The organism is Enterococcus sp. HMSC078F03 (genome assembly GCF_001811595.1).
GTDB classification, from domain to species: domain Bacteria; phylum Bacillota; class Bacilli; order Lactobacillales; family Enterococcaceae; genus Enterococcus; species Enterococcus faecalis.
This window is the reverse complement of sequence record NZ_KV805602.1, coordinates 215,650-330,992: the sequence shown is the minus strand read 5'-3', so window position 1 is coordinate 330,992 and position 115,343 is coordinate 215,650. Positions and strand designations below refer to the sequence as shown.

Genomic DNA, 115,343 nt, shown 5'->3' with positions numbered 1-115,343 from the left:
GGAATTTTTGGCGTATACAAATCGTCTTTTACTGGAATAACTTCTTCACATAAATCAGCGACTTTGTTGGGATTTTCTACTACAATTCGCTTAGCGACGTCTTGTCCTAAAAATTGAAATTCCGTTAACATTTCATCGGTGGTTCTGAAATGAACCTTTGGTAAACTATGGCGATTTAACGGATTAGCGCCACCCATAGACCCGACTAAAATTTTCCGATAGATGGCATCTTCTTCATTTAAATAATGAACATTTCCAGTGGCGACAACCAGCTTGCCAAGTTCGTCACCGATTTTCACTAGATTACTAATAATTTCTTCCAAATCTGCTTCATTTTTCACCAATTCTTGTTCAATTAATGGCGCGTAAACTGGTTTGGGCATAACTTCAATATAATCGTAGAATTTGGCACGATTTTTTGCTTCTTCGACACCTTTTTGCATCATTGCTTCAAAAATTTCGCCGTTTGAACATGCGGAACCGATTAAAAGTCCTTCTCTTAACTTCGATAATTGCGAACGAGGAATCCGTGGTACTCGGAAAAAATAATCTACATTGGACATGGAAATTAATTTAAAAAGATTTTTTAATCCTGCTTGAGTTGTTGCTAAAATCGTTGCATGGAAAGGTCGAGCTCGTTTGTATGAGTCTCCTTCGCCAATATGACGATTCAAATCATCATGGAAATGCATATCATGATTCTCTTTCGCTTCTTTTAAGAAAATCCAGCACAAATGACCTGTTGATTCCGAGTCATAGATGGCGCGGTGATGTTGTTCTAAGTTGACGCCAAATTTTTTCGATAAGGTATTTAGACGATGGCTTTTGAAATGTGGATACAAGAATCTGGATAATTCTAATGTATCGATGACGGGATTAGCCGCTTCAGGTATTCCATGTTTGCCATAACTTGTATTTAAGAACCCCATATCAAAAGAAGCGTTGTGGGCCACTAAAATAGTTCCTTCTGAAAACTCTTTAAACATGCGTAAAACTTCTTCTTCGGATTTTGAACCGCGCACCATTTCATCTGTAATCCCAGTTAAATTGATTGTCGTTTGAGATAATGGATGGCCAGGATCAATAAACTGCTCAAAAGTCTCAATGACATTTCCTTTGTGCATTTTGACTGCGGCCAATTCAATAATTGTATCATAAACAGCGGAAAGCCCCGTTGTTTCCACGTCAAAGACCACATAGGTAGCATCTGTTAATTCAATATGTTCTTCGTTGTAAGCAATGGGTACACCATCATCAACAATATTGGCTTCCACGCCGTATAAAATTTTAACGCCTGCTTTTTTACCTGCAGCATGGGCATCAGGAAACGCTTGGGCGCCGCCATGATCCGTAATTGCGATGGCCTTGTGACCCCATTTCCCCGCTTGCGCCACCAAGTCACCGACTTTATTGGTCGCATCCATTGTACTCATGTTACTATGCATGTGTAATTCTACACGTTTTTCACCTTCTGGCGCGTAGTCTTTTCTTGGCGCATGGGCGACTTCCATCAAATCTTGAGCATTCATGACTAAATCACGCATGAAGGTATCTTCTTGTACACTACCACGAACACGAATCCAACTTTGCGGTTGAATCGCATCAAAAACTTGTTCATCTTTTTCCCCATTCGAAAATTTCTTCACCACGAAAGAGGAAGTATAATCAGTTATTTTCAAAATTAAAATTTTTCGTTTAGAACGCAATTCACGCACTTCTTTATCAAAAATAAAGCCTTCAATCGTTATCCGACGTTCTTCTTCCAGTATATTTCCCATTGGCATAACGGGTTCATCATTGGGAATATTCCGACCTAAACGAATTGGACCATCAAACGCAGGCGCTTGTTGTTGTTTTTCTTTTTTCATTTGTTCATGTTTAACAAGCGATTCAGCAGCTTGTTGTTGAAAGGCTGCGGCTTGTTCTAATTTTTGCTCTTCAAACTTTTTCAGCACTTCTGCAGCTTGCTGTTGATCCATTTTTGGTTCAATATGAAATTTAGGAAACCCGTAAGAGAAATAAAGTTCCTCAATAATTGGTAAATATTGTTGCTTCAAATAAGGAATAACTGCTTCATTATCAACAGGTAAAATAATTTTCCGATCTTCAAATTGTGGTGTCTGTGTTTTTAAGACTTTCTGAACTAACGGCGTATTGCATTGACTATTTAACAAGGCCAACTGCCAATAATCCGTTAATTGTTCCTCTGTAAATGTTGTCTGATTTGTGGTTATTTGAACGGAAACCTGCGCAATTTGTTGAAAAGCTAGTTCCAATTGTTGCATAAATGTTTGATATAGCATCACTGGCATCAATTCATCAAAACTTAAATGAAATTCCCATAAGCGACTTTGTTGGTGAACAATGACCTTGTCAATCCGGCCATTTTGAATTAAGGGATGTTCTTTCGCTGTGTCATCTAACTGAATTTGCGTCATCAGTTTATCAAATAAATCGCGTGCTTTTTCTGTCACAAAATGAACCTCCTTCTATCATTGAAAAAAGGCCCTCAGACAAATCTGTCAAGTGCCTTTTTTCGGTTTCTCTGCATTCGCTTCTCTATTAAGTATACTCGTTTTTTGTAAAAAAACAATCTTGTTCCGTCACTGGCTTGCTAAAAATTAGAGAACAAGAATAATGTACTCCTGAAGAATTCCATTATTTGTTTGAACATATTGAACAAAAAGACATCCTGTCAATCCGTATTTACCAATCCCTTACAAATCTATTCTTGCCATTTCTTCCAATTTCTCAATCTCTTTTCGATAATTTTTCCGCATGGCTTGTTCTGTTTCTTCTAGGATTGAAACAAACCGATTTTCTGTTCGTTTCACTTCATCTAAACTGGTGGCTATTTGATGATGAAACATTCGTTTGTCCCAAGTATCATTTCTAGTAAAATAAGCCACCTTGTCTACTAGTTGGTTCGTTTGTTGTCTAAATCGCTGGATTTCAGTGAAAACATGTTGCTGTTGTTGATTGATTCTGCGCTTTTCTTGATAATAGTTGTCTTCAATCATCTGGTAACTGCGGCGTTTTTCTTCCGGTGTCATCTCTTAACCTCCTTTTGCTGGTGTTTTTAAATTTGCGTCAGGAATCGCTTTCAAATAATGGCTCGCTGCGTCCGCCACTTGCCCTTGGAAGGCACCTTTTAAGGAAGAAGGCAAGGTAGTTTTTGATTGTTTGCTCATCAATTCTGAAAGTTTCTTGATTGTATGTGTGGAGGTTTGTTTGATGGTTGCGATTCTGGTTTGTTTTGCTGTAATCACAGCTTGAATGGCTTGGCGTTCTTGTATCTTTTGTACACGTTCTAATTCCAATTGAAGTTCTCTTTCCAGTTCATCCATGTGCAACATCCTTTCATCTCTGTGCAAATAACTGATTACCTGCTTGGCGATCATATTCTTGAATATTTTTAGCCGCAGTTGTTAACTTTTCACTAAATGTCATCAGTTTTTGATTATATTGTTGAACTCGTTTCCGATTGTGACTGGCCTGTGCCTCGTTCCACAAACGACTTTTTTCATAGGGTGCAATCATTGCTTGGACCTCAGAATAAGACAAATATTGTCTTATTTCATTGGCACTTGTTAAAATTTCCTTGGAAATTTCTGCTAACGCTTGTTCTGTGTCTTGCTGGCTTTGTTTCAACAATTTCTCCGCTTCTTCACCGATTGTCCTAGCCTGATTAGCTACCTGTAATGCCAAGTCTGCTCGTAACTTGATTTTTTGACCGCCAGAAGCACTGGCAATTTTTGTATGTAAAGAACGAATAGCTTTATCAGTACCAGATTTTAATTTTTCCAAATTCGCATTCGTTTGCGCAAATTCGCCATAGAGTTCTAAGTACTCCTGCACTCGTTTTTTCGCTTCGGCTTCATTATTTGTGGTGGGATCCCAGTCGCCATTTTTCTTTGCCCAGACTTTCGCTGCTAACTTGACTTGCTCCAAAGTCATATTCGGTGCGAAAATGCCATCTTTGGCTAAACGATCCAAATCCAAGTCGTCTCCATCAAAATAGTTAGCTAAAGTATTATGTTCACCAACCCCTGAAATCGAAGAAATCGTGCCATATTTACTATCACGTCCTGACAGTGCTGCCCACGAATCATTTTGGTAGCGAATCAAAAATTCTGGATTTTCTTGTAGCCACTGTTTTTCACTCGTCGTTAAACGTTCAAATTGATTGCGGCCCCAATCATCAAAACTGGTGGTACGAAAGCCCATTTCTTGCCCGTATTTCCCTGCCATTTTCATCATGTAGCCACCTGATTGACTAAAGCCTGCAACATCGGTAATTGTGCCGTTTTGCGAGGCGATTTTTTGCTGCGTTTGTTTTAAAAATTTTTCAGCTTCCTGATATTCTTCAGAAAGTCCACCTACGAAAGCTGTCCCAGCTGTTTCAAAGCCTTTTTTACCTTCATCCCCAAAGGAATTGGTACCAGCGTACACGACAGCGACGCTGTTATAGTCAGGTTTACCTTGGTCATCTAAAGGCGCGATGGCCATGGCATTTAGTTGGCTGGATTGGGTGCTGGCGGCTTTGTGGATGATTCTAAAATCTTTTGTTTTTTCTTGAATTTCTAAAACTACTGTATCACTATTTAATTGAACTGTCTCTTTTGTAGAATCAATTGCTTTTGCTAAGGTCTCTGTTGTAATTTCATTACTCAAATTCCTTTCCCTCCTAATATGTTAATTCATGAATTTCTAAGTTATAAATTACTTTTGCATTTGGACTTCCTTTATCAGACTTTCTAAATCTCTCAAAAACTTTTTTTTCAGCTTGGTTCAAATCGTATGTCGCATTCCTTAATCCTACTCTAACTGCAACATCTGTATTTTTATCGTTTAATGAGTCTAGCACAACATATTTTTTCAATTCATCATCATATTCGGTTTTATCGGTTAGACGAAAATACATCATGAAATAATCATCTTTAGATACATATACTCTAATTTCACTATTAACATAATTCCCCAACAACGATGTCCCATACCCTTTTGCATTCCGCCACTCTACACCAACGCCTTGCCACTCAATCTTCTCAATGCCTTCATAGTTTTCTACCAAATAGTTTGACACATATTTTTGAATTAAATCGATTCCTTGTTGGTAATCCTTTTCTATTGCTTTTTTATCCATGTATTGTTTTCCTCCTATTCCTAAAATAATTAACACGACAGTAGCTAAACCAATTAGCCACCATTTTCTTTTTTTCACTGGCTTTCCTCCTTTCTTTTTTATGTACACTAATTTTTTAAAACTTCTATGTTAAGATATTCTGGCTTCCTGATATTCTTCAGAAAGTCCACCTACAAAAGCTGTTCCAGCTGTTTCAAAGCCTTTTTTACCTTCATCCCCAAAGGAATTGGTACCAGCGTACACGACAGCGACGCTGTTATAGTCAGGTTTACCTTGGTCATCTAAAGGCGCGATGGCCATGGCATTTAGTTGGCTGGATTGGGTGCTGGCGGCTTTGTTTATAAGTTGAAAGCTTTCCTTTCGTTGATTAATTTCTAACTTGAATTCTTCTCCGATTCTAATCTCTTTTACTCTATCTTTGGTGTCGTCAATTGCTTTAGCTAACACTTCTGTTGTAATTTCATTGCTCATTACACTAACCTCCTAATACTTCAATTCATAAATATCTAAATTATAAATAATTTTAGGTATCGATAGCTTTACTGTTTTTTTCCTAACTTGCTGAAGTTTTATTTTTTCTTTGTCATTAAATCGTCTATTAGCATTCCGGATTTCCATTTCTAACATAGAATCTATGTTTTCAGAATTAAGAACATCACTTTGAACATATTTTTTTAATTCTTCGTTGTATTCTGTTTCATCAGTCAAGAGAAAATGTAGTTTAATGTAACTATTTTGAGAAATAAATAACTTAACATCGCTTTTCACATAATTCCCCAACAACGATGTCCCATACCCTTTTGCATTCCGCCATTCCACGCCAACACCTTGCCACTCAATCTTCTCAATGCCTTCATAGTTTTCTACCAAATAGTTTGACACATATTTTTGAATTAAATCGATTCCTTGTTGGTAATCTTTTTCTATTGCTTTTTTATCCATATATTGTTTCCCTCCAATTCCTATTATGATTAGTAATGCAGTAACTAAACCAATTAGCCACCATCTTCCTTTTTTCACTAGCTTCCCTCCTTTCTTTTTATGTACAATCGTGTTTTAACATTCTATTGGATTCGTCCCATAAATCCCTTTCACTAGTACAGCGCCAATGCTACTGGGTTCCCTTTACTAACCTAACTTCATTCAATCGTTTCTGTTCTGAAAGAGTATTTTCTTTAATTTTCTAACCTATTTTTTATTGGTTATAACCTCCTCTATTCAATCTAATTAATTAGCCACCATTTTATAATATCATTAACATATAATTACTGTAAATATAATTTTAAATTCTATCTATATATGAAAAATTTGTTTAAAAACAAAAAAATATCATTTAATCAGCTTAAACCACTTATTTATTTCTCTTATTATTAAAAACAATAAAGGAAATAATTTTATATAGATTAATCTTTAAAATCGAATATTGTTTATAGCTTGAGACATTTAAGTTTTTTATTACATTAAAAAAGCTTAAAACAAAATCAGAGAAACTTTGATTTCGTTTTAAGCTTTATACTGTTATTAAGTTTGTTTATTTATTCTACTTCTGATGTTGTGTTCATCAAAATAGAAAGTGTACTTTCTAATTCTTCTTTGCGTACTTCCAACATTTCACCAGTACGTTTGATTTTGACTTCTACCACACCATCGACTGCTTTTTTACCGACTGTGATACGGATTGGACAACCAATTAAATCAGCATCAGCAAATTTTACGCCTGCACGCTCGTTGCGGTCATCAACTAATACTTCGTAGCCCGCTTCGGTCATCATTGCTTCAACTTCTTGTGATAGTTTTGTTTGATACTCATCTTTCACATTCATTTGGACCACGTGTAAATCAAATGGCGCAATCCCTGTTGGCCAATTAATACCGCGCTCGTCTGCATTTTGTTCAACGATTGCTGAAAGTAAACGACTAACGCCGATGCCATAGCAACCCATGATCACTGATTTTTCACGACCGTTTTCATCTAAAACTGTTGCGCCCATAGCATCACTATAACGCGTTCCTAATTTAAAGATATGACCAATTTCGATTCCTTTAGTAAAGGCTAAGACACCATTGCCATCAGGAGAAGGATCGCCTTCTTGAACAAAGCGTAAATCTTCGTAACTAATTGGTTGGAAGTCACGATCTGGATTTACATTTGTCAAATGATAGCCATCTTCATTAGCCCCAACAATGGCGTTGGCTAAATCTTGAACAGCTAAATCTGCATAAATTTTAACATCTTCGGCAACATTGACTGGACCAATTGAACCAAAGCCCGCTCCTAAGACACGGCGAGCATCTTCTTCTGTTGCTTCATCTAGGAAATCAGCGCCTAAGAAGTTTTTCAATTTGACATCATTGACATCATGATCGCCACGAACCAAGACCATTACTGGCTCTTCATCGGCAATAAATAGTACTGATTTAATAATACGTTGTGGCTCAACTTCAAAGAAGTTTGCCACTTCGGCAATTGTACCCACTTCTGGTGTTGCAATTTTTTCTAAATCTAATTGTGTTTCATGTGATTTTTTCGGCGTATAAAGACTTGTTGCCATTTCTAAATTGGCAGCATAATCACTTTCTGTTGAATAGCAAATAGTATCTTCCCCAATTTCAGAAATCGCCATAAATTCTTTAGAATCTTTACCACCCATGGCACCACCGTCCCCAATAATGGCACGGAATTCTAGTCCACAGCGTTCAAAAATGCGTGAGTAAGCTTTTTCGTAATCACGGTATGATTGATCTAAACTAGCTTCATCGGCATGGAAAGAATAGCCATCTTTCATGATAAATTCACGGCCTCTTAATAAGCCAGAACGTGGGCGTTTTTCATCACGATATTTTGTTTGAATTTGGTATAAATTCAAAGGTAATCGTTTGTAAGAATTGATTTCATCACGAATTAATTCTGTGAAGGTTTCTTCATGCGTTGGGCCTAAGATATAGTCACGGTCATTGCGATCTTTTAAGCGATACAAGTTAGGTCCATAAGTTTCATAACGTCCTGATTCTTTCCAAAGTTCTGCTGGTAATAACGCAGGCATTAACATTTCAACTGCATCAATTTTCTCAAATTCTTCTCGCATAATCGTTTTTAATTTTTCTAAAACACGATTGGCTAAAGGTAAATAAGAATAGATCCCTGCAGCGACTTGACGAATATAGCCTGCGCGCAACAGAATTTGATGACTTAAGACTTCTGCATCATTTGGTACTTCTCTTAACGTTGGAATTAACATTTTTGACTGTTTCATTAAAACTCTCCTCTATTTTAAAATCAACTATTTTTGATTTCTTTACACACTTTTTTACTTAAGCTTTCTCCTTAAAAGAAAAAGCGTTGAATATCGTTCCAAGTAACTAACACCATTAACACCATGACAAACCCAAAGCCAATTAACGTAATGATGCCTTCTTTTTCAGGACTAATTGGTTTTCCACGTACACCTTCAATAATGTTTAAGACAATTTTCCCGCCATCTAAAGCTGGGATCGGCAACAAATTAATAATCCCTAAGTTCATTGACAACATGGCCATTAAGAATACAACTGTACTTACTCCAGCATTGGATGCTTCTTCCGATAACTTAAACATCATGACTGGCCCACCTAGTTTGTTTAAACTAAAGCCTGTGAATAGTGAGCCGAGTGCTTTAAAAATCTGTGTCGTACTATTTAAAGTATCCTGAATACCGCCCATCAATTTTGACGGTAAATCGGTTTTCATATAAGGATAAACGCCGACTTTACCAATCGTTTGTTTTTCCACTTTTTGTTTTTCTGGTGTCACTGTTAGTTGCTCTTCTTTGCCGTTACGCTCAACTACGAACGTTAACGGCTTTTCGGGGTTCTTCTGCACAATGGTTGTAAAATCTTCGTATTTTTTGATTTTTTGATTATTAATCGATAAGACTTTATCGTTTTCTTTCAACCCAGCTTCTGCGGCTGGGCCATTAGGAATCACTTGTCCAATTTGGTTCGTGTTTAAATCAGTGACGCCTCCTTGTAGAAAAACCGCTAACGTAAACAGAATAAACCCTAAGATAAAGTTATTCATGGGTCCCGCAAAGTTCGTCAAAATGCGTTGCGATAATTTCGCTGATTGAAATTGAACGTCAAGTGGCGCAATCCGCACCTCGGTTCCATCACTTTCAATAATCGTTGCATCATGGTCAACTTTATAAACAGTTTCTTCTTCCTCGTTTCCATTGACATAGCCCTTGATGAATAATTCTTTTTCAAGATCAAAATCAACGACTTCCATCGGAATACTATGAGGTAATTGTACTTTTTTACTTGTATTAATTTTAACCACATTACCCACGGCATTTAACTCAACAGATAGAGGCATACCTGGTGTGATTTCTGTCATGTCTTCGCCCATCCCAGCCATTCGCACATAGCCACCAATCGGCAATAAGCGAATCGTATAAGTGGTGCCATCTTTTCCACGATGCGCAAAAATCTTTGGTCCCATTCCGATTGCAAACTCACGAACTAAAATACCCGCTCGTTTTGCAAAATAAAAGTGGCCAAATTCATGTACGAGGACAAGAATACCGAAGACAATAATGAATGTGATAATTGTTTTCATAGATGTCCTTCTTCCTTCATTCACTGACGTTCAGTGCTTTTTATTATTACATGGGAAAGTCTCGTAAAACTTGCTCTGTTCCCTTCCCGATAAACCAGTGCAACTGTTTACTGAGAACAGTCGCCACTGTTAGTGAACAAATCTTTCCTTATGTAAGACAAGTTTTATTTTAGCATATTCACTCATAAATAACCATTGGACTTGACCACTTCGTCTGGATATTTTGTGTTTTTTTAGAAAACTCTATAAATGAGAGGAATTGATTACTACGACCAGTATTTTTTTAAAGACCTTCAACAATAGTAGCTAACTTTAGACCATAAACTTTTCCGACAGTTTGTCGTATTTTATCAACACGCTGATTGACATGTGCTACCATGAAAGTATTAATAGTAATTTTAGGGGGAATGAATCAATGTATGGAGAATTACATGGTAAAGTGGCCGTTGTCACTGGTGCAGCTACGGGTTTAGGATTATTTATTACTCTGCGTTATATCTTAGAGGGCATGAATGTTGTTGCTGACTATGTCGGTGAGCTGCCTAAAGAATTTGAAGATGTTCAAGCCAAGCACGCAGACCGCGTAAAATTCGTGAAGGCTGATGTCTCTAATGAAGAAGATATTAAAGCGTTAGCTGAAACCGCTTTAAAAGAGTTTGGTCATGTTGACATTTGGGTAAATAACGCCGGTGTGGAGGCTTCTTTTCCGACAATTGATATGCCATTAAAAGAATGGCAACGTGTCATTGATGTCAATTTAAACGGTGTCTTTTTGGGTTCTAGAGAGGCACTCCGAATATTTAGAGATCAAAAAATCAAAGGGTCAATCATTAATATGTCCTCCGTTCACCAAAGAATTCCTTGGCCAACGTTCGCCCACTATGCGGCAAGTAAAGGCGCAACCGAAATGTTCACGAAAACAATCGCTTTGGAATATGCGGAATATGGTATTCGTGCCAACTGTATTGCACCTGGAGCGATTAACACACCTATTAATGCTGAAAAATTTTCCGATCCCGAACAGTTAAAACAAACAACAAGCATGGTTCCTATGGGCATTATTGGTAAACCCAATCAAGTAGCTGCTGCGGCCGCTTGGTTAGCTTCTGATGAATCCTCATACGTAACTGGAACAACACTCTTTGTAGATGGCGGGATGTCTCTATACCCTTCGTTCCAACACGGAGCTGGTTAAAAAGTAGTCTGCAACAAAATTCTCTATGAATTTTTGTTGCAGACTTTGTACTATCACACACAAAATCTATTCAGGAGGCTTATCATGAAACTAGTCAAAAATGTTCTTTTAATTTTAATTGGTTTAGTTATTATCGGGATTGGCGCATCCACTTTAAGAGTGGCAGGTTTAGGAGTTGATCCTTTCACTGCTATGAATATCGGACTTTCTTCGATGTTTGGTATGCAATTAGGCATTTTTCAAATTATTGTCAATGCGTTTATTCTATTCTATGTCTATTTAAAAAACAAAAAAGCCATTGGTCTAGGAACTATTTTAAATATGCTTTTAGTAGGAATTTTGATTCAACAGATTTCTACTTGGCTTCAACCTTACGCCAATAGTTTAGGAGGCTCAACAATTGGCAAACTACTTTCTTTATTCTTCGGAGTCCTGATTTTTACATTTGGCTGTGCCTTATACATGGCTACAGATCAAGGCGAATCCCCCTATGATGCGATTGCGCCAACCATCTGTCAACAAATCAACAAACCTTACGCTTCTGTTCGAAAAGCACAAGATTTGTTGGTCCTATTAATTGGCTTTATTGCTGGTGGTCCAATTGGGATTGGTACAATTATTTGTGCATTTGGTGCTGGCCCACTTATTAGTTTTTGGAACAAGTTACTTCAACCTTTAGTAAAATAATTTTTTAACTAAAATATAAGAAAAAGCGATGACTTCATAGAGATTTTCTTCTCGAGTCATCGCTTTTTTATTTGTGCTTCTTTGAAGAAGCATGATTAGTATGTTTCTTGTTTGGCTTTCCGTTGTTATTTTGGTTGATTATTTTGTTGGTAGAGTGAAAAACTATCCTACTGACCCTTCCAATAGAGATTTCATTAGAAAGAGTTGGAAAAAGTCAGTAAATATACGAATCACTAATGAGTAAATCCTTACTCTTAATCACTAATAATTAGACAAAGAAAATTCAATCATAGTTAACAACGGAGTTAAATAAAATAGCATGGGCATGCATAATACTATCATTAATTCTTATTATAAAACATTGAAACGTTAGTCTATAAATCCTTTAACTATTCTGTGTATTTTTTATGACTCTTTTGAATCTTTCACCTGTAAAAAAATTAAATTTGTGTTCAATAAATTCATCCGCAACTGCCATCTTAAAAAAACTATTCTCTTGGATCGAATTATTTATAATGCTAACCCATTTATCATATACTTGACATTGTTTTTCATTCCAATTAGTCGCTTCATAAATATTCTGCAAAAACTTTTCATCACTACTATTTATATAATTCAAAAACATTCCCATTATTCCAACAACTATATCTGATAGTTGAACAAGCTTATGAGTTTCTTCGCCAAGAAATTCTGATTTCTCTTTTGCTTTCAAAATGCTGGATTCTACAAATATAAAATTTTTATTTCCCACATCTAAACTACCTAATTTTTCTTCAACATCTATTTCATGGTCGAATATTAATTCCGAATTATTAAATAGAACCAATCTTTGAAGATACATCTGATAATACTCTTCAATCAATTTTCCAGGTTTATTATTAATAAGTAATGGCAACCCCAGCTTTTTCGCTTGTGTTATTTCTTTCTTAATAATTTCTAAAGTTATATCTTCTTTTTCAAAATAATATGCTTCATATTCATCAGACTTCATATAGTTATTTATAAGCTCCTCAATAGAACATAAAAACAATATGGGATTCTTCACATTAGGATATGTATTATTTCTAAACACATCTAAACTTTTTTTTTATCGAATTTAATAGCCTGATATAACGCTGTTTTAAAATGTCTAGAATTCTCAATACTCCCTATACTAGATGCAAAAGGTAAACTATCAATAATGTCTACAGTGCTATAGTAAAAATTATCCATATATTCAAAATGAATCCAGTAATTATTTTCATATAACCAGTTAATCACTTTTTGGAAATAGGGTTTCTTCAATAAATTAGGAAAATCTTTTGCTCCTTGCCTAACAGTATTAAATTTTAGTTCATCTTGTTTCTTAGATTCTGGAATACTTTCCCATAGAATCGCTATAGTTTGTAATGGTATTTCTTTTTCAGTCACAATCCCTCCAAGAACAAAAAATTTACTTTCATCACTATTAAATCCTGTAGTAGTAAGATTAAACTTTCTAATATTACTTGTTTCATCAAAGAAGAATTTATAATTCTTCTTATTGTCTCTTATACCACTTAAAGAAATAATATCCTCTCTAAATTTTTCCAGCATTGTTAATCCCTCCGCGTTTCTTTAATTTAAATATTTTTGTTTCGGCCTATTGATTATTAAACGATAGAAACCATTTTATTTTTAAATTAGATATGATCTATCAACTTGAAGGTTGTACTTTCACTATCTATCCCCCTTTCTATTAATTTTCTGCCAATTTGTTCACTATATTTCCCAAATTCTCCCTCCATCATCACAAATTTTTCTTCAGCCCTAGTTACACAAACATAGTGATTATTTTTTTTACTTTCATCATTGAAGCTATAGTAATTAGCAAAACTAATCACTTGATTAAATTCCAGGCCTTTTGAACCGAAAACAGTCATAACCTTATGCAAATCATTAGATTTTATAAACGCTGGATAGAAATACTTGTTTGTAACACTATCTAACAATAATACTTTTTCATCATTTGTTATATTCATCCCTAAGTAGTTATTAAATTTAGTAATAGATTCAAAAAAGGAGATACTAATATCGTCTTTAGTTTGATTAGATGACAATGGCACTAGTTTCTTTAGAGGCTTTAATAAACTATCAATTTTATTCAGTAACGTTCTATTTTGCTCTACTCTCAATACTTCAGCGATGTCAAAGACAGAATAGTTATCATCCAATAAGTAACAGGCAATTACTTTTAATACATTAGCATTTTCAGACCCGTCATCTAATGGTGTTTTAGGAATAAAAACAAAATTAAATCCTTGTGCATTTAAATTATCAGAAATATCTTTTGCATCATTGTTTATATTTGCAATAATTGTTATATTTTTATTTTTATCCACTATATTGGACTCACAAAGCTCATTAATAGAGCTAACATAGTCATTGGTCCTGCAATGAACAACATGAGTTACTTCTTTAGAATAATCGTCTCTGAACTGAGAAGCATTATGCATAAGATTAGCATAATTAACAATTTCAAAATGACTTCTAAAATTAGTTACTAATTCAAATCTTTGCATCCCTTCATTTTCTAGTTGATTAAAAATATTTCTCTGTGCACCTCTCCATAGATATATGGCTTGTTTACCATCTCCTACAATAAAAAGATCAATCAATAACACGTTTTTTATATACATAAATAGATTATGCATATCTGTATCAGAGTCTTGATATTCATCCAAAAAGATCATTGTGTATTTTGATTTAAAATATTCTTGAGCCGCTGTACTTTGTTCTAATACTTTTTTTGCTAATTCAAACTTAAAATTTCTTTTAATGTTATGATAAGTTCCTAGTTTATTACTCTTTTCTAATATATTTAGACCTTCATCAAAAGAACCAGATTTTACAGAATCCTCATAACTAATCACAAAATCATTATTATACATTTCGCCGAAAGCATCTATCAAAAATGGTCTTATGATTTCATATTCAACAAAAGAGTCGTTAGTCATTACAACAAATTTATTGTTCCCTCCAATTTGTTTTGACTTTCTTTTTATTTCCTCTGTAGCCTTAACCGTAAAAGTTATTGCAGCAACTGTTTTATGATCTGAAATTTCACTCATTTTTTTTAGGATTTTATTAACCATTATTGTGGTTTTACCCGACCCAGCACTAGCAGAAACTATAATATTACCGCTAGCAGCTAAGATATCTTTTCTTACTTGCTCATCGACGATTTCCATTAACTCTCCACCAATCTTTTTAAAGCTTTAAATCTATCATGATTAAAAATTTTATAGCACTCTTCATCATTCAAATTATCAATAAGTTTTAACATATTTAATAACTTCTTATCTTGGAGAGTATCTACAGGATTATCACCAAAAACATTTGTCAGCTTTTCTGGAATAACCTCGAATAAATCGTTCTCTAAATCAACTTTTGAAATGAATATATTATTCTTTTCAAATTCTCTGATACAAGCTCCGTTAAACTCATATAACTCTCTTTTTTTATCAAAAACCATCCTCTCCTTATCGCTTATTAACCAAATTAATTTTCCATTCTCATCCTTCGATGAGTAATCAATTGTAATAGCTTCTAAATTTTTTTTACCAATAATATTTAAGCAACGATTGAACCCGATAGTATCGAATGACTTTATATCTCCTCTTTTAGCTTTCAAATCATTGTCAGTTTTGATAATAGGTAGTATTTCCAACTCTTTTAATATATCAAAGTATGGTTTGAATTTAATACCATCTACTAATAACAGATATCCGCCCTCTAATTCATAAATTGGACTAACAATTGACAATATTTTTTCAAATAACGCCTTCTCTGAAGGGCCCTCTATGAGCAACACACGATCTGAAAACAGCGCTGTTGTTAATGATTCATTCAGTTCTTTCTTTATTGATTTAAATTGTTCGGGCACATTATACATATAGGATTTACAGTCAGTTTTGTTTTGTGAGTATATTCTAACAAGAGAAGCCTCATCCATTTCATATAATAATTCTGACGAATGAGTGGATAAGATAAAATAGCCATACACAGAATAATCAAACAATTGCTTTGATAGAGCTACTTGCATAGAACGATGTAAACTATTTTCTGGCTCTTCTATCAAATAAATGGTTATTCTATCAGAATCATATTCTTTCGTTAAATAATTCAAAAGAGAATAAGCTAATATTTTTTTTCTACCATCCCCTGATGTAGGATAAAGTGCATTATCTCCTTCTCTTTTTATATACGGGTGTATATCACTAAAGAAACCTTTTATTGCCATCTCCGATTGTAATTCAATTGTTATATCCTCTTTTTTCAGTTGATGATACTCATCTGTTAGTTCCTTTTGAAAATTCCGCATAACTTCCATAGAACTAATTTTCCTATTCATTTCAAACGTCAAATCTGAAATCTCTTGCGAAATAACTATATCCTCATTTGTTAATTTTTTTTGATCAAATAATTTTTTTCTGTTTTTAGAAAAAACATAATCTAAATCAATAGTTGGATCAACATAGATAATATTAAATAATCTATCGATATCCGAAAAGCTACCATTTTGAGGAATTTTATGCATACTATCCAAGTTATTACCCCAAAATAATTCTGGAACACCTAGGGCCTCACTATGATCAAAGGTTCCTATAACTTGAAAATAGAATCTGTTTAGCTCTGAACTGTCCCTTGAACCACCAACTTTTGAGATTATATGCTGTGAATCTCTATCAGTCTGACGATCTGTTAGATCAACTTCAAGACTGATTTTTATGACATTAGACGTATCTCTATGATAATAATCACTTTCAGAGAAACCGTCAGATCTTATTTTACGATCTAACAAACATCTTAACGAACAAAGTAAATTAGTTTTTCCAACGTCATTCATACCAAATACAACATTTTTATTAGATAAATTAATAGCTACATCTTCAAAATTTCTAAAGTTCTCAATCATAAGCCTACTTAATTTCATAGAAAAGCCTCCTTATTAAAACAGAAAATCTCAAATATATTCTTTACTTGATATAACTAATGATATCACAATTGCATCAATAATAACTTCCCTTTTAGTTCAAAAATAGTTTTTCCATACAAAAAAGACTAGTCATAAATACAATAACTAGCCTTTCTTTAAAGATACAATCTTAGCATTGTTTTGCTGATACTTTGAAAAGAATCCCTCATCCAAGCAAAGCAGTTCTTCAATTTCTTGATATGTTAAATATTTACCGGAAATATTCGAATATTCATCAACAAATGATTTGGGAGTATATATTTTTTCTTCAAACAATAACTCTAACGCCTCTTCAAAAGCCTCTGGCATGGCTATCGGCATAATTTCATCCAAAGGTTCTACTTTTCTCCATCCTCTTTTACTCAAATTCTTATAAAGTCTCACAAACTCATCTTGTGTTATTATTTCTAGCTGCTTTGCCCTATAAATCATTGATGCAATAGATACTTTCCATTTCACCTTCAATTCTCTATAATGGTTTAAGTTTAAAGGATCCTTAGAGACGTCAATACTAAACGCTTTTTTAGGAAGTAGAAAGTACCCTGCTAACGAGTCCGCTTCTCTTTCTATTTTCTTATATACATCATTGTTTTCATCTTCAATATTATCAATGTCTTCATGTTGAATGAAATGCGCCAATTCGTGTATGACATCAAATTGCCTTCTGTAAAAAGACTTTTTATTACTACCTAAAACAATAACATAATAATTCTTTACTCCATTTTGAAATTCCACTGTGACTCTTTGGCTAAAAGCATCTATCTTTTCACTCGAAAACGTTAAATCTGAAATTACAAATCCTTTACTTTCTAAAAGTTCTACGGCATTTTCAATAGGAGCTTCTCCTAAATTCCATAGATTTCTCAACAAGCCAGCTTTTTCTTCCAAACCCTCTATATCACTCAAATCAGGTAACTCAAATTCTGGAAATTCTACTGTTTCCTCTAAAAAGCTCCTAAGACTAACAATATTTTCAACTCTCGACAATTGATATTGTTTATCCTTTTTTGAAGTACTTAAAAGTGATCGGAAATACGAGTTTCCATATGCAAAGTTCTGTTTATTCGAAGAATAAAAAAATTCTTTTGGGAATCTCAATGCTTGCAGCAAAGAAAATAATATTTCAGGAGTTGGTGCAGAAATGTTCTGTTCATATTTTGAAATCATCTGTTTAGATACACCAATTTTCTCTTTAAGTTCCTCTAGAGTCATCCCTCTATACATTCTTGCTTCTTTCAATCTTTGACCATTAAATTGGTGTTGTATTGACACTGTCATTACCTCTATTCGGCTTTTCTTTTTCTACCTTTAAGTTTAACATGCTTGTTTTTTCTATTTTTTAATTCAGCTCTTCCGTTACCTTCTATTTCTGAATCACTAGCAGCAATAATGTAATCTGATGGAATAAATTTACTCCAATCTTCACTATATAATATTTCACAGCCATCAGATAATTCATACATAGTAATCTTGGGAGTATCTCCAATAGAGTTATCTCTTGTAATTATACAAACTTTCTCTATATATTCACCAAATTGCTCTAATATTTTATTTGCTTTTTCTGAAGCTTCCCCATAAAGATCTGAACTAAATCGATCGATAGTGTATTCAGTCGGATCAAAGAGTTGTCCATATTTATCATGCTCTTCTTCTGGTGATGGATTCTTTAACAATATTACACTTGTGAGATATGTCAATCCTCTTTCCTTATGAAACTTTCTCATTAGCTGATTTTTGTTATCTTCAGACATAAATGCATACATAACCTTTTCCATCTTATCAATGAAAATAACTGAGCGTTTATCAATGAATTGAAATCTTTCAGCCAATTGAGTATCAATAATTTTTTTCAAATTATCCGCTCTCTTTAACTTACCGAAATTTAAGTTTCGGCTCTTATAGTCTATATTATATTTATTAACAATCTCCTTTAACTCGTTTTCATAGCCATGATAAATTTGTTCAACAATAGCAACCTTCAAATTCTCTTCCAATCAATAACACTCCTTCAATATAAGATATACCTACTTTAACACACAAGGAGATTTTTTTCAAATATCGATCGAAAAAGGAGATTACCATCGATTTTGTCAACCTTCCGATTTTATCTATTAAGTAAAGTTCAGCAAAAAATCTATTTTTCTTCTTCTAAATCGAACTCAATACTTCTCTTCACCCTCTGTATCGTGCTCACACTCAATCTGCTCCTTTTAGAAACCTCTTTATAACTTAATCCTGATTTCAGTAATTCATAAGCATGTCTTTTATCATCTGTTATTTTGCTTTAGGGCGTCCTTCTCGGCAGTTCGGATTTATTTCTCTTAGCAAATGCTTTACCCTCCTGTGTGCACTCTACGATCAGGTCACGCTACATTTCAGCTACTGACAAAATTGTACGCATTAACATCCGACCAATAGATGTATTTTCAATGGTACCGAGATTAAGATTCTTAATTGTAATATTTCGTTCTAGCAGCGGTTCAATCACTTCTAATGCTTCTTTAGTATTCATTGTAAAACGCTCCAGCTTCGTGACTACAACTGTATCGTTATCCTTCAGAATTGATAATAACTTGGTAAATTCGGGACAATTTATTTTCATTCCTATAAATTTTTCTTTATACATATTTTCTTCAAACACGCCAACTTGTTTAAATTGTTCCAGTTGCTGCCCTAATGACTGAGCTGTCGTACTTACTCTCACATATCCATAAATCATAAAATATTACTTCTTATCTTAATTATTTTTTGACCTAAGTTAATGAACATCTATCAAGATTGACAAATCAACAAACAAATAGTTGGTAAAAAACTATTATGTTTCTGATCAACTAAAGAATCTATAAATCATTTTCTAATGAAATCCCCCTTCATTTCTCTCCCTAAAAGTTTAGGTAAATTTTTTGATTAATTCCTAAAACATAGGGTGTTTGTATCAACCCATAAGACATATCGTATGTTAAAACTTCTTGTTCTGGGATTACATTAAGTGAATTATAGAAAAAACTCCTTGTGGCTCTTTTTATGTATCTGGTCTGGTAGTAATAAGCAATCGCAGGTGAAAATTTTCTAAGAACATTACTATCATTGTAATCACTAAACTTAATTGTCAACTTATCTGCAATAATTCCAACGGCTCCTTTTAAAACACTTTATGTACAAATAATTATCACACAACCAAAAGATTTCCCTATATTTAACCAATTTGCTAAGTATACAAATTTTCAAATCGTATCTATCAACATAGTTAGATAGATTTTCAGGCAAAATAAAAAACTCCGAATGCTGTTATATCAACATTCAGAGATTCTATTATAGGTTTAACCCACACTGCCTTCCATCTCATAACTAATCAACCGATTCAACTCAACCGCATATTCCATCGGTAATTCTTTCGTAAATGGTTCAACAAAGCCCATAACAATCATTTCTGTCGCTTCGGCTTCAGATAAGCCGCGACTCATTAGATAATATAATTGTTCTTCAGAAATTTTTGAAACTTTGGCTTCGTGTTCTAAGGACACTTGGCTGTTATGGATTTCATTAAACGGAATCGTATCTGATTTTGATTTTTCGTCCATGATAATCGTATCGCATTCGATGTGGGAAATCGAGCCTGCGCTGTCTTTTCCAAAAGTCACTTGGCCACGGTAGTTAACTTCGCCGCCGTCTTTAGCAATTGATTTTGAAACAATTGAGCTAGAGGTATTCGGCGCATTGTGAATCATTTTGGCCCCAGTATCTTGGATTTGGTTAGCGCCAGCAAAGGCAATCGATAACATCGTGCCACGGGCACCTTTGCCATCTAAGTAAACGCTTGGGTATTTCATGGTTGTTTTAGCTCCTAAGTTCCCATCAATCCATTCGACAGTGGCACCTTCGTAAGCTTTAGCACGTTTGGTTACTAAGTTGTAGACGTTATCTGACCAGTTTTGAATAGTGGTATAACGACAATAAGCATCTTTTCTAGTGAAAATTTCTACGATGGCCGCATGCAAGCTGTTACTTGAATACGTGGGTGCCGTACAACCTTCAACATAGTGAACGCTGGCCCCTTCATCGACAATAATCAAGGTCCGTTCAAATTGGCCGGTATTTTCAGCGTTGATTCGGAAATATGTTTGTAATGGTACATCAACTCGAACGCCTTTTGGTACATAAATAAAGGTTCCACCTGACCAAACAGCTGAGTTTAAAGCGGCCAGTTTATTATCTGTTGGCGGCACAAGTTTTGAAAAATACTCTTTGAATAAGTCAGGATATTCTTTTAAAGCAGAGTCAGTATCTGTAAAAATGATGCCTAATTTTTCAAATTCTTCTTTCATGTTGTGGTAAACAACTTCTGATTCATATTGAGCAGAAGCCCCAGCTAGATAAGCACGCTCAGCTTCGGGAATCCCAATTTTTTCAAAGGTTTCTTTGATTTTATCAGGTACATCATCCCAATCGCGTGCAGGTTTGTCACTCGGTTTTTGGTAATATTTAATTTTACTAAAGTCAATATCTGACAGGTCTGGACCCCATTCTTGCATGGGCATTTTATTGAATTGTTCTAACGATTTTAAACGGAAGTCAAGCATCCATTCTGGTTCGCCTTTCACGCGAGAAATTTCGCGAACGACGTCTTCTGTTAGGCCGTCTCCGGTACTAAAGACTGGTTCCACATCGTCGTGAAAGCCAAATTTATATTCTTCTAATTCAGGTACTGTACTCAATTCGTCGTCACCCTTTCTTTATTTTTCACAATGTAAATGACCAGCTTCGCCTTGGCCGTTATTAGCAACAGCCTGCTCTAAGGCTTTCCAAGCCAGGGTTGCACATTTGATCCGAGCTGGAAATTTAGCTACGCCGCTTAACATTGCTGCATCGCCTAATTTTTCATCTTCGGCCACTTCATTTCCTTGAACAAGTTGAGAGAAATCCTCTGCTAAGGCCGTTGCTTCGGCGATTGTTTTTCCTAAGACCGCATCAGTCATCATACTAGCACTTGCGGTACTGATGGAACAGCCACTTCCTTGAAAGGCGATATCTTTAATCACACCGTCTTCAATGGCCACATCCAGTTCAATCACATCTCCACAAGTAGGATTATTCAGTTCAATTGTTTGGCTAGACGCATCTAGCGTTCCGTGGTGATGTGGGTGGCTAGAATGGTCCAAAATGACTTGGCGATATAAGTTATCTAATTTAGAAAGTGCCATGCTGGAAAAACTCCTTTGTCGCTTTAATCGCTTCAACTAAGCGATCTGCGTCTTCTTTGGTATTGTATAAATAAAAACTTGCCCGTGCGGTTGCTGGCACGCTCAAATAGTTTAATAACGGTTGCGCGCAATGGTGACCCGCTCTGACAGCGACCCCTTCCATATCTAACGCCGTAGCCACATCATGTGGATGTAAACCTTCAATATTAAAAGCAATCACACCTGTGTGGTCTTTTGGATTCTGTGGACCATAAATCGTCAAGCCCTCGATAGCTTGCAACTTCGGCAAAACATAGTGAACAAGGGCTGCTTCATGTTGATGAATGGCCTCCAAACCAATTTCTGTTAAATAATCAATGGCGGCACCTAAGGCAATTGCCCCAGCAATATTAGGTGTGCCAGCTTCAAATTTCCATGGAAGCTCTTTCCAAGTACTTTCTTGAAGATGAACAAAGTCAATCATTTCGCCACCAAATTCCACAGGTTCCATTTGTTCCAATAAATGACGTTTGCCATAAAGGACACCAATTCCAGTTGGTCCACACATTTTGTGACCACTAAATGCATAAAAATCAGCATCGATGGCTTGAACGTCCACAGGCATATGAGGAACTGCTTGCGCGCCGTCTACCACCATCACAGCGCCATTTTGATGAGCTAATTGTGTTAATTCTTCGATTGGATTAATGACCCCTAACACATTTGAAACATGAGCAATCGAAACAATTTTCGTTTTTTCTGTAATTTGTTGACGTGCACTTGCCATGTCTAAAAAGCCGTCTTCAGTGACGTCTATATACTTCAAAATGGCTCCTGTACGTTGGGCTAATTGTTGCCAGGGAATAATGTTTGAATGATGTTCCATGTAAGATATGACGATTTCATCCCCGGCTGTAACTGCCAAGTCACCATAACTTTTGGCAATCCAATTCAAACTGGTTGTTGTTCCTCGTGTAAATAAAACTTCCGCTGTTTCTTTGGCATGGATAAATTGGCGAACCTTTTCGCGGGAGGCTTCATAGTCCTTCGTTGCTCGTTCGGCTAACGTGTGCACCCCACGATGAACATTGGCATTATCGGTTTCATAATAATGTCGTAAAACATCTAACACCGCCGTTGGTTTTTGGGTTGTCGCAGCATTGTCTAAATAAACTAGCGGTTCATCATTAACTTCTTGAAATAAAATAGGGAACGATTGACGAATGGTTGCTGCATCCATCATGCGTTTAACTTCCCTTCAATTACTTCTACAAATTCATTTTGTACTTCTTTAACTGGAATTGCTGTAATGACAGAACCTAGGAAGCCACGAATCACCAAACGTTCCGCTTCTTCTTTACGCAAGCCGCGGCTCATTAAATAATACATTTCTTCTGGATCTACTCGACCAACGCTGGCTGCGTGTCCGGCAGTCACTTCATTTTCATCAATTAAAAGAATTGGATTGGCATCACCACGAGCTTTATCAGACAGCATTAAAACACGACTTTCTTGCTGTGCGTCGGCTCCTTTTGCGCCTTTTAAAATGTGGCCAATTCCGTTAAACGTTAAAGTACCACGTTCACGAATGACTCCATGTTGTAAAATATGACCAATCGAATGTGGCGCTTTGTTTGTCACTCGTGTGTCGATGCCTTGTGTTTGTTTACCTGCACTAATTGCAACGACTTTAACTTCTGAATGAGCGCCTTCGCCAACTAAATCAGAATCAAAATCAGCCACAACATCGCCATCATTCATGACGCCTAGAGCCCAATCAACAGAGGCATCCCGCATAATATAGCCACGACGATTCATATAAGTCGTTACAGTTTGCCCTAATTGATCCACGGCTGAGTATTTAACTTTTGCGCCATCTTTCGCAATCACTTCCACAACAATATTTCCAGAAGCTTTCTCTGCGTGATGACCAGTGGATTGAAAACGTTCTAAATAACTGAATTCACTATGATTATCTGCAACGATTAAAACATGTTTAAAGAAAGGTTGGTTGCTATCTGAATCCTGAATAAACAAAGATTCAATGGGCTCTTCAATCACTACGTTTTTAGGAACGTATAAGAAAACGCCACTATTCATGAAAGCTGCATGAGCTGCTGTCAGCTTATCTTCTTCTGGTAATACGGCTTTAGTCATATAGTATTCTTTAACTAATTCTGGGTGCTCTTGTAAAGCAGTAAAAATGTCTGTAAAAATTACCCCTTGTTCCGCTAATGAGGCTGGCAATTGCTCAAAAGCATGAAAAGATCCTTGTTGAACAATTAAAGGATTGTCTTTCATTTGATCAAAACTTGCGACATTTCCTTCAGAAGGCACATAACTTTCCATGTGAACATTTAATAAAGGCCAACGATGAAATTTCACACGATCAATATGTGGTAACTCACTTTCGTCAGCGTTTTTTAAAGCCGTTGTTCGCAATTCAGTCATCCAAGCTGGTTCTTCATGTTCTAGTGAAAAAGCGGTGACTTCGTCAAGATAATCCATTAGATTTACTTTTTTCATTTATCTTGTCCTCCTTACGCTTCTTCTTTGTAATCAATACCTAATTCTTGGCTGATACCAGCATAGCCTTCTGTTTCTAAACGTTTTGCCAAGTCAGCCCCACCGGTTTTCACAACGCGGCCTTCCATCATGATATGAACAACATCTGGCGTGATATAGTTCAATAAGCGTTGATAATGGGTAATAATTAACGCACCAAAGTTCTCGCCGCGCATTTCATTAACCCCTTTAGAAACTACTTTTAACGCATCGATATCTAAGCCTGAATCAATTTCATCTAAAATGGCAAACGTTGGCTCTAACATCAATAATTGTAAAATTTCATTTCGTTTTTTCTCGCCGCCAGAAAACCCTTCGTTTAAGTAACGCTCAGCCATTTCTTCAGGCATATTTAATAATTCCATTTTGCTATCTAATTTTTTTAAGAACTGCATGACTGACATTTTGTTGTCTTCGTCACGTTTTGCATTGATTGCTGCACGCATGAATTCAGCATTGGTAATCCCTGGAATTTCACTTGGGTATTGCATTGCTAAGAATAAGCCTAGGCGAGCGCGTTCGTCTACTTCTAAATCTAAAACGTTGACGCCGTCAAATAGAATTTCTCCTTCTGTGACTTCATAGTTAGGATTTCCCATAATTGCTGCTGATAAAGTAGATTTACCAGTCCCATTAGGTCCCATAATTGCATGGATTTCTCCAGTATTAATTGTTAAATCGACCCCTTTTAGAATCTTTTTATCTTCAATTGATACGTGTAAATTTTTGATTTCTAACACAGACATGTACAATTCCCTCCAACTTGTTTTAATCGTTTTTCCGTTCTCACTCATTTTAGCCTAATTGAGAATGAATCGCAAATTACAATTGCTAAAAATAACAACTCTTATCATCAAATTTTAGGATTCAATTTGTGAAGAAAAATTTTAAAAGGCTGATATTTCAAAGTTTCTCTATATTTTTAAGTGATCGTCCCTACACAAAGAAAAAAATTCTGGTAGAATAAAAAAATTTATTAAAGAAAGCGTTTTCTTGGATAATTACTTTAGAATAACTTTCACAAAGAGAGCGTTGAGATACGCCTTTCTCATCTATACAAAAAAAATCCAGAGCATTTGCTTCTCTGGATTCAATAATTTTTATTAGTGATTGGTTTTATACTTCTAAAAGTTCTTGTTCTTTTTCAGCAGTAATCGCATCGATATTTTTGATGCTATCGTCTGTTAATTTTTGAACATCTTTTTCAAATGAACGTAATTCATCTTCAGTGATGTCGCTATTTTTTTGAGCTTTTTTCAACTCATCCATTGCATCACGACGAACGTTACGGACAGCAACTTTTGAGTTTTCCGCTTCTTTTTTCACGTCTTTGGCTAATTCTTTCCGACGTTCTTCCGTTAATTGTGGAATCACTAAACGGATGACATTTCCATCATTGGTTGGACTAATGCCGATATCACTCATTTGAATAGCTTTTTCAATGTCAGCGATAGAATTTTTGTCAAACGGTGTAATCATTAATACACGTGCTTCTGGGATATTGATACTTGCTAATTGGTTAACTGGTGTTGGTGCACCATAATATTCTACTTGAATACGGTCTAATAGACTTGCGTTCGCACGACCAGCACGAATTTGACCTAATTCACGGCGTAAGCTTTCTTCCGCTTTTGTCATTTTTTCTTTGGCTGTTGCTAAAACTTCTTTAGACATTCTTTATTTCCCCCTTACAGTTGTTCCGATATTTTCACCAAGGATGGCACGACGGATATTTCCTGCTTCATTTAGGTTAAAGACAACTAAAGGAATATCGTTATCCATACTTAATGAGCTTGCTGTTGAATCCATTACTTGCAGCCCTTTAGAAATAACATCTAAATGTGTTAGTTCTTCAAATTTTGTCGCTGTTTCATCCACACGTGGATCCGCAGAATAAACACCATCAACATTGTTCTTCGCCATTAAGATGACGTCCGCATCTACTTCTGCAGCTCGTAACGCAGCCGTTGTATCTGTCGAGAAGTAAGGATTTCCTGTTCCTCCGGCAAAAATAACAACGCGGCCTTTTTCTAAATGACGTTCTGCACGACGACGAATGTATGGTTCTGCAATTTGACGCATTTCAATTGATGTTTGAACACGTGTAGGCACACCAAGATTTTCTAATGTATCTTGCAATGCTAAGGCATTCATCACAGTAGCTAACATGCCCATATAATCTGCTTGTGCACGTTCCATGCCCATTTGAGCACCAATTTGTCCACGCCAGATGTTCCCGCCGCCAACCACGATGGCCATTTCGATACCTAATTCATGGACCTCTTTAATTTCTTGGACGATTTCTTTAATGACTGGTGGTTTAATGCCAAAACCGTCTTCTCCGGCTAGCGCTTCTCCACTTAACTTTAATACGACACGTTGATACTTAGGTTTAACCATCATAATTCCCTCCAAGATTCTCTAAAAATCATTCAATTCCTCATTTAGATGACTTTTCACCAAAATGATTTTTTAGACCAAGCAGTGCGATCCACTGGTTTTGCCTAAAAAAAGGGAGCGCATATCAAAGTTATGCGTTCCCAAATGGCTGAAAGACTGCCTTGAATCAAGCAGTAATCAATTTATGCAGCTTCCTTTGGGGATCGCTGTCTGTTTAGATACTTATGATTCACGGCTTTTCAACCGAGCGTTTGATGCTCTTAGTTTTTCATTTGGCTCATTACTTCATCCGCAAAGTTATCTTCACGTTTTTCGATACCTTCGCCAACTTCAAAACGTACGAATGATTTCACTTCGCCGCCTTTAGAAGCAACAAATTTTTCGACAGTCATATCTGGATCTTTAACAAATGGTTGGTCAACCAAAGCGATTTCTGCTTTGAATTTTTGTAGACGACCAACAACCATTTTTTCAACGATATTTGCTGGTTTACCTTCGTTTAATGCTTGTTCAGTTAACACAGCTTTTTCGTGTTCTAATTCTTCTTGAGGAATTTGAGATTCATTGACATAGCGAGGGTTGATTGCCGCGATGTGCATAGCAACATCTTTCGCTACTTCTTCGTCAGTTGTGCCATCGATAACTGTTAATACAGCAATACGGCCACCCATGTGTAAGTAAGCGCCAAATGCAGCATTGTCAGCTTTTTCGACAACTTCAAAACGACGGAAGCTGATTTTTTCACCGATAACAGTTGTTGCTTCGATTAAATCAGATTCGATTGTGCCTTTTTCAGTTTTAATAGCCATTGCTTCTTCCATCGTAGCTGGTTTGTTTTCAGCAACTTTAGTCGCAATATCTTTAACTAAATCTTGGAACATTTCGTTTTTAGAAACGAAGTCAGTTTCTGAGTTTACTTCAACGATTGCTGCAACGTTACCTACAGTTGCTACGTTTGCTAAACCTTCAGCCGCAATGCGGTCATTTTTCTTCGCTGCTTTAGCCATACCATTTTCACGTAAAAAGTCTACGGCTTTTTCCATGTCGCCTTCTACTTTTACTAATGCTTTTTTAGCGTCCATCATTCCAACGCCAGTCATATCGCGTAATTCTTTTACCATTTTAGCTGTAACGTCTGCCATTATTTGTGTCCTCCTCGGATATTATCAATTCTTTTTAAAAAAGCTATCTCAAAGGAGAATCAGGCTTTTTGTCGCCTAGCCTTTGAGACAGCTCCGTAATCATTATTATTCAGCTGATTCGTTGTTTCCTTCAACAACATCAACGATTTCTTCGATTGAAGTTGCTTCTGGTGTTTCTTCAACGAATAACTCTTCAGTTGCTTGGTCTTCCCCTTGGTTACCTTCGATGAAAGCATCAGCCATTTTAGCAGTGATTAATTTCACGGCGCGGATTGCATCATCATTTGAAGGGATTACAACATCGATCTCATCAGGATCACAGTTTGTATCAACCATTGCAACGATTGGAATGTTTAATTTGTGTGCTTCTTGAACAGCAATGCGTTCTTTACGTGGGTCAACGATGTACATTACATCTGGAATTCTTGGCATATCAGCGATACCACCTAAGAATTTTTCTAAACGTTCACGTTCTTTGTTTAAGCCAGCAACTTCTTTCTTAGGTAAAACTTCGAAAGTGCCGTCTTCTTCCATTGCATTGATTTTTTTCAAGCGAGCAATACGTTTTTGGATTGTATCCCAGTTAGTTAACGTACCACCTAACCAACGATGGTTTACATAGTATTGACCAGCGCGGATTGCTTCATCTTTGATTGCTTCTTGTGCTTGTTTTTTAGTTCCTACGAATAAAGCAACGCCGCCTTCTTCTGCAACGTTTTTCATGTAATCGTAAGCTGCATCTACTAATTTCACTGTTTTTTGTAAGTCAATAATGTAGATACCGTTTCTTTCTGTGAAGATATATTTCTTCATTTTTGGGTTCCAGCGACGAGTTTGGTGACCAAAGTGTACGCCGGCTTCTAGTAATTGTTTCATAGAAATTACTGCCATGTTGTGTTTCCTCCAGTTTGGTTTTTATTTTCCTCTTCTTTTCGTCAACTCCTTGAAGAACTACCGTAGTAGCACCACTTCGCAGATGGAAAAGAATGTGGATTTCGTGTGTGAAAATCACACCTTTAACAGTATAAGATATTTTCAGAAAAATAGCAAGCCTTAAAACTAGAAATGTCGCTCCTACTGCGCTTGCCAAACAAGATGACATTCTTCGTTTCCTGTTTCATCGATGGTTCGCTTTTGTTGGACAAAGCCTTGTTTTTGATAAAAGGCGTACGCTGCTTGATTTTCCCTGTAAACAGCCAAAGATAAGATGTCCTGTTCTTCTTTTGCTACTTGCAGTAATTTCTGACCGATGCCCTTCCCTTGAAACACTTTTTTTATAAAAATTCCTGCGATATAGTTATCCATTAAGCCTAAAAACCCAATTATCTGACCCTCTTCTTCTGCTAAGATCAGTGTTGCTTTTGGTAACGCAGCGCGGACAAATGCCTTATTTTCTTGCCAATAAGTTGGTGCGACAAATGGATGAGCTTCTAGATTCGTTTGCAGCCAAATAGCCATAATGGTTTCTAATTCTTTTTCTGTTAACTGGGTTGTCTTTTTGATAGTCAGCATTTTTTGACACTCGTTTCTGTTATTGATTATTTTCAAAATAAAACATTAACACGCCTGCTGCGATAGCGACATTCAATGATTCCGCTTGACCTTTCATTGGAATATAAAGATTTTTCGTGGTTTCTGCTAACAATTCTGGCGAAACCCCGCTACCTTCATTGCCTAAAATCAACGCATAATTTTCCACTGCCTCTTGTTCATAATAAGCAATCGCAGCTTCATTTAGTTCTGTACCGAAAACTGGTAGACCTTGCTTCTTGAATGCCTGAACCACTTCAGTCAACTCTCGTTGGAGAACTGGTAAATGATAGTGGCTTCCCTGCATTGAGCGCAACACTTTTGTATTGTAAATATCTGCTGTGCCCTTACCTAAAATCACGCCTGCTAAACCTGCTGCATCAGCTGTGCGAATCATCGTACCAACATTACCAGGGTCTTGGATATTATCTAAAAGTAACCAACCACCTTTAAAAGAAAGCGACTGCTCTTGTTGCGTTTCCAAGGTGACAATTGCCAAAATCCCTTGTGAAGTTGGCAACTCCGACAAGCTATTTAAAACCTCATCACTTACAAAAATTAATTTTTCTGTTTCTTGTTCAGCTAACCAAGTTCCCCATTCTTGTTGACCTCTTTGGTTAAACAAAATCCACTGGACATCGGCATTGGCCTTCACAGCTTCTTCAACTAAATGAAATCCTTCTATTATATATTGGTTCAGTTCTTCTCGGTACTTCTTTTTGTGTAATTTTTTCCATTCTTTTAATTGGTTATTTTTCGTTGATGTAATTTCTTTCATAAGTCACCTCGCCTTTGTATTATAGCATGCTTCTAGCTTGCTTGGATACTTGCTAGAACCAAGAAAAATCGCTATCATAAAGAAAAAAGCAAAGGAAGTGTCTCTCATGGAAAAACTAAGAATGAATGTACAAGGACGTGTCCAAGGTGTTGGCTTCCGCTACATGACAAAAATGGTGGCAGATCAATTAGGTGTCACTGGTTCGGTGAAGAACGAAGACGACGGGTCCGTTTCAATCACAGCAATTGCACCTGAAGACATAATGGAAACATTTATCAAAAAAATCAAAGATTCCCCCAGTCCAGCGGGACGTGTAACGTATGTTGATATTCAAGAAGACCCTTTGTTAGAAGAAACGGAACAATTTAAAGTGATTCAATAAACTTACTTTCTAACGATTGATTTCTTTGGAAAGAAGCCTTGAACAGCAAGTAGTTCCTGCTTTTTATTGATTTTTGTAAGAGCTTCTTTTCGATTTTGATTGAAAAAGAGCGCTGTTTCAAGTATAGTTAACCATGTAAAAATTTTTTAGAAAAGGACCGAATTACATGCGTAAATTAAACCGATGGCTTTACGGCTCTGGCTTACTATTTTTAGTAATGTTTTTATCAGGCTGTGTGAAAACAGGAGCAGATGGACAACCAACTGGTGAAGGTTTTGTCTATAACTTCCTTGTTTTACCGATGAGTAATGCAATTACTTATCTTGTCGATAACTTTAATTGGAACTATGGTTGGGCGATTATTTTTATCACCATTATTGTACGGATCATTATTTTACCGTTAGGCTTACATCAATCGAAAAAAAGCTTTATCCAAACGGAAAAAATGCAAGCAATCAAACCCCAAGTGGATGTTGCACAAGCAAAAATGAAACAAGCAAGTACGCGTGAAGAGCAAATGGCCGCACAAGCAGAACTACAAAAGATTTATAAAGAAAACAATGTGAGTATGGTTGGCGGAATTGGTTGTTTGCCTTTATTAATTCAAATGCCTATTTTCTCTTCTCTGTTCTTTGCTGCTCGTTATACAAAAGGTATTGCCACGGCAAGCTTCTTAGGAATGAATTTAGGGCAACCAAATATGATTTTAGTGGCATTAGCTGGTTTAGCCTATTTAGCTCAAGGTTATATTTCAATGATTGGTATTCCTGAAGAACAAAAGAAAACAATGAAATCAATGCTGATTGTTTCACCATTAATGATTGTTTTCATGTCCTTTAGCTCACCTGCAGGCGTAGCGCTTTACTGGGTAGTTGGTGGTATTTTCACATGTATTCAATCTGCCATCACAAATATCCTCTTACGTCCAAGAATTAAAAAACAAGTACAAGAAGAATTGAAAAATAACCCACCAAAACAAGTGGTTACTCCTATTAAGGATGTGACACCAAAAGAAACAAACAAAGCAACGCAAAAAACGAACCAACCAAAAGCAAACGGCAATAAAGGTCGCAATGCTGGAAAACAAAAACGTAAATAAAAAAAGGATCGCCTCTAAACGGCGATCCTTTTTTTACTTCAATTCTTTCCCAGTTATCTCTTCAATAGTTCGAATAGACTTTGGACCAAAGCCATGCAACGAAAGTAACGCTTTTCGGCCTCGTGCATAGAGTTCATCCACACTGTCGATTTTTTCATTCGTTAGCGCACGAACAGCTGGCTTTGATAATTGTGTTAAAATTTGTTCAAATGTTGTTTCTAGCATGCTGTCGGTTCCTCCATAGCGGTCGAAAAGCAGCGCTTTTTATTTTACAATTAATAAATCTAAGCTAGCAATTGATAACGCCATTTTAGCAATTTGCATTAATTGTTTTAATCGGTTTTGTTTGACTTTTTCATCCTCAACCATAACCATCGTTTCATTGAAGTACGCATCAATTAACGGACGTAGATTTACTAGTGCTTCATAGTTTTCTGCAATCGTGCGTGTCGCAAATGCTTCAGATAAATCGTTAACTGCTTGATACAGTTCTTTTTCTGCCTTATTTTCAAACAGACTTGGATCAATCCCTTCTTCAGTATCACCTAAAAGTTCTTGACCTTTTTTCGCTAAATTAATAACACGCGTTAAGGCTTCCATTGATGGTTTAAAATCTTGATCTTCAAAACGGCTTTTTAAAATATTCGCTGAAGCAAATAATTTCGATAAATCGGCTTGCTCAGCAGACACCACTGCATCGATAATGTCATGGCGAACATTTTTCGTCATTAATAATTGACGTAAGCGAGCTTTCACAAATTCAACGACTTCTGCTTGTCCTTCGTTTAGTAAAACGCCATATTTCTCAACATCTTGATTCACTGCTTCATCAACTTCTGTTTGTAATTGAACTAATGGGAAGGTCCAGCCTTTATCTTCAATAATTCGGATAACGCCATAGGTTTGACGACGAAGTGCATAAGGATCGTTAGAACCTGTTGGAATCATACCAACTGAGAAGAATGAAAAGACGCTGTCAAGCTTATCGGCTAAGGCTAAAACAGCCCCGATTGCTGTTTCTGGCAATTCACCTTCACTGGAAGTTGGTAGATAATGTTCTCGAATCGCCGTTGCTACGGCTGGTTTTTCGCCTTGTAATAAGGCATATTTTTCTCCCATAATTCCTTGTAATTCTGGGAATTCACCAACCATATTTGTTACTAAGTCAAATTTATAAATTTCAGAGGCACGTTTTAAATCTTCCAATTCCTCCTCAGATAAGCCAACTTTTCGACCAATGATTTGTGCAATTAAAGCAACCCGTTGCATTTTTTCATAAATTGAGCCAATCTTTTCATGGAAAGTCACATTTTTTAGTTTTTCAACACATGCTTCAATCGTTAATTTTTTATCTTCATTATAAAAGAATTCTGCATCTTCTAAACGAGCAATTAACACTTTTTCATTTCCTTTAATCACGTTTTCAAGGTGAACATTATCCCCATTGCGAACAGCGATAAAATGCGGCATTAATAAGCCTTGGTCGTTACGAACTTCAAAGTAACGTTGGTGTTCTTTCATAGAAGTCACTAATACTTCATCTGGAACAGATAAATATTTTTCATCAAAACTGCCTACAAATGCAGTTGGATATTCCACTAAATTCGTAACTTCTTCCAATAACTCTTCATCTAAAGCTAACTGCCAATTTTTTTCTGCAGCGAGAGCGTTCGCTTGATCAACAATCATTTGTTTCCGTTCATTCGGTTGAACCACTACAAATTGTTCTTTTAATTTTGCTTCATATTCATTAGCATGTTGGAACGTCACATCGTCTCCCAAGAAACGGTGGCCACGAGAAGTTTGCCCTGTTGTCACGTCTAACACTTTGAAAGGAATTACTTCATCATCAAGTAGTGCCACAATCCAGTGAATTGGACGAATATATTCGAAATCATAGTTTGCCCAGTGCATTGTTACCGGGAAAGTTAGACTTGTAATCACGTCATTTAATTTTGTTAATACCTCTTTGGCACTTTGGCCTTTGGTAAACTTCGTCACATAGACATATTCGACACCATTTAATTCTTTGAAAACAATGTCCTCAGTTGTAACTCCTTGGCCGCGTACAAAACCTTGTGCAGCTTTTGACCAATTTCCTTCAGCATCTAAAGCAATCTTTTTCGCTGGACCTTTTACTTCTTCTTCAACATCCGCTTGTTTTTCAGGAATCGCAGTTACTTTCACGGCTAAACGACGAGGTGTGGCAAAGGATTGCACTGTTTCATAGTCTAAATGATGTTCATCTAAAAATTTGATTACTTTTTCTTCAAGTTGGATACGGCTTGGTGTGACAACATGTGCGGGCATTTCTTCTAAGCCAATTTCTAATAATAAATCTTTTGCCATGTTATTCTGCCTCCTTGGATACGTGTTGGTCTTTATTTAATAATGGGAACCCTAATTTTTCACGTTCAGCCACAAAAATTTTCGCTACGGAACGAGCCATATTCCGAATGCGGGCTAAATATCCTGCACGTTCCGTTACAGAGACAGCACCGCGAGCATCTAATAAATTGAATGTATGGCTACATTTTAAAATATAATCATAGGCTGGATGAACTAAACTTTCTTCAATACAGCGTTTAGCTTCTTTTTCAAATTTGTCAAAGTTTTCTAAAAGCATTTCTTGGTTACTAATTTCAAAGGAATATTTTGAATGTTCATATTCAGGTTGCACAAAAATTTCACCATATTTAACGCCTTGTGTCCATTCTAGATCATAGACACTTTCGACTTCTTGGATATATGATGCCAAGCGTTCTAACCCGTAAGTAATTTCAGAAGTGACAGGATGACATTGTAAGCCGCCAACTTGTTGGAAATACGTAAATTGGGTAATTTCCATGCCATCTAACCAAACTTCCCAACCTAAACCAGCACAGCCCATTGAAGGATTTTCCCAGTTATCTTCTACAAAACGAATGTCATGTTCTAATGGATCAATTCCTAATAATTTCAAACTTTCTAGATAAAGTTCTTGGATATTTTCAGGAGAAGGCTTCATTACAACTTGGAATTGATGATGTTGGTATAGACGGTTCGGATTTTCACCATAGCGTCCATCAGCTGGACGACGAGAAGGTTCTACGTAGGCAGCATTCCATGGTTCAGGTCCAATGGCACGTAAAAACGTGTAAGGACTCATGGTGCCGGCTCCCTTTTCTGTATCATAGGCTTGCATTAACATACAGCCATTAGATGACCAAAATTTTTGTAAGGTTAAAATCATTTCTTGTACGGTTAACTTGTTTTTCATTGTTTTCCTCCTTGGAATATTTTTTATAGACATAGGGATTGGCTTTGCTTCGGGAATGTAAATTTAAAAAGGGCTACAGAGAAACAATTTTGTAGAATGGGATAATTTTTATGCTGTTCATCATCTACTCTGTCGCCTTTGCGCCAATTGAGCTTTTTTGAATAAACGTTACTATTTTTTCTTTTGGTGTTAACTGTTTGCTTTTTTTTATTCGGTTACAACGTTCCCTTTGGTCACCTTGTGCTGTTCCACATCTGCTCTGACACTTTGTGTCAGTCGCAGTGAGGAACATGCAAAAAGTCCCCATGCCTATTAATAGACATAGGGACGAATAATTATCGCGGTTCCACCCTACTTCCGATGTGTTCATCGGCAGCTTCGTTTGTCGTACTCCAAAGTGCCTTTCAAAAGTTCCGTGTTTCTGGCTCCCACTCTCCCAGATTCGCTTAACAGAGGGTTCTTTTTACTTCTCTTTTTCTTCGTACGTATTTAACTTCTCTATCATAATACGGTGTCTGAGGGAAGTTGTCAAATTTTTTTTAGAAAAACGTCTGCTTGTTTATGTTTATTTTTCTTCCTTCTTTCGTGGCGGAATTTTTAACGTATTTTCCCACGTTTTCATTTGATCAATAAATTTTTTACTTTTTAAGTGCAAACCAACATATTCATCGTATAACATATCAATCGTTTCTCGAATACTCTTCTTAGTTTCTTCTTTTACTTGAATGTTTTGGACTTTTTCATAGGAGACTTGCGCAAATAAGCGAATAAAATGAATTGCTCTAGGATCTGCATGGTAGCGCTGTTCATCTAAATGCCAATGTTTTTCACAAAGCACACCGCTATACTTTGAAGAGTAGTCAAATTTCCCTTGTGTTTCGCCACAAGCCACACAATGATGCCATTCTGGTCGTACACCAAACCGTTCTAACAATTGAATTTCAAAAATATTTGTAATGATTTCCGGATCTTTTTGCTCATTTAAAGCGGATAATGCCATGTGGGTAAATTGAAATAAGTTCGGATCATAGTGCTGATCTTCAATTGCTGCATCGACTAAGTTTAAAATATATGTTCCATATGCGTTAATAAATATGTCTTGTTGAATGTTTCGAAAAGGTTGAACTTCTTTGCTGCTATTGAGAAAAGATAAGCCTTCTTCTCTAAAATTTCCGATGTAGACGGCTTCTGTAAATGGCAGAATCGCTGGCAAAAGAGGATTATTTTTTCGATGCGCGCCTTTCACAAAAAACATCAATTTTCCATAGGATTCTGTAAAAATTTTGACGAGTTTATCCTTCTCTTTAAAATCCTTCGTAAATAAAATAATGCCTTTGGTCTCCCCTAATGCCATTCAATTCACTTCCATTTCTTATGTAAATTAGTGTAGTGTTTGGAAAGTTCGTTTATACACTCGCTTCCCAAACACTACTTTCTTAATATTCTTCTTTGCGATAACCAAAATCTTGTAAATAGATTTTTTTGTCACGCCAGTCTTTTTGGACTTTTACCCACAGCTCCAAATACACTTTGTCATCTAATAAATATTCAATATCTTGACGCGCCTTGGTACCAATTTGTTTCAGCATTTTTCCGCCTTTGCCAATAATGATACCTTTTTGACTGTCCCGTTCCACAATAATGGTTGCTTGGACATGGACTTTATCGTTTTCATCCCGTTTCATTGAGTCCACAACGACAGCGACAGAATGAGGAATCTCATCTCTTGTTAAAAGTAACACCTTTTCACGAATTAATTCAGAAACGATAAAATATTCTGGATGATCCGTAATTTGGTCATCAGGGAAATATTGTGGTCCTTCTGGCATTTGCTCAACGAGAACATCCATCAAATGCTCAAAATTATTTCCTTCAGTGGCAGAAATGGGAATAATTTCTTTAAAGTCCATTTGTTTCGAATAGTCTTCAATAATACTCAATAAATCATCTGGATGGACTTTGTCAATTTTATTAATAATCAAGTAGACTGGACTATTATTATTTTTCAATCGTTCAATAATAAAGTCGTCACCTTTCCCGCGTTTTTGATCAGCACTTACCATGAATAAAGTAGCATCTACTTCACGCATCGCATTATAGGCACTTTCCACCATGAAATCGCCTAAGCGGTGTTTAGGTTTGTGAATCCCTGGAGTATCGATAAAAACAATTTGTGCTTCAGGAATTGTATAAATTCCTTGAATCTTATTACGAGTTGTTTGTGCTTTGTCACTCATAATTGCAATTTTTTGGCCGACAATTCGATTTAACAATGTTGATTTTCCAACATTTGGTCTGCCGACAATGGCTACAAAACCAGATTTATGTTCAGTTGTCATTGTATTTCTCCTCTTATTTCCACATTTGAATGATTTGTAAAATTTTTGGTACAAATAGAATTAGTCCTACTAGCACTGCGAAACCGGCTGTTAATAAAACAGCTCCTGCGGCCATGTCTTTAACTTTTTTTCCGATTGGATGAAAGTGAAAATCCGTAAACATATCTACGACATTTTCAAAAATTGTGTTGATAATTTCTGCCAACCAGACAAGAAAAACAGCCAATAACAACCACAGCCATTCAGCAAGTGTTAAGGAAAACAAGAAACCAAACACAATGGCCGTGACACCAAACGCCACATGTTTGCGCATATTACGTTCTTCTCGAAAAACTGTTTTGATTCCTTGCCAGGCAAATTCTAATGAATTAATAAAATGTTTATTCTTTCCTGTTTGCTCATCTTTTAAGGCCATACGCATCTAAAATCTCTTTCTGTAAACCAAACATTTCTTTTTCATCTTCAGGTTCCATATGATCGTACCCATTCAAATGTAAAAAGCCATGTACTGCCAAAAAGCCCATTTCTCGCTCCAATGTGTGCCCATATTCAACTGCTTGTTCTGCTGCTCGCTCTGTTGAAATAATTAAATCACCTAGATTCCGTGGTAGCTCTGCCAACTCTTCATCATCAAAAATAATTGGCAATTCGTCTTCCCCTTCATCCTCTAAAGCAAAACTGATGACATCTGTAGGCATATCTTTGCCCCGATAGTCACGATTAATCACTTGGATACCTGCGTTATCTGTAAAAGTCACCGACATCTCCGTATCTTCGGCAATTTCTAGAAAACCCGCTGCAAATTGCAGCAAGTTTTCGATTTCTTTGATTTCTTCTGTTGGTACTTTCTCGGTTTCATCAATGAAAGTAATATCCATTAGTCATCTCTCTTTTCTTGTTCATCTTTCATTTCTTCTGCTTCAGCTTTCATTTTTGGATACTTAATCCGTGAATGGAAGGTACTGCACAATCCATTAATTAATGATTTTTCAATGATGCGAATCTCTTTCATCGTTAACCCGCATTCATCTAATTGGCCATCTGAAATTCTATCTTGAATCACATTATGCACAAAGGCTTGAATTTTTTCGTTGGTGGGATGATCCATCGCCCGCACAGCAGCCTCACAAGTATCAGCAATACTCACAATCCCTGCTTCTCGTGTTTGTGGACGTGGCCCAGGATAACGGAAGTCGGATTCTTTAATTTCAGGATTGCGTTCTTTTGCTTTCACATAGAAAAATTTCATCAATGTTGTGCCATGATGTTGACGACAAATGTCAATCACCATTTGCGGCATATTGTACTCTTCTAAAATTTTGGCGCCATCAATTACGTGGCCAAAAATAATTTGTTTACTATCTTCTGGTAATAAAAAGTTATGTGGATTTTCTGCACCAGCAGGTAAGTTTTCCACAAAGAAATTGGCGTGTTTAATTTTGCCAATGTCATGGTAATAACAAGCAACTCGTGTTAATAGCGACCGCCCGCCAATCTCAGCAACAGCGTTAGCGCTCAAACTAGCCACCATCATGCTATGATGATAGGTACCTGGCGCTTCTTCTAACAGTTGTTTTAACAACGGATGGTTCGGATTACTTAATTCATTCAAGACAATCATACTATCATCGGTCACTAATAATTCGATATATGGATGCAAGCCCATTGTTGCTAAAAATGAAAGTACCGTTCCTGCACTTGCACAAATTAAAGCTGTCCACGTTTTACCATCTGTTAAACTCATCCCTTGATAAATCATTAAGACAACCGCCATGAAAACAGGAAAGACCACTACCCACATTAAAGCTGGGAAAACTTGCTCACTCATCCGTTTTCGTTTAACAACTGTTGCTAGAAATCCTGAGAATAAGTACATAATCAGAATAACCGTCAACGAGTTTGTGCCAATAGAATTATAAAAGATAAATAACGCAAAAACGACTTGGAAAATGGCAGCGATTATCCCTGAACGACGATTCACAAAATGATTTAGAATTAGCGGTGCAAAGGCTGCTGGATAGAACAAGGGAATATACATCAACTGCTCTGTTTGGAAAATCTGGAAGAATTTCATTAAAATAACACTGATTAGCATAGCACCCGTGTAAAAGATAATAAACGAGCGTTGTCGCGAAGGCTCAGTCACTTGTTTTGTAAAGAAAATCAACACTTCAACTTGAAGTAAAATAGCTAGTGCTAATGCCACCATCGGAAAAATAGACGTATTTTGACTAGTCATTCCTAGTAACTCAAGTTTTTCGACCGCTTTTGCATCAATTTGAGTACCTTCACGAACAATAATTTCGCCTTGATAAATCATTGCGGGTTGAACAGCATTCATCGCTTTTTGGCGTAGCTCTTCTGTTCGTTTTTCATTGGCAATATCGTTTACCACAATCCCTTGGTTAACAATGTAACGAATGACTTGTTGCATGGTACTCGTAATGTCTAAGTATTGAATTTTACCGTTAGCTTCTTGGCGAATTTTATCCAAATCAGATTCTCGAACGTGATTTTGCATCGCATCATCCACCAACATCAAACTTTCTGAACGAACCTTATCTAATTGCTCAGAGGTTAATGTAAAGATTGTTTGATAAAAAACATTAGGAAAACTTTGATAAAACGTAACTTCATCTTGCGGTAAAGATTCAAACAATGACTTTAAGCTAGCTACTCGTTCTTCCACGGTCGGCGCAGGAATCGTTTCTTCCTTTTTGGCCTTTGCTTGCTTATTGCTGTACTCTTTGTCTACTTTTTCATTCGCAGAATCAATCAATTTAAATAATTTATCAATACGATTATGTTGGACAGATGCCGTATCTTCTTGATAAATATATTCGGGTGTGACAGCTTCTGCTGCCAATTTTTTTCTTTGTTCTGTTTCGTAGGTATTCTCGATATTTTTATTTGCACGAATAGTTTTCTCGGCCAGTTGACCTTCTTTAATTTCTACTCTTTTCTGATGGACACTGCCAAACATAATCATAAATAAAAGAAGAGAAAAAACGGCTAATAAAATAGGTAAATAGGCTTTACCTAAACGATCCCCTAACTTTGTAAGTACTTTTTTCAAAAGGTACTTTCACTCCTTCCCTAACTGCTTAGGAATGCTTTTGTTGTTCTTTTTCATAGGCTTGAATAATTTGCGCTACAACCGGATGACGCACAACGTCACTGGCTTCAAAATTTACAAAGGCAATTTTTTCAATGTCTTTTAACGTACGCTCGGCGTTAACTAAACCACTTGTTACACCACGTGGCAAGTCAATCTGACTAGTATCTCCATTAACAATCATTTTTGAACTAAACCCTAAACGAGTTAAAAACATTTTCATTTGGGCAACCGTGGTATTTTGTGCTTCATCTAAAATGACAAAAGCATCATCCAATGTACGACCACGCATATAAGCAAGCGGGGCTATTTCAATAACGCCGCGTTCCATTAAACGATTTGTATGATCCATACCAAAAATTTGATACAAGGCATCGTAAACTGGACGTAAATAAGGATCGACTTTTTCTTTTAAGTCACCTGGTAAAAAGCCCAAGCTTTCGCCAGCTTCCACTGCTGGACGAGTTAAAATAATTTTTTGTACTTCACCTTTTTTTAAAGCTGCTACTGCCATCACCACGGCTAAAAAGGTTTTCCCTGTCCCCGCAGGTCCCACCCCGAAAATGACGTCATGAGTTTTAACTGCATCGATATATTTTTTTTGACCAACATTCTTAATTCGGATGGCCCGACCATGATGGTCCTTCATAATTTCTTCTTCATACATGGCAATAAACGCCTCTAAATTTCCAGCTTTGGCCATTTTTAAAGCAGAAACGACATCTGGCGTATGCACTTTGATGCCTCGTTGAATTAATGTTTGTAGCGCTCTTAACACGGAAGCGACTAACTCTACCTCTGATGATTCGCCAATTAACTGAATAACTTCGCCACGACTATTAATCGTTACGTGGGTATTCTCTTCTAAAAATTTGATATGTTTATCATGTGTTCCTAAAAGCATGTGTGCATCATCAGAATCAGTAAGTATTAATTCCAAAGATTTTGACTGATTATCTGTCAAAAAACGTCCATCTCCTTTATTATATAGTCCTTTACAATGATACCACATTCTTATCTGTTTAAAAAGAAGTCGTACCTGATTTGACTTTGAAAGTCAAAAAAGAGAAAACCGTAAAAAGCTACCGGTTTTCTCTTTGTATAAAAAAACTAGGACAGTATCCTGTCCTAGTTTCGATAACGCTCTTAGTTTTCTTGTAATAATTCTTTCACAATTGCGTTAACTTGGTTGCCATCGGCTTTGCCTTTGACTTTCGGCATCATAGCGCCCATCACTTTACCAAAATCTTTTGGTGAAGTGGCGCCAGTTTGCGTCATTACCTCTTGAACTAGTTGACGAATTTCTTCCTCCGTTAGTTGTTGAGGCATATATTTTTCAACAATTGCTATTTCAACTTTTACTTTTTCAACAAGATCGTCGCGTCCCGCCTTTTCAAACTCTGATAAAGAATCTTTTCTCTGTTTCATCTCACGAGACAATACAGTGAGTTCTTCTTCTCCGTTCAATTCACGGCCCGCTTTAATCTGATCATTTTGAATGGCAGTCTTTAACATACGAAGTACGGCTAAAGTTTCTTTGTCTTTAGCTTTCATCGCTGTTTTAATGTCGTCATTCAATGTGGTTAGCAATGACATACCACCAACTCCAATTCATTCAAAACTAGAATTTTTTACGTTTTCTAGCTGCTTCAGATTTTTTCTTACGCTTTACACTTGGTTTTTCGTAGAATTCACGTTTACGTGATTCTTGTAAAGTACCCGCTTTTGAAACGGAACGTTTGAAGCGACGAAGAGCATCATCAAGAGATTCGTTTTTACGAACGACTGTTTTTGACATGTTATTCCCTCCCTCCGAGCTTAAAAAGTAACCGTTTTTCTTATTTGTGGGAAAAACCCACAAATTAAAATACTGTCCTTGTTATATTATAGCTAAAGCATAAATAACCGTCAACCACTCTACTGATAAAATACGAAATTTTTGTTTGATTTTTCGTCTTATTCGCTATTTTTCGCAACAATCGGCACAACGACCAAGTATTTCAAAGCGATGTCCTTCAATTGAACAACCTTTTAACTGTTCTTCAAAAAAATTCATCGGACACATGTGAATTTCTTCCGTTTTGCCACAAACCGTACAAATAAAGTGATGATGATGTTCCACCTCTTGGCAACAACGGAAGCGAAACTTTTGCTCGCCATTTAATTCTGTTTTTTCCAGCAATTCTAAGCGCTCAAAGTCATGCAAGTTACGATAAACCGTATCATAACTGACTCCTTTAAAGGTTTCATTCATAAATTCATACACTTCACGTGCAGAAACATACCGATTTCGCTTAATCAAATAGCTCATCAGTAATTCTCGTTTTTTAGTATATTTTAATCCACTGGCTTTCATGGTTTCTAAGGCTTGTTCAATATTGGTTTTTACTGGTGCCATCGCCATTTCCTCCCTCACCAACCTAAATCAGAATCATTACGAAATAGATTCTGGACTTATGGTATAATAAAATTATTAAAAATGCAAGAAAGGACTTACCCTCTATGACTATTTCTGAAGAAAAAAAATGTGTGACGATTTTTGTCATCTCAGATTCTGCTGGCGAGACCGCTTCAAAATTGGCGGCTGCTTCAATGGCCCAGTACCCCACTGTTGATTTTACTTTGATTAGACGAACATTCGTTAAAGACGAAGATAAACTGGTGCAAGCGTTAGAAGATGCCAAAAAAGCAGAGGCCATGGTACTGCATACTATCATTAATGATCATCTCGTGGCGATTGCTAATCAATTTTTCAATGAGCATCAATTGTTCCATTTTGACATTTTGACACCACCTGTTGCGGAAATCGAACGATTAACAGGTGTCGCACCTATGCGGGAACCAGGTGCCTTACATCATCTGAATGAAAATTATTTTAAACGAATTGAAGCAATGGAATTTGCTGTCAAATATGACGATGGCAAGGACCCACGAGGCTTTTTAGAAGCGGATGTGTTACTTCTTGGTGTTTCCCGAACTTCTAAAACACCGCTAAGTCTCTTTTTAGCCAACAAGAACTTAAAAGTTGCTAATTTGCCACTAATTCCTGAAGCACATTTACCGAAACAATTATTCGAAATGGACCCTAAAAAAATTGTTGGCTTAACCAACGATCCCAATGTTTTAAACGGGATTCGTAAAGAACGAATGCGCGCATATGGATTGCCTGAAAATACTTCTTATTCAGATATTGAAAAAATTCGGCGAGAACTGGCTTTTGCTAATGATCTTTATCAAAAATTAGGTTGTATCGTTATTGATGTCGCTTCTCTTTCAATTGAAGAAACTGCCTCAATGATTCTTAATGCTTTGAACTTAGAAGATCATAGTTATTATTCCACGGAAACATCCGAGGATTAAAAAAAACGAGAAAAAATCACTAGTGATTTTTTCTCGTTTTTTTAAAAGACTTGAACGCCTTCTTGATCAATATTGAAAATTTGGATGCTCGCTTTGGTAGATAATTTCTCCAAACTTTGAACAATTTCGTTGGTTCGTTCTTCTGGCGACAAGATTAGCACAGTTGGACCAGCACCGCTTAAGAAAGAGCCATAAGCACCTTTTTGCTGAGTTAAACGACGAATTTCTTTTAAGTGAGGAACCAATGAACGACGATACGTTTCATGCCATTTATCTTGTTCCATCATTTTGCCTGCTAAAGGTAAATCTCCGTTTAAAATTGCGGCAATCATAACATTGGCAATTGAGCTGGCCGCGACCGCTTCTTTATAAGTCAATTTTTCGGGCAAAACAGCGCGACTTTTTTCGGTAAATAATGGTTCCTCTGGAATAAATGCAATGACATCACACATTGGAAAGTGATGTTTGACATGGTAGACTTGGTTTTCTACATGGCTAGCCACCACGAAATCTCCTAAAATAGCTGGGGCCACATTATCCGGATGTCCTTCCATCTCTGTGGCCAAACGAACTTTTTCTTTAGGGGACAAATTTAAATGTGCTAGTCGGTTAGCTAATTCAATGCCTGCTACAATCACACTTGAGCTACTGCCTAGTCCTCTTGCAAGGGGAATGTCAGAAACCATCCGAATAACTTTTGGTGTTAATTCTGGTGCAATTTTCAATGCCGTTTGAATTAATAAATTCTCTTCATTAGTAGGAATCTCTTCTCCCATAGTATGTTGAATTTCCCAAAATTCACTTTCACCTAAAACGTTGATTGTTAAATAAGCGGATAATGCAATGCCACATGAATCAAAGCCAGGTCCTAAGTTGGCACTAGTGGCAGGTACTCTTATTTTCATAGTGTTGCGACTCCTTTTCGTAAGTGCAGACGCATTTCTTCCACGTCACTCATTTTTGAAATAGCTACTTCTGTCTCCATTGCTGTATCAGGATCTTTCAGTCCGTTACCAGTAAAGACTGCCACGACGGTTTCACCTGCTTTGATTTTACCGCTTTTAACATGTTGAATAACTCCAGCTAATGAAGCAGCCGAACCAGGTTCAATGAAAACCCCATCTTGAGCAGCAATTTTTCGGTAAGCCGTTAAAATTTCTTGATCTGTCACGGCATCAATGAAACCACCGGATTCATCCCGTGCCTGTTCTGCTAGTTGCCAACTAGCAGGATTTCCAATCCGGATCGCTGTTGCCACGGTTTCAGGTTGCTCAATCACTTGGCCTTTCACGATCGCTGCGGCACCTTCTGCTTCAAAACCATGCATTCTTGGTAAAGTTGTTCCTTGTTTTTCATGCCATTCTTTAAAGCCTTTCCAGTAAGCGGAAATATTGCCGGCATTTCCAACTGGAATCGCTAAGACATCGGGCGCTTGACCTAATTGTTCACAAACTTCAAAAGCTGCTGTCTTTTGCCCTTCTAAGCGATAAGGATTCACTGAATTAACTAGCGCAACTGCCTCAGTTTTCGCAATCTCTCGCACCGCTTTTAATGCTTCATCAAAGTTACCTGGAATCGAAATAATGTCTGCCCCATACATAATAGCTTGCGCCAATTTTCCCAGTGCGATTTTCCCTTCTGGAATCACTACATACGCTTTAATACCTGCTCTTGTGGCATACGCAGCAGCGGCGGCACTAGTATTTCCTGTAGAAGCACAAACAATCGCTTTGGCACCTTCTTCTACCGCTTTTGCTACAGCCATCACCATCCCGCGATCTTTGAATGAGCCAGTGGGATTTAAGCCTTCGTATTTTCCATATAATTGAATACCTAATTCTTTGGATAAATTAGGTAAAGGAATCAGTGGCGTATTTCCTTCGGCTAAAGAAATCATTGGTGTTTTTTCTGTTACGGGCAAATACGCTTGATACTGTTTTAACAAACCTTCATACATGTTTACTCATCTCCTATAACCTTCATTACATTCAATAACTGAAAGGCTTCCGTATTTTGAATAGCTGTCACAACTTGTTGCATTTGTGCTTTTGATATCTGGTGTGTAATGGCAACAATTCTTGCTCGCTGTCCATCTGATTTCTGTTGAACTAATTGATCAAAGCTGACTTCTGCTTTAGTCATTAATTGCGTCAACTGCAAAAATTGTCCTGGTGTATCTGGAACATCTAATGAAAAATAGTACTGCCCAAATACATTTTCGGAACTCGTCAATTGGGTTTTATGTTGATACGAATTGAACATATGGCCAGTCGTTGCCAAGCGAATGTTTTTAGCAATCGTAATTAAATCACTGACCACACTGGTTGCTGTCGGTTTAGCGCCAGCTCCTGGACCGTAATACATTGATTCCCCCACGCCTGCACTTTTTATAAATACTGCATTGTACTCATTCCGAACAGATGCAATAGGGTGCTTTTGATTGACTAGCATAGGCGCCACTTCCACCGAGATACTATTCTCATTTTGTTCAGCAGAGCCAATCAATTTGATTTCATACCCCAGTTGTTTAGCCATAGCGACATCATCTAAAGACAATCCGCGAATTCCACGAATATCAACTTGTGGTAATGAAACATTCATCCCAAAAGCAAATTGACTTAAAATAACCATTTTATAGGCTGCATCGATTCCATCGACATCATTTGTCGGATCCGCTTCAGCAAATCCCAACGCTTGCGCTTCTGCTAAAGCTTCTTCATAACTTTTATCAGCAGAAACCATTTGCGTAAGCATATAATTCGTCGTACCGTTAACAATTCCTAAAACTTTTTGAATATTGTCTGCCGCTAAGCTATTAGCAATTGTTCTTAAAATAGGAATCCCGCCAGCAACACTTGCTTCATAATATAAATCACAATGATGTTTTTGGGCTAACGCTACTAATTCACTCCCATGTTGCGCCAGCAAATCTTTATTAGCAGTCACAATATGTTTACCATTTTCTAAAGCTTTCATGATATACGTTTTGGCTGGTTCAATGGTTCCCATTAATTCCACAACGATTTGAATCTCTTTATCTTCTAAAATATCATCAATTGAAGTTGTTAAAGAAAGACCGTATTCTTCCGCTTGCGCTTGTTTCGTTTCAAGATTTCGGACAAATGCTTTTTCAATGACTACATTCATTCCTGTCACTTGTGAAATTTTCTCTTGATGTTCTTTCAAGAGAGTTAAAACGCCAGTGCCTACAGTCCCTAATCCTAGTAACCCGGTCTTTAAGGTATCCTTCATTTTTACCTCCATCAACAGCGCTATTCTAGTTACGCTATTTTTTCCTACTTTTTATCGGTGTTCAATATGCTCAAAGGTCTGATTTAAAATATCTATTACATGATGATCATCTAATGTATAAAAAATCGTTTTTCCTTCGCGACGTGCCTTGACAACCCGGCTATCTCTTAATAATTTTAGTTGATGAGAAACGGCGGACTGTTCCATTCCCAATTGTTCACTAATCGCCGTTACATTATGCTCGCCTTCTTTTAAAAGTAGCAAAATTCTTAAACGTGTTGGATCACTTAATACTTTATATAATTGACTTACTTGTTTGATTTCTTCCATTTGTTTCATTATAGTCGCCTCACTTTGCACTCATTATAACACAGAGTTTTTTAAAATAAGAACTGCGATTGTTCTTTCCTACGAAAAATATGGCACAAAGAAAGTTGGAAAAATGACAAACTTGTCGATTTTCCAACTTTCTTCATCTATTCGTGGTTGGCTTGCTGAACTGCATCCATCACGGCATAACGGAAGCCATTTTTTTCTAGAGCTACGACACCGCGAATCGTACTTCCTCCTGGAGAAGTCACTTCATCTTTCAATGCTCCTGGGTGTTTTTTCGTGTCTAAGGCTAAGGTCGCCGTTCCTTTTATCATTTGAGCGACAATTTCATAAGATAAGTCTCTTGGTAACCCTTCTAAGACTGCTGCATCTCCCAATGCTTCCATAAAGATATCAACAAAAGCTGGACTGCAACCAGCCACAGTACCAAAAGTTTCCAGTTGCGCTTCACGAATTTCTTTGACTAACCCTAAAGTAGCAAGAAGTTCCATTACCAGTTCCTTCGTTTGGCCTTCAATTGTTGGTGCCAAGGCTACGCCAATCACGCCTTGATTCACGCTAACTGGTGTATTAGGAATGGCATGAACAACTTTGGCTTCTTTATTGCCAAGGGCCATTTGTGCTTCTTCTATGGTATGACCTGTTGCAACAGAAATCAATAGACTTTCGTTGGAAAAATGAGGGGCTAATTCCTGAAGGACAGGTAACACGACCTTTGCTCCTGTCGCAATAAAAATAACCTTACATTCTTGGAAAAGTGCATAATCTGTGACAAGTTGAAAGCCCCACTCTTTTTGAAGTGCTTCTGCTGTTCCACTTGATCCGCCTTTCACATATAAATGTTCCTTCTTGACTGCCTCAGCTTTCAGTAACCCTTTAATGATGGCACCGCCCATACTGCCAGCACCGATAAAGCCAATTTTCATAGCATTCCCTCCTTAGTTAAATAAAGTGTTTGTGTCAAAAGTCAATTAGCTTTTGACACAAACACTAACATTCGTACTTTTTTCCGTACAGCCTGTTTCGTTTATTTTATTTTGTTAATTCATTAACGACTGCTTCAAACGCAGCAATTTTTTCAGAAGCTTCTGAACTACTTGTTGCTTTTGTTGCTAGATAGAATTTAATTTTTGGTTCTGTTCCTGATGGTCGGATAGCAATCCAACTGCCATCTTCTAAATGATATTTCAACACATCAGAAGGAGGCGTTTGTAATTGTTCTGTTTGACCATCTGCAAAAGTGCGTGTTAATTCTTTAAAATCTTCCGTTTGAGCAACTTGAATCCCGGCAAACTCAGTTGGCGCTTGTTCACGACATTTTGCCATTAAAGCTTTGATTTTACCGCTTCCTTCAATTCCGCTCATTGTTACGGAAATAGTTTTTTCTTCAAAGTAACCAAATTCTTCAAAGATATCTTGTAAGCCATCGTATAATGTTTTTCCTTGTTTTTTATAGAAAGCCGCTACTTCTGCTAATAAAACTAACGCTTGAATTGCATCTTTATCACGAACAAAAGGTTTCACTAAGTAACCATAACTTTCTTCAAAACCAAACATAAACGTTTGACTGTGGTCTTCTTCGTATTGTTGAATTTTTTCAGCAATAAATTTGAAACCTGTTAAAACATTAAACATCTTCGTATTATATTTCTCAGCAATCGCTGTAGCAAGTTCACTAGAAACGATTGATTTTAGAACCGCAGCATTTTGAGGCAACGTGCCTGCTTGTTGATGGGCTTCTAAAATATAATGAATCATAATTGAACCTAATTGATTTCCTGTTAATACTTGGTAGTCTCCATTTGGCATCCGCACAGCAGCACCTAAACGATCAGCATCTGGATCTGTTGCAATCAATAAATCAGCGCCTTCTTTTTCCCCTAAACGAATCGCGTATTCAAAAGCTGAATGTTCTTCAGGGTTTGGTGACTTAACTGTAGTAAAGTCAGGATCAGCAACGGCTTGCTCAGGTACTAAAACAAATTTTTCAAAACCGGCTTGTTTTAATGCCTTTTCTCCTAACATTTTCCCAGTTCCATGTAAGGGAGTGTAAACTAATTTTAATTCTTTACCCATTTCGTTAATTAATTCTTGATTAATCGTAACTGTTTTAATTTCTTTCAAATACGCGTTATCGACTTCTTCACCAACAATGTTAATTAAACCGCTGTGGGCAACTTCTTCATCTGATAAGACATCAATTTTCAAAGAATTTTCGATACTACGAACATATTTAGTTAATGCATCTGCATCAGCTGGCGGCATTTGACCACCGTCTTCACCATAGACTTTGTAGCCATTATAGGCAGCTGGATTGTGAGAAGCCGTAATCATGATTCCCGCAAAAGCTTTAAAGTAGCGGACCGCAAAAGATAATTCTGGTGTTGGTCGTAAGCTTTCAAACACAAAAGAAGGAATATCATGTTTAGCTAATGTTTTAGCTGCTTCCATTGCAAATTCTGGAGACATATGACGTGAATCATAGGCAATAGCTACACCGCGACGTTTTGTTTCAGGATCTTGCGTATCCATAAAACGTGCAAGTCCTTCTGTTGCTTGACGAACCGTAAAGATATTCATCCGATTAATACCGGCGCCTAAAATCCCGCGCATCCCGGCAGTCCCAAATTCTAATGGTGCGTAAAATGCATCTTCACATTTTTCAGGGTCTGTATTTAAGTCCTTTAATTCATTTTTTAAATTTTCTGGAATATTTTCTTCATTTAACCATTGTTGGTAAACTTGTTCCCAAGACATGGAAAACACCTCATTTGTTTTTTTGTTTTTACTTTTTAAGTATAGCATTGGATATTCGTTTAGAAAAGGGAAGTTGTAGCGTTTTCTCTCAGCAAATGATTTTTATAAGAAAAATCTTACTTACTGTTCTATTTTTGTTTGTCTATTTTCAGAAAGCTGTCGTGTAATCCGTACCATTCGCTCACAAAAAAGAGGCATTTCTTCTGGTGAAATTCGGGAACAGTTCAAGCGAATACTTCCACGTTTTTCACTAAAAGCTACACTTGGTGCTACCAAAACACCTTCTCGTAAAAACACTTGCCAATCTTCTGGCTTAAGTGCCCCTTGACGCCAATGTGCCCATAAATAAAAACCGCCTTTTACTGGCGAAACTTCCCATTCTGGCAACGATTTAAATACTTGATATACAGCTGTTGCTCGTTGTTCCACTTGTTTATTTAATAACGTAATTTTTTCAGAAAAAGAAGGATCTTCAATCGCCATTTTAGCGAGCATCTGCGGAAAAATACTCAACGAAACATCCATCATTTTTCTGGCTTCTGCAATTTGTTTCGTCACAGAGGCGGGCGCACTTAACCAACCAATTTTCGTGGTCGAACCTAAAATTTTTGACAACGAACCGATATACAAGACATTATCTGGATCTAATTTTTTTAAAGGAGGAATTTCTGTTTTTGGGATAAAACTTAGCTGCCCAAAAACATCATCTTCTAAAATTGGAACTTGATACGTTTGACAGACTTTCACAAGCTGTTCTCTTTTTCTTAAAGGCATTACTGTCCCAGTCGGATTTTGAAAGGAAGGATTAACCATAACCATTTTGATGCGATGTTGTCGAATTGTTTGTTCTAGCGCTTCAAGATCAATCCCTTCCTCTGTCATGGGCACACCAAATAAGCGCACACCAGCAGCTTGGAAAATTGGTAAGGCATAGAAGAAAGATGGATCTTCTACGGCAACACTATCTCCTTGTCTCAATAAAACTTGCAAAACTAAAAAAAGTGCTTGTTGTGCACCTGAAGTGAGCAATAAACTTTCACTTGGTAAATGAAGCTGATATTCCGTTGCTGTAATGGCTTGGATTTCTTTTCTTAACGGCAAATAACCTAATTCATCTTGTGCTTCCTCTTTTAAAAATTGTTTCCAATTTAATGCTGGAAAATCGAAACTGGGAATTAAGTCTAACGGCAACTCGCCTGTATACATATCTAAGTCAGTCGGCAAATTTTGTTTAGCACGTAACTCAATCTCTGTCACCAAGGGATGAACTTGTTTGAACACATTTTGTTCTAAATAACGATGCCAATCCGTTCGTGGCGTCATCATTACCCCCCATTTTCCTTCGTTGACAATCGTTCCGCTCCCTCTTTTTCGCACAATCCAGCCTAAGTCCACCAGTTCATCTAATGCATGAACAACGGTTGAACGATTGACAGATAAGTATTCTGCCAGTTTACGTTCCGAAGGGATTTTTTCACCTGGTAATAATTCGCCTGTTTGAATCTTTTGAACAATCATTTCCATAATACTGCGATAAATGGGAACATTTTGTTCTTTTTTAAGTTGCCACATAGCAATCACCTCAACAATTGGATGAGTTAAAAGTAATCCAGTTTAATGCTTTTGTCAATCGAAAATACAAGAAAAGTGGGACAGCCGTTTTGACGAATGTCCCACTTTTCTGTTTTACTATTAACAGGTTTGTCTCAATGTTTGTGTAAAAATGCTTGGATGGTGTTATAAAAGATTCCTGCGAACATAAAGATTAACCAACTAAACCGCCAATCCCCTAAAACAAAACTAATAAATAGATAGAGTGCAACAACTAAGGGCCAATAAACGGATGCAATAATTGCACCGACAGGATTTCCCACAGGTCCTTCCTCTGTTTTTGTTTGTTGAGGGGCAAAATCAGGATGACCAACATGTTCTGAATAAAAATAAGTTTCATTTAGCAATTTATTAAAACTTCCTTTAATTACTCCACCAAATATAAACAAGAAGACACCCACCGATACTAAAAAGAAGAGCCAACTAATCCCCATCGTTCCATTATAATATTGTCCGCCCATCATTTGATGCATGGAACGGCGCATCATCAGATGAAGGCCACTACTAAAGACAACAACTGGGATTAAACCCAAAATACAAAAAACGACGCCCGCTGCCATACAAAAAATAAATGATCGTTGAAAACTTTGTTCTCTTTGTGCAACTTCTTTTTTTAACTTAATCGGAATCAATCGTTGCCCCAGTTGTTTGTCCATTGCAACAAACCGATTACCAGCAACAATAAATAATGGAACGCCGATTGCCACACCTATGAAAAGACAAACTAAACCAAGACCGTTAGAAAGAACACCACGCATACCAACCAGCAAGCCAACACCCACCATGATTGCAACAACACCAAGGCCAATTTGAATAGCACCTTTACGTTGGACAGCTAAATAGTCAAGTCCTTCCTCCACTGAAATTTCTGGCAAACCGTTCATTGAATCGTTTGTTTCATCCACTTGTTTATTTTCTAAATTCAATTCTTCCATTAATTCATCAATAGTACCAAATTCAGAAATAATTGTACCAATTGCTTCATTTTCCGATTTTCCTTGGCTGAGCAAATCTTCATAACGATCCTCAGCATTTGCTAATAAGTCCGCCTTTAATTGTTTTGTTTCAGATGTTTCAACAACACCTGAAAATAAGCTATCAATAAATTCTTCTATAATTTTCATTTTCCCATCTCCTTTACAAATGCTTCGACGACGTCTTTTGTTACTTCCCATTCTAGTAACTTTTCCTCTAAATAACGCTCTCCTGCATGGGTTATTTGATAATAGGTCCGCTTTTTGCCATGCGTTACTTCTCCTGGAAATGATTCAATGTAGCCATTTTTCTCTAAACGTGTAAAAGCAGAATAAAGTGTCGTTTCTTTAATCGAATATTGTTCTTTAGAAATTTCACGAATGCGTTTAGAAATCGCATAACCATATGAAGCGCCGGATTGTAAGATTGAGAGAATAAAGGTATCGTTGTATCCTCGAATTGCATCACTACCAATCACATAAATTCCTCCCTCAAGTACTTCAACTATCGTACTACGTCTGTCGTTGTAATTATCTTAACACGATTACTACGATAGGTAAAGTAAAAAAAGCACGTAATGCAGAAATCATTTTAATTTCTGCACTACGTGCTGTCTTCTTTTCAGTCTATAGTTGAATCTTAAATGGTATCACCATTAAAAATAGAATTTTTTACAATCACATAATCAACTTTACGAATCGCTTCTAAATCGCGACCTCCCGCGTATGAAATGGAAGATTGTAAATCTTGTTGCATTTCGACTAAAGTATCTGCCAACTTCCCTTTATGGCGTAACCAGATTTTTTTCCCTTCAACGTTTTTCTTTTCGCCTTTTTGGAATTCAGAGGCGCTACCAAAGTATTCTTTGTAAACAACACCATCTTCCACTTTTGTTTCACCTGGTGATTCTTCATGTCCAGCAAATAATGAACCAATCATGACCATAGTTGCCCCAAAACGCACAGATTTTGCAATGTCTCCATGGGTCCGAATCCCACCATCTGCAATAATTGGTTTCCGAGCAGCTTTGGCACACCAACGTAAAGCCGCTAACTGCCAGCCACCTGTCCCAAAGCCAGTCTTAATTTTAGTAATACATACTTTTCCTGGTCCAATCCCCACTTTGGTGGCATCGGCTCCAGCGTTTTCTAATTCGCGAACGGCTTCTGGCGTTCCAACATTGCCCGCAATAACGAACGTTTCTGGTAAAAATTTTTTTAAGTGTTGAATCATATTAATCACCGCATTTGAATGACCATGGGCGATATCAATTGTCACGTAGTCAGGAACTAAACCTTCTCGGGCTAACGTTTCAACAAAAGCGTATTCCCCTTCTTTCACACCCACACTAATTGACGTGATTAAGCCCTTTTGTTGCATTTTTTTAATAAATGGCACTCGCGCCTCTTCATCAAACCGATGCATGATATAAAAATAACCATTTTCAGCAAGGGTTTCCGCAATCGTTTCATCAATAATTGTTTGCATGTTCGCTGGAACGACAGGCATTTTAAACGAATGTTTTCCTAAAGTTACTGTAGTATCACATTCAGAACGACTATTCACGATACATTTATTGGGAATTAATTGGACATCTTCATAATCAAAAACTTTCATACTTACTGCCTCCTAGTTATTTACAAAAATAACGTAAAAACCGAACATCCGGTCATTTAACGTTCGTGTTTACAAACACCATTGTTAATTTACACTATTTACCGCCACTTGTCAAAGGCGTTTTAACGAAAATTAATCTTTTTATCCTTCTTGAACGTTTGGTAAAATGGCCTGCAATAAAATAGCAACAATTGAGGCAGTTGCCACGGGTGAACTAAATAAATATTGTAAAAATTGTGGTAGAGTTTCCAAAAACTCTTTTGGTAACAATGTCAACGCTAACGTCATAATAATCGGAACGGCAATTACATACATCTCTTTTTCATGAATTGTTACATCACTCATGACTTTCATTCCACTTACAGAAATGATGCCGCAAACAACCACAAAAACGCCGCCGATAACTGGTGCCGGAATGGCCGAAATCAAGGTGGAAAGTTTTCCAGATAAGCCAAATAAGACAAACCACGCACCTGCAGCCACAAAAACCTTGCGACTAGCAACTCCAGTGATTGAAATAATCCCAGCATTTGTAGAGTAACTAGTTACTGGCGTGCCGCCAATAAATGAAGAAACTAAGCAACCTAAGCCTTCACCAATTACGCCGCGATTAATTTTTTCTTCGGTCAAAGGTTCAGCGACAACATGACTCACAGCAAACCAAGTGCCTGTTGTTTCCGCCATTAAAACCAGATAAATAACTAACATCGTGGCAATAGCTGACCAATCAAATTGGAAAGAAAAGTTAACTAATGGTAACTGAGGCAAACTAAACCAAGCCGCTTCACTAACGGCTGATAAATCAAGTACCCTTAATAATTGTGCCGCGATGCTCCCAAATAATAATGCCAAAATGACAGAAGAAACGCGGAAAATCCGCCCTTTTTTCAAAGCAGAACCTAAGAGCGCAAAGAAGATCAACGTACCCGCTGCTATAAATGCTAATAAAATATTTTGTCCTAATTCCCCTTTTGCGTGGTAAATATTATCCGATAAAGCGACTGGCATTAACGAAAGCCCCACCACAAAAATAATTGTTCCTCCCACAATTGGTGGAACAAATTTAGTGATTAAACGATTAAAAATACCAGTAAATCCTAATATAATAACAACAATTGCCCCCACTAAACTAGCACCTAAAACTGCGCCCCAGCCATTTCCTTGTTGGTTGTTGGCAAAATAAATTCCTGCAATTGCCCCGATTGGAATAAATGAAGGGCCTTGCGCAACTGGTAATCTCATACAAAAATGAGATTGAATAATCGTGGCAAGTCCTGCTGCTATGAATGTTGCTTGGATTAAAGAAGACGTTTGTGCTGTGCTAATCCCAATAATTGAAGCAATGATCACAGGCACGACGTACACGTCCATTGCTAAGACATGCTGAATCCCTAACATAGTGGCCTGCCCAAAAGATACTGAATCTTCTGGCCCCACTGTTAAATGAAGATTATTTTGTTTCTTTTCACTCATTTTTTATACTCCTTTAGTTGCTGACATTAAATTTTTATCATGTACTTTTTCACCTTGTACCCAGACTTCTCGAATATTTTCTGGTCGTGCTAAATATAAGATTTTTTGGAAAATATCAAGCAATGATTCCCCTGGATTTTTAGGGATTCGTGCTTGTGACAAGCTTGTATTAATAATTTGAACATCCCAAGCATACCCTTTTTCTAATTTTCCAATTGGCAAACTTAGCGCTTGACCACCACCAACAGTAGCTAAATAAAACGCTTCATTTACTGTAATCCGTGCTGTTTTAACACCTCGTACTTCTGGTTTTTTTGTAGCATCGACGCCATCTTCTAACATTCTAGAAGAAATAACCGCTTGCTTTAAATTGTCAAAAAGACTTGGTGAAAAACCACCTGAAAGATCACTACCTAAACCAACTTCTACTTGATGTTGATGTACTAATTTTGCAATCGGTGTTACTGCATTGCCAAAATAAGCATTAGAGATTGGGCAGTGCGCCACAGCCGTCCCTGTTTCATGGAATAAATTCATATCTGCTTCTTCTAAAAAGCCTGCATGTGCCATCACTGCTTTTTCTGTCAATAAACCAAAATCATTCAATGCTTGAGCATCATTTTTTCCAAAACGTTCTTGAACAAATTGATGTTCCCAATCACTCTCACTACAATGACTTTGAACATGGACTTGATATTTCGCTGCTAATTCTCCTAATCCTTTAAGTGCTTCCTCTGTACAACTAGGAATGAAACGCGGAGTTACAACGGGATATACGCCTTGTTTTGTTTGCTGCGCTAATGTTTGAATTTCTTGAATAAACCGTTCCGTTTCTTCTAATGCTTGTTGCGTTGTTTGATCACGATAGTACTCAGGATTCTCATTAAGATCATCCATTACAACTTTACCAATTAAGCCACGCTGCCCTTTTTCCGCACAAATCTCTGCCAAACGACGGCTAGCTTCATAATGAATGGTTGCAAAATAAAGGGCTGTTGTTGTCCCATTAGCTAACAATTGGGTTACCAATTCATCATAGACTTGTTGGGCAAATGTTAAATCTGCAAATTTGGACTCCAAAGGAAACGTGTACGTATTCAGCCATTCATACAATGGAATATCCAAGGCGGTCCCAGATTGTGCCCACTGAGGTGCATGGACATGTAAATCAACAAAGCCGGGTAAAAGATAAGAATCTTGGGGCAATTCTTGAAAACGTTGTGCCTCTTTTTGTTCTGCTAGCACAGTTTCATACGCTTCAGCATCTGGTTCAATTATTTCCTGAATTACTCCGGCCTCATCTATACAAAAAAGTGTCTCTTCATAAACTTTAATCTCTTGCAAATTTTTACTAGAAAAACCTGTTCCTTTTATTACAAAATGAAACATTTAATACTCCTCCTTACTATCACATGAAGATTATACATAAACTTTCGCTTAATAACTATAAAAATGTGATTTTTTTTAAAAAAATCCATGTTCAAACAAGCAAAAACCGAACATTCTAAGAATGATTTATTTTTTCTTTGGATAAACAAGAAAACTTTCTATTCTTAAGATTCTTCGGTATACTTGAAGAGAATCGTTAGAACTTTAGGAGGTCCTGAGATGATACAGATCGAACAAATTAGAACAGGTGTTATTCAAGAAAACTGTTATCTTGTTTATAATGAAGAAGCATTATTAATTATTGATCCAGGTGCAGAAGGAGCAAAACTAATTCAAGAAATTACCCGTTTAGGGAAGAAACCAGCCGCTATTTTATTAACACATACTCACTATGATCATATTGGTGCGGTAGAAGAATTGCGCCATCATTATCAAATCCCTGTTTATGTTAGTCCATTAGAACAAGCGTGGCTTTCCAATCCTATTTTGAATCTTTCAGGATTAGGCAGACATGATGATATAGCAAATATTATTGTTCAACCCGCCGAACATGAATTTAAACTAACCGATTATGAAATTGGCGGCATGAAATTTTCCGTAGTCCCAACACCTGGTCATTCAATTGGTAGCGTCAGCTTTGTCTTTGATGATTTTGTTGTTGTTGGGGATGCATTGTTTAAAGGTAGTATTGGTCGTACTGATTTACACACTGGTGATATGCAACAATTATTACACAGTATTACGACCTATCTATTCACTTTACCAGAAGAATTTCCTGTTTATCCAGGCCATGGTGATGCCACAACCATTCAACATGAAAAAGCCACAAACCCATTTTTTAATTAGAGATTTATTCACTATTTAAAGAAACTTAGGAGGAGTAGCAATGACTGAAGCAACGACACTTTATATTATTCGTCACGGAAAAACGATGTTTAATACGATTGGCCGAACCCAAGGCTGGTCAGATACCCCCTTAACCAAACAAGGAGAAGAAGGCATTTATCATTTAGGCTTAGGCCTTAGAGACATAGACTTTAAGGAAGCTTATAGTAGTGATAGTGGTCGTGCCATGCAAACCGCTCAGATTATTTTACAAGAACATCAAAACCACCAAAAGATTCCTTACCTAACCGATAAACGGATTCGTGAGTGGTGTTTTGGTTCTTTAGATGGTGGCTATGATGGTGAACTTTGGGGTGTGGTGCCACGCATTTTAGCTTTTAAAAGTTATGAGGACATGATGACCACGAAAATTACCTATCGTGAGCTAGCAAATGCTATTATTGAAGCCGATACGGCTGACTGGGCGGAGCCTTATGAAGTTATTCGTGATCGTGTTTGGTCTGGTTTCGAAGATATCGCTCATCATCGAGAAAAAAATGGTGGCGGCAAAGTCATGGTGGTTTCCCATGGACTAACAATTTCCTTTTTACTTTCCTTAATTGATGCAAGTTTGCCTATGCAGATGGCGCTGGAGAATGGTAGCGTGACGACCTTAACTTACGAAAAAGGAACATTTACCATTCAAGGAATTAATGATATTTCTTATATTGAAAAGGGAAAAAAGATCGCTGAAAAGCGCCGTTTGTTGTAAAAAAAGAGAAGGTTATCTGTCAAAATGACAGATAACCTTCTCTTTTTATTTATTCTTTTAAACGTTCTACATTTTTTCTTGAGATTTGAATTTTTTCTAAGGTTTCCTTATAGTTTTTTGCTGCATAAGCAAAAAATAAAACATCGACTACATACAATTGTGCCACCAAGGAAACAGTAGCCGCACTTCTCAATGGCACGTCTTCCCCACTAGAGGTTTGAAGGACGATATCACTTTTTTCACCAATCACTGATTTTTCATCTTGTGTGATACTAATAATAGGAATCCCTTGCTGCTTCGCTAAATCAGCTAAAGTACTTGCTTCTTTATTCGTTCCAGAATTAGAAATAACAATAAAAACACTAGGCTTTTCTGTAGAGCCTAACATAGAAGCAAATAAATGATGATCCAATGTTGTAAATACCGTTCGGCCTAGTCGCGTAAATTTTTGATAAATATCTTGAGCAACCAACGAAGAGGCACCCAACCCATAGACAAAAATTACTTCTGTTTTTTCCAACAAATCAACGGCTTCATTAACTGCGACATCCTCTAATGTCTGACCGCTTCGCTCAACCACATGAACAAAGCGCGCCTGTAACTTTTGTTTAATGTCAGCTGTTGATTCCCCTTTAGTAACTTCAGTATACATTTGCTGCTTCATTTGGCCAAGATTTGCAGATAATAAAAGTTTCAACTCTGTGAAGCCATTCACATCCATAGAATGACAAAAGCGAATAATTGCCGCTGGGCTTGATCCTGCTTGTTTCGCTAGCTCTTGCGCATTCATTGAAATAACTGTTTCTGTATTTTTTAAAATATATTCTGCGATTTTCCGTTCTGATTTTGGTAATTGTTGTAGACGATCTTGGATAGATAAGACAATATTTTGTTGCATAAACACCCCTCCTGATACACCATTTCCTACGCAATTAAATTTTAACAAAGAAAAAGGGAGAAGCCAAGTTCTCCTTTTTTCTATTTATTATTTAGTTGTTTGCATATCTTTAGGAATCCCAAAGAATAACGTTGCTACAAAACCACCTGCGTAAGCAGCCAATAAACCTAATACATATGCAAGCCATTGGTTGTTGGCAATTAATGGAATTAAAGCCACCCCACTTGGTCCAATAGCAATCGCACCAACATTACCGAAGGCACCAATTACTGCACCACCAATACCACCGCCGATACAAGCAGTAATGAATGGACGTCCTAATGGTAAAGTAACTCCGTAGATTAATGGTTCACCAATACCTAAAATCCCAACTGGCAAGGCACCTTTAATCATTTCAACTAATTTTTTATCTGATTTACAACGAATCCATAATGCTAAAGCTGCACCGACTTGTCCCGCACCAGCCATGGCCAGAATTGGTAATAACAAAGTCATCCCTGTTTGATTAATCATTTCAATGTGGATTGGCGTCAAAATTTGATGTAAACCAAACATTACCATTGGCAAGAAGGTTAAACCAAGAGTAAAGCCAGCAACCATGCCACCTTTTTCTAAGACAACATTGATAATACCAACTAAGCCATTAGAAATAGCTCCGGCTACAGGCATGATTAAGAAAATAGTTGCTAAGCCAATCACTAAAAGTGAAATGGTTGGCGTTACGATAATATCAATTGATTCTGGGACAATTTTATGCAATTGTTTTTCTAACAATGATAATAACCATACGGCAAAAATAACACCGATAATTCCGCCTTGTCCTGCAGATAATGTTCCCCCAGTGAAAATATTACTGATTGGTGCATCTGGATTCATTCCTGTCAACATTGTTACTGCCCCAATAACACCACCCAACGCTGGCGTTGCACCAAAAACGCTGGCACTGTTAATCCCAGTGTAAAGAGCTAAATAAGCAAAAATCCCATTTTTAATAATATTTAAGACATCAATATATTGTTGCCATGAAGCTGAAATATCACCAGCAACAACTAAGTTAGACATAACAGCTGCAATCCCGCCAATAATACCAGCCCCAACAAAGGCAGGAATCATCGGAACAAAGATACTAGAAATGGCTTTTAACACTTTTTTAAATGGTGAAGTGTTATTTTGTTTCGCTTTTTGTTGTGCTTTCATTTGAGCGGCTTTTTCTTCTACTAAATCTTTTCCAGATTTGCCTACTGAAGCATCAGTTGCGGTGTCATGATTAAATGGTTCTCCCAATTTGACACCTGCTTGATCTACCATTTCTTGTGCAACCTTGTTAACAGTACCTGGACCAACAACTACTTGTAACGTATCATCTTCTACGACGCCCATAACGCCATCAATTTTTTTCAATCCTTCAATATCCACTTTGTCATAATCGCGGATATCCATACGAACACGAGTCATACAATGAATGACTTTGTCCACGTTTTCTTGACCACCAACTTCTTTATAAATCCCATCAGCAATGCGTTTAATTCTTTCTTCTGCCATGTTAAAACACCCTCCTAATTCCTTAATTTAATGTATTCTTGATAAATTGATTCCCGTCAATTAATTTTTGTGTTGCTTCTTCTTTAGTACTATCAGTTAAAATCATTACAATTGCTAACTTCACATTTTCTTCTGCTTCTACAAATTTTAGTTCGGAAATTTCATAACTACAACCCGTTGCTTCCATAATAATCCGTTTGGAACGCTCCACTAATTTTTCATTGGTTGGTTTTACATCAACCATTAAGTTATTGTAGACTTTCCCAATACCAATCATGGAAATAGTTGATAACATATTTAAAATTAATTTTTGAGCTGTCCCAGATTTCAAGCGAGTCGAACCTGTTAAAAATTCAGGTCCTGCATCTACTTCAATAGGCATTTGTGCATACTTACTAATTTCAGCATCTTTATTACATGCCACAGTTGCGGTAGCTGCTCCCACCGTTGTAGCATATTCTAAACCGCCAATTACATAAGGCGTCCGACCACTGGCTGCAATCCCAACAACAATGTCATTTGCTGATAATTTTAGATCAACTAAATCTTGACGACCTAGTTCTTTTGAATCTTCAGCACCTTCTACTGCGACAGTCATTGCTTTTTGACCACCAGCGATGAGGCCTTGAACCATCTCTGGCTCGACGCCAAAAGTTGGTACGCATTCGGCTGCATCTAAGACACCTAACCGACCACTCGTACCAGCGCCCATGTAGATCAAGCGGCCGCCTTGATTGAAGCTTTTGATGATGGCTTCTACCACTGGTTCAATGGCTGCTAATTCTTGACCCACTGCCATTGCAACTTTTTGGTCTTCTTGATTCATTTTTTGTAAAGCTTCTTTGACACTCATCTCATCTAAGCCCATTGTATTTTCATTTCTACGTTCAGTTGTTAAGTTTTCTAAATTCATTCTCTATCGTTCCTTCCGTGACTAGCGTAAATTGATTGCCTGCCTTGATTAACGGCAATATCGTTTGATCTTTTTCAATAATTCGTGTAATCGTATTGACTTTTTCATCTTTCGGCAAGTCCACAAGTGTGACTTGAATTTCTCCCATATAGCGACCATATTTTTCATTATCAATCGTTACGGTTCCCACTGGACGGGCTTCAGTCTGCTCTGACTCAATCGTTGCAATTTCATCTTTTCTGAACATTTCACTCGTTCTTGATAATTCACTTCGCAAAACATCTCTTGCAGCATCTAAACGATTGGTATGAGTCCCAAGTATTCGCTTCAAATAGAGGCTCTTGCTAGGTGCTACTTCTAACAGAAATTGATTGGTTTGGTGATAATAACCAAATTGAGCCATGGTTCGCTCACTAATTGTGGGGTCACCAATATAAACAGCATCGACATAAGGATCAGCCATCAAACCAACGGCAGCGGCGAAAGGATTTTGCCCCCGATGTTTTTCTAATGTTGGTAAACCAGCAAAAATTGGGCCTCTTGTTTGTCCATCTCCTGGCACAAAAGTAAAAACTTGTAAGCCTAATTCTTTAAGCCAGCGGTTCTTTTCATTAAAAAATGTTGTTCCAATGCCTGTTTCAGGTCTTGGATAATAATTATGCCAAGCTTCTAAGCGAGAAAAGTCCGCTTGGTGAGCCTTTAACTCAGCCACTTCTTCCAGTGTAATGGTACTAGCATTCAATCCTATATCAATCTTATGTGAAGCATGAGCCATTTGTTCTATCGTAATGCCGTAGTCCATCCGGAGGCCAGTTACGCCCAACTCGATTAAAGGCTCTAATTCATCGAAAGAAAAACCCGCTCTTTTTAACGCTTCACCTGAAATATCTACCATAATTTTCATTTTTTCTGCCTTAGCAATTGCCCCTAAATCAGTCAAGCGTTGGCGGTAAAGGGAAGTATCATCTTCTGGAATGTGTAAAGAAGTGAAAATACCATCAAATCCAAGCGCTTTCATCTTTTTGATATAAATAATTGTATCGTTTGTAATCTCTTCACCAAGAAAAACTGAAATACCATACATCTTTTTAGCTCCTCTCTAATACGCTTTCATTATAACTTGTTTGAAATAAAATTTCAACTATTTTTCTAAATATTTTTTAATTCCAAAATAAAATTTTATTTATGTTCAAAAAAAACAGATATTCCTTTATAGAAATATCTGTCTAATTCATTAATTGGCTGTGGCAGAGCCAACTGGTGTACCAGCTGTAACCACGCCAGTTTTCTCTAACGAAAATTGTGCTACTTTATCCATGTTGGTAATAATGACAACCATTTCAGTTCCTTTACCAGCTGCTTTAATTGCTTCTAAATCAGCAATTGCGACCACCGTATCTGCAGTCACTTGGTCGCCTTCTTTCACTTTAATAGTGAACGGTGCCCCGTTTAACTCTACCGTATCGATACCCATGTGTAATAAAATTTCAAGACCGTTTGTCATTTTTAAACCAATGGCATGTTTTGTTTGGAAAACGCTTAAAACTTCTCCTTCAATAGGTGCATAAATTTCACCATTTTCTGGAACTACTGCATAGCCATCTCCCATCATTTTTTGTGAAAAAACAGGATCATTCACTTCACTAATTGGGATAACGGTTCCATTGGCAACGGCATACATTGTATTATTTTCGACAACTTCATTCTTTTTCTTCAAAAATCCAAACATTTCTCTTCCCCCATTTTTTAAAGTATCACTAGTATAGAAAAAAGTTTCATGAATTACAAGTGGCACCTTTGTATAATTCTAAAATTTATTTTAAAATAAGAATTTGCATTGGCATTTACTTTGTCAGCGGGTATACTTATACTTGATGTATTTTGCATTTATTTCAGAAAGGAATGGTGACATGCTTTTTGCTAACCTATGGAAAGCAATTATTCTTGGTATTATCGAAGGAATTACCGAGTGGCTTCCAATTAGTAGTACCGGACATTTAATTTTAGTGGATGAGTTTATTAAACTCGATCTAAGTAAAGATTTTATGGAAATGTTCAACGTCGTTATCCAATTGGGAGCGATTATGGCGGTTGTTATTTTATACTTCCACAAATTGAATCCTTTCTCACCAAAGAAAAATGGCGAAGAGAAAAAAGATACTTGGATTCTTTGGTCTAAAGTCTTAGTCGCTTGTTTACCAGCGGCAGTTATTGGTCTAAAATTTGATGATTATTTAGATGCACATTTTTATAACTTTTTAACAGTATCGATTATGTTAATTGTTTATGGGATTGCTTTTATTATCATTGAAAAACGAAATAAAAATGTTGCACCGAAGTGTACTAATCTAAAAGACTTCACTTATAAAGCCGCTTTAATCGTTGGTGCTTTCCAAGTACTGGCATTAATTCCAGGAACTTCACGTTCAGGAGCGACCATTTTAGGGGCAATCTTAATTGGGGCCTCACGTTTCGTTGCAACAGAGTTTTCATTTTTCTTAGGAATTCCAGTAATGTTTGGAGCAAGTTTTTTAAAAATCTTTAAATTCTTGGCCAAAGGAAATACGTTTGGATCAGAAGAAATCATTATTTTATTAACTGGCTCTATTGTTGCCTTCGTTGTTTCCATCATTGCGATTAAATTCTTATTGAATTACTTGAAGAAAAACGATTTTACAGTTTTCGGTTGGTATCGTGTAATTTTAGGTGCGATTTTAATTGGCTACTGGTTATTCTCATAAAAATAAAACCGTTGCTTTCACTGTTGAAAGCAACGGTTTTATTTTTTTAAATCGCCAAACGTTATTCGCTCAATCCCCTGTTCTTCAAACCACTGACGAACACGAGGATCACAAATTGTTGCTAATTCTTTGCAGCGTAAAGTGGTATATGAAGAATTATCTAACACAAATTGATCCAAATACCCAACATCAAAATGCATCTCAGCAATTGCCGATTCCGGCATCCATAATAAACCAAAGTCATCTTCTAAAAAATTCTCCACTGATACGCCTTCGTGAATATAAGATAACGCGCCAGACTCTAACAAATGTGTTACCTGGAAATAACCTTGTTGCGGTGGATATTCTTTTTCCCCACTATATTTCAGGGTTGTATGAAGTCCGTACTCTTCTGCTAATTCTAAAAATACGTGATCAACCACTTCATCCCCAATCGAGTGGCAATCAAAATGTTCAGGATAATGTCCAGTTAGTTCCTTAAAGCGCGTCAATTGCGCAATCGTTTCAAGTCGTACTTCTTCATATACGAAGGTTACTTGCTTTTGTTGACGATAATAAGAAGAGCGATGAAAATTGCCTTGTTCATCTACCAGTGAAGGAATCATACATGGGTCCGCACAAGGTTTCCCTAATAAAAAATTCGTATGCTGACCTACAAATAAGCCTGGATAATTTTTTGCTAACGCAACGGCGTGTTCTGCTGTTGGTAAATTGGGCATCAAAAGTGTCGACGTTGTTAAACCATCGACATAACTTTTGATAATGCCATGATTAATCGCTTCTGACATCCCAAAATCATCAGCATCAACAATTACTTTAACCAACAGCTCCCCCTCTTTTCTTTACGTATTTTTGATGACAATTCCGACAATAATATTAACAGCTGATTCACAATCATTAATCGTGCGCTCAAGCTGATCATAAACATCTTTCCACTTGATAACTTTTAATAAATCTTTTTCGTTAGTCATCAAATCTTTCATGGCGCTACTGTATAATTTATCGCCTTGAGATTCAATCGTATTCACTTCATCAATCAATGAAACTAACGTTTTGGAATTCTTAAATTTTGCAAATTCCTTCGTTGCTGATTTAACGCCTTCTGTCGCTTTAACAATATAAGCAGTTAATTCTAGCGCGGGCGCAATCATTTCTTCGACAACTAAATGATCAAGTAAATAAGACAAACTATTAATGCTATCGATAATGTTATCTAAGTGATCCGTAATATCGACAATATCTTCTCGATCAATTGGCGTAATAAAGGAAATATAGAGTTCATTTAAAATTTTGCGAACAATTTCATCATTCTCTTTTTCCAATTGATGAATCGCTTCTGATTTTTTTACTAAGTTTTCTAATGAATAATTGTCTACAATTTCTTGCAAAACCTTTGCCGCTTCATAAGCATTTGTTGCTAACTGGTTTAATTCTCCAAAATAATCAAATTGTTTTTTACGTGCCATGTTTTTCTCTCCTTAAAAAATTGCAATAAATAATTTTGACATCACATAAGCGATCAGCCCACATCCTGGGAAAGTTAAAATCCATGCTATCAGCATTTCTTTCACGATACGCCAGTCAACACTTGAGATTCGCTTAGAAGCACCTACTCCCATAATCGCTGTCGTTTTTGTATGAGTAGTTGAAACTGGAATCCCAAAAGCCGATGCTAAAAATAAACAAATAGCCGTGCTTAAATCTGCAGTGAAGCCTTGATAGCGTTCGAGTTTTACCATATCCATCCCGACTGATTTAATGATTCTCATGCCGCCCACAGAAGTTCCAATGCCCATTGTAATGGAACACAGAACCATAACCCATAACGGAATCACAAAACCGCCACCTGTTTTTTCGACTAAATTATTATAAAAAAGTACTAACATGAACACGCCCATAAATTTTTGCCCATCTTGCGCACCATGTAAAAAAGCATTAGCTCCTGCACCAAAGGCTTGCCCTACTGTAAAAAATTTGTTGGCTTTTCTTCTAGGCACAGCCGAGAAAGCTTTCACAACAAGTTTGGCAATCAAATAACCGCCGCCAAAGCCCATAACGGTAGAAACAACTAGACCAACAAGCACTTTGATCCATTCCGAGCCATTGACTGCACCCAAACCACCTAATGCCATAGCCGAACCAGTCAAACCGGCAATTAACGCATGGCTTTCACTTGTGGGAATACCAAAATACCACGCAGCAACTGCCCAAACCACAATTGAAAAAAGCGAAGCAGCCAAAGCCACCTGTGAAGCGTTTCCATTTGCGTCAAAACTAACAATGTTGCTAATCGTTTCAGCTACTTGGGCATTAAAAAAGGTCATGACTAATGCACCTAAAAAGTTCATCACAACAGCCATCCAAATTGCGACATTCGGTTTTAACACCCGAGTCGAGACAGCGGTTGCAATTGCGTTCGGCGCATCCGTCCAACCGTTAACAAAAATTACACCCATTACCAAAGTAATCGTTACCAATAATGCAATACTCACAAAGACACCACCATTTTTCATTTATCTATTTTATCATAGCATGTTTTAAAAAAAATGTATGCTTTTTTCTTAAGGCTCTGGCAAATTTTCTTATTTTTTTCTTGAAATTGTCTGTTAAGGAAAAAAACTTGTCGTCTTTTATTGCAATGGAACAATGGATTAGGTATAATGATTACTGTTGAATTACATTGGCTGACCAGTGTAAAACCTAAATCATCGGAGGTGAAACAAATGCCAAATATCGAATCTGCAATCAAACGCGTACGTACAAGTGCTAACGCGAATGCGAAAAATTCATCTCAAACAAACGCAATGCGTACAGCAATCAAGAAATTTGAAGAAGCTGTAGCTGCTGGAGCTGATAACGTCGATGCTTTATACAACGAAGCTGTTAAAGCTGTTGATATGGCTGCAACTAAAGGTTTAATCCATAAAAACAAAGCTAACCGCGATAAAATTCGTTTAAGCAAATTAGCTAAATAATGTGAGATAGAAGTTAGCATTCATGTTAGCTTCTTTTTTCATCAAAAAATGTCCAAGTCTGTTTTCACAAAGACTCGGACATTTTTTTATAAAGGTGAATCAATCCACGGTAAATCTGTTGTGAGATGTTGACTAAATAATTTAGTCTCTTCTCGCAAAGCTAAACGTTGTTGTCGTCTCGTTTCATAATTGGAACAAATCAACTTTTCTTCTGCAGTTTCTGGGACGACTGCCGCTAATTGGAAGTCACTTTCAGGATTCATATGAGACGGAATGGCTACAAAAGTTGTAAAACAAGTCGCCGCTAAATAACGCTCTCCAGTTGTTAAATCTTCTCCTACAACTTTAACAAATACTTCCATCGATTTATGATGCACGCCAGAAACAAACGTTTCAACACACACTGAGTGATTTTCTTTTAAAGGTTTTAAAAAATTCAAGTTATCTAAAGATGCTGTAACTGCCCCTCTCCGACAATGTCGTGAAACGGAAATGGATGCGGCGTCATCAATTAAAGACATTAATTTCCCACCAAATAGTGCACCAAAGGGATTTAAATCAAAGGGAAATACACGATGTGTTTGAATCACTCGTGATTCTCGACAAAATTTTTCTTTCGTCATTAACGATTCCTCTACTTTCATTTATAAACTTTTCCACGCTTTACTTTAGCTTACTTTACCATTTGATGCAATCCTTACTTTTTAGGAAACATTTAAAAAATAACAAATTTGCAAGTCCCATTTATTCATTTTTAGGAAAGTTGCTGTATAATAATAACGGTTAAAGAACTTTTAAGGAGATGGATACACATGAAAATTGCAATTGCTGGTGCCGGCGCTATGGGCAGCCGTTTAGGAATTATGTTGCATCAAGGCGGAAATGATGTAACTTTAATCGATCAATGGCCCGCGCACATTGAAGCCATTCGTAAAAATGGTTTAATCGCTGATTTTAACGGAGAAGAAGTTGTCGCGAACTTACCAATCTTCTCACCAGAAGAAATTGACCATCAAAATGAACAAGTAGATTTAATTATCGCTTTAACTAAAGCACAACAATTAGATGCAATGTTTAAAGCGATTCAACCAATGATTACTGAAAAAACGTATGTACTATGTTTATTAAATGGCTTAGGTCATGAAGATGTACTAGAAAAATATGTACCAAAAGAAAACATCTTGGTTGGCATTACCATGTGGACAGCTGGTTTAGAAGGACCGGGACGTGTTAAACTTTTAGGTGATGGCGAAATTGAATTAGAAAATATTGATCCTTCTGGTAAAGAATTTGCTTTAGAAGTCGTTGATGTCTTCCAACAAGCTGGTTTAAATCCAAGCTATAGTAGCAATGTTCGCTACTCTATTTGGCGGAAAGCCTGTGTCAATGGCACGCTAAACGGTTTGTGTACAATCCTTGATTGTAATATTGCCGAATTTGGCGCACTATCTGTTAGTGAATCCCTTGTTAAAACATTAATCAGTGAATTTGCAGCAGTCGCAGAAAAAGAAGCCATTCATTTAGATCAAGCAGAAGTCTATACACATATTGCTCAAACTTATGATCCAAACGGTATTGGCTTGCACTATCCGTCTATGTATCAAGATTTAATTAAAAATCATCGTCTCACAGAAATTGATTACATTAATGGTGCTGTTTGGCGCAAAGGACAAAAATACAACGTAGCAACACCTTTCTGTGCCATGTTGACACAGCTTGTTCACGGAAAAGAAGAACTATTAGGAGCTAAATAATAAGAAAGTGCCAGAGACAATCGTTGAATGACGATTGTCTCTGGCACTTTCTTATTTTGCTTGCGCAGTCAATTTTAAAATAAATAATTGGAATAGTAATTCTTTATCCATTTGGCCCGTTTTCATGCGGTAATCATTTTCAACTAATTCATCATAAAGTCTTTCTAATCGAGACAATTCAAATCGTCGGACTTGTTGTAACGCTAACTTGACTCGATAAGGATGAACCTTTAATGTATCAGCAATATTCGCTTGTTGATAGCCCATCTTAGCCAAAATTTTTGTTTGTAGAAAAAGGCGAATCTGATTCAATAAGATTGCATTTAACTTAATGGTTTCTTCTCCTTGTAAAAGTAAATCTTCATACAATTGAACAGCTTTTTCACTGTTTCCAGAAAGTACTTCGTTGGTTAAATCAAAAACATTATGTTCCAAAGACTTAGGGACTAATTCTTGAACCGCACCTCGTGTAATTGTCTTCGTCTCAAGGGCATATAAATACAGCTTCTGTAATTCTCCCATAATTTTTGATAAGTTCAAGTCTGTCAATTGAAGTAATAAATCAAAAGCATCGGAGCGAATAGTGTACCCTTCGCTCTCAATCGTTTGAGAAATGTACTGACGAATAGCCTTTTCATCCATTGGATTGACATCAACTACTGTGGCATTTTTTTTCAATGCTTTGGTAATTTTTTTTCGTTCATCTAATTTTTCATAAGAGGCCATAAAAACAAGAACAGTTGTTGGTGATGGACTTTCCAAATAATTCAATAAAAGATTGACATCATGTTCCACACCGTTTGTTTTTCTTTCGGCAGTTAAAAAGTAAGGATTTTCCACAAAGACAAGGCGATAATCACCAAAAAACGGAATTGTTTCCGCTTCAGCAATCGCTGCACTTAAAGGTGTTTCCTCCATATCAAATGAGAAAAAGTTAAATTGATCATCCTCTTCCGTCAACAATTCTTTCATCAATGTTGTTTTAAATAATTCAGTTAAATAAAGTTCTGTTCCTATTAATAAATACACTGGAGCGATTTTTTGCTCTCGCACTTCTTTCAAAGCTTTTTGTAACTCCATTGGCTCGCTCCTTTTCTCGTTTCTCTTGTTTATCCTATCATGTTACTTCTGGAAATACTAGTCTTGTTCTTTAACAAATTTGGCTTTAGAAAGCCCTTGCCAAGGTAACCATTGATAATAAATCATTCCTTGAAGATCGGTCCGATAATAATTTATTTTTTGCTCCTCCAGCGTCGCTAATGTCTCCTGATGAGGATGTTTAAAACGATTATTCAGTCCAGCTGAAATCAATGCTTCTCGCGGATTAAGCTGTTTGATAAATCTTTTAGTAGACGACGTTTTACTACCATGATGACTGACTTTCAAGATGTCGATTTTCAACTGGGGATAGCGAGCCAACACTTGTTCTTCTCCTTCGGCTTCCAAGTCACCAGTAAATAAAAAATGCCGTCCGCCTAATTGTGTGGAAAACACTATCGAGTCATTATTGCCCCCAATACTGCTCTTATTTGGTGATAAAATTTGAAAAGAAACGGGCCCATTAATTCGCTTGGGCGCTAAAATTGGCCGACAGTCTGTCCCGCTTTTTTGGAGTTGTTTCAAGACTTGGCGAAACGAAAAATTGGCTTCAGCTGCTCCTTTAGGAAAATACAGAACAGAAATTGGAACCTTCTGCGCAATGGCTAATAAATCGCCAAAATGGTCTTCATGTGCGTGTGTGATGATCACTTCATCTAAACGTTTGACTCCTTGACTTTTGAGAAAAGGAATCACTGAATATTCCGCTCCTGATCGACTATTTTTCCGTTGCCGCCAAGCTTCTTTGTCAAAAGACAACCGACCACCTGTATCGATCAATGTATTTTTTCTGTGAAAAGGCGCTTGGATAAACAAACTATCCCCTTGGCCTACATCGATCATTGCAACAATGCCAATTGGCGAAAGGTATTTACTATTTATCAAAACAATTAGTAGTCCGATTGAGAAAAAAATTTTTTTAGACTTGTCTGCTAAATAAATCATTGAAAGTCCGATTAGTAATAACAAACTAATTTGTATCCAAGAATTTAAATAGCCGATGGTCAGCTTCGGATTTAAGTGAACTAGCACCCACTCAAATAAGCCATTCATTGTTAAAAATAGTGGTTCGAGCAAGACTGCTAAATAGCGTGCTGGCATAATAATCACTAGAAAAAAGCTCAACGTCAAAAGCGGTAACAAGAACCGTTCAAAAATTGGTAACAAGAAAAATGTTAAGAAACTTCCTAACAAGGGCCATTCATAAAATGATTGGACTAAAATAGGTAAGGAAGCCACAGCCAATAGGAAAGAGCCTAAACAATTTTTAATGAAAGGCGAAGAATAACCAACCAATGTTTGCTCTAAAAACAGCAGAACAAAAGAAAGTAAGTAACTAAATTGACCGCCGACTGAAAAAAAGAGGGTTGGCTGAACAATCAAGTGCACTAAGAGAGTTAAACTCCAACAATCGAGGGCCGGAACCTGCCAATTAAACCGTCGATTGAACGTATTGAGGTTTGTTTGTAAAAGCGCCCGCATGACACTAACTGAGAATCCTGTTAAACCAGCATATATCAGTGAAAAACCGCATTGCCACAAAAAATAACTTTCTTGCGTTCGGCGAGCAATTCTTAGCATTAGTAAGCGAAATAAACGAAGGAAAAAAGAAACATGCATCCCTGACAAACTAAAAAGATGCAAAATGCCTAATGCTGAAAATTTATCGCTTATTTCAGCAAATTCTTCATTACGAAAACCTAAGAGCAACGCATTCATATACATTGCACTAGTCTCAGCAAAATTTTTCTGAATATGTACCATCGCCCATTTCCGCCAGCCGCTAATGATTTCTTTAAACCGCCAAGAAAAAAAAGGACGCGGTTGTCCTATCTCCTCAATGAATAAAATAGCTTCGATTCCTTGATTCTTTAAAAATAGTTGATAATTGAAGCCATTTTTGTTGGTTTGACCTTGGGGCGAGTCTAAAATACCTACAGCGGTTGCCTGAATGGTTGTGGTTAGTTGTTGCCATTGCTGTTTTTCTTTCACACTTTTTAATTGATAAAATGCCATCACTTTCTGCCTTTTGCCTTTTACGATCCAATTGGCAGGAAATTTTACTTGATCACCATCTACTTGTATTTCATCTGGTAATATCGTTAGCTGTCCTGACAAGCGGACTTCTTTAGGCAACAAAGAGACTGGCTTTAACCACTGGAAAATCAATATGCCCCCTACTATTAAAAAACTGCACAAAAAACCTCCCAATATAACAGGAAAACTTTTTGTACAGACAATATGGATAACAGTGATAGAAAAAAGAAGAGCTCCTAATAGACTAGGTGCGAAAAAACACCACAGCCCACAACTAGTCAGCAGAGCTATGAAGAACCAATTATTCCTCAGCTGAGGAAGGATTGTCCTCAAGTGTGGCAAATTCTTCTCCCCATTGTAATTCGGCAAAATATTTTGGTACTAAAGTCACTTTTTCAACCGTGGCTCCTACTTGTTCAATTAAATTTAGGGCGTACGCATCATTACGGTAATCCTTTAAATAATAAATCTTTTTAATCCCTGCTTGTAAAATCATCTTTGTACATTGCAGGCAAGGGAAATGTGTCACATAAATTTCTGCCCCTTCTGTAGGGACGCCAAACTTCGCACATTGTAAAATTGCATTCATTTCTGCGTGGATTGTTCGAACGCAATGATTATCAACAACATAGCATCCTTCATCAATACAATGCGTTCCGCCACTGACTGAACCATTGTAACCTCCTGCAATAATTCGTTTGTCGCGAACAATGGTTGCTCCGACAGTTAACCGTGTGCAAGTACTTCTTAATGATAATAAGACGCTTTGTCCCATAAAATATTGGTCCCATGGAATTCGTTCCATAATAAACCTCCTTTATTTTTAATGACTCCTGTGTTCGATTTGCCAAATCATTTAATCTTATTACAAATAGTATGTTATCCGCATCCCATAGTCAAGAATTCTCAGGAATTTTCTGTTAAAAGTTAGCCAGTCACTGTCAACATGTCTTTTAAACGTTCTACTGTTTTCTCTCCAATACCTGGAACATTTTTCAGTTCCTCGACGGTTTTAAACGGTCCTTGTTCGTCACGAAAGCGAATAATCTCTTGTGCTTTTTTCGCACCGATTCCTGAAATCGTTTGTAGCTCTGCTTCTGTTGCCCTATTAAGGTTGATTTTTTCCTCCTGATTTTGCTGAGCAGGTGCTGATTCCTGCAGCGTTTCTAATGACTGTGGCACTGGTTCTCCTTTTTTGGGCACGTAAATAATCATTTGATCTTTTACTTTTTGAGCGTAATTGACCTGGGTAGTATCAGCTTCCTCGCTCACGCCTCCAGCTAAAGCTAAAGCATCCCAAATCCGCTGCTGATTTTTTAGTTGATAGATTCCTGGTACTTTCACTGCGCCTTTAATATCAACATAGATCATTGTTTCTGCCCTTTCTTTTGTGGCATCTGTGGCGAACTCTGCCATAGTGGTCAGACTTGTCTCCTCCCACATTGTGGTGTCTACACGTGGCTCCTTATTAACCATCAAATAAATGCCCACTAATAGAGTTATCAAAATAACTATAGACGCGCCACTACCTAGCAATAGCCACTTTTTAGGTAACTGTTTCAACCAATCCATCGTTTGTCCTCCCTTCAAAATATAATTACGCATTTTTTAACAAAAAAATGCGCCTGGACCAAAAATCACTAGTAATTTTTGGCCCAGGCACACTTTTATTTTAATTTTTCTAGATAGTTCAAGGCATCTTGAACCGTTTTTACTGGGACAATTTTCATTTTTGTCCCAATTTTTCTCGCAGCTTCTTGTGCTTCTTGATAATTCGATTTGATTTTCGGCTCAACTTTTTTCATTTCTGAAGTTATTTCATCATCGGGTGCAAAGAAAATTTCTGCACCGTTCTCACTGGCAGTTACAACTTTTTTGTCAATGCCTCCGATTCTACCAACGATTCCTTGACTGTTCATCGTACCTGTTCCAGCAATTTCATGACCTTTACGTAAATCTTTATGACTTAATTGTTCATAGGTCTGCAAAGTAAACATTAACCCAGCCGATGGCCCACCAATATCACCCGCTTCAATAGATACTGGGATAGAAGAATCAATTTCAGTATGATCAGTCAAACCAATACCAATCCCCGCTTTTTTATCTGTTGGCAATTCAATTAATTTGCCGGTCGCTTCTTTTGCTTTGCCATCTTGAATAAATTGAACAGTGACTTTTTGATTCACTTTTTGTGCTTTAATGTAATTCATTAATTCTTCACTGCTTTTAAAAGATTTACCATCCACGCCTGTCACGGTATCGCCAACTTCAATTTTTCCTTTAAAACTTGAGTTGTCTTCCATCGCTAACACATAGACACCTTTAAATTTCATCTCATATGGAACCTTCGCTAATTTTAAGGCTTGCTCAATTGCGGCGTTTTTTGAGGAATCCATATAATATTGTTGAATTCGATTATATTCGCTATTACTACTATCTCCCATTAATTCTTTTTTGGACATGACTTCTTGAAAATCCGAAAAGTTTGCTTTTATGGCAGAAAAAATAGTGGCCGAACGAATGCCCACCGTTGTTAAATAAAAAGCACCTGACTGCGTATCTTTTTTTCCATCAACAGTTACAAACTCTTTTAAATTTTCTGTCGTTCCTGGTCCTTCAATATAATAAGGAATTGGGACGATAAACAAACCAATTAGCAGCAATGCCAATACCATTGGAATGAGTGATTTAAACGAAAATTTTTCTGTTTTTTTATTCATTATTTTAGCTCCAGTCATTCTTCTTTTGTTTTAACGCATGATAAATATTGGGAGGAAGATAGTCAGACACATCGCCTCCAAAACGTAAAACTTCTTTTAGTAAACTGGAGCTTACATGTGCATATGGTTCTTCTGCTAATAGAAAAACCGTTTCAATTTCTGGCGCCAGATGTTGATTCATTTTAGCAATGTCTTTCTCGTACTCGTAGTCTTTGACGTTTCTAATGCCACGAATCAAAAAATTAGCCCCTAATGATTTTGCACTTTCCACAGTTAACTGGGTTTCTTGCATGATAACACGCACATTTGGCATTTCTTTAGTTGCTTCTTCAATTAAATATTTTTTCTCTTCTGGCGTAAATAATGTTTGCTTACTTGTATTTATAAAAACGCCAATAATGACTTCGTCAAATAACTTCGCACTGCGTTCAATCAAATTTAAATGACCATTTGTCATCGGATCAAAACTTCCGGGAAATAGAGCAATTTTACGCATCTTACGCCTCCTGACGATAAATCGTTACTTGAGTGATTCCGTAAACGGTTTCTCTTGTTTTTTCTAGTGTACCAATCGTTTCCGGTAATTTGACAGTTTTATCTGTTTCACAAACGATAACGGCTTCGTTTGTTAATAACTGCCGTTCTAACATCTTTTCTAATTGTGAAACAATTTCTTGTTTGGCATAGGGCGGATCCAATAAGACCAAATCAAATTGTAGCTTCTCTTCATAAAACTGTTCTAAGGCACGATTAGCATCCATTTTTCTAACTTCAAATTTTTCTGGTTCTTTTGTAATCGCAATATTTTCTTTAATTACTTTTAGTGCAGCAAAATTCTTTTCAATACAAATACTTTTGTCCATTCCACGAGAAACGGCTTCAATCGCTAACCCGCCACTTCCTGAATATAAATCCAGCGCCATTCCACCATCGAAATATGGACCAATCATATTAAAAATAGATTCTTTTACTTTATCTGTTGTGGGCCTAGTATTGTCGCCATCTAACGCTTTCAGACGCCGGCCACCATATTCTCCAGAAATAACACGCATTGTTTCGACTCCTTTATCAATCATTCTTTTATAATTCATTATAACAAAAAGAGTGAAAAATGTTTGAAATTTCTCATAACATTTCTCACTCTTTTGCATTAGACATTCTCTGCTAAGCGAATCTCTGTAGATAATTCCTCTACTACATAGCCGTCGTCTTCTTGTTCTTGATAAGCCGCTTTGGTACCAATTTTTTCAGCAAAATTCATTTCGACATCTGGTCGATACGATTTATCGACACTACGAACAAAATGTAACTGATTAATTTTTTCCATGTTACTTTCAATATTTTCTTCATTCATGTAAATCACCACATATTTCATTTTTCGTGAAACATAGTGAATCAGTCCATATCGGCGTAACTGTTTTAACGGTTTTAATGTGTATACCCAAACAATTAGGCAACGACGCTCTTGAAGCGTAAATTCTTTTTCTTCTTTAGCTTGCATGGCAGCTTCCTCCACAACCTGAATGTTTCTTTCCTCGTTCAAAGAAAGGATTTCCAGCATCTACTTTAATATCTTCAGAAATTAGTTGCGCAATCTTTAAACCAATTGTATCTAGCAACGTTTGAACGTTTGTCTCAGCAAAACGATAATTTGCAACGATTTCATTTAAATCAAGCGCCCGCTTCGCTTTACGTAGGGCTCGTTGTTTCTCCCGAAAATCGGGTGCATGAATTCCATAAGCTTCTACTCGTTCAAAGGCTGACTTAGCTTCTAAAAATGCTTTTTGTAACTGAGCAACTTCCGCCGAAGCATACATAGCTTTTTTTGCTTCTTTATAGTTTTGAACAGCATCACTTTCTAAAAGTGCTGAAATTAAACATTCTGTTTGATCTTCAATTGCAAATAAATGTTCTGTCACAATCATAACTTTTCACTACTCTCCGTGATTTGCCTATTTTCTGGTCGTTTCTCTAATAAGACTAACACACCTTCATTGGAAAAGGCAACGCCCAATTCTGTCGTTTCTGACTCAGCAAAATAGCTATCATATTGCGGGTCCGAAAACCATGACAAAATAGTAAAGGTACTATCATAAACAGGTTCTTGGAATATACCTGCTGGTTCTCTCAACGAAAGTTTGCTCGTTTTAACTACTAAAGAAAATTCGTCCTTAGTCAAATGAAAGGGATGAATGGCTGTATGTTCCTCTCTCGTTTGTAACAATTCTGCTTGTCGATTTGCCGACAAAATTGTTGGAGTATGGTTAGCCATCGTTTGATACAATGTTTGGGCATCTTTTTGGCTTTGTGTAGAAACTGAAAAAGCAGCTTGACTTTCTTGCTGTTTAACCAGATTCATGACATAAATCGCTTGGTTACTTTGAACAGGATCGAAGGTCATTGACTGCGTTATATCAACTGGCAAAGGAGAACCTTCATTTAATTGATACGGCATTTCCGTGAGCAACGTTTCTTTATTGACATAATTAACTGCCATTAAACCGCCTGTCCGCTGATTAAAAAATAACACTGCAAAACTGCCATTATCAAAAGCAACCAGTGGTCGATAGTTCATATCTTCTTCCATCAGCTCGACATCGTAAGCTTCATGATGAAAATTAAATGCAAAATTCGAATAAATCGTCATTAAATCAGACAAGTCAGCAAGCTTCATATCTATTTTAAACGGTTCTATCATTTTGTCATTGTTAAAGGCCTTAATTGCGATGACTTTATTTTCTCGAACGTTGACTTCTAAGTAATCATTCATCGTCAAACCGAACGTCCATAATTCATACGTACGACCTGTTTTAATTTTTTCTTTAGGATTGCCAAACTGGCGGATAAAGGTTTCCACATCTTTCCCTATGTATGCTGCGTAGCCAGAAGCTGGCAATTCTTCATGAGGAACAGCGGTGTGAGCGCTGGATAAGCGCCCACTTTGAGCTGTTTCGGTTGGTTTTTCAGCAGGGAAAAAAACTGGCTCTAAATATCCGATGAGTAGAACTGTTAAAAAAACAGCAGTAAAGGCCCAAAATCGCTTCATTTTTTCCCCTCTCATCTTATTTTTCTTTCACTTCTAATAACAAATCACCTGAGCTGATTGCTTCGCCTTCTTCAACATAAATGTGATCAACCGTGCCCGCAAAACGTGCTTCGATAGTCGTTTCCATTTTCATGGCTTCTGTAATCAGCAACGGCTGACCTTTTTCTACTTTATCGCCACGTTTGACCAATACTTGTAGAACAGAACCAGACATCGTTGCGCCGATTTGTTCTTTATTAGTTGGTTCTGCCTTTTGTTTTACTTGAACAGCAGACTTAATGGAGGCATCTTTAACTAAAACCTCACGACGTTGCCCATTCAAATTGAAGAACAAGACACGGTTTCCGTCAATATCAGGTTCGCCAATTTCATCTAAACGAATAATTAACGTTTTTCCTCGTTCAATTTGAACTTCCAATGTCTCTCCTTGACGAATACCATTAAAGAATGTTGGCGTATCTAATAAGGTTATATCTCCAAAGGTTTCGTATTTTTGACGATACTCTAAAAATACTTGTGGATACATTAAATAACTTAAAACTTCTTCCAATTTAGGTTGATACCCAATTTTTTCGGCTAATTCTTCTTGTACTTTCGCAAAATCAACAGGTGCTGCTAAGTCACCTGGCCGCTCTGTGAAGGCTGGTCGACCTTTTAGAATAATTCGTTGCAGCTCTTTCGGGAACCCACCAACTGGTTGACCTAAATCACCTTGGAAAAAAGTCACAACGGATTCAGGAAAACTTAGTTCTTCGCCACGCACATAAACATCTTGTTCTGTCAGATGATTTTGAACCATGAAGAGTGCCATGTCTCCCACGACTTTTGAAGATGGCGTCACTTTTACAATATCGCCAAACATCAAATTCACTGTGTGATACATTTTTTTGATTTCATCCCAACGGTGCCCTAAGCCTACCGCTTTTGCTTGCTGCTGTAGATTAGAGTATTGCCCACCAGGCATTTCATGCATATAGACTTCTGTTTGCGGGGCATTTAACCCATTTTCAAATGGTTGATAATACATGCGCACATCTTCCCAATAATGATTGATTTTCTGTGCATTATCAATGTTAATAGTTGGCGTCCGTTCACCATTGACTAAAGCATAATATAGACTGTTCATACTTGGCTGGCTAGTTGCGCCACTCATCGCACTCATTGCGACGTCAACAATATCAACGCCTGCTTTAGTAGCTGCTGAATAAGTGATGATCCCATTGCCACTAGTATCGTGGGTATGGAGATGAATTGGTAAATCCGTGGCTGCCTTTAATTCACTAATTAAACGATAAGCAGCTTGTGGTTTCAATAAGCCAGCCATATCTTTAATCGCAATGATTTGTGCCCCTAAATTTTCCAATTCTTTAGCCATATCAAGGTAATATTGAACATTATATTTTGCTCGGGCTGGATCATTGATGTCCCCAGTATAACAAATTGCTGCTTCCGCAATTTTTCCGGTATCCCGAACGACTTGAATACTTTTTTCCATTTGAGGAATCCAGTTTAAGCTATCAAAAATTCGGAAAACATCGACTCCTTGGCGAGCGGATTCTTTAATAAATTCTTCAATAACATTATCAGGATAATTTTGATAGCCTACCGCATTAGATCCTCTGAACAGCATTTGTAAAAGTGTGTTTGGCATCAACTGACGAATTTTTCTTAAACGTTGCCATGGGTCTTCGGTTAAGAAGCGATAGGCAACATCGAACGTAGCGCCACCCCACATTTCACTAGAAAACAGCTCAGGCAGGGCTGCATCAGTTAGACCAGCAATTGCTTTAAAATCTTGTGTTCTCACACGAGTAGCTAATAAACTTTGGTGCGCATCACGGAACGTGGTATCTGTCATTAACACACTTTCTTGATTCTTAACCCAATCGATGACGGCGGTTGCTCCTTGAGCGTCTAGAATATTTTTAGCTGTGATCACTTTTTCTGGAACTTCAATATCTGTCGGCACGCGCGGGGCTTCAAAATATTTTTTCTCCGTTCGTTCAATGCCAGGGAACCCATTGACCGTTACTTCTCCAATGTATTTCATCGTTTTATTGCCACGATCGCGCATACGAGGAAATTCAAATAATTCAGGTGTATTATCAATAAAGGTTGTTTTGGCTTCGCCAGATTGAAACGCTGGATAGCTCACAACATTTTGTAAAAACGGAATATTTGTTTTCACGCCACGAATCCGAAATTCTTTTAAGCAGCGTTGCATTTTACTGATTGCCTGTTCAAAAGAGAAACCATGCGTACAGACTTTAACCAATAAAGAATCAAAGTAGGGCGTCACAGCGTAGCCAGAATAAGCATTCCCTACATCTAAACGCACACCAAAACCACCTGGTGAACGATACGTATCGATTTTCCCTGTGTCTGGCATAAACTGGTTCAGGGGATCTTCAGTCGTAATCCGACATTGAATAGCCGCGCCTTTTAATGTCAATTCGTTTTGTTTTGGCAAATGCATATCTTTATGCAAATCAAGCCCTTGTGCAATTTGTAATTGAGAGATCACAATATCAATATCTGTAATCATTTCTGTGATAGTATGTTCTACCTGAACACGAGGATTCACTTCAATAAAATAAAACTGATCCCCTTCTACTAAAAACTCAACCGTTCCCGCATTCACGTAGCCGACATGCGCCATTAACTGTACAGCAGCCGAACAAATGGCTGCTCGTTGTTCTTCATTCATTGATACACATGGTGCGACTTCTACCACTTTTTGGTGGCGTCGTTGAACGGAACAATCACGTTCAAATAAATGCAAGACATTCCCATGATGATCGCCTAAAATTTGTACTTCGATATGTTTAGGATTAGAAATATACTTTTCAACATAAACCTCGTCAGAACCAAAGGCTGCTTTCGCTTCACTTTTTGCTCTTTCGTAACCTTCTCGTGCTTCTTTGGCATCGTGGGCAACGCGCATCCCGCGACCGCCGCCACCTAAAGCAGCTTTAATCATGATAGGAAAGCCATGCGTTTCACCAAAAGCTACGACCTCTTCCACCGTTGCTACTGGCCCATCTGAGCCTGGAATCGAAGCAATCCCCGCAGCTACAGCTGCTTCTTTCGCTTTAATTTTATCGCCAAAAATATCTAAATGGTGTGTTTTAGGTCCAACAAAAATGATTCCTTCTTCTTCACAACGTTCGGCGAAGCGTAAGTTCTCTGATAAAAAGCCATAACCAGGATGAATGGCATCTGCTCCCGATTTTTTGGCAATTTGGATAATATTTTCAATGTCTAAATAGGCTTCAATTGGTTTTTTCCCCTTACCAACTAAATATGCTTCATCTGCTTTGAAACGATGAACAGAATACTCATCTTCTGCAGCATAAATCGCTACTGTCTGGATATCTAATTCTGTACAAGCTCTAAAAATTCGAATCGCAATTTCGCCACGATTGGCAACTAATACCTTTTTCATAACGTCACTCCTACCATCAATTTCCTTCAAATTTATTGGTTCTGTTCTAAAGATAAATAGTACTCCTTTTCTAATTTCTGACGTGTTTCATCTGCACTGATATTCAGGACAAAGGCCACAGCAATCGAAATAATCAGCAAACTATTCCCACCTTGACTCAAGAACGGGAAAGTAATTCCTGTTAATGGAATAATCCCAGTAATCCCACCAACATTAATAAAGACTTGAATTAATAACATTGTACCAATTCCAATACACATTAGTGAATTAAAAGGTTTCTTCGAGCGTACACCGACTAAAATAATTCGCGCAATCATAAACATCAACAATCCTAAAATCGCTAGACCACCGATAATGCCTAACTCTTCTAAAGTAATCGCAAAGATAAAGTCCGTATGTGCTTCTGGTAAAAAGCCTTTTTTCTGAACACTATTCCCTAGACCTTTGCCAAACCAGCCGCCGTTACTGATTGCATAATAAGAATTAGCTAACTGATGGCCTAAGTTCCGTTCATCTAAAAATGGATTTTTAAAAACAGCAAAACGATTATAAATATATTGATAACGCGCTGGGAAAATTTTTCCTTTAGACATAATTAATAACTGAATAGCCGTGATACTACCTAAAATGCCCAAGCCACCGACCAAGTAGGTATACATATAATTAATCCCACTTGCTAAAACCATCACGATGGTAATTAATGTTAGAATGGCCGCATTCCCGAAGTCAGGCTGGATTGCAACTAGAGCAATTAATACAAAAACGAGCATCAATGGGCGCCCGGCAGCTTGTTTAAATTGATCCATACCTCCATTAATTGTCTTTTGTCGCCGTGCTAAAATATAAGACAGATACCAGACAACCATAATTTTTAAATACTCAGCTGGTTGCATCGAAAATCCACCAATCTCAATCCAACCACGTGCGCCGTTAATTTCTTTCCCGATACCAGGAATCCGAACGGCTAAAACCATAACCGTAATTACTGCAATGGCAAACATGATAAAACTTCGATTCTGGAAAACGGATGTTTTCATCTTATAAATAAAAAACATTGCAACTAACCCTACTACCCAAAAGGCAACCTGGTTAATAACGAATGAGGTAGGTGAAAAACCTTTCATTACTTGTAATGCGGATGTGGAACTATATACCATAATCAATCCCACGATACTTAAAATTAAATATGGAATAAAAATACTATAGTCTAGCAAATGCCGTTTCTTTACTTTGTTTGGCAAAGCTTAACCCTCCTTGCCAATCTCGTTTTTTTCTTGTGTTTCTTCATAAACATCTGTATATAATTGATTCAATTCGCGTTCTAAATCACTTAGTAAACGATGTCCTTCATCATTAGTTAAAATCCCCAAACGGGTCGCATAGGTCACTTGTCTTGAAAAACCATACATTTGTGTATCCACCACTTCTTCAAATGCTTTACATTGAGAAATGCACAAACTGTTTTTTTGATTACGAATAAGCATTTTAATGCGTTCTGCATCGTCTTCTAATAATTGAATGGCAAATTTCTTTGAAATTCCTTCGTCCATTTGTACAGAACCTCCCTATCTTAATTAAATAATTATAACATAATTCTCAGTTAGATACATGATGATTTCAGAAAATTTCCTTTAAGAAATTTTCTAAAACCAAGCGATATATTAAGTAAGAAATCTCTTTATATAACAAGCTTATTTTATCAATACAACAACAAATACATTAAAAGACTTTTTTCTTATTTTCTGCTTTTAATTTTAAATAAAATAACAAACTATATCATTTTTTTGTCTCTTGATATTCTTTAATTACTTCTAAAAAGGCGGTACCATATTTATCTAATTTATTTTGGCCGACCCCTTTTATTTGCAATAATTGAATCGTTGTTTGCGGTAATTTTTCACACATTTCTTTAAGTGTACTATCGGAAAAGACTACATATGGCGGCACACCTGCCTCTTGAGCCATGTCCATACGTAATTCGCGCAATCGTTCAAACAAGGCATCATCCACTGCTACTTTTCGTACTTTTTGGTCTTCTTTTCGGAAGACTTTCCGTTCCCCTAAAAGCACCTGAACACCTTCTGTCGAGACTGATAACAACGGAAATTGCCCATCAGAAGGAATTAAATAACGTTCTGCTGTCAAATAATCAATCAGCTGTGTGACTTCTTTTTGGGTGCGGCCTTTCATTAGTCCGTATGTTGGCAAACGATCAAAATGCCATTGATCAATTTTTTGATCGTTTGAGCCAGTCAAGACTTTACCAACTAAGCCCTTACCGAAACGTTCTCCCATACGTTTTACACAAGACAAGACTTTTTGGGCATCGACCGTAATATCGACTAATTCTCGATTATCCAGACAATTCGAGCAGCGACCGCAGTCCGTCCCTTCTTCACCAAAATAGCGTAAAATATATTTTTGTAAACACATTTGTGCATTCGCATATTGTGACATTTCCCGTAATTTCAAGTACTCTTTCTGCTTATAATCAATGGTCATTTCAGATTGTTCAATAAAGTATTGTTGAATTTGCAAGTCTTGTGGAGCAAACATTAACACAGCATCACTAGGTAGACCGTCACGACCAGCTCGGCCCGCTTCTTGGTAATAAGATTCAATATTTCCTGGTACTTGTGCGTGAATGACAAAACGAACATTACTCTTATTAATCCCCATACCAAAGGCATTTGTTGCTACCATCACTTGCACTTGATCATACAAGAACGCTTCTTGATTTTCACTACGTAGCTGTTCACTCATGCCCCCATGATACATCCCAGCCGCAATTTTTTTACTTTCTAATAAATGATAAATTCGTTCAACTTCCTTCCGCGTGCTTGCATAGATAATACCTGATTGCCCAGTATTCATCTTTAAATATTCCAAAAGAAAAACGTCTCTGTTTTGATCCTTCACGACTTGAAAAGATAAATTTTCTCGAGCGAATCCTGTTTTGATTTCATTTTCTGATGGAATTCTTAATTGCTTGACAATATCCTCCGCTACTTGTGGCGTTGCTGTTGCTGTTAGTGCAATCACAGTTGGTTGCTGTTGAAATTGATCGATAATCTCTGCTAAACGCAAATAGCTTGGACGAAAATCATGCCCCCATTGTGAAATACAGTGTGCCTCATCTACTGCCAATAAATCAATCGGTACATGTGTCAGCATCTGTTGAAAATCATAAGATTCTAATCGCTCTGGCGCAACATACAATAGCTTGACTTCTTTGTTAACCGCTAATTGAATACGATGATTCATTTCTTGATAGGAAATGGTACTATTGATATATGTAGCTGGAATCCCCATTAAATTCAGGGCATCTACTTGATCTTTCATTAAAGAAATTAATGGTGAAATCACCAATGTTAAATTATCCAAAAGTAAGGCTGGCAACTGATAACAAATCGATTTGCCTCCACCTGTTGGCATAATGCCTAAGACATTTTCTTGTCGCAATACATGACGAATAATCGTTTCTTGTCCTGGCCGAAAATCATCATAGCCAAATGTATCTTTTAATAATTCTTGTAATGCACTCATTTATTGCGCTCCAATCTTTGTTCTACAAGTCATTTTAACACGCTAATCTAACAGGAACAAGGTGTGTTAAAACAAGACACAATCGTGAAACACCAGTTAACGTGAAACATCAAAAAGAATGAAAAATTGTGAAAGCTTGCTATCAAAAGCTTTCAAAAATAGCGACATTTGCTTGTTGTGGATAACGAGTAGTTATCCACACATAAAAAAATAACCTTATCTTAAAATACGCATTAATTCGTTTTTGCCATCAAAAAAACCAACTATTTTCGTAGTAAAACGAGCATAGTTGGTTTAAATGTTTATTTGTCGAAAAATTATTCAGCTTTTTTCTTTTTCTTGCTTGCTTTTTCGCGTTCGTTTTTGTTAAGAATTTGTTTTCTTAAACGGATGCTTTCTGGTGTTACTTCACAGTATTCATCTTCATTCAAGAATTCTAATGATTCTTCTAACGTTAATTTTTTCGGTTTTTTAATGACTGATGTTTGGTCTTTCGTTGCCGAACGAACGTTAGTCATTTGTTTAGCTTTTGTGATGTTCACAGTTAAATCGTTGTCGCGGTTGTTTTCCCCAACAATCATTCCTTCGTAAACTTCTGTCGTTGGTTCAACGAAAACTGTACCACGTTCTTCAATACTCATAATTGAGTAAGTCGTTGCTTTACCAGTATCGATTGAAACTAGTGCACCTTGATGACGGCCACCAATCGTTCCTTGAATCATTGGTAAGTATTGATCGAAGGTGTGGTTCATAATACCATAACCACGAGTCATTGATAAGAATTCTGTTGAATAACCAATTAAGCCACGAGCTGGTGCTAAGAAGATTAAACGCATTTGTCCGTTACCGGCATTAATCATATCTTGCATTTCGCCTTTACGTAAACTTAGGGATTCAATCACGCTACCCATGTATTCTTCAGGTGTGTCAATTTGAACACGTTCAAATGGTTCACATTTAACCCCATCAATTTCACGTTCAATAACTTCTGGACGAGAAACTTGTAATTCATAGCCTTCACGACGCATATTTTCAATTAAAATTGATAAATGCAATTCGCCACGGCCTGATACAGTCCAAGAATCTGGGCCAATTGGATCAACACGTAAAGATACGTCTGTTTGTAATTCAGCCATTAAACGTTCTTCGATTTTACGAGCGGTGATGTATTTTCCTTCACGTCCCGCAAATGGAGAATTGTTAACTAAGAAAGTCATTTGTAAGGTTGGCTCATCAATGTGTAGAATTGGTAATGCTTCTTGATTGTGAACATCTACAACTGTTTCCCCAACGAAAATGTCTTCCATTCCGGAAACGGCAATTAAATCGCCCGCTTTTGCTTCATCAATTTCCACACGTTGTAGGCCAAAGAAACCTAAAATTTTCGTTACACGGAAATTTTTCACGCTGCCATCTAATTTCATCAACGCAACTTGGTCGCCGACTTTCATTGTGCCACGGAACACACGGCCAATCCCAATACGTCCAACGTAATCGTTGTAGTCTAGTAATGAGACTTGGAATTGAAGTGGTTCGTCTGAATTGTCAACTGGAGCTGGCACATGTTCAATAATTTTATCAAAAATTGGGGCCATTGTTGGCTCTTGATCTGCTGGATCATCTGATTCACTTGAAGTTCCGTTTAAAGCAGAAGCATAAACAACTGGGAAATCTAATTGATCGTCGTCTGCGCCTAATTCGATGAATAACTCTAAAACTTCATCTACTACGTGTTCAGGACGAGCAGAAGGTTTGTCAATTTTGTTAACAACCACGATTGGTGTTACTTTTTGTTCTAATGCTTTTTTCAATACGAAACGTGTTTGAGGCATTGTTCCTTCATACGCATCGACAACTAAAACAACACCGTCTACCATTTTCATGATACGTTCTACTTCACCACCGAAGTCCGCGTGTCCTGGTGTATCTAGAATGTTGATACGTGTACCGTTATAATCTACGGCTGTATTTTTTGCTAAGATAGTAATTCCACGTTCACTTTCAAGTGCATTGGAATCCATTGCACGTTCTTGTAATTGTGTGTGTCCATCTAAAGTGTCAGATTGTTTTAAAAGTTCATCTACTAAGGTTGTTTTACCATGGTCAACGTGGGCGATAATTGCCACGTTACGAATATCATCTCTGTATTTCAATTTAATTGCTCCTTATCTATATACGCTTATGTTACTTAAGTCCATAAAAGCCGACTGCTTATTATAGCAAACTTTTTTCATTAAAAAAAGGCTTTCGCCTGCAAAAATAATGAAAGTTTTAGAAATTATTCGGCTTTTTCTGAAAACAAGGACATTTTTTTACAAATTTTTCTCTTTTAAAAGAGGAAGAGCCTTACCTTTCAGCAACGCTCTTCTTTGATTATTCCGATTCATTTAAGTATCGGGTAAATACTTCATCATAGGTTTCAGGAGTTGCTGCAATAAAGTATTCACGACCCGTAAAAGTTAATGGTTTTCCTGTAATACCAGAGTATTTAAACCCGAATTCCTCCAAAAGTACTAAGCCTGCTGCATAATCCCAAGGACTTAGATTAGATAAATAGCCATGATGGTTGCCTTTTAACATGGCGATAATTTCCAAGCCTGCACAACCGCTAATACGCACGCCCATGCTTGCTTGTCCGATTTCCGTTGCGTGATGAATATTTTTTCCATGCATGTAAGCATTCATGCCCCATAATCCATCTGCCAAGGCTTTCATAGTAGGCGCTTTTAATAATTGATTATTCCGATAAACGCCAAGCCCTTTGCCGCCCCAATAAAGTTCTTCTCGCATCACATCATAGATAAAACCTAATTTACCAATGCCGTCTTCATAAACAGCTAACATAATACAAAAATTTTCTCTTTCCATCACGAAATTCATTGTGCCATCAATCGGATCGATGATCCACACGCGACCAGCAAAACTTTTTAAAGTATTGTAGCCTTTTTCTTCCCCTAAAATTTGATCTTCGGGAAAATTTGTTTGAATTTTATTCATTAAAAATTCTTGGGTTTGTTCATCCATATTTGTCACTAAATCGGTGCGGCCATTTTTCTGTTGAACGGTTAACTCTGATTCCAAGTTCATTCGAATCACATCGGCTGCTTCAAAAAGCCAACTTTGAATTGTTTGAACAAATTTTTGCGTTTCAGTCATCTAATCATCCCCCAGCTTTAATTTACCGCTTCCCTGTTTTTTAGCTTGTTGAAGCGTACGATATAACGAATATCCTGAAGCATTTTCAAATTCACGACCTAAGCGTTTTTCTTCGCCGATACTTTTAACGACCGTTTTAAATTGTTGATAAGTTGTTAAAAATTTGTCAACAGGCAAGCCTGTTTCGTTGGCTTGCTCAACTGCTGTCCACATATTAGTGACAATCACCATTTCCTCTGTTGTCCAATCTAAATCTAATGGATATTGATAGTCTTTCATGTCTTCACCTCATCTTCTCTAGTTTAGCATATTTTCATAAAAAAACATCTTATTTACGTCGATTTTTTAATGCGTTAAAGAGAGGATATTCTGCTGTTCCTTTGCGATACAAACTTTGTTGTGAAGCATAAATACCGCTATTTCCTGAACACATAAAACTGATTAAGCAGACCATGAAAAAATAGACCGCCGCTTCACTACCAAATAGTTCAATGCCCATAATGAAACAAGCAATCGGCGTATTCGTGGCGCCAGAAAAAACACCAATAAATCCTAAACCTGCTAAAAAAGGAATTGACAGATGTAACAAAGGGGCCAAAGAACTACCTAACGTAGCCCCAATTTCAAACAATGGCGTCACTTCTCCTCCTTGAAATCCGGCACCCAAGGATAACACCGTAAAGAATAATTTCCCAACAAAATCAAAAGGCTGCGCATTGCCTGCAAAAGCATCTTCTAGTAAAGGTAAACTCAAGCCTAAATAACGTTGGTTGTTTAAGACGAGCACAAACAGAACGACAATGGACGCCCCAAGAAACGCACGAAGGTAGACATTAGCAAACCAATTTGCATAGGTCTTTTTTAAAAAGACAATGGAACGACTAAAAACCCAACCTGCCAAGCCAAAACAAATCGATGCCAAAAATAATTTTACAAATAGATCAACTGACCAAGTCGGAATTTTGCCCATCGGATAATGCGTATGTGTTACACCAAAACTTTCAGTTACAAAATTAGCAAATAAGCCTGCAAAAAAACTTGGGAAAAGTGCCTCTGCACGAACTTTTCCAATCGCCAAAACTTCTAATCCGAAAACCGTTCCCGCTAATGGTGTGCCAAAAACAGAACTAAAACCTGCACTAATTCCGCTAATAATAATTACTTGTCGTTCCAAAGCGGACAGTTTAAAGACTTTTCCTACAGCATTTGCGATTGCGCCCCCCATTTGCACCGCCGTCCCTTCACGACCAACAGAACCACCAAATAAGTGCGTAGTAATCGTGCCAAACAACGTTAAAGGAATTAAGCGCAAGGGAATATCTTCTTCCCCGCCATTGCCTTGTTCAATCACTAAGTTATTTCCTCGGCTAGCATTTTTCCCAAAACGCGTATAGAAATACGTAAAAACGACACCGCTAATAGGGAGGATAAAGAGTAACCAAGGGTTTGCTAAACGAACATCTGTTACATAGGTAAGACTCTTTAAGAAAAAGGCGGATAACGCCCCCATAAATAAACCAATAATTGCGGTAATGAGCAACCATTTTGCCATATAACCGCCGATTGATAGTAGTTGCTTTGTTTCTTTTTTCACTTTACATGCTCCTTTACAATTTTCTTATCGCCAATCCTAGCGTACAGAAAAAGCCTACCAAAGGGTACACTTCTCCCGTTTGGTAGGCGTCATTAATTTATTCGTCCGATAAATAGTTCGTGGTGAACACCATCACCATGTTGCTATTAAACTATTAAAAATAATACCACGCAACTCTGGAAAGTGCAATAGAAGAATAACTCATTACCTTTAACAACCTTCACGTGTCTTTTTAGACACTAGCTCATTAAAAAAAATAACCATGATTTCTTCGCTTTCCAGATCTAACAACTTAGAAATCAATTTAATATCTGAAGCTTTAAATACAACCTCTCCTTTTAATTTCTTATAAATTGTTGAAGCTGAGATTGGTTGACCTGCAGCGGTCATTTCACTTGCTAACCATTCAACATTTTTCCCTTTTAATTTCAATTTTGAATGAATTAAATTTGATTCCATTTTACTCCCCCTTTTCACCCCTTTTAGTGTCTTATTAGACACTGGAAGTATATCATTTTGTGAAAAAACCGTCAATATATGCCTATTCAATAGTTATTTATCACTCTATGTATAGAGTAAAACATGTTTCTTTTGCGACACTTTTTGTGCTAGAATGTTTTTACGGAGGTGGTTTTTTTGAAAGAAAATTTTTTGAAGCAAAAAAGGATGGAGAAAAATCTTACATTAGAACAAGTTGGAAATTTTGTTGGTGTTGGAAAAAGTACCGTCAGGAAATGGGAAACTGGAATGATTGAAAATATGGGGAGGGATAAAATTGTCGCCTTATCTAAAATTTTAGATGTATCACCTCTTGAAATCTTAGGTATTCCTGAAACGGAAGAAACGCCATTTGTTGTCCCAACCAATATTATGAACATTTACAAACAGTTAACAACTGAAAATCAAGAAGCAGTCTTTCGATACGCTCAAAAGAAATTAACAGAACAAAATTACTTTTAATATTTATTTTAAATAGATGAATGCTAGACTTTTTAGTCAACGTCAAACAAAAAAAGCTTATCCTTACGGATAAGCTTTTTTTAGATTGACTGTTGGCCAAAATACTGACGCCATTTGGTTTTCATGGCTGTCGTCATCGGCAACGCCGCTTCTTTTACAGCACAATATTTGTCAACAAAGGTTACAATGTAACTTTCTTTGTATTTTGGTGGTGCAATAGTTGCGCCCCACATATGTTTAATAATAATGTCTCGTTCTAAATCAGACAACTCTGTAATTTTTTCAGCATTTTTGGCTGCAATTCGTGGATGAACATAGGCATGAGAGCCTTCGTCAAACTTTGTTGTGCGCCAATCATAGTAAAACAAATCATGTAATAAACCAGCACGAGCTGTTGCACGAGCATTGCCGTTCCAACGCTTTGCTAATTTATAGCTATGATAGGAAACACTAATTGAATGTTCTAAACGAGTTGAATGCATATGTTGTGTGTATTCTGCTAATTTTTGGACTTCTTCGGTTGCTAATAAATCTTCTACATAAGAAAGATATTCTTCGTCTTCACGCCATTTTTCTGTCATATAATTGGGTGCCACCTTTTCTAATCCTTTTATAACTTGACTCGAGTATAGCACCCCAGCTATTTAATTACTATGAATTTCTCAATCTGTAACTTAACTTTAATATTTGCTTAATAAGTTTAGCGTTCAACGCAGTAAAATTTTCACAAAAACTTCTACATTTCTTCTGGTGCATGTAACCCTAGTAAACGTAAATCTTCTTTTAGAACAGTAGCTACTGCATAAACTAACGCTAAGCGTGCCTCTTTTTGAGCATCTTCATCCAAAATCCGAACATGGGCATAATATTTATTGAACGCTTGTGCTAAATGAATGCTATGTTTCGCAATAACAGATGGTTCATATTTTTCAGCAGCTTGCATCACAGTTTCAGGGAATTTTTGTAACAACTTCACGACTTCCCAGCTATCCTTGTCATTTAGTGCATAACGTTGTGTAGCGTCTGGTGTAAAGTTTGCTTTACGTAAAATACTCATCGCACGAGCATGTGTATATTGAACATATGGCCCAGTTTCGCCTTCAAAACGAACAACTTCATCTAATACAAAATCGAAATTATTTAGACGATCATTTTTAAGGTCATGGAAAATAACTGCACCTACACCTACTTGTTTCGCCACTTCTTCACGATTTGCTAAGTCTGGATTTTTCTCGTTAATTTGATTTCCTGCTAAAGTAACAGCTTCATTCAATACTTCTTCTAATAAAACAATTTTCCCTTTACGTGTGGATAATTTTTTACCGCCTTGAGTAATTAAACCAAACGGAATGTGTTCCATATCATCTGACCAGTCAAACCCTAGTTCTTTCAAGACTGCTTTTAGTTGTTTGAAGTGATTGCTTTGTTCGTTACCGACTACATAAAGTGATTTGGCAAAATCATACGTCCGTTTACGGTAAAGCGCAGCAGCTAAATCCCGTGTGATATATAAGGTCGCACCATCTGATTTACGAATAAGTGCTGGATTTAAATTATATTCTGTCAAATCAACAATTTCTGCACCTTGATTTTCTGTTAATAAATGTTTTTCTTCTAATAAAGTAACAATTTCATCCATTTTATCATTATAAAAGGCTTCGCCATTGTATGAATCAAATTCAACTTCTAACATGGAATAGATTTTATCAAATTCTTTTAGAGACTCGCTACGGAACCATTTCCATAATTCATTGGCTTCTTGGTCTCCTTCTTCTAATTTTTTAAACCATGCACGTGCTTCGTCTTCTAATTCTGGGTTTTCTTCTGCTTCTTCATGAAATTGCACATATAAGCGCAATAATTCATTAATTGGTTGTTGGCGGACTGCTTCTTCAGAACCCCATTTTTTATAAGCTACAATTAACTTACCAAACTGTGTACCCCAGTCACCTAAGTGGTTAATCCGAATTGGCTGATACCCAATTTTTTCTAAAATAAAGGCAATTGAATTCCCGATTACCGTAGAACGTAAGTGCCCCATAGAAATTGGTTTAGCAATGTTTGGTGAAGACATATCAATAGGAACATTGCCATTATTACCAAAGGTACTGTTTCCGTAGTTGTTTTTTTCTTTGACTACTTCGCCAATAACAGCTTGACTGACTGCTTCTTTATTCATGAAGAAGTTTAAATAAGGTCCCACCACTTCAATTTTTTCAAAATTTGTGCCATCAATTTTTTCTGCTAATTCTGCTGCAATTTGTTGTGGTGCTTTACGATAAATCTTAGCTAATGAAAAGGCTGGAAAAGCAACATCTCCATGATCAACAGATTTAGGATTTTCCAATAATTGTTCGATTTGATCCATCGTTAATTCTTCATTTAAAACATCATGTAACGCTTTTGCTACGATTTCTTTGTTGTTCATAAGAACCCTCCTGATTAATTTGTAAGTATAAAAAAACAAAAACGTCTCTGACAAAACAAAATGATTTGTTTTGTCAGAGACGAGAATTTACCCGCGGTACCACTCTAATTGTCTATACTACTTGGATAGACCTGCTTCATCGATAACGGTGATTGCCGTCTGCTTTCAGCAGAATTCTAAAAGTGCGCTTCCTCATTCCGATCACTCTTGGCTCCCACCTTCCCAAGATCGCTAAGCTGACGTTGAAATAAGTACTCTCTTTATCATCGAATGTCATTGTTAAACTGGCTTCATTATAGCAAATTTTTGTCTAGCTGGCTAGCCTTCTTCACTAATTGTCATAAAACTAACGCCAGGTTCTGCATTTAAGTTATACGAAGCAAAATGATTCTTTTCAGCTTCGATAAAGGCGGCAGCGCCAATCATCGCCGCGTTATCCCCACAAAGTTTTAATGGCGGAATAAGTAATGTCACTTCTGGTAATTGTTCACTGATTGCATGTCTCATTGCTTCTCGTAATCCTTGATTCGCAGCAACGCCCCCAGCGATTAGCAATTGCTTAACAGGATATTCTTGACAAGCACGAATGGTTTTAGTCACTAATACTTCTACCACACTCGCCTGAAAACTTGCGGCTAAATCCTTTGTAGACAGTGCTTCACCACGTTGCTCTGCATTATGAAACGTGTTAATAAACGCACTTTTCAAACCACTAAAGCTAAAGTCATAGTTATCCTCTTTTAGCATCGCCCGTGGAAATTGATAGGTATCTGTGCCTTCATGGGCCAAAGCATCAATCTCTTTGCCACTAGGATAAGGCAACCCTAACACCCGTCCGACTTTATCATACGCTTCACCAGCTGCATCATCGCGTGTTTCACCAACAATTTCGAAAGAGCCATCTTCTTTCATGTAGACCAATTCCGTATGTCCTCCACTAACGAGTAAGGCCATCAATGGAAATTCGAGCGGTGCCACAAAACGGGCAGCATAAATGTGTCCAGCCATATGATTGACCGGAATAAGTGGTAATTGGTGCGCCCAAGCAAATGCTTTTGCTGCAGAAAGTCCTATTAATAAAGCACCGACTAACCCAGGCCCATAGGTCACAGCAACACCACTAAGCTCTTCTGGTGTGACTTTTGCTTCTGTTAATGCTTCTTCAATACAGATCGTCACTTGTTCAACATGATGACGACTCGCAACTTCCGGAACGACTCCACCAAAACGTTGATGGCTCTTAATTTGCGAAGCTACGATATTGGAAAGAATTTTGTCGCCATCTTCAATGACAGCCACACTTGTTTCATCACAGCTACTTTCCACAGCTAATAATAATTTACGTTCTTTTGTAAAAATTGTCATTGGGCTTCCTTCCTTAATTTCGCACACATTACAAAGGCATTTTCTTGCGGTTCTTTATAATAATTTTTTCGAACAGCTACTTTCCGAAATCCTGTTTTCTCATAAAGTTTTTGAGCTAATGTATTCGATTCTCTGACCTCTAAGAAAATTTGTGTAATGTCACGACTTTTAACATATTCTTTAAAAGCTTTCATTAATTGACAACCAATTCCTTGGTGTTGTCTCTGACCATTCACAACAACGTGACTAATTTCTGCTTCATCTAAAATAAAATGATAGGCAATATAGCCTAACCACTGGCCATTTTCAACTAAAAAAAGATATTCGCTATTTTCCTGAGCAAAATCTTCCGCGAATTGTGTTTCTGTCCAAGGGGAGCCAGTTGTATAAGAAGAATTACTGAAACGCCATAATTCTTCACCAATATTTGCTACAGATATTTCTTTTTTTGTTACTAACATTTTTTCTTCACTCTTCTTTTAAATCAATTATCATTTCTAGTGCGTCTTCATTATTTTCGTCATAATAGCCTTTTTTCACCGTTTGTGAGGCAAAGCCAATTTTTCGATACAAACGTTGGGCTTTAACATTACTCATTCGTACTTCTAGCGATAAGGTTTCACAACGATTTTTCTTGGCAAAAATTCGCGTTTCTTCTATTAAAGAACGACCTAAACCTAAGCCTTGGTATGCTGTATGGACAGCGACATTCGTAATGTGTGCATCCGTTCCTTGAATCCGACAACCAATAAAGCCAACTGTTTTTCCGTTAATTGCCGCTAACAAATAGAGATGCGGCGCTTTTGAGCCAAGTTCTGCCATGAAAGCAGACATCGTCCAAGGAAGTTCCCCAGCGTAAACTTCACGTTCAATTGCTAGTAAATCCTTAATATCTTGGTAGGTGATTTCACGCAATTGAAATTCTTGCTGGTTCATTGCAATGGTTTTAGTTATATACCGTTGCCGTCTTTTTGTAAAGTATTTTGTCACAAAATTAAAGTTTTTCCACATAGCTTTCTCCATTAGGCGTGTGTGTCTTCAACCAATTTTCTTCCGCTTCTACTTTTTTCAAATACGCAGGTAAGAACCCATGAACATTTTCAACAGGCTCAGCCACACTACCTAACGCAGCCAAAACTGCAGCATTAGGAATTTGCCATTGCGGGACATCACAAATTTCCCCATGAGGAATGATTTGAGCTATTTCTTCAGTGAATTTTTCAACATCTTCACCCACAAAAAAAAGATTTGGTTCATTTTTTAGTTGTTCTAATAACTCCCGCAGGGAAATATGTTGGTCCGGTAACTCATTTTGCCACACGCCATCGACAAACCGATAAGCACCAGCATAGACGTTTTTACGACGCGCATCAAAAAGAGGCACAACTAAACCGGTTTGCCCAACACAATTGGCAGCTAACGTTTGTAGACTGGAAATGCCTACTAGCTCTTTCTTTAAAGTATAGGCCAATGTTTTGGCAGTCGTCACGCCTAAACGTAAGCCAGTGTATGATCCAGGTCCTTCTGCTACGACAAAACGATCAATTGCCGTTGGCGCCAAGTTCAATTGACTCATCAAATAGTCAATTGCCGGCATCAATGTTAAGCTATGATTTCTTTTAACCGTTGCTGTATAACTTCCCAGAATTTTTTGATTTTCACACACAGCAATACTCAATGTTTGGTTAGATGTATCTATTGCTAAAATTCGCACACGAATCCCTTTCCTTCTACAATTTAGTCGCTTCATTGTAGCACACTTTCCTTTTTCTAAAAAGGGAAAACGAGGTTTCTTTTTACAGAAACCTCGTTTCGTTCATTTTCTCTTTTTATTTAATGGTTGCTTCTAAGTAATCAATTAATGGTTTACTGATATCTGTTGCAGAACCATTTTCTCCTGAATTTTCAACCATAATCATTGTTAAGAATTTATTGTTACTACGATCTAACGTTAGAAGGAAACTGTTTTCTTTGCCATCTGTATCTTGTTTATCTTTTATTTCAGCTGTTCCTGTTTTAGCAGCCAATGAGAAGTTCGGATTGTACATATTATAAACATAACCTGAAGGATCTTCCACACTACCTAAAAGATCTGTGGCAATTGTATTCGCTGCGTTTGCGCTGATTACATTGTCTTTTTTCTTTGTTTCTTTGTCTAAAACTAATTTTGGATAGACTAATGTTCCATTATTTTGGAAAACACTATACATGGTAGCTTGCTGGATTGGCGAAATTAACAATTGGCCTTGACCGTAGCCCGTATCTGCTAAAAGAATTTCAGAATTAAATTTATCTTCATTTGAAATTTGAGCAGACGTCATGGCAATTGGTAAATCTAGTTCCTCACCGAAAATGAATTTATTAAGACCAGCTCTAAATTTGTCTTCCCCCATACGTAATGTTTGTTGGGCAAAATAAATATTATCTGAATTAACTAAAGCGGTACGCAGATTGACTGGACTTGCTTCTTTTACACGTGTCGCAAAATAGCCGCCCCAAGATTTATCTTTTTGCCATTTCAAACCATTAATTTCTAGCTCTTCATCTGGCTTCAATGTCCCTGCATCTAAACCAATGGCACCGGTAATTGTTTTAAAGGTAGAGCCTGGTGCATAGCCTGTCGCAAAACGTGCTGTGAATGGTAAATCTTTGTTGTTATTGTAAGCATCATATTCTTTTTGAGAAATGCCATTGGCCATTTTATTAGGATCATACGAAGGTGAACTAACCGTTGCTAATAAATCGCCTTTTTGAGGATCGGTAATGACCGCACTACCAGGACGTTTGTCAAATATAGCGAAGGCTTGTTGTTGTACGCCACTGTCAATCGTTAATTTAATCGTTTGACCATCTTTTTTCTCTTTGGTTTGTAAAGCTTTTTTGACATTCTCTTTGTCATCTAAAATAACTAGTGAGCCACCATCTTGCCCTCTTAATTCTTTATCAAACGCTCGTTCTAAGCCAGTTTTACCAATTACGCCCGTACTACTTAACTCTGGATTTTTTTCAATATCTTCTGCAGTAATGGTGCCCGTATACCCGATTAATTGCGCAGCTGCTTCCCCCAGCGGATAATAACGTGACTCTGTATCTTTTGTCGCAGCCCCTGTTGGTAATTCTGTCACTGGTTCAGAAGCGACTGTGATTGGTACAAAGGAGTCTGCTTGGACCCATCCTTGGCTTAACTTTTGATTGATTTCATCAACAGAAACGCCGAACTTATCACTAAAAGCTTTGATATTGGCTGTTTTTTCTGCGCCAGAACCAAGTTTGCCAGGCACTACGCCCACTTCGTCAAACACTTTGTTAATTGCTAGCCCACTACCATTACGATCGACAATTTCTCCACGTTTGGCATTATCTACTTGAATCGAAATTTTATCATTTCCTGACATATCTGGAAAAATTAAAGACGGCTTCCAAGCGATTTGGTAGGTATCGCCTTTTTTGGCGATACTTGATTGATAAGACAAATCTTTCATTTCGCCTAAAGGAGTGCTCATCGATAATTTATAGGTAAATGTGTATTGATTGTCTTTCGCCTTTTTGACTTGAACATCACTAGCTTTGACTCCTTCAGCTTGAATCCCTGAATAAATTGCTTGGTATTTTTCAACAACAGATTTAGTATCATAGCCATTTTTCTTTAAGCTAGCTTCTTGAACAACGGACGGTAACTTATCAAATTCCTGTTTTGACAATACGTTTAAAAATGTAGTAGCTGTTTTCTTCGCTTCGGCTAATTCTTGTTTGGCTTGCCATTGACTATAAGCATAATACCCGCCACCGGCAGCAGCGATTAGAACCAAGGCAGAAACACCAAGAATAAGTGGTTTTTTTGAAGATTTTTTATTACGATTGCTTCGTTCCATTCAATAATCCCCTAACTATATAATATGTCTTTTCTTCTATTATACGTAACTTTTTTTAAAATGCTTGTGTTTCACCTATACTTTTTTTAATTTCTTAATAAAGTTTGATCAATTTTTTCCATTTCATCAGGCTTTCGTTGGATTTCTCTGCATTCATTGTGTGGTATACTAGCTTTAACAATTAGTTTTTTATTAGGAGGAATGAACATGGGACTTATTAAAGCAGCAACAAGTTCAGTTGGCGGTGGCTTGGCCGATCAATGGCTAGAGGTTATTGAACCTGATAATATGGGGGACACAACCGTCATGACAAAAGGTGTTTTTGTGCGTAAAGATGATAAACGTGGTTCTAATCGTAAAGGAACGGACGATGTTTTAACAGATGGTTCTGTTGTACATGTCTATCCCAACATGATGATGCTTCTTGTCGATGGTGGCAAAATCATCGATTACACTGCTGAAGAAGGCTATTATACAGTCAAAAATGATTCTGCGCCTTCAATGTTTAACGGTTCTTTAAAAGATGCGATTGCAGAGACCTTCAGTCGTTTCAAATTTGGTGGCGTAACTCCACAAAAACAACAAGTTTTTTATATTAATTTGCAAGAAATTAAAGGCATTAAATTTGGAACACCTGCGCCATTAAACTATTTTGATAATTTTTATAATGCCGAACTTTTCTTACGTGCACACGGAAATTACTCAATTAAAATTACAGATCCTTTACTATTTTATACTAATGCGATTCCTAAAAACCAAACGCAAGTAGATATTAATGATATTAATGAACAATATTTGGCGGAGTTCATTACAGCATTGCAAGCAGCAATCAATCAAATGTCTGCTGATGGGCAACGTATTTCTTATGTTCCCTCAAAAAGTGTTGAATTAAGCAAATATATGCAAACTGCGCTTGATGAGGATTGGCGCACCAATCGCGGTATGGAAATTGTTTCTGTAGCAGTTGCGAGCATTTCTTATACAGATGATTCAACTAAATTAATCAACATGCGAAATGAAGGTGCTATGCTCAGCGATCCAGGTGTTCGCGAAGGCTATGTTCAAGGTTCCTTGGCTCGTGGTATGGAGGCTGCTGGTAAAAATGAAGGTGGCGCTATGAGCGGCTTTATGGGCGTTGGTATGGGCATGAATGCGAATGGCAACTACTTTGCGCAAGCGTCTCAAACAAACCAACAACAAATGCAAGAAAAACAAAACCAGCAAAATGCACAAGGGGCTACAGACACTTGGACTTGCCCACAATGTGGGACTGAAAACACTGGGAAGTTTTGTTCAAACTGTGGTACACCAAAACCAACAAACGAAAAACCAAAATTAGAAATGAAATGTAGTGAATGTAGCGAAATTGTTGACTTAAGTAATGGTATTCCTAAGTTCTGTCCACATTGTGGTAAACCATTCCAAGGGGTTCCTTTATAAGCAAGTAGTGAACAATTAAAGAAAAGGGTCAGGCACAAGTCTACCCTTTTTCTTTGAATCAGATTCCTGTTATTTACTCACTCTATTAGAAAGGACGGTTGCAATGGAAACAACATTTACCCATAAATGCCCCAACTGTGGCGGCCCGCTCTTATTTAATCCCAAAGATCAAAAATTTCATTGTGAATATTGTTTAAATATTTACACGGAAGAAGAAGTGACTCGTTATGAGCAACAGCAACATGAGGCGCATTTAGAGAATCCCTCAACAACGACTGCCGAGGAAAATTTGACTTTCACAGCGGAAGAAGAATCCTCCGCCACGCAACAAACAGAGACCACTGAGAATGAAACAACTGCCGATGCAGGCACAATGGAAATTTTTAATTGTCCAAGCTGTGGCGCTCAAATTGTCACCGATGCAACAACAGCAGCCACATACTGTTATTATTGCCATAATCCAGTTGTCTTGGCTGGTCGATTAAGTGGCGAATTTTTACCAGAAAACGTCTTACCCTTTACAATTGAAAAAGACGAAGCGATTGAAAAATTTCTCGCTTGGACCAAGAAAAAATGGTTCATTCCTCGAGATTTTTTCAGCAAAAATCAAATCGATAAATTAACTGGGGTTTACTTCCCCTATTGGGTCGTTGATGCAGAAGTCGACGGACAACTGCAAGCTACTGGCACAAGTATTCGCATTTGGCGCGTAGGTGATATTGAATACACCGAAACAAAACGTTTCAATGTGGGACGTTCAGGAAAATTATCGTTTAAAGAATTAGTTAAAAATGCCTTGTCAAAAAACGTCCAACAAAAAATGGTGGAAGGCGTTCAACCATTTTTAATTGATCAAGCGGTGCCTTTCAAAAGCCAATACCTAGCAGGTTTTCAAGCAGAAAAACGCGATATTGAATATGAAGCAATCAAAAAACACGTCCAACAAGAATTACAAGATTATTCGGAATCATTGTTACGGGACTCTGCTTCTGGTTATACTACGTTGACAAATGTTCGCACGGATATTTCTCTAAATCAAGAAAATAATCACTATATGCTTTTGCCAATTTGGTTAGTCACCTATCGCAGTCAGGAACAATCAAAAAAAGTTTATTATTATGCCATGAATGGACAAACAGGTAAAGTAAGCGGTGTACTTCCAATTAGTTACACTCGTTTAGGGCTAGCAACGTTAGGCATTTTCGCTGGACTCTTAGCACTCTTTTTATTAGGAGGTTATTTCCTATGAAAAAACGACTTTTACCTATTTTTTTCCTAATACTTCTTACCTTTGGCCTTGCCCTACCCGTTTCGGCGGCTGAAAATTCAATTGATGATGACGCACAATTACTGACACCTGATCAAATAAACCAACTAAAGCAAGAGATACAACCTTTGGAAGAAAAAACAAAAGCCTCTGCCTTTATTGTGACCACAAATAATAATACCTATGGCGATGAACAAGAATATGCAGATCATTATCTTTTAAATAAAGTTGGCAAGGATCAAAATGCGATTCTTTTTCTCATTGATATGGACTTACGGAAAGTCTACATCTCTACTTCTGGAAACATGATTGATTATATGACGGATGCACGAATTGATGATACCTTAGATAAAGTAATGGATGGGATGAGTCAAGGAAATTATTTTGCGGCTGCTCAAACCTTTGTTCAGGAAACTCAAGCATTTGTTGACAAAGGGGTTCCTGGGGGTCACTATCGTGTGGACAGCGAAACAGGTAAAATCACTCGTTATAAAGTCATTACCCCGCTGGAAATGGTAATTGCTTTTGCTGCTGCGCTGATACTCAGTTTGGTCTTCTTAGGCATTAATATTTCTAAATATCAATTAAAATTTTCAAGTTATCAATATCCCTTTAGGGAAAAAACAACTTTAAACTTAACCTCCCGCACAGATCAGTTAACCAACTCTTTCATCACTACGCGTCGTATTCCTAAAAACAATGGCGGCAGTGGCGGAATGGGCGGTGGTGGTAGCACCACCCACTCAACTGGCGGCGGCACATTCGGTGGCGGCGGTCGAAGTTTTTAGATTTTTCGCAGAAATACCAACTCCTATAAACCAACCGATTGAACCAAAACTATCTGATTCACAAAAAAACTCATCTAGCACTATTGAAGACGTAATGGCTGAGTTAAGAAATTTAAAAATGTTAGTTGATGAAGGAGTTCTAACAGAAGAAGAATTTCAACAAAAGAAACGGCAATTGCTTCAATTAGATTAATAAAAAAATCCTGAAAAGACTCGTCATCTTTTCAGGATTTTTTTCTTCTTGGTATTTTCCCATAATTCTTGATAAGGTATTTCATGGATATCACGAAAATAAGCTACTTCAAACTTTTCAAAATCAGTTGACTGGCAGTTGCCGGTTAAAACACCAATTCCTGCTTTGCCATGACACGTTCCCATGAAAACATCCACGAGCGAATCACCTACCATAATTACTTCTGTCGCCTTCAATTGACATGACTGACAAAAGGCTTGGAGCATGTCCGCATCTGGTTTCGGTAAGTAACGATCTCCTGTCGCAATAAAATCAAACATTTCTGTTAAACCAAGATATTCCATAATCAACATAGTCGCTGGCAAAGTATCTGAAGTTGCTAATCCAATTTTATAGTTCTTCCGTTTTAGCTCAAGAAATAACTGTTTTAAATCACCAATTGGTTCAATCTTTTTCAGATTTTTTCGTAAATAATCATAAAAAAATTGCTCCAGCCATCGACTGCTGATTCCCTGTTCGACTAATTCCTCAAATTGCGCCAATTCCTGATAAAGTTCCTGATAAAGGACTTCATCAAGTAAATGTTTTTGCAAAAAACGTTGCTCCTGAATAGCTAATATCTTTTTTATTTCTGCTGAATGATGAGGGGCTAACATACTTAGTGTTTCAAAACAAGCTTGCAAACCTGCTTGCCAAAGAGTGTCAAAACGAATACACGTACCATCTTTATCAAATAAAATTCCTCGATTTTCCATGAAAGAACACCTCAAAACGTTTGCTTTGCTTCCTATTTGTTTCTTCAAGTATACTAATCATTTATTTGATTTTGATATTCTTTTTGTATCATTTGTGTAAAAAAATATAAAAAAGCAACGAATTTTTCTAAATTCGTTGCTTTTATATTAATCGATTACTTTTTTCACTTTGAATTCTTTTGTTTCAGCAGACGGTTCTGTTTGATCAGCTAATTCAAATAAAATATGGGTACCATTTTCTTCATCTTCAACGATAATCAGTTTTCCTGGAATCTTTCGAGTATCTTTCGCAATTTGGGCTTCTTTAATTAATTTTTTTTGATCTCTTTTTGAAGCAAGGGCATTTCCTAAATTAAAAAAGACAGTTTCTTCCATAATTAACCACTCACTTTCTCTACTTTTTTTAAGTTAATTATAGCATATCCCTAGAAAAAGTGGCAGCTTGTGTCCTTTTACTTTCATTTAAGCATCAATAATCAAGGAATAAGCATAAGGACTTTCATAAATTCCTGAAGTATAATAATTGAGCCTCTTTTTAAATAGCGGGCCGTCAATTACCAACGTATGGTACTCCCCGTTTTCTCCGCAAATATCTAATTGATGCTCTTTAAGGTACGTGATAAATGTTTCATTTAACGGTTCTCCTAAAAATTTTATTGGAATACCTGCCTCTTTGCTGACCGTTTTGATAATTGCTGTGTACCCTTTTGCCAAGAATTCTTTCACAAGTGCTTCGCGATTTTCCTGCCAAAGAGGTAATTGTGGCTCAAGCCCAGCACTTAATGCAACTTGGCGATCCCAAGCACCATTTTGTTCAATATCTATATCGCCAAAACAAACCGTTTCTGCACCTAATTTTTTGGTTTCCTGCAGTGCCTCAACCACTTTTTCTGTGTAATTTGTTTCATTGTTATGTGATATAACAAGTGGTAAATCTAACGCTTCGGCTGCTGCTTCTAAGACGGAGATTGGTATCCCGTGAAACCAAGAACGATTAATTTCATCACTTAATGTTGTCACTAACGCTACTGGCTGATTTCCTGCTTGTACCAATCGATCCATCGCCAATAAACAGTCTTTACCAGAGCTATAACTTAAACAAAATTTTTTCATAAACGTTCCCTCTTTTCTTTATGACTATACCTCAAAACAATACATCCGTATACATATTTATTATTTAAGTATAACTAATACTGAATAGTTATTTGAATCAAAACATGGTATAAAATAGAGGTAAAGCAAGCTTTATTCACTTCTTTATATCTCTTTTCAACGGATGATCAGCTGGCGGAAACCAGCTGATCTTTTTTTCAAAAAACACAGCTATCTTTTGCAGTTTTCTTTTCCTCATGTTATAAAGAGATAGTAGGAAGCATTTATTCACTTCTTTACAAATCTATCTTAATCTTAGACAGTCGGCGGAAAACGGCTGTCTATTTATCTGGAAAAATTATGAACTCGTCAGCTAGTGGTCAGTTGACGAGTTTTATGTTATAATAATTAGAACACGAAAAATATTTTTAAACGAACCATTCAATTGTTTTGATGATTTTATTCAAAACTGGCGTGTCTAGAGAGACACAAGGATGTATTAGAGGTAGGGAATACATCGCTTAAATGAAAAATACTTGAATACTAGAAATAGTCTGATCCAACTTTAAAATAATAATATTGATTCGTTAGATAGCCTTCTCTTTAAAGAGAAGGCTATTGTCAATTAAAGAGTAAAACCACCGTATGTTTAAAGTTAAACTTATCTCAAACATACCCTGTCAGTGTTTCACGCATTATCTCAATAAACAGTAAAAATCCAGAAGAGAGACTCTTCTGGATTTTTACTTATTTGACGATACTTTTTTAAATTTTGTTAATCAATTTAAAATAATCCACATAAGTGCATAATTGGGAAAACAAATAATAAACTATCAAAACGATCTAAAATACCACCATGTCCTGGCAAGATGTTACCAGAGTCTTTCACGCCATAATGACGTTTGATAGAAGATTCAACCAAATCACCGAATTGCCCTACTATAGAAAATAGAACCGTCAATACAAGCATCACCGGCATTGGATAAGGAAATAGCCCTTTATTAGCTGTGAAAACTAAAAACAACGCTGCTACAACCACGGCTGATAAAATACCACCAAGTGCACCTTCTATTGTCTTGTTGGGTGAAACATCTGGCATCAATTTATGACGACCAAATCGTCGTCCAAATAGATATGCACCAATATCCGTTGCCCAGACAATGAATAAAGCAAATAACAAGACTTCAAAACCTGCGGAACGGGCACTAATAAAGTTCTGGAACCCCATCCCTACATATAAACTGACAATAACTGGAAAGCCAGCTTCTTCAATCGTATATGTATTTTTAGAAATCACCGAAGCACCTAACAACAACATTACAGTGACATAAAATAAAATGAAATTTGTTTGCATTTCCGGCAAAAAGTTTAACCATTTAATTGTCGGGATAACTAAAAAAACGGCCCCTAATGCTGATAAAACACCTTCAAAACTTAATAACGTTAATCCTTTCATACGGAATAACTCGTACACGCCGACTACTGCCAAAGCAACAGCGGCAATCTCAATTGCAAAACCACCATACCAGATAATTGGAATAAAGATGATTAATGCGACGATAGCTGTGATGACACGTTGTCTCACTGCGGATCGCTCCCTTCTGTTTCTGTAGTTTCTTTTAGACCTCCAAAACGACGATTACGATTTTGGAAAGAAGCAATCGCGGTTTCTAAAGTGTCCCCTGAAAAATCAGGCCATAATGCTTTTGTAAAAAACAACTCGCTATAAGCAATTTGCCATAGCAAGAAATTACTAATTCTCTCTTCCCCACTTGTTCGAATCAACAATTCTGGATCACGAAGTTCCGTGGGTAAAAAGCCAGTCATTAAGTGATCTGCGATCGTTTCTTCTGTAATCTCATCTGCCGTATATGCTTTTTCTGAAACCTCTGCAGCAATCTGTTTCATGGCAGTTAGTAGCTCCGCACGCGCCCCATAATTTAAAGCAAAGTTCAAAACCATGCCCGTATTGTCCTTGGTTTGCTCAATGGCCCGCTTAACAGCATCTTGCGTATGGCTTGGTAGAAACTCTTGGTAGCCCATTACATTGACTTTAACATTTTCCTTAATTAATTCAGGCACGAATGTATCAAAAAAATCAACAGGCAATTGCATTAAGAAATTGACTTCATCTGTTGGTCTCTTCCAATTTTCCGTTGAAAATGCATAAAGTGTTAAAACTTTAACGCCTAAATGACTAGCATGCTTCGTTATTTTTTTAACCGTATCCATGCCTTCTTTATGTCCAGCAATTCTCGGCAGTCTTCGATTTTGTGCCCACCGTCCATTTCCGTCCATAATAATGGCAATGTGCTGCGGAATTTGGCCTTCTTTATCAAAGGCGTACTGGCTTGCTTCTTCTACATATTTATTTTTTTGCGGAAAAAAACGTAACATCTTTTTCCCTCCATTCCAAAAAATCTATCTTAATTATTATAACAATAACTAATGCAAATGCCTATGCATAGTCCCTGAATTTTCCTGATAATTAAGAAATTCCTTGTAACTTTATCATTTATGGTCCTTTTTTAAAAGAAAAAAACTTAGACTTGGCAGGTAAATCAACATGATGTATCTGCCTAGCTTTAAAATTTTAAATAAACAACGGGACAGGAGCAGCTTCTTCGGAAATAAGCTGAACGTCCTTGAGAGACAAAAAGCATCTTTCAGAACTTTCTTCTTATTTCTTGAAGCTTAACACGCCTGTCCCGACCTCAAGTTTTTATTCTATTGTCTTTTTCTTTTTATTCATTGACTGGAACAATGGCACCGTTCCATTTTTTCGTAATCCAATCTTGGACTTCTTTGCTACGTAACACTTTGACTAATTTTTTTACATTTTCGTTGTTTTCGTCTTCTTTACGAACCGCAATAATATTGGCATAAGGTGAACTTTCTTTTTCTAAGGCAATCGCATCTTTTTTCGGATTTAATCCTTGATCCACGGCAAAGTTTGAGTTAATTAAAACCGCAGCCCCTTCTTCATTGTCATAAAGAGTGGTCATGATTGCTGGATCACTTTCATGATTGAATTTCAACTTTTTAGTATTTTTATCAATATCATCGAAAGTAGCAGTTGTCCGGTCTACCCCTTCTTTCAGCGTGATTAAACCAGCATCTTCTAAAATCGTTAAAACACGTGGCCAATCTGAAACGGAAGAGCTAACGTAAATCGTTGAATCATCAGGAATTTCTTGTAACGATTTGTATTTTTTCGAGTAAAGCCCAACTGGTTCTAAATGAATCGCACCTGCATTCACAAAGTCATAATCATTTTCTTTAACCGCTTCATTAAAGAACGGCACATGTTGGAAATAGTTGGCATCGATATCACCACTTTCCAACGCCTTGTTAGGTAGCACGTAATCTGTATAAGTCGTCACTTCTAATTTTACGCCTTCTTTTTCTAATAAAGGTTTTACATGTTCTAAAATCTCTGCATGCGGAACTGGTGAAGCCCCAACTTTCAAGACCGAGTCATCACTCTTTTTATTGCCGCAAGCCCCTAAAATTAAGACAGCTACTGCTACAGTAATTACTGACCATAATGTACGTTTTTTCATCTTATTCCCTCCATTTATCGTTTATCTATTTTTTTAGCGACTGTATCCCCAAGCCATTGAATCGCAAAGACAATAACTAAGATACAAATCGTTGCTACTAAGGTAACTGTATTTTGACCACGTTGGAAGCCATCTTGATACGCCAAACTTCCTAAACCGCCCGCTCCAATAGCAGCCGCCATTGCAGTGTAGCCCACTAAAGAAATGGTTGTAACGGTTAAGCCAGAAACAAGTGCTGGCAGACTTTCTGGTAATAGCACTTTCCAAATTATTTGGAAACGATTGGCCCCCATTGCTTTGGCTGCTTCAATCACGCCTTTATCGACTTCACGAAAAGCAATTTCGACCATGCGAGCATAAAAAGGTGCTGCGGAAATAATCAATGCTGGTAAGGAACCTTTGACACCAGACATACTCCCTAAAATAATTTTTGTAAAAGGAATTAACAGAACGATTAAGATAATAAACGGAATCGAACGGAAAATATTTACAAAAATGGCTACTAGCCAATACAGTAATCGGCTCAAAATCCCTTTTCTGCCTGACGTTTCAAAAAGTAGTAGTCCTAAAATCAGCCCTAAAATGGCGACCACTATGATTGAAATCCCTGTCATATAAAGTGTTTCAATCGTTTTTTCTTGTAGTTTACTTATATCAATTTGGGAAAAATCAAAGAAACTTGCTAAGCCACGATTATTCATTTCCAATCACCTCTGTTTCTACACGAAGTTTACGTAATCCTTCAATGGCTGCTAGAATATTTTGCTCTTCGCCTAATAATTGAATATAAAGAGAACCCACTGCACCCTGCTTTGTTTGCTGAATGTTCCCTTGAATAATACTAACTTCTACTTGATATTCTTGGACAATATGCGAGATAATTGGCAATTTCGCTTGTTCACCGTGGAAAAGCAGGCGAACAATTTTTCCATTCGGATATTGTTCCAACATTTCTTCAACAACCAGTTCCGTTTCTTCAATGTTTTTATCCGCTTCTTGTTGGATAAAGCGTTTCGCAATTTCTGTTTGAGGCTTTTTGAAAATATCGATCACTTTACCTTCTTCAACAATTTCACCATATTCCATCACAGCTACGCGATTACAAATTTTACGAATCACGTGCATTTCGTGGGTAATTAATACAACCGTTAAATTTAATTCTTGGTTGATTTTTAGTAGTAATTCTAGCACTTCATCAGTTGTCTGCGGATCCAAAGCACTCGTTGCTTCATCACAAAGCAAAATATCAGGATTGTTAGCTAAGGCACGGGCAATCCCCACTCGTTGCTTTTGCCCACCAGAGAGTTGACTTGGGTAGGCGGTTTCCCGTCCTTCTAAACCAACCAACTTGATTAACTCTTCTGCGCGGCTTTTCCGATTTTGTTTTGGAACGCCAGCAATTTCCAATGGGAGCATGATATTTTCTAGGACCGTCCGTGACCATAATAAATTAAAATGTTGAAAGATCATCCCAATTTTTTTACGGAAGTTTCGTAGTTCTTTATTTGGCAACAATGCAATATCTTGTCCTTGAATTTCTACTTCACCTTCTGTAGGTGTTTCAAGCCCATTCAATAGGCGAACCAACGTACTTTTTCCTGCACCTGAATAGCCAATAATGCCATAAATATCACCTGATTCAACCGTTAAATCAATATCTTTTAAAGCCGTGACTTTACCCGCTTTACCGGAAAACTCTTTTTTTACATGACGTAATTCAATTAATGCCATTTTGTTCTCCTCTTCTTTCTGTTCTACTTTCTTATTTTGAAGGTTTCGCACTTTTTATGAAACGAATTTGCTTAATAAAAACAAAAAAACTTCCATCCTTTTGCTATTACAGCAAAAAGGACGAAAGTTTGTCATTTCGTGATACCACCTTAATTCGCTATTATTTCTCAATAATAACCTCATACGGTACTTGATTCTTCGCATACCGTTGGCTGTAACGGGCGCCCCGTAGTAAGTTCACTGCTTCGCTCACTTACTCTGCTCAAAGACCATCTTCCATCTTAAATCTGTTACCCATTCTCAGCAAACAGGGCTCTCTTCAAACGTCCTTAACATGTACTCTTCTTTTCAAAGCTTTCTTTTGATTAGATTGAGAAAATTATAGCAATAAACATTGGCCTTGTCAACGTAAGACTAAAGATTTTCAAATTCTGTTGGTTCAACATCTGCTAAAACAGCAATCCAGGCATTTTCTTCATCTAACGCACTTGGCTCTTGATCAGCCGCTTCATTAATCGCGACTACTTTACCAGATAATGGACTACTGAATTCACTGACTGCTTTTTCTGCTTCTAATTCAATTAAAGAATCACCTTTAGCTAATGTTTGTCCGACTTTTGGAAATGTTGCAAAAGTAATCTTCCCTAAATCCTCTTGGGCTTCGGCGGTTAAACCAATTTTATAACCTGCTTCTGTTGGTAAGATCCATAATTGATCGATTTGTTTCATTTCACTCATTTTCCAAGCACTCCTTCGTAATCTGCTTCTTTAAAACCATTCGTTAGAAATGTATTGTCTTTTAAGAGAATTGGACGCTTAATCAACATGCCATCCGCAGCTAAGCGCTGACTTGCTTCTTCAATAGAAAAACTGTCCACAAGATCTTTTAATCCTTGTTCTCTATATAAAACCCCACTTGTATTAAAAAAACGACGAACAGGCAAGCCGGTCTCTTTCATCCATTTTGCTAGTTGTTCACTACTAGGCGGTGTTGCTTTAATATCAATTGCTTGGTATTTAACGCCTTGTTGATCTAACCACGCTTTCGCTTTTTTACAAGTTGAGCATTTAGGATATTCATAAAGTGTGTACATTTCTACCCCTTCTTTCTTCTTTCTTTAACGACCACTTCTGGTACGAACCGTTTCTTGTTGGTAACGCATGGACATAATTAAGCCCACCCCAATCATGTTACCTAAAATGGAAGAACCACCTTGACTAATAAACGGTAATGGAATCCCAGTTAATGGTAGTAAACCAATATTCGCTCCAATGTTTTCAAAAACATGGAACAAAATCATCATGATAATTCCTGTGGCAATGTAGGCATAGAATTCATTATTTGTATCAAAACAAACGCGAATCATGCGGTAGATTAAAATAAAATACAACAAAATAATGAAACAGCCACCAATAAAGCCAAAGTTTTCACCAACAACTGTAAAAATCATATCTGACTCACGAACAGGGACATACACATCACTCACGTTAAAGCCTTTTCCGAAAAGGCCCCCAGAACCAATTGCTGTTAATGCTAGCGCTGGTTGGAATGAGCGATCTGGATCTGTATGGAAAGGATTTAGCCATAAATCAATCCGATCAAATTGATAAGCTTTAATGCCAATTTTAGACAATAAGTCTCTTCCTGTTTCTGTTGTTACCAAGTAGATGGTTCCAGCTCCGACTAGAGCAGCTATGATAAAGGCGGGCACAATAATTTTCCAAGTAATGCCAGACATTAAGAAAACTCCCCCAAAAATGGCTAAGAAAACTAACATCGTCCCGAAGTCTTTTTGTAAAAGTACTAAAACAATTACCGGAATCGCCACTAATAGCATTTTAGCGATTAGCCAAAAGTCGCTTTTGAGTGTTCGGTCCACATATTTAACATTATGCATGGTCACTATATAGGCCAACATCAAAATAAACGCAATCTTCATCAATTCCGATGGTTGGAATGTGGTGCCACCAAAGCGAATCCAGTTTTTAGAACCTGTTTGCTCTGCTAGCACGGGATCATAGAATTTCAGTAGTAATCCCATTAATACTAATCCAAGTGCATAAAAAACGGGCGTTAACCGCCAGAGTAATTTTGAGCTAAAATGCATAATAATGACAATACTTAATCCTCCGACTAAATACCACAGTCCTTGTTTCATTAACAAGCTTCCAATTTTAGGTTTGCTTGGATCATTGTAAAGCGCTACGTAAAGCGATAGCATACCAATTAGTGATAAAAGAAAAACTGGTAATATCACGCCGTAATCAATTCGACTATCTAAATTTGTTTTCTCTTTTCTATTCATTCGTCATCCCTTTTCCTTTGTTCATACGTTTTTTATTATATCTTTCTCACAGAAGAAAAGAAAGGAATTCTACTATATTTGAGAAAAACTTTAGAGAATTGGTCCTTCACTATCAATTTTTTCTTTTTCTTCAATCCTATTTGGCTTTTATTTAAAATTTTTCACATCAGTGATAATGAGAAAGTTTACTATAAACATTCAGTACCAAAAAACAGTCGCAACTAAAACACGTTGCGACTGTTTTTATTCGCTTTTTCTTTGTTTCGTTTGTTGTAGCTCTTTATTAATTCGGACAATTTCGTTGCCAAAATTTTGCCAGTCACTGGCTCGCGGGGGCGCTAGCCAAATTAAACATTTTACTGAAAATAACGTTTTTGGTAAATAATCCGAAACTACTAAATCAGTATCTGGTCGAATCGCTGAATGAAAGTGAATGCTGAAAGATTCGAATATTTTGATTTGTTCTTTGATAAACTGAGTATATTTTTCTCCTTGCGTAAAATTCACATAAAGATTGATCGTGCTTTTTTCATTCCTTTGGTCATAAAGACGGGATAACACTAATAGCAAATCAAAAAATAAAGAAAGCTTACTAAACTCAAACGCCGAACAATCCAACGCAAATAAAAACTGACGACAACTATCAAAAACAATTGGGTAGCGTTCCTGAAAAAATTCTAAATCCATAATTCGTAAGGTGATATCGATAAACGGCGTAATAAAACGATGTTGATAAATAATCGGAACAATTTCTTGATAAAATTCTTCGTCCGAAATTGTAAACGGCATATAAGAAAAGAATAATGTTTTCGTAGCAGTAATTGCCTCATTGTGAGAACTCAGCAGATGTTCCGAAATAAGTTCACTTTGATAGACCGATAAATTGCCGATAATTCCTTGAATTTCTGCGTTTTTCTCTGCATGAGTCGCCTTCATCACTTCGTTTATCCAACATTGAATTTCTTGATAAATCGAACTTTCTTCGTCAAAAACGAATGGATTTTCTTCTTGGGATAAAAAATAATTAGCTTTTCTCTGCGTTCGTTCTAAAGCCACCAATACATAATGTTTAAATAAATGAAAATTAGTGATATTTTCATAAGAGCCTTTCAATTGAGCCAATAATTGGTTCACTGCGCGAAGATCTGTTTGATTATATAATTCTTCAGAATCTTTGTAAATTCGGTAATAGAGCATAGTAAAATATTGTCTAATCGCCATTTCATTGCCGCTAAGTTGTAAATTTTTGGATAACTTGATACCATATTGACCTAATTCTTTCCGGATATGGTCAACAATTTTGTATACAACCGTTCGACTCATCCCGTGCTTTTCACCATATTTTTTGATTGAGGTAAACTGATGAAAGAAAATCGTTTTTAATAGATTAAATTCTAACGAGTCTTTTAAATAATATTCTTCAATAATACTTGAAGAAATACGAAGGCTTTGAGATAACAAAATTTCATTATTTTTTTCACTGATTTCCATCTCATTAATCAGACCAAAGCGTTGCAAATCTGCATTGATTTCTGTTATGTTCCGTTCTAGCAAATAAGGAGAAATAGCTAATTGCTTACATAAACGATCTTTTCGTTCAGAAAATGAATATTGTTGCTCTAACTTTCTAATAATCGCTAATTTTAAATTTTCCCGATCATCTAATAACAAGAATTCCATTTAAACTCTCCTTGTTCCATACAAAAGTGAGCCTGACAGGAAGCTTAAAGTGGTGCCAAATTGAGAGGACCCACTTGCCGCTCCTCCAGTAATTTCCACTGGGGCTATCGTATCTATTTTTTTCAACAACTCATCATTTAACAGCACCTTTTTATTTACTCGTTCCTGTTCAATTTTATTTTTCTTTTTCTCCTGTTTTGTTTGTTGCTCCTTGTCCTGTCTCGAGGCAATAATTGGTCTTTCTGGGCCAATCATTGCTTGACTATAAGGAAGCTCTGCAAGCATATTCCCCTCTGCAGCAAAATTAGTAGGGTTGACATACACCTTCGCAATAGAAAGGTATGACTCGTAACGGAAGGTTACAAAATAAAGGCCTACTTTTTGAGTATTTACATTATTTTCTATAATTACATTTTCTAAATTTAAAGGGCGACCCTCTTTATCTTTTAGAAAAACGACATTGTCTAAGGGTGACCATGCTTGATTAACTCCTAAAAACGTGTCTTTTAATTTAAGTTCCGTTTGATTTTCTTTGACCGTAATGGTTGCTGTTTCAATTTTGCCATCCACTTCATAAGTCACGGTGTATTTGCCTGGCGTTGTCGCTTCGTTTGCATAGCTATTCACTGAAGCAATCAACATTCCTGAAGAAAGAAATAAGGCTGTGCCGATACTACCATAATAAATAGTTCGCTGGTTCATCTCGTTTATTATTCCTCCAAACTATTTCATAAAAATAACTATCTTAACAGAAAAACCTGCTAATAGGTGTTCTTAAAATAAAAGTCACTTGTAAAACTTCCTATTTTCCAAGGAAACAGCTACCCTCATTCATGCACTTATTCATCTTTTAAGCGTGGAACAAAAGTTACTTTAAACTTTTGCCCCACGCTCATTTAATTATTTTCGTTTCTTCTTGATGACTATACCACTAATAATCACAATAAGTAACACAACAAGTCCTAGCACACGATATAGACCATTAGTTTGTTCTCCCGTTTTGGGATAACGTCCTTGCTTGTCAGGTTTCACAATATGTGTGACATACTGACTACTTTTTATCGTGGTTTGATTCGTTGAGGAACTAGTCTGGTTGTTCTCATTTTTATCTGGTAGTGGTGTAGGATTACGATCAATCACATGAACAGTTGCTACTGTCGTCAATTGACGAGGTGTTTCGTTTGAAAACATTGAGAAAAGTCGTGACTGCACAGCTGGTTTGGTTTCATTAACTGGCTCAGTGGTATAGGAAATCTGGTACTCTCCTGTTTTCTTTGTATCAACTTCCCCTTTTACTTGAACCTTATCAAAGGATATAGCATGACCGTCACGATCTGTCGCTGAAACGAAATTATCTTCTGGTTTCCACGAATCACCAACATAAATCGTTGTATCTTTGACCTCTAACTTAGATTGGTCGGGTTTGACAGTCACATTAGCTGTTTCTTCTTTACCTTCGTAACTGTAAATGATTGGGTAAATGCCCGCTTTGGTGTTATCAACTTGACCTGAAACAGTGATTTTTTCGAAGGGAACGTCTTGACCAGTTTTATCTGTTGCTGAAACAAAGTTCTCTTCTGGTTTCCATGAATCGCCGACATAAATCGTTGAATCCTTGACTTGTAAACGACTATCATCACGGACATGAACGATTGCTTTCGCTTCTT

Annotated in this window: 114 protein-coding genes, 1 pseudogene, 1 riboswitch and 1 other annotated feature (1 of these 117 running past the window's edge); of the genes and pseudogenes, 15 read left to right on the top strand and 100 right to left on the bottom strand. The window is 37.0% G+C overall.

Going from position 1 to position 115,343, the window contains the following annotated elements:
- The 9 genes from HMPREF2810_RS14285 to rseP form a co-directional block, all read right to left on the bottom strand.
- Positions 1 to 2,474, bottom strand: partial view of a PolC-type DNA polymerase III gene (locus tag HMPREF2810_RS14285; RefSeq protein ID WP_002384252.1) — the 5' portion only. 1,882 nt of this gene lie to the left of the window's left edge; 2,474 of the gene's 4,356 nt are visible here — the first part of the coding sequence; it begins with the start codon at positions 2,472 to 2,474; the stop codon falls past the left edge of the window.
- A 243-nt stretch (positions 2,475 to 2,717) separates the two neighbouring features.
- Complete coding sequence (locus HMPREF2810_RS14280) at positions 2,718 to 3,053, bottom strand: hypothetical protein (protein ID WP_002384251.1); 336 nt, start codon at positions 3,051 to 3,053, stop codon at positions 2,718 to 2,720.
- Positions 3,054 to 3,056: 3 nt separating this feature from the next.
- Entirely contained in the window at positions 3,057 to 3,347 is a 291-nt protein-coding gene (locus HMPREF2810_RS14275) for a hypothetical protein (RefSeq protein WP_010815196.1), read from the bottom strand.
- A 13-nt stretch (positions 3,348 to 3,360) separates the two neighbouring features.
- Positions 3,361 to 4,674, bottom strand: coding sequence for a hypothetical protein (locus HMPREF2810_RS14270; protein WP_070635623.1), 1,314 nt, complete (start codon positions 4,672 to 4,674; stop codon positions 3,361 to 3,363).
- 13 nt (positions 4,675 to 4,687) lie between these two features.
- Positions 4,688 to 5,224 carry a hypothetical protein gene (locus HMPREF2810_RS14265; RefSeq protein ID WP_002413688.1) on the bottom strand — a complete coding sequence of 179 codons (537 nt, stop codon included), beginning with the start codon at positions 5,222 to 5,224 and terminating at the stop codon, positions 4,688 to 4,690.
- A gap of 51 nt (positions 5,225 to 5,275) precedes the next feature.
- Positions 5,276 to 5,617 carry a hypothetical protein gene (locus HMPREF2810_RS14260; RefSeq protein ID WP_070635622.1) on the bottom strand — a complete coding sequence of 114 codons (342 nt, stop codon included), beginning with the start codon at positions 5,615 to 5,617 and terminating at the stop codon, positions 5,276 to 5,278.
- A gap of 12 nt (positions 5,618 to 5,629) precedes the next feature.
- A complete protein-coding gene (locus tag HMPREF2810_RS14255) occupies positions 5,630 to 6,166 on the bottom strand; it encodes a hypothetical protein (protein ID WP_002384245.1) in 537 nt (178 codons plus the stop codon).
- A gap of 515 nt (positions 6,167 to 6,681) precedes the next feature.
- A complete protein-coding gene (locus HMPREF2810_RS14250) occupies positions 6,682 to 8,400 on the bottom strand; it encodes a proline--tRNA ligase (protein ID WP_002372134.1) in 1,719 nt (572 codons plus the stop codon).
- Positions 8,401 to 8,471: 71 nt separating this feature from the next.
- Positions 8,472 to 9,740 carry an RIP metalloprotease RseP gene (gene rseP / locus HMPREF2810_RS14245; protein ID WP_002362168.1) on the bottom strand — a complete coding sequence of 423 codons (1,269 nt, stop codon included), beginning with the start codon at positions 9,738 to 9,740 and terminating at the stop codon, positions 8,472 to 8,474.
- 415 nt (positions 9,741 to 10,155) lie between these two features.
- Here rseP and HMPREF2810_RS14240 point away from each other — a divergent pair, with 415 nt between their 5' ends.
- Complete coding sequence (locus HMPREF2810_RS14240) at positions 10,156 to 10,935, top strand: SDR family oxidoreductase (RefSeq protein WP_002359767.1); 780 nt, start codon at positions 10,156 to 10,158, stop codon at positions 10,933 to 10,935.
- An 84-nt stretch (positions 10,936 to 11,019) separates the two neighbouring features.
- On the top strand, positions 11,020 to 11,622 hold the full coding sequence (locus tag HMPREF2810_RS14235; protein WP_002384244.1) for a YczE/YyaS/YitT family protein: 603 nt from the start codon (positions 11,020 to 11,022) through the stop codon (positions 11,620 to 11,622).
- 385 nt (positions 11,623 to 12,007) lie between these two features.
- On the opposite strand, the gene HMPREF2810_RS14225 is transcribed toward HMPREF2810_RS14235, so the two are convergent.
- The 18 genes and pseudogenes from HMPREF2810_RS14225 to HMPREF2810_RS14140 form a co-directional block, all read right to left on the bottom strand.
- Positions 12,008 to 12,613 (bottom strand): hypothetical protein, encoded by a 606-nt coding sequence (locus tag HMPREF2810_RS14225; protein ID WP_002384243.1) that lies wholly within the window; start codon positions 12,611 to 12,613, stop codon positions 12,008 to 12,010.
- A gap of 83 nt (positions 12,614 to 12,696) precedes the next feature.
- Positions 12,697 to 13,197, bottom strand: coding sequence for a hypothetical protein (locus HMPREF2810_RS14220; RefSeq protein WP_002384242.1), 501 nt, complete (start codon positions 13,195 to 13,197; stop codon positions 12,697 to 12,699).
- A gap of 86 nt (positions 13,198 to 13,283) precedes the next feature.
- Positions 13,284 to 14,831 (bottom strand): UvrD-helicase domain-containing protein, encoded by a 1,548-nt coding sequence (locus tag HMPREF2810_RS14215; RefSeq protein ID WP_002384241.1) that lies wholly within the window; start codon positions 14,829 to 14,831, stop codon positions 13,284 to 13,286.
- Positions 14,831 to 16,576 (bottom strand): ATP-dependent nuclease, encoded by a 1,746-nt coding sequence (locus HMPREF2810_RS14210; RefSeq protein WP_010815200.1) that lies wholly within the window; start codon positions 16,574 to 16,576, stop codon positions 14,831 to 14,833. The genes HMPREF2810_RS14215 and HMPREF2810_RS14210 overlap by 1 nt, the downstream gene beginning before the upstream one ends.
- Before the next feature lie 147 nt (positions 16,577 to 16,723).
- The gene (locus tag HMPREF2810_RS14205) at positions 16,724 to 17,890 is read right to left on the bottom strand and encodes a helix-turn-helix domain-containing protein (protein ID WP_010815201.1); all 1,167 of its coding nucleotides are present in this window, start codon (positions 17,888 to 17,890) and stop codon (positions 16,724 to 16,726) included.
- An 11-nt stretch (positions 17,891 to 17,901) separates the two neighbouring features.
- A complete protein-coding gene (locus tag HMPREF2810_RS14200) occupies positions 17,902 to 18,612 on the bottom strand; it encodes a DUF5986 family protein (RefSeq protein WP_002384237.1) in 711 nt (236 codons plus the stop codon).
- A gap of 140 nt (positions 18,613 to 18,752) precedes the next feature.
- Positions 18,753 to 19,337, bottom strand: a pseudogene (locus tag HMPREF2810_RS14195) (recombinase family protein).
- 601 nt (positions 19,338 to 19,938) lie between these two features.
- A complete protein-coding gene (gene sufB, locus HMPREF2810_RS14190) occupies positions 19,939 to 21,333 on the bottom strand; it encodes a Fe-S cluster assembly protein SufB (protein WP_002356769.1) in 1,395 nt (464 codons plus the stop codon).
- Between the two features lie 18 nt (positions 21,334 to 21,351).
- A complete protein-coding gene (gene sufU / locus HMPREF2810_RS14185) occupies positions 21,352 to 21,819 on the bottom strand; it encodes a Fe-S cluster assembly sulfur transfer protein SufU (protein ID WP_002356768.1) in 468 nt (155 codons plus the stop codon).
- On the bottom strand, positions 21,806 to 23,041 hold the full coding sequence (locus HMPREF2810_RS14180) for a cysteine desulfurase (RefSeq protein ID WP_002372178.1): 1,236 nt from the start codon (positions 23,039 to 23,041) through the stop codon (positions 21,806 to 21,808). Before HMPREF2810_RS14180 ends, sufU begins: the two co-directional genes overlap by 14 nt.
- A complete protein-coding gene (gene sufD, locus HMPREF2810_RS14175; protein ID WP_002368983.1) occupies positions 23,038 to 24,324 on the bottom strand; it encodes a Fe-S cluster assembly protein SufD in 1,287 nt (428 codons plus the stop codon). Before sufD ends, HMPREF2810_RS14180 begins: the two co-directional genes overlap by 4 nt.
- 14 nt (positions 24,325 to 24,338) lie before the next feature.
- On the bottom strand, positions 24,339 to 25,109 hold the full coding sequence (gene sufC, locus HMPREF2810_RS14170; protein WP_002356763.1) for a Fe-S cluster assembly ATPase SufC: 771 nt from the start codon (positions 25,107 to 25,109) through the stop codon (positions 24,339 to 24,341).
- Between the two features lie 370 nt (positions 25,110 to 25,479).
- Positions 25,480 to 26,037, bottom strand: a complete 558-nt coding sequence (gene frr, locus HMPREF2810_RS14165; protein WP_002384235.1) for a ribosome recycling factor — start codon at positions 26,035 to 26,037, stop codon at positions 25,480 to 25,482.
- A gap of 3 nt (positions 26,038 to 26,040) precedes the next feature.
- Complete coding sequence (pyrH, locus tag HMPREF2810_RS14160) at positions 26,041 to 26,763, bottom strand: UMP kinase (RefSeq protein ID WP_002356761.1); 723 nt, start codon at positions 26,761 to 26,763, stop codon at positions 26,041 to 26,043.
- A gap of 260 nt (positions 26,764 to 27,023) precedes the next feature.
- The gene (gene tsf / locus HMPREF2810_RS14155) at positions 27,024 to 27,905 is read right to left on the bottom strand and encodes a translation elongation factor Ts (protein ID WP_002356760.1); all 882 of its coding nucleotides are present in this window, start codon (positions 27,903 to 27,905) and stop codon (positions 27,024 to 27,026) included.
- A gap of 105 nt (positions 27,906 to 28,010) precedes the next feature.
- Positions 28,011 to 28,796, bottom strand: coding sequence for a 30S ribosomal protein S2 (rpsB, locus tag HMPREF2810_RS14150; protein ID WP_002356759.1), 786 nt, complete (start codon positions 28,794 to 28,796; stop codon positions 28,011 to 28,013).
- A 183-nt stretch (positions 28,797 to 28,979) separates the two neighbouring features.
- Positions 28,980 to 29,417 (bottom strand): GNAT family N-acetyltransferase, encoded by a 438-nt coding sequence (locus HMPREF2810_RS14145; protein ID WP_010815202.1) that lies wholly within the window; start codon positions 29,415 to 29,417, stop codon positions 28,980 to 28,982.
- A 19-nt stretch (positions 29,418 to 29,436) separates the two neighbouring features.
- Positions 29,437 to 30,213 carry a TrmH family RNA methyltransferase gene (locus HMPREF2810_RS14140; protein ID WP_002356757.1) on the bottom strand — a complete coding sequence of 259 codons (777 nt, stop codon included), beginning with the start codon at positions 30,211 to 30,213 and terminating at the stop codon, positions 29,437 to 29,439.
- 106 nt (positions 30,214 to 30,319) lie between these two features.
- Here HMPREF2810_RS14140 and HMPREF2810_RS14135 point away from each other — a divergent pair, with 106 nt between their 5' ends.
- Both HMPREF2810_RS14135 and yidC read left to right on the top strand, forming a co-directional pair.
- Entirely contained in the window at positions 30,320 to 30,595 is a 276-nt protein-coding gene (locus tag HMPREF2810_RS14135) for an acylphosphatase (protein WP_002356756.1), read from the top strand.
- A 166-nt stretch (positions 30,596 to 30,761) separates the two neighbouring features.
- Positions 30,762 to 31,694 carry a membrane protein insertase YidC gene (gene yidC, locus HMPREF2810_RS14130; protein ID WP_002384232.1) on the top strand — a complete coding sequence of 311 codons (933 nt, stop codon included), beginning with the start codon at positions 30,762 to 30,764 and terminating at the stop codon, positions 31,692 to 31,694.
- Between the two features lie 33 nt (positions 31,695 to 31,727).
- On the opposite strand, the gene HMPREF2810_RS15825 is transcribed toward yidC, so the two are convergent.
- The 12 genes from HMPREF2810_RS15825 to HMPREF2810_RS14070 all read right to left on the bottom strand — a co-directional run bounded on the left by HMPREF2810_RS15825 (position 31,728) and on the right by HMPREF2810_RS14070 (position 42,811).
- Positions 31,728 to 31,919 carry a DNA-directed RNA polymerase subunit alpha C-terminal domain-containing protein gene (locus HMPREF2810_RS15825; RefSeq protein ID WP_002384231.1) on the bottom strand — a complete coding sequence of 64 codons (192 nt, stop codon included), beginning with the start codon at positions 31,917 to 31,919 and terminating at the stop codon, positions 31,728 to 31,730.
- 39 nt (positions 31,920 to 31,958) lie between these two features.
- Positions 31,959 to 34,043 (bottom strand): glycine--tRNA ligase subunit beta, encoded by a 2,085-nt coding sequence (gene glyS, locus HMPREF2810_RS14120; RefSeq protein WP_002370425.1) that lies wholly within the window; start codon positions 34,041 to 34,043, stop codon positions 31,959 to 31,961.
- 1 nt (position 34,044) lies between these two features.
- On the bottom strand, positions 34,045 to 34,953 hold the full coding sequence (gene glyQ / locus HMPREF2810_RS14115; RefSeq protein ID WP_010706545.1) for a glycine--tRNA ligase subunit alpha: 909 nt from the start codon (positions 34,951 to 34,953) through the stop codon (positions 34,045 to 34,047).
- Positions 34,954 to 35,518: 565 nt separating this feature from the next.
- On the bottom strand, positions 35,519 to 36,307 hold the full coding sequence (recO, locus tag HMPREF2810_RS14110; RefSeq protein WP_002356748.1) for a DNA repair protein RecO: 789 nt from the start codon (positions 36,305 to 36,307) through the stop codon (positions 35,519 to 35,521).
- Between the two features lie 82 nt (positions 36,308 to 36,389).
- Complete coding sequence (gene era / locus HMPREF2810_RS14105) at positions 36,390 to 37,292, bottom strand: GTPase Era (protein ID WP_002359745.1); 903 nt, start codon at positions 37,290 to 37,292, stop codon at positions 36,390 to 36,392.
- Between the two features lie 13 nt (positions 37,293 to 37,305).
- A complete protein-coding gene (locus HMPREF2810_RS14100) occupies positions 37,306 to 37,707 on the bottom strand; it encodes a diacylglycerol kinase family protein (protein ID WP_002382764.1) in 402 nt (133 codons plus the stop codon).
- The gene (gene ybeY / locus HMPREF2810_RS14095) at positions 37,691 to 38,170 is read right to left on the bottom strand and encodes an rRNA maturation RNase YbeY (RefSeq protein WP_002356745.1); all 480 of its coding nucleotides are present in this window, start codon (positions 38,168 to 38,170) and stop codon (positions 37,691 to 37,693) included. Before ybeY ends, HMPREF2810_RS14100 begins: the two co-directional genes overlap by 17 nt.
- Positions 38,170 to 40,368, bottom strand: a complete 2,199-nt coding sequence (locus HMPREF2810_RS14090) for an HD family phosphohydrolase (RefSeq protein ID WP_002356744.1) — start codon at positions 40,366 to 40,368, stop codon at positions 38,170 to 38,172. The genes ybeY and HMPREF2810_RS14090 overlap by 1 nt, the downstream gene beginning before the upstream one ends.
- Before the next feature lie 28 nt (positions 40,369 to 40,396).
- Entirely contained in the window at positions 40,397 to 41,419 is a 1,023-nt protein-coding gene (locus HMPREF2810_RS14085; protein WP_002356743.1) for a PhoH family protein, read from the bottom strand.
- 134 nt (positions 41,420 to 41,553) lie between these two features.
- Positions 41,554 to 42,003 (bottom strand): GatB/YqeY domain-containing protein, encoded by a 450-nt coding sequence (locus HMPREF2810_RS14080; protein ID WP_002356741.1) that lies wholly within the window; start codon positions 42,001 to 42,003, stop codon positions 41,554 to 41,556.
- 25 nt (positions 42,004 to 42,028) lie between these two features.
- Positions 42,029 to 42,205 carry a 30S ribosomal protein S21 gene (gene rpsU / locus HMPREF2810_RS14075; RefSeq protein WP_002356740.1) on the bottom strand — a complete coding sequence of 59 codons (177 nt, stop codon included), beginning with the start codon at positions 42,203 to 42,205 and terminating at the stop codon, positions 42,029 to 42,031.
- Between the two features lie 165 nt (positions 42,206 to 42,370).
- Complete coding sequence (locus tag HMPREF2810_RS14070) at positions 42,371 to 42,811, bottom strand: Fur family transcriptional regulator (RefSeq protein WP_002387080.1); 441 nt, start codon at positions 42,809 to 42,811, stop codon at positions 42,371 to 42,373.
- A gap of 98 nt (positions 42,812 to 42,909) precedes the next feature.
- Between HMPREF2810_RS14070 and HMPREF2810_RS14065 the strand changes: the two genes are divergently transcribed.
- Positions 42,910 to 43,767, top strand: a complete 858-nt coding sequence (locus tag HMPREF2810_RS14065) for a pyruvate, water dikinase regulatory protein (protein WP_002382760.1) — start codon at positions 42,910 to 42,912, stop codon at positions 43,765 to 43,767.
- Between the two features lie 41 nt (positions 43,768 to 43,808).
- Here the strand turns inward: HMPREF2810_RS14065 and thrB are convergent, their stop codons facing one another.
- From thrB to guaD, 12 genes are all read right to left on the bottom strand, one after another.
- Positions 43,809 to 44,672 (bottom strand): homoserine kinase, encoded by an 864-nt coding sequence (gene thrB / locus HMPREF2810_RS14060; protein WP_002384228.1) that lies wholly within the window; start codon positions 44,670 to 44,672, stop codon positions 43,809 to 43,811.
- Positions 44,669 to 45,724 carry a threonine synthase gene (gene thrC / locus HMPREF2810_RS14055; RefSeq protein WP_002356733.1) on the bottom strand — a complete coding sequence of 352 codons (1,056 nt, stop codon included), beginning with the start codon at positions 45,722 to 45,724 and terminating at the stop codon, positions 44,669 to 44,671. The genes thrB and thrC overlap by 4 nt, the downstream gene beginning before the upstream one ends.
- 2 nt (positions 45,725 to 45,726) lie before the next feature.
- On the bottom strand, positions 45,727 to 47,019 hold the full coding sequence (locus HMPREF2810_RS14050) for a homoserine dehydrogenase (RefSeq protein WP_010815204.1): 1,293 nt from the start codon (positions 47,017 to 47,019) through the stop codon (positions 45,727 to 45,729).
- Positions 47,020 to 47,070: 51 nt separating this feature from the next.
- The gene (locus HMPREF2810_RS14045; protein WP_002356730.1) at positions 47,071 to 47,379 is read right to left on the bottom strand and encodes an ArsR/SmtB family transcription factor; all 309 of its coding nucleotides are present in this window, start codon (positions 47,377 to 47,379) and stop codon (positions 47,071 to 47,073) included.
- A 116-nt stretch (positions 47,380 to 47,495) separates the two neighbouring features.
- The gene (gene proC, locus HMPREF2810_RS14040) at positions 47,496 to 48,278 is read right to left on the bottom strand and encodes a pyrroline-5-carboxylate reductase (protein ID WP_002384225.1); all 783 of its coding nucleotides are present in this window, start codon (positions 48,276 to 48,278) and stop codon (positions 47,496 to 47,498) included.
- A gap of 106 nt (positions 48,279 to 48,384) precedes the next feature.
- Entirely contained in the window at positions 48,385 to 50,109 is a 1,725-nt protein-coding gene (locus HMPREF2810_RS14035) for a phospho-sugar mutase (RefSeq protein ID WP_002370434.1), read from the bottom strand.
- Between the two features lie 120 nt (positions 50,110 to 50,229).
- Positions 50,230 to 51,681: an aminotransferase-like domain-containing protein gene (locus tag HMPREF2810_RS14030; RefSeq protein ID WP_002362680.1), complete on the bottom strand. Its 1,452-nt coding sequence runs from the start codon at positions 51,679 to 51,681 to the stop codon at positions 50,230 to 50,232.
- Between the two features lie 134 nt (positions 51,682 to 51,815).
- On the bottom strand, positions 51,816 to 52,844 hold the full coding sequence (locus HMPREF2810_RS14025) for a permease prefix domain 1-containing protein (RefSeq protein WP_002356724.1): 1,029 nt from the start codon (positions 52,842 to 52,844) through the stop codon (positions 51,816 to 51,818).
- On the bottom strand, positions 52,841 to 53,173 hold the full coding sequence (locus tag HMPREF2810_RS14020) for a PadR family transcriptional regulator (RefSeq protein WP_002356722.1): 333 nt from the start codon (positions 53,171 to 53,173) through the stop codon (positions 52,841 to 52,843). Before HMPREF2810_RS14020 ends, HMPREF2810_RS14025 begins: the two co-directional genes overlap by 4 nt.
- Positions 53,174 to 53,334: 161 nt before the next feature.
- Positions 53,335 to 54,312, bottom strand: a complete 978-nt coding sequence (guaC, locus tag HMPREF2810_RS14015; protein ID WP_002362677.1) for a GMP reductase — start codon at positions 54,310 to 54,312, stop codon at positions 53,335 to 53,337.
- 141 nt (positions 54,313 to 54,453) lie between these two features.
- Positions 54,454 to 55,785 (bottom strand): nucleobase:cation symporter-2 family protein, encoded by a 1,332-nt coding sequence (locus tag HMPREF2810_RS14010; protein ID WP_002384223.1) that lies wholly within the window; start codon positions 55,783 to 55,785, stop codon positions 54,454 to 54,456.
- Between the two features lie 3 nt (positions 55,786 to 55,788).
- Complete coding sequence (guaD, locus tag HMPREF2810_RS14005; protein WP_002378547.1) at positions 55,789 to 57,174, bottom strand: guanine deaminase; 1,386 nt, start codon at positions 57,172 to 57,174, stop codon at positions 55,789 to 55,791.
- A 219-nt stretch (positions 57,175 to 57,393) separates the two neighbouring features.
- Between guaD and HMPREF2810_RS14000 the strand changes: the two genes are divergently transcribed.
- Positions 57,394 to 58,020 (top strand): MBL fold metallo-hydrolase, encoded by a 627-nt coding sequence (locus HMPREF2810_RS14000; RefSeq protein WP_002356716.1) that lies wholly within the window; start codon positions 57,394 to 57,396, stop codon positions 58,018 to 58,020.
- A 40-nt stretch (positions 58,021 to 58,060) separates the two neighbouring features.
- Positions 58,061 to 58,771, top strand: coding sequence for a histidine phosphatase family protein (locus tag HMPREF2810_RS13995; RefSeq protein WP_002359733.1), 711 nt, complete (start codon positions 58,061 to 58,063; stop codon positions 58,769 to 58,771).
- A gap of 49 nt (positions 58,772 to 58,820) precedes the next feature.
- Here the strand turns inward: HMPREF2810_RS13995 and HMPREF2810_RS13990 are convergent, their stop codons facing one another.
- The 5 genes from HMPREF2810_RS13990 to HMPREF2810_RS13970 form a co-directional block, all read right to left on the bottom strand.
- Complete coding sequence (locus tag HMPREF2810_RS13990) at positions 58,821 to 59,669, bottom strand: MurR/RpiR family transcriptional regulator (RefSeq protein ID WP_002382748.1); 849 nt, start codon at positions 59,667 to 59,669, stop codon at positions 58,821 to 58,823.
- Positions 59,670 to 59,756: 87 nt separating this feature from the next.
- Positions 59,757 to 61,211: a PTS transporter subunit EIIC gene (locus tag HMPREF2810_RS13985; protein ID WP_002384222.1), complete on the bottom strand. Its 1,455-nt coding sequence runs from the start codon at positions 61,209 to 61,211 to the stop codon at positions 59,757 to 59,759.
- A 22-nt stretch (positions 61,212 to 61,233) separates the two neighbouring features.
- Entirely contained in the window at positions 61,234 to 62,124 is an 891-nt protein-coding gene (gene murQ, locus HMPREF2810_RS13980; protein WP_002384221.1) for an N-acetylmuramic acid 6-phosphate etherase, read from the bottom strand.
- On the bottom strand, positions 62,099 to 63,208 hold the full coding sequence (locus HMPREF2810_RS13975; RefSeq protein ID WP_002384220.1) for a DUF871 domain-containing protein: 1,110 nt from the start codon (positions 63,206 to 63,208) through the stop codon (positions 62,099 to 62,101). The genes murQ and HMPREF2810_RS13975 overlap by 26 nt, the downstream gene beginning before the upstream one ends.
- 150 nt (positions 63,209 to 63,358) lie before the next feature.
- On the bottom strand, positions 63,359 to 63,919 hold the full coding sequence (locus HMPREF2810_RS13970) for a PTS sugar transporter subunit IIA (protein ID WP_002380597.1): 561 nt from the start codon (positions 63,917 to 63,919) through the stop codon (positions 63,359 to 63,361).
- A 115-nt stretch (positions 63,920 to 64,034) separates the two neighbouring features.
- On the opposite strand from HMPREF2810_RS13970, the gene HMPREF2810_RS13965 reads away from it, so the two are divergent.
- The gene (locus tag HMPREF2810_RS13965) at positions 64,035 to 64,865 is read left to right on the top strand and encodes an undecaprenyl-diphosphate phosphatase (protein WP_002356708.1); all 831 of its coding nucleotides are present in this window, start codon (positions 64,035 to 64,037) and stop codon (positions 64,863 to 64,865) included.
- A gap of 38 nt (positions 64,866 to 64,903) precedes the next feature.
- On the opposite strand, the gene HMPREF2810_RS13960 is transcribed toward HMPREF2810_RS13965, so the two are convergent.
- Genes HMPREF2810_RS13960 through HMPREF2810_RS13950 form a run of 3 tightly spaced genes read right to left on the bottom strand, consistent with a single transcriptional unit; the run spans position 64,904 to position 67,378 of the window.
- Positions 64,904 to 65,689, bottom strand: a complete 786-nt coding sequence (locus HMPREF2810_RS13960; protein WP_002384218.1) for a ChbG/HpnK family deacetylase — start codon at positions 65,687 to 65,689, stop codon at positions 64,904 to 64,906.
- Between the two features lie 18 nt (positions 65,690 to 65,707).
- Positions 65,708 to 66,331 (bottom strand): DUF47 domain-containing protein, encoded by a 624-nt coding sequence (locus HMPREF2810_RS13955; protein ID WP_002356705.1) that lies wholly within the window; start codon positions 66,329 to 66,331, stop codon positions 65,708 to 65,710.
- 12 nt (positions 66,332 to 66,343) lie between these two features.
- Complete coding sequence (locus tag HMPREF2810_RS13950; protein ID WP_002356704.1) at positions 66,344 to 67,378, bottom strand: inorganic phosphate transporter; 1,035 nt, start codon at positions 67,376 to 67,378, stop codon at positions 66,344 to 66,346.
- Positions 67,379 to 67,588: 210 nt separating this feature from the next.
- On the opposite strand from HMPREF2810_RS13950, the gene rpsT reads away from it, so the two are divergent.
- Positions 67,589 to 67,840, top strand: a complete 252-nt coding sequence (gene rpsT, locus HMPREF2810_RS13945) for a 30S ribosomal protein S20 (protein ID WP_002356703.1) — start codon at positions 67,589 to 67,591, stop codon at positions 67,838 to 67,840.
- Between the two features lie 86 nt (positions 67,841 to 67,926).
- Here the strand turns inward: rpsT and HMPREF2810_RS13940 are convergent, their stop codons facing one another.
- Positions 67,927 to 68,484, bottom strand: a complete 558-nt coding sequence (locus HMPREF2810_RS13940; protein WP_002382741.1) for an acyl-CoA thioesterase — start codon at positions 68,482 to 68,484, stop codon at positions 67,927 to 67,929.
- Between the two features lie 168 nt (positions 68,485 to 68,652).
- Between HMPREF2810_RS13940 and HMPREF2810_RS13935 the strand changes: the two genes are divergently transcribed.
- Positions 68,653 to 69,594 (top strand): 2-dehydropantoate 2-reductase, encoded by a 942-nt coding sequence (locus tag HMPREF2810_RS13935; protein WP_002384217.1) that lies wholly within the window; start codon positions 68,653 to 68,655, stop codon positions 69,592 to 69,594.
- Positions 69,595 to 69,645: 51 nt separating this feature from the next.
- Here the strand turns inward: HMPREF2810_RS13935 and holA are convergent, their stop codons facing one another.
- The 19 genes from holA to HMPREF2810_RS13835 all read right to left on the bottom strand — a co-directional run bounded on the left by holA (position 69,646) and on the right by HMPREF2810_RS13835 (position 90,770).
- Positions 69,646 to 70,674, bottom strand: a complete 1,029-nt coding sequence (gene holA / locus HMPREF2810_RS13930) for a DNA polymerase III subunit delta (RefSeq protein WP_002362655.1) — start codon at positions 70,672 to 70,674, stop codon at positions 69,646 to 69,648.
- Between the two features lie 57 nt (positions 70,675 to 70,731).
- Positions 70,732 to 72,996 (bottom strand): DNA internalization-related competence protein ComEC/Rec2, encoded by a 2,265-nt coding sequence (locus HMPREF2810_RS13925; protein ID WP_160747704.1) that lies wholly within the window; start codon positions 72,994 to 72,996, stop codon positions 70,732 to 70,734.
- A gap of 34 nt (positions 72,997 to 73,030) precedes the next feature.
- Positions 73,031 to 73,534, bottom strand: coding sequence for a ComE operon protein 2 (locus tag HMPREF2810_RS13915; RefSeq protein WP_002356697.1), 504 nt, complete (start codon positions 73,532 to 73,534; stop codon positions 73,031 to 73,033).
- Positions 73,535 to 73,656: 122 nt separating this feature from the next.
- Complete coding sequence (locus HMPREF2810_RS13910; protein WP_002384213.1) at positions 73,657 to 74,334, bottom strand: helix-hairpin-helix domain-containing protein; 678 nt, start codon at positions 74,332 to 74,334, stop codon at positions 73,657 to 73,659.
- Positions 74,335 to 74,396: 62 nt separating this feature from the next.
- The gene (locus tag HMPREF2810_RS13905) at positions 74,397 to 75,467 is read right to left on the bottom strand and encodes a SepM family pheromone-processing serine protease (RefSeq protein WP_002384212.1); all 1,071 of its coding nucleotides are present in this window, start codon (positions 75,465 to 75,467) and stop codon (positions 74,397 to 74,399) included.
- Positions 75,454 to 75,945 carry a pantetheine-phosphate adenylyltransferase gene (coaD, locus tag HMPREF2810_RS13900; RefSeq protein WP_002356693.1) on the bottom strand — a complete coding sequence of 164 codons (492 nt, stop codon included), beginning with the start codon at positions 75,943 to 75,945 and terminating at the stop codon, positions 75,454 to 75,456. Before coaD ends, HMPREF2810_RS13905 begins: the two co-directional genes overlap by 14 nt.
- 1 nt (position 75,946) lies before the next feature.
- Positions 75,947 to 76,540 (bottom strand): 16S rRNA (guanine(966)-N(2))-methyltransferase RsmD, encoded by a 594-nt coding sequence (gene rsmD / locus HMPREF2810_RS13895; protein WP_002414371.1) that lies wholly within the window; start codon positions 76,538 to 76,540, stop codon positions 75,947 to 75,949.
- Between the two features lie 59 nt (positions 76,541 to 76,599).
- Positions 76,600 to 76,950, bottom strand: a complete 351-nt coding sequence (locus HMPREF2810_RS13890; RefSeq protein ID WP_002359714.1) for a YlbG family protein — start codon at positions 76,948 to 76,950, stop codon at positions 76,600 to 76,602.
- Positions 76,940 to 77,374, bottom strand: a complete 435-nt coding sequence (locus HMPREF2810_RS13885; RefSeq protein WP_002384211.1) for a YlbF/YmcA family competence regulator — start codon at positions 77,372 to 77,374, stop codon at positions 76,940 to 76,942. The genes HMPREF2810_RS13890 and HMPREF2810_RS13885 overlap by 11 nt, the downstream gene beginning before the upstream one ends.
- Positions 77,371 to 78,495 carry a CAP-associated domain-containing protein gene (locus HMPREF2810_RS13880; protein ID WP_010815207.1) on the bottom strand — a complete coding sequence of 375 codons (1,125 nt, stop codon included), beginning with the start codon at positions 78,493 to 78,495 and terminating at the stop codon, positions 77,371 to 77,373. Before HMPREF2810_RS13880 ends, HMPREF2810_RS13885 begins: the two co-directional genes overlap by 4 nt.
- 16 nt (positions 78,496 to 78,511) lie before the next feature.
- The gene (locus HMPREF2810_RS13875; RefSeq protein ID WP_010815208.1) at positions 78,512 to 81,940 is read right to left on the bottom strand and encodes a pyruvate carboxylase; all 3,429 of its coding nucleotides are present in this window, start codon (positions 81,938 to 81,940) and stop codon (positions 78,512 to 78,514) included.
- 32 nt (positions 81,941 to 81,972) lie between these two features.
- Positions 81,973 to 83,181 carry an FtsW/RodA/SpoVE family cell cycle protein gene (locus tag HMPREF2810_RS13870; RefSeq protein WP_010717097.1) on the bottom strand — a complete coding sequence of 403 codons (1,209 nt, stop codon included), beginning with the start codon at positions 83,179 to 83,181 and terminating at the stop codon, positions 81,973 to 81,975.
- Between the two features lie 3 nt (positions 83,182 to 83,184).
- Positions 83,185 to 83,490, bottom strand: a complete 306-nt coding sequence (locus tag HMPREF2810_RS13865) for an Fpa/YlaN family protein (RefSeq protein WP_002356684.1) — start codon at positions 83,488 to 83,490, stop codon at positions 83,185 to 83,187.
- A 226-nt stretch (positions 83,491 to 83,716) separates the two neighbouring features.
- Positions 83,717 to 85,486 (bottom strand): DNA helicase RecQ, encoded by a 1,770-nt coding sequence (recQ, locus tag HMPREF2810_RS13860; RefSeq protein WP_002384207.1) that lies wholly within the window; start codon positions 85,484 to 85,486, stop codon positions 83,717 to 83,719.
- Between the two features lie 317 nt (positions 85,487 to 85,803).
- Positions 85,804 to 87,639 carry a translational GTPase TypA gene (gene typA / locus HMPREF2810_RS13855; RefSeq protein ID WP_002356682.1) on the bottom strand — a complete coding sequence of 612 codons (1,836 nt, stop codon included), beginning with the start codon at positions 87,637 to 87,639 and terminating at the stop codon, positions 85,804 to 85,806.
- Between the two features lie 220 nt (positions 87,640 to 87,859).
- On the bottom strand, positions 87,860 to 88,642 hold the full coding sequence (locus HMPREF2810_RS13850; RefSeq protein ID WP_002384205.1) for an inositol monophosphatase family protein: 783 nt from the start codon (positions 88,640 to 88,642) through the stop codon (positions 87,860 to 87,862).
- The gene (locus HMPREF2810_RS13845; protein ID WP_002356679.1) at positions 88,643 to 88,921 is read right to left on the bottom strand and encodes a UPF0223 family protein; all 279 of its coding nucleotides are present in this window, start codon (positions 88,919 to 88,921) and stop codon (positions 88,643 to 88,645) included.
- A 49-nt stretch (positions 88,922 to 88,970) separates the two neighbouring features.
- Positions 88,971 to 90,236: a voltage-gated chloride channel family protein gene (locus HMPREF2810_RS13840; protein ID WP_002384204.1), complete on the bottom strand. Its 1,266-nt coding sequence runs from the start codon at positions 90,234 to 90,236 to the stop codon at positions 88,971 to 88,973.
- Between the two features lie 76 nt (positions 90,237 to 90,312).
- Positions 90,313 to 90,382: riboswitch (Fluoride riboswitch) on the bottom strand.
- Positions 90,383 to 90,446: 64 nt separating this feature from the next.
- Positions 90,447 to 90,770 (bottom strand): hypothetical protein, encoded by a 324-nt coding sequence (locus HMPREF2810_RS13835; RefSeq protein ID WP_002384203.1) that lies wholly within the window; start codon positions 90,768 to 90,770, stop codon positions 90,447 to 90,449.
- A gap of 93 nt (positions 90,771 to 90,863) precedes the next feature.
- On the opposite strand from HMPREF2810_RS13835, the gene HMPREF2810_RS13830 reads away from it, so the two are divergent.
- Positions 90,864 to 91,196, top strand: a complete 333-nt coding sequence (locus HMPREF2810_RS13830; protein WP_002356667.1) for a helix-turn-helix domain-containing protein — start codon at positions 90,864 to 90,866, stop codon at positions 91,194 to 91,196.
- Positions 91,197 to 91,276: 80 nt separating this feature from the next.
- Here the strand turns inward: HMPREF2810_RS13830 and HMPREF2810_RS13825 are convergent, their stop codons facing one another.
- The 7 genes from HMPREF2810_RS13825 to HMPREF2810_RS13795 all read right to left on the bottom strand — a co-directional run bounded on the left by HMPREF2810_RS13825 (position 91,277) and on the right by HMPREF2810_RS13795 (position 98,861).
- Positions 91,277 to 91,777, bottom strand: a complete 501-nt coding sequence (locus tag HMPREF2810_RS13825; protein WP_002356666.1) for an HD domain-containing protein — start codon at positions 91,775 to 91,777, stop codon at positions 91,277 to 91,279.
- 155 nt (positions 91,778 to 91,932) lie between these two features.
- Positions 91,933 to 93,624 carry an arginine--tRNA ligase gene (argS, locus tag HMPREF2810_RS13820; protein ID WP_002384202.1) on the bottom strand — a complete coding sequence of 564 codons (1,692 nt, stop codon included), beginning with the start codon at positions 93,622 to 93,624 and terminating at the stop codon, positions 91,933 to 91,935.
- Between the two features lie 318 nt (positions 93,625 to 93,942).
- Complete coding sequence (tsaD, locus tag HMPREF2810_RS13815) at positions 93,943 to 94,989, bottom strand: tRNA (adenosine(37)-N6)-threonylcarbamoyltransferase complex transferase subunit TsaD (RefSeq protein ID WP_002384201.1); 1,047 nt, start codon at positions 94,987 to 94,989, stop codon at positions 93,943 to 93,945.
- The gene (gene rimI / locus HMPREF2810_RS13810; RefSeq protein ID WP_002384200.1) at positions 94,986 to 95,450 is read right to left on the bottom strand and encodes a ribosomal protein S18-alanine N-acetyltransferase; all 465 of its coding nucleotides are present in this window, start codon (positions 95,448 to 95,450) and stop codon (positions 94,986 to 94,988) included. Before rimI (HMPREF2810_RS13810) ends, tsaD begins: the two co-directional genes overlap by 4 nt.
- A 7-nt stretch (positions 95,451 to 95,457) precedes the next feature.
- Positions 95,458 to 96,012 (bottom strand): ribosomal protein S18-alanine N-acetyltransferase, encoded by a 555-nt coding sequence (rimI, locus tag HMPREF2810_RS13805; protein WP_002384199.1) that lies wholly within the window; start codon positions 96,010 to 96,012, stop codon positions 95,458 to 95,460.
- Positions 95,984 to 96,703 (bottom strand): tRNA (adenosine(37)-N6)-threonylcarbamoyltransferase complex dimerization subunit type 1 TsaB, encoded by a 720-nt coding sequence (gene tsaB, locus HMPREF2810_RS13800; protein WP_002362637.1) that lies wholly within the window; start codon positions 96,701 to 96,703, stop codon positions 95,984 to 95,986. Before tsaB ends, rimI (HMPREF2810_RS13805) begins: the two co-directional genes overlap by 29 nt.
- Positions 96,704 to 96,818: 115 nt before the next feature.
- The gene (locus tag HMPREF2810_RS13795; protein ID WP_002384198.1) at positions 96,819 to 98,861 is read right to left on the bottom strand and encodes a penicillin-binding protein PBP4(5); all 2,043 of its coding nucleotides are present in this window, start codon (positions 98,859 to 98,861) and stop codon (positions 96,819 to 96,821) included.
- Positions 98,862 to 99,068: 207 nt separating this feature from the next.
- Here HMPREF2810_RS13795 and HMPREF2810_RS13790 point away from each other — a divergent pair, with 207 nt between their 5' ends.
- The 4 genes from HMPREF2810_RS13790 to HMPREF2810_RS13775 all read left to right on the top strand — a co-directional run bounded on the left by HMPREF2810_RS13790 (position 99,069) and on the right by HMPREF2810_RS13775 (position 102,549).
- Positions 99,069 to 100,301, top strand: coding sequence for an SPFH domain-containing protein (locus tag HMPREF2810_RS13790; protein WP_002356656.1), 1,233 nt, complete (start codon positions 99,069 to 99,071; stop codon positions 100,299 to 100,301).
- Positions 100,302 to 100,404: 103 nt separating this feature from the next.
- On the top strand, positions 100,405 to 101,550 hold the full coding sequence (locus HMPREF2810_RS13785) for a TFIIB-type zinc ribbon-containing protein (protein WP_002359695.1): 1,146 nt from the start codon (positions 100,405 to 100,407) through the stop codon (positions 101,548 to 101,550).
- A complete protein-coding gene (locus HMPREF2810_RS13780) occupies positions 101,547 to 102,356 on the top strand; it encodes a TPM domain-containing protein (RefSeq protein WP_002384194.1) in 810 nt (269 codons plus the stop codon). The genes HMPREF2810_RS13785 and HMPREF2810_RS13780 overlap by 4 nt, the downstream gene beginning before the upstream one ends.
- A complete protein-coding gene (locus tag HMPREF2810_RS13775) occupies positions 102,334 to 102,549 on the top strand; it encodes an SHOCT domain-containing protein (protein ID WP_002384193.1) in 216 nt (71 codons plus the stop codon). Before HMPREF2810_RS13780 ends, HMPREF2810_RS13775 begins: the two co-directional genes overlap by 23 nt.
- Before the next feature lie 23 nt (positions 102,550 to 102,572).
- Here HMPREF2810_RS13775 and HMPREF2810_RS13770 read toward each other — a convergent pair whose 3' ends face one another.
- The 14 genes from HMPREF2810_RS13770 to HMPREF2810_RS13700 all read right to left on the bottom strand — a co-directional run.
- Positions 102,573 to 103,304 (bottom strand): HAD family hydrolase, encoded by a 732-nt coding sequence (locus HMPREF2810_RS13770; protein WP_002390007.1) that lies wholly within the window; start codon positions 103,302 to 103,304, stop codon positions 102,573 to 102,575.
- Positions 103,305 to 103,451: 147 nt separating this feature from the next.
- The gene (locus tag HMPREF2810_RS13765; RefSeq protein WP_002384191.1) at positions 103,452 to 103,679 is read right to left on the bottom strand and encodes a hypothetical protein; all 228 of its coding nucleotides are present in this window, start codon (positions 103,677 to 103,679) and stop codon (positions 103,452 to 103,454) included.
- Between the two features lie 87 nt (positions 103,680 to 103,766).
- Positions 103,767 to 104,417 (bottom strand): Dph6-related ATP pyrophosphatase, encoded by a 651-nt coding sequence (locus HMPREF2810_RS13760; protein ID WP_002372215.1) that lies wholly within the window; start codon positions 104,415 to 104,417, stop codon positions 103,767 to 103,769.
- A gap of 763 nt (positions 104,418 to 105,180) precedes the next feature.
- Complete coding sequence (locus tag HMPREF2810_RS13755) at positions 105,181 to 105,981, bottom strand: phosphatidate cytidylyltransferase (protein ID WP_002359680.1); 801 nt, start codon at positions 105,979 to 105,981, stop codon at positions 105,181 to 105,183.
- Positions 105,978 to 106,793: an isoprenyl transferase gene (locus HMPREF2810_RS13750; protein WP_002362225.1), complete on the bottom strand. Its 816-nt coding sequence runs from the start codon at positions 106,791 to 106,793 to the stop codon at positions 105,978 to 105,980. The genes HMPREF2810_RS13755 and HMPREF2810_RS13750 overlap by 4 nt, the downstream gene beginning before the upstream one ends.
- A 347-nt stretch (positions 106,794 to 107,140) precedes the next feature.
- A complete protein-coding gene (locus tag HMPREF2810_RS13745; RefSeq protein ID WP_002362228.1) occupies positions 107,141 to 107,959 on the bottom strand; it encodes a MetQ/NlpA family ABC transporter substrate-binding protein in 819 nt (272 codons plus the stop codon).
- A 14-nt stretch (positions 107,960 to 107,973) separates the two neighbouring features.
- Positions 107,974 to 108,660, bottom strand: coding sequence for a methionine ABC transporter permease (locus HMPREF2810_RS13740; protein ID WP_002384190.1), 687 nt, complete (start codon positions 108,658 to 108,660; stop codon positions 107,974 to 107,976).
- Positions 108,653 to 109,690, bottom strand: coding sequence for a methionine ABC transporter ATP-binding protein (locus tag HMPREF2810_RS13735; RefSeq protein WP_002356639.1), 1,038 nt, complete (start codon positions 109,688 to 109,690; stop codon positions 108,653 to 108,655). The genes HMPREF2810_RS13740 and HMPREF2810_RS13735 overlap by 8 nt, the downstream gene beginning before the upstream one ends.
- A gap of 113 nt (positions 109,691 to 109,803) precedes the next feature.
- Positions 109,804 to 110,051 (bottom strand) — a binding site (T-box leader).
- A gap of 53 nt (positions 110,052 to 110,104) precedes the next feature.
- Positions 110,105 to 110,419 (bottom strand): glycine cleavage system H family protein, encoded by a 315-nt coding sequence (locus HMPREF2810_RS13725; RefSeq protein WP_011109554.1) that lies wholly within the window; start codon positions 110,417 to 110,419, stop codon positions 110,105 to 110,107.
- A gap of 5 nt (positions 110,420 to 110,424) precedes the next feature.
- Positions 110,425 to 110,784, bottom strand: coding sequence for an arsenate reductase family protein (locus HMPREF2810_RS13720; RefSeq protein WP_002359675.1), 360 nt, complete (start codon positions 110,782 to 110,784; stop codon positions 110,425 to 110,427).
- Positions 110,785 to 110,808: 24 nt separating this feature from the next.
- Positions 110,809 to 111,996, bottom strand: a complete 1,188-nt coding sequence (locus HMPREF2810_RS13715; RefSeq protein ID WP_002367107.1) for an FtsW/RodA/SpoVE family cell cycle protein — start codon at positions 111,994 to 111,996, stop codon at positions 110,809 to 110,811.
- A 243-nt stretch (positions 111,997 to 112,239) separates the two neighbouring features.
- Positions 112,240 to 113,676: a helix-turn-helix domain-containing protein gene (locus HMPREF2810_RS13710; RefSeq protein ID WP_002367108.1), complete on the bottom strand. Its 1,437-nt coding sequence runs from the start codon at positions 113,674 to 113,676 to the stop codon at positions 112,240 to 112,242.
- Entirely contained in the window at positions 113,677 to 114,378 is a 702-nt protein-coding gene (locus HMPREF2810_RS13705) for a bacterial Ig-like domain-containing protein (protein WP_002356634.1), read from the bottom strand. It abuts the gene before it with no gap.
- Between the two features lie 198 nt (positions 114,379 to 114,576).
- Positions 114,577 to 115,343, bottom strand: a 767-nt coding sequence (locus HMPREF2810_RS13700) for a bacterial Ig-like domain-containing protein (RefSeq protein WP_141750875.1), incomplete at its 5' end; no start/stop codon positions are given.

Coding starts and splice junctions, on each gene's coding strand:
- HMPREF2810_RS14280 (WP_002384251.1), bottom strand. CDS start 3,053: ATGACACCGGAAGAAAAACGCCGCAGTTACCAGATGATTGAAGACAAC.
- HMPREF2810_RS14275 (WP_010815196.1), bottom strand. CDS start 3,347: ATGGATGAACTGGAAAGAGAACTTCAATTGGAATTAGAACGTGTACAA.
- HMPREF2810_RS14260 (WP_070635622.1), bottom strand. CDS start 5,617: ATGAGCAATGAAATTACAACAGAAGTGTTAGCTAAAGCAATTGACGAC.
- HMPREF2810_RS14250 (WP_002372134.1), bottom strand. CDS start 8,400: ATGAAACAGTCAAAAATGTTAATTCCAACGTTAAGAGAAGTACCAAAT.
- rseP (WP_002362168.1), bottom strand. CDS start 9,740: ATGAAAACAATTATCACATTCATTATTGTCTTCGGTATTCTTGTCCTC.
- HMPREF2810_RS14240 (WP_002359767.1), top strand. CDS start 10,156: ATGTATGGAGAATTACATGGTAAAGTGGCCGTTGTCACTGGTGCAGCT.
- HMPREF2810_RS14235 (WP_002384244.1), top strand. CDS start 11,020: ATGAAACTAGTCAAAAATGTTCTTTTAATTTTAATTGGTTTAGTTATT.
- HMPREF2810_RS14225 (WP_002384243.1), bottom strand. CDS start 12,613: ATGAAGTCTGATGAATATGAAGCATATTATTTTGAAAAAGAAGATATA.
- HMPREF2810_RS14220 (WP_002384242.1), bottom strand. CDS start 13,197: ATGCTGGAAAAATTTAGAGAGGATATTATTTCTTTAAGTGGTATAAGA.
- HMPREF2810_RS14215 (WP_002384241.1), bottom strand. CDS start 14,831: ATGGAAATCGTCGATGAGCAAGTAAGAAAAGATATCTTAGCTGCTAGC.
- HMPREF2810_RS14210 (WP_010815200.1), bottom strand. CDS start 16,576: ATGAAATTAAGTAGGCTTATGATTGAGAACTTTAGAAATTTTGAAGAT.
- sufU (WP_002356768.1), bottom strand. CDS start 21,819: ATGGCACTTTCTAAATTAGATAACTTATATCGCCAAGTCATTTTGGAC.
- HMPREF2810_RS14180 (WP_002372178.1), bottom strand. CDS start 23,041: ATGATGGATGCAGCAACCATTCGTCAATCGTTCCCTATTTTATTTCAA.
- sufD (WP_002368983.1), bottom strand. CDS start 24,324: ATGAAAAAAGTAAATCTAATGGATTATCTTGACGAAGTCACCGCTTTT.
- sufC (WP_002356763.1), bottom strand. CDS start 25,109: ATGTCTGTGTTAGAAATCAAAAATTTACACGTATCAATTGAAGATAAA.
- frr (WP_002384235.1), bottom strand. CDS start 26,037: ATGTCTAAAGAAGTTTTAGCAACAGCCAAAGAAAAAATGACAAAAGCG.
- pyrH (WP_002356761.1), bottom strand. CDS start 26,763: ATGGTTAAACCTAAGTATCAACGTGTCGTATTAAAGTTAAGTGGAGAA.
- tsf (WP_002356760.1), bottom strand. CDS start 27,905: ATGGCAGACGTTACAGCTAAAATGGTAAAAGAATTACGCGATATGACT.
- rpsB (WP_002356759.1), bottom strand. CDS start 28,796: ATGGCAGTAATTTCTATGAAACAATTACTAGAAGCCGGCGTACACTTT.
- HMPREF2810_RS14145 (WP_010815202.1), bottom strand. CDS start 29,417: ATGCTGACTATCAAAAAGACAACCCAGTTAACAGAAAAAGAATTAGAA.
- HMPREF2810_RS14140 (WP_002356757.1), bottom strand. CDS start 30,213: ATGAAAGAAATTACATCAACGAAAAATAACCAATTAAAAGAATGGAAA.
- HMPREF2810_RS14135 (WP_002356756.1), top strand. CDS start 30,320: ATGGAAAAACTAAGAATGAATGTACAAGGACGTGTCCAAGGTGTTGGC.
- yidC (WP_002384232.1), top strand. CDS start 30,762: ATGCGTAAATTAAACCGATGGCTTTACGGCTCTGGCTTACTATTTTTA.
- HMPREF2810_RS15825 (WP_002384231.1), bottom strand. CDS start 31,919: ATGCTAGAAACAACATTTGAACAAATTTTAACACAATTATCAAAGCCA.
- glyS (WP_002370425.1), bottom strand. CDS start 34,043: ATGGCAAAAGATTTATTATTAGAAATTGGCTTAGAAGAAATGCCCGCA.
- glyQ (WP_010706545.1), bottom strand. CDS start 34,953: ATGAAAAACAAGTTAACCGTACAAGAAATGATTTTAACCTTACAAAAA.
- recO (WP_002356748.1), bottom strand. CDS start 36,307: ATGGCATTAGGGGAGACCAAAGGCATTATTTTATTTACGAAGGATTTT.
- era (WP_002359745.1), bottom strand. CDS start 37,292: ATGACAACTGAACATAAATCTGGTTTTGTAGCCATTGTCGGCAGACCA.
- HMPREF2810_RS14100 (WP_002382764.1), bottom strand. CDS start 37,707: ATGGCCTTAAAAGATGAGCAAACAGGAAAGAATAAACATTTTATTAAT.
- ybeY (WP_002356745.1), bottom strand. CDS start 38,170: ATGGATATTACTTTCATTGATGAAACCGAGAAAGTACCAACAGAAGAA.
- HMPREF2810_RS14085 (WP_002356743.1), bottom strand. CDS start 41,419: ATGTGGTATCATTGTAAAGGACTATATAATAAAGGAGATGGACGTTTT.
- HMPREF2810_RS14080 (WP_002356741.1), bottom strand. CDS start 42,003: ATGTCATTGCTAACCACATTGAATGACGACATTAAAACAGCGATGAAA.
- rpsU (WP_002356740.1), bottom strand. CDS start 42,205: ATGTCAAAAACAGTCGTTCGTAAAAACGAATCTCTTGATGATGCTCTT.
- HMPREF2810_RS14070 (WP_002387080.1), bottom strand. CDS start 42,811: ATGGCGATGGCACCAGTAAAAACCAATATTGAACAAGCCTTAGAAACC.
- HMPREF2810_RS14065 (WP_002382760.1), top strand. CDS start 42,910: ATGACTATTTCTGAAGAAAAAAAATGTGTGACGATTTTTGTCATCTCA.
- thrB (WP_002384228.1), bottom strand. CDS start 44,672: ATGAAAATAAGAGTACCTGCCACTAGTGCCAACTTAGGACCTGGCTTT.
- thrC (WP_002356733.1), bottom strand. CDS start 45,724: ATGTATGAAGGTTTGTTAAAACAGTATCAAGCGTATTTGCCCGTAACA.
- HMPREF2810_RS14050 (WP_010815204.1), bottom strand. CDS start 47,019: ATGAAGGATACCTTAAAGACCGGGTTACTAGGATTAGGGACTGTAGGC.
- proC (WP_002384225.1), bottom strand. CDS start 48,278: ATGAAAATTGGCTTTATCGGTGCTGGCAGTATGGGCGGTGCCATCATT.
- HMPREF2810_RS14035 (WP_002370434.1), bottom strand. CDS start 50,109: ATGTCTTGGGAACAAGTTTACCAACAATGGTTAAATGAAGAAAATATT.
- HMPREF2810_RS14030 (WP_002362680.1), bottom strand. CDS start 51,681: ATGTGGCAACTTAAAAAAGAACAAAATGTTCCCATTTATCGCAGTATT.
- HMPREF2810_RS14025 (WP_002356724.1), bottom strand. CDS start 52,844: ATGAAAATTATAGAAGAATTTATTGATAGCTTATTTTCAGGTGTTGTT.
- guaC (WP_002362677.1), bottom strand. CDS start 54,312: ATGAAAGTTTTTGATTATGAAGATGTCCAATTAATTCCCAATAAATGT.
- HMPREF2810_RS14010 (WP_002384223.1), bottom strand. CDS start 55,785: ATGAGTGAAAAGAAACAAAATAATCTTCATTTAACAGTGGGGCCAGAA.
- guaD (WP_002378547.1), bottom strand. CDS start 57,174: ATGTTTCATTTTGTAATAAAAGGAACAGGTTTTTCTAGTAAAAATTTG.
- HMPREF2810_RS14000 (WP_002356716.1), top strand. CDS start 57,394: ATGATACAGATCGAACAAATTAGAACAGGTGTTATTCAAGAAAACTGT.
- HMPREF2810_RS13995 (WP_002359733.1), top strand. CDS start 58,061: ATGACTGAAGCAACGACACTTTATATTATTCGTCACGGAAAAACGATG.
- HMPREF2810_RS13990 (WP_002382748.1), bottom strand. CDS start 59,669: ATGCAACAAAATATTGTCTTATCTATCCAAGATCGTCTACAACAATTA.
- HMPREF2810_RS13985 (WP_002384222.1), bottom strand. CDS start 61,211: ATGGCAGAAGAAAGAATTAAACGCATTGCTGATGGGATTTATAAAGAA.
- murQ (WP_002384221.1), bottom strand. CDS start 62,124: ATGAATTTAGAAAACTTAACAACTGAACGTAGAAATGAAAATACAATG.
- HMPREF2810_RS13975 (WP_002384220.1), bottom strand. CDS start 63,208: ATGTATGGTATTTCAGTTTTTCTTGGTGAAGAGATTACAAACGATACA.
- HMPREF2810_RS13965 (WP_002356708.1), top strand. CDS start 64,035: ATGCTTTTTGCTAACCTATGGAAAGCAATTATTCTTGGTATTATCGAA.
- HMPREF2810_RS13955 (WP_002356705.1), bottom strand. CDS start 66,331: ATGGCACGTAAAAAACAATTTGATTATTTTGGAGAATTAAACCAGTTA.
- HMPREF2810_RS13950 (WP_002356704.1), bottom strand. CDS start 67,378: ATGAAAAATGGTGGTGTCTTTGTGAGTATTGCATTATTGGTAACGATT.
- rpsT (WP_002356703.1), top strand. CDS start 67,589: ATGCCAAATATCGAATCTGCAATCAAACGCGTACGTACAAGTGCTAAC.
- HMPREF2810_RS13940 (WP_002382741.1), bottom strand. CDS start 68,484: ATGAAAGTAGAGGAATCGTTAATGACGAAAGAAAAATTTTGTCGAGAA.
- HMPREF2810_RS13935 (WP_002384217.1), top strand. CDS start 68,653: ATGAAAATTGCAATTGCTGGTGCCGGCGCTATGGGCAGCCGTTTAGGA.
- holA (WP_002362655.1), bottom strand. CDS start 70,674: ATGGAGTTACAAAAAGCTTTGAAAGAAGTGCGAGAGCAAAAAATCGCT.
- HMPREF2810_RS13915 (WP_002356697.1), bottom strand. CDS start 73,534: ATGGAACGAATTCCATGGGACCAATATTTTATGGGACAAAGCGTCTTA.
- HMPREF2810_RS13910 (WP_002384213.1), bottom strand. CDS start 74,334: ATGCGTAATTATATTTTGAAGGGAGGACAAACGATGGATTGGTTGAAA.
- HMPREF2810_RS13905 (WP_002384212.1), bottom strand. CDS start 75,467: ATGACTGGAGCTAAAATAATGAATAAAAAAACAGAAAAATTTTCGTTT.
- coaD (WP_002356693.1), bottom strand. CDS start 75,945: ATGCGTAAAATTGCTCTATTTCCCGGAAGTTTTGATCCGATGACAAAT.
- rsmD (WP_002414371.1), bottom strand. CDS start 76,540: ATGAATTATAAAAGAATGATTGATAAAGGAGTCGAAACAATGCGTGTT.
- HMPREF2810_RS13890 (WP_002359714.1), bottom strand. CDS start 76,950: ATGCAAGCTAAAGAAGAAAAAGAATTTACGCTTCAAGAGCGTCGTTGC.
- HMPREF2810_RS13885 (WP_002384211.1), bottom strand. CDS start 77,374: ATGATTGTGACAGAACATTTATTTGCAATTGAAGATCAAACAGAATGT.
- HMPREF2810_RS13880 (WP_010815207.1), bottom strand. CDS start 78,495: ATGAAGCGATTTTGGGCCTTTACTGCTGTTTTTTTAACAGTTCTACTC.
- HMPREF2810_RS13875 (WP_010815208.1), bottom strand. CDS start 81,940: ATGAAAAAGGTATTAGTTGCCAATCGTGGCGAAATTGCGATTCGAATT.
- HMPREF2810_RS13865 (WP_002356684.1), bottom strand. CDS start 83,490: ATGGACGAAGGAATTTCAAAGAAATTTGCCATTCAATTATTAGAAGAC.
- recQ (WP_002384207.1), bottom strand. CDS start 85,486: ATGAGTGCATTACAAGAATTATTAAAAGATACATTTGGCTATGATGAT.
- HMPREF2810_RS13850 (WP_002384205.1), bottom strand. CDS start 88,642: ATGACTGAAACGCAAAAATTTGTTCAAACAATTCAAAGTTGGCTTTTT.
- HMPREF2810_RS13845 (WP_002356679.1), bottom strand. CDS start 88,921: ATGAAAGACTATCAATATCCATTAGATTTAGATTGGACAACAGAGGAA.
- HMPREF2810_RS13825 (WP_002356666.1), bottom strand. CDS start 91,777: ATGACAGAAAAATGGCGTGAAGACGAAGAATATCTTTCTTATGTAGAA.
- argS (WP_002384202.1), bottom strand. CDS start 93,624: ATGAACAACAAAGAAATCGTAGCAAAAGCGTTACATGATGTTTTAAAT.
- tsaD (WP_002384201.1), bottom strand. CDS start 94,989: ATGACAATTTTTACAAAAGAACGTAAATTATTATTAGCTGTGGAAAGT.
- rimI (WP_002384200.1), bottom strand. CDS start 95,450: ATGTTAGTAACAAAAAAAGAAATATCTGTAGCAAATATTGGTGAAGAA.
- rimI (WP_002384199.1), bottom strand. CDS start 96,012: ATGGAGAAAGCTATGTGGAAAAACTTTAATTTTGTGACAAAATACTTT.
- HMPREF2810_RS13795 (WP_002384198.1), bottom strand. CDS start 98,861: ATGGAACGAAGCAATCGTAATAAAAAATCTTCAAAAAAACCACTTATT.
- HMPREF2810_RS13790 (WP_002356656.1), top strand. CDS start 99,069: ATGGGACTTATTAAAGCAGCAACAAGTTCAGTTGGCGGTGGCTTGGCC.
- HMPREF2810_RS13785 (WP_002359695.1), top strand. CDS start 100,405: ATGGAAACAACATTTACCCATAAATGCCCCAACTGTGGCGGCCCGCTC.
- HMPREF2810_RS13780 (WP_002384194.1), top strand. CDS start 101,547: ATGAAAAAACGACTTTTACCTATTTTTTTCCTAATACTTCTTACCTTT.
- HMPREF2810_RS13770 (WP_002390007.1), bottom strand. CDS start 103,304: ATGGAAAATCGAGGAATTTTATTTGATAAAGATGGTACGTGTATTCGT.
- HMPREF2810_RS13765 (WP_002384191.1), bottom strand. CDS start 103,679: ATGGAAGAAACTGTCTTTTTTAATTTAGGAAATGCCCTTGCTTCAAAA.
- HMPREF2810_RS13760 (WP_002372215.1), bottom strand. CDS start 104,417: ATGAAAAAATTTTGTTTAAGTTATAGCTCTGGTAAAGACTGTTTATTG.
- HMPREF2810_RS13750 (WP_002362225.1), bottom strand. CDS start 106,793: ATGTTACGTTTTTTTCCGCAAAAAAATAAATATGTAGAAGAAGCAAGC.
- HMPREF2810_RS13745 (WP_002362228.1), bottom strand. CDS start 107,959: ATGAAAAAACGTACATTATGGTCAGTAATTACTGTAGCAGTAGCTGTC.
- HMPREF2810_RS13740 (WP_002384190.1), bottom strand. CDS start 108,660: ATGAATAATCGTGGCTTAGCAAGTTTCTTTGATTTTTCCCAAATTGAT.
- HMPREF2810_RS13735 (WP_002356639.1), bottom strand. CDS start 109,690: ATGGCATTAATTGAATTACGTCATGTAAAAAAAGAGTTTTCCGGTAAA.
- HMPREF2810_RS13725 (WP_011109554.1), bottom strand. CDS start 110,419: ATGAAACAAATCGATCAATTATGGATCTTACCAACAGAAGCAGGTTAT.
- HMPREF2810_RS13720 (WP_002359675.1), bottom strand. CDS start 110,784: ATGTACACACTTTATGAATATCCTAAATGCTCAACTTGTAAAAAAGCG.
- HMPREF2810_RS13715 (WP_002367107.1), bottom strand. CDS start 111,996: ATGAATAGAAAAGAGAAAACAAATTTAGATAGTCGAATTGATTACGGC.
- HMPREF2810_RS13710 (WP_002367108.1), bottom strand. CDS start 113,676: ATGGAATTCTTGTTATTAGATGATCGGGAAAATTTAAAATTAGCGATT.
- HMPREF2810_RS13705 (WP_002356634.1), bottom strand. CDS start 114,378: ATGAACCAGCGAACTATTTATTATGGTAGTATCGGCACAGCCTTATTT.